At 34.3% G+C, this 115,343-nt stretch carries 92 protein-coding genes and 1 CRISPR repeat array (2 of these 93 cut by a window edge); of the genes, 37 read left to right on the top strand and 55 right to left on the bottom strand.

Going from position 1 to position 115,343, the window contains the following annotated elements; genetic code table 11:
- On the bottom strand, positions 1-1,059 hold the 5' portion of the coding sequence (secD, locus tag EG358_RS10640; protein ID WP_076558943.1) for a protein translocase subunit SecD. Its footprint begins 1,839 nt before the window's first position; 1,059 of the gene's 2,898 nt are visible here — the first part of the coding sequence; the start codon lies at positions 1,057-1,059; its stop codon lies beyond the left edge, outside the window.
- 208 nt (positions 1,060-1,267) lie between these two features.
- Here secD and EG358_RS10635 point away from each other — a divergent pair, with 208 nt between their 5' ends.
- Together EG358_RS10635 and EG358_RS19835 are read left to right on the top strand one after the other, a co-directional pair.
- Positions 1,268-2,326, top strand: coding sequence for a PQQ-dependent sugar dehydrogenase (locus EG358_RS10635; RefSeq protein ID WP_228421284.1), 1,059 nt, complete (start codon positions 1,268-1,270; stop codon positions 2,324-2,326).
- 44 nt (positions 2,327-2,370) lie between these two features.
- Complete coding sequence (locus EG358_RS19835; RefSeq protein ID WP_228421285.1) at positions 2,371-2,628, top strand: T9SS type A sorting domain-containing protein; 258 nt, start codon at positions 2,371-2,373, stop codon at positions 2,626-2,628.
- 72 nt (positions 2,629-2,700) lie between these two features.
- Here the strand turns inward: EG358_RS19835 and hemN are convergent, their stop codons facing one another.
- The 4 genes from hemN to EG358_RS10615 form a co-directional block, all read right to left on the bottom strand.
- Positions 2,701-4,059, bottom strand: a complete 1,359-nt coding sequence (hemN, locus tag EG358_RS10630) for an oxygen-independent coproporphyrinogen III oxidase (RefSeq protein WP_076559392.1) — start codon at positions 4,057-4,059, stop codon at positions 2,701-2,703.
- A 93-nt stretch (positions 4,060-4,152) separates the two neighbouring features.
- Positions 4,153-5,061 carry a sialate O-acetylesterase gene (locus EG358_RS10625; RefSeq protein WP_076558945.1) on the bottom strand — a complete coding sequence of 303 codons (909 nt, stop codon included), beginning with the start codon at positions 5,059-5,061 and terminating at the stop codon, positions 4,153-4,155.
- Positions 5,062-5,138: 77 nt separating this feature from the next.
- A complete protein-coding gene (locus tag EG358_RS10620) occupies positions 5,139-6,182 on the bottom strand; it encodes a WD40/YVTN/BNR-like repeat-containing protein (RefSeq protein WP_076558947.1) in 1,044 nt (347 codons plus the stop codon).
- Positions 6,183-6,246: 64 nt separating this feature from the next.
- Entirely contained in the window at positions 6,247-7,755 is a 1,509-nt protein-coding gene (locus EG358_RS10615) for an APC family permease (RefSeq protein WP_076558949.1), read from the bottom strand.
- 167 nt (positions 7,756-7,922) lie between these two features.
- On the opposite strand from EG358_RS10615, the gene pnuC reads away from it, so the two are divergent.
- From pnuC to EG358_RS10590, 5 genes are all read left to right on the top strand, one after another.
- A complete protein-coding gene (pnuC, locus tag EG358_RS10610; protein ID WP_076559394.1) occupies positions 7,923-8,600 on the top strand; it encodes a nicotinamide riboside transporter PnuC in 678 nt (225 codons plus the stop codon).
- A complete protein-coding gene (locus tag EG358_RS10605) occupies positions 8,597-9,172 on the top strand; it encodes a hypothetical protein (protein ID WP_076558951.1) in 576 nt (191 codons plus the stop codon). The genes pnuC and EG358_RS10605 overlap by 4 nt, the downstream gene beginning before the upstream one ends.
- Positions 9,173-9,263: 91 nt before the next feature.
- The gene (gene dapF / locus EG358_RS10600) at positions 9,264-10,034 is read left to right on the top strand and encodes a diaminopimelate epimerase (RefSeq protein WP_076558953.1); all 771 of its coding nucleotides are present in this window, start codon (positions 9,264-9,266) and stop codon (positions 10,032-10,034) included.
- Positions 10,035-10,067: 33 nt separating this feature from the next.
- Complete coding sequence (mltG, locus tag EG358_RS10595; protein ID WP_076558955.1) at positions 10,068-11,093, top strand: endolytic transglycosylase MltG; 1,026 nt, start codon at positions 10,068-10,070, stop codon at positions 11,091-11,093.
- Between the two features lie 168 nt (positions 11,094-11,261).
- A complete protein-coding gene (locus tag EG358_RS10590; RefSeq protein WP_076558957.1) occupies positions 11,262-13,826 on the top strand; it encodes a TonB-dependent receptor domain-containing protein in 2,565 nt (854 codons plus the stop codon).
- 55 nt (positions 13,827-13,881) lie between these two features.
- Here the strand turns inward: EG358_RS10590 and EG358_RS10585 are convergent, their stop codons facing one another.
- From EG358_RS10585 to EG358_RS10575, 3 genes are all read right to left on the bottom strand, one after another.
- On the bottom strand, positions 13,882-14,316 hold the full coding sequence (locus EG358_RS10585) for an adenylyltransferase/cytidyltransferase family protein (protein WP_076558959.1): 435 nt from the start codon (positions 14,314-14,316) through the stop codon (positions 13,882-13,884).
- A 25-nt stretch (positions 14,317-14,341) separates the two neighbouring features.
- Positions 14,342-15,364, bottom strand: coding sequence for a UDP-glucose 4-epimerase GalE (galE, locus tag EG358_RS10580; protein ID WP_076558961.1), 1,023 nt, complete (start codon positions 15,362-15,364; stop codon positions 14,342-14,344).
- 433 nt (positions 15,365-15,797) lie between these two features.
- Entirely contained in the window at positions 15,798-16,922 is a 1,125-nt protein-coding gene (locus tag EG358_RS10575; RefSeq protein WP_076558965.1) for a DegT/DnrJ/EryC1/StrS family aminotransferase, read from the bottom strand.
- Positions 16,923-17,085: 163 nt separating this feature from the next.
- Here EG358_RS10575 and EG358_RS10570 point away from each other — a divergent pair, with 163 nt between their 5' ends.
- Positions 17,086-18,687, top strand: a complete 1,602-nt coding sequence (locus tag EG358_RS10570; protein WP_076558967.1) for a S8 family serine peptidase — start codon at positions 17,086-17,088, stop codon at positions 18,685-18,687.
- A 5-nt stretch (positions 18,688-18,692) separates the two neighbouring features.
- Here EG358_RS10570 and EG358_RS10565 read toward each other — a convergent pair whose 3' ends face one another.
- From EG358_RS10565 to EG358_RS10555, 3 genes are all read right to left on the bottom strand, one after another.
- Positions 18,693-20,339: an alpha/beta fold hydrolase gene (locus EG358_RS10565; protein WP_083677000.1), complete on the bottom strand. Its 1,647-nt coding sequence runs from the start codon at positions 20,337-20,339 to the stop codon at positions 18,693-18,695.
- Positions 20,340-20,465: 126 nt separating this feature from the next.
- Positions 20,466-21,596: a peptidogalycan biosysnthesis protein gene (locus EG358_RS10560; RefSeq protein ID WP_076558969.1), complete on the bottom strand. Its 1,131-nt coding sequence runs from the start codon at positions 21,594-21,596 to the stop codon at positions 20,466-20,468.
- 72 nt (positions 21,597-21,668) lie between these two features.
- On the bottom strand, positions 21,669-22,292 hold the full coding sequence (locus EG358_RS10555; RefSeq protein ID WP_076558971.1) for a hypothetical protein: 624 nt from the start codon (positions 22,290-22,292) through the stop codon (positions 21,669-21,671).
- 68 nt (positions 22,293-22,360) lie between these two features.
- On the opposite strand from EG358_RS10555, the gene EG358_RS10550 reads away from it, so the two are divergent.
- Positions 22,361-24,253 (top strand): ABC-F family ATP-binding cassette domain-containing protein, encoded by a 1,893-nt coding sequence (locus EG358_RS10550; RefSeq protein ID WP_115596423.1) that lies wholly within the window; start codon positions 22,361-22,363, stop codon positions 24,251-24,253.
- A 66-nt stretch (positions 24,254-24,319) separates the two neighbouring features.
- Here EG358_RS10550 and EG358_RS19660 read toward each other — a convergent pair whose 3' ends face one another.
- Together EG358_RS19660 and EG358_RS10545 are read right to left on the bottom strand one after the other, a co-directional pair.
- Positions 24,320-24,478, bottom strand: a complete 159-nt coding sequence (locus tag EG358_RS19660; RefSeq protein ID WP_159436360.1) for a hypothetical protein — start codon at positions 24,476-24,478, stop codon at positions 24,320-24,322.
- 23 nt (positions 24,479-24,501) lie between these two features.
- Positions 24,502-25,560, bottom strand: coding sequence for a Gfo/Idh/MocA family oxidoreductase (locus EG358_RS10545; RefSeq protein ID WP_076558975.1), 1,059 nt, complete (start codon positions 25,558-25,560; stop codon positions 24,502-24,504).
- A 156-nt stretch (positions 25,561-25,716) separates the two neighbouring features.
- Between EG358_RS10545 and EG358_RS10540 the strand changes: the two genes are divergently transcribed.
- Positions 25,717-28,020, top strand: a complete 2,304-nt coding sequence (locus EG358_RS10540; protein WP_076558977.1) for a TonB-dependent siderophore receptor — start codon at positions 25,717-25,719, stop codon at positions 28,018-28,020.
- 350 nt (positions 28,021-28,370) lie between these two features.
- The gene (locus EG358_RS10535) at positions 28,371-28,961 is read left to right on the top strand and encodes a hypothetical protein (RefSeq protein WP_076558979.1); all 591 of its coding nucleotides are present in this window, start codon (positions 28,371-28,373) and stop codon (positions 28,959-28,961) included.
- 99 nt (positions 28,962-29,060) lie between these two features.
- Here EG358_RS10535 and EG358_RS10530 read toward each other — a convergent pair whose 3' ends face one another.
- A complete protein-coding gene (locus tag EG358_RS10530) occupies positions 29,061-29,696 on the bottom strand; it encodes a peroxiredoxin (RefSeq protein WP_076558981.1) in 636 nt (211 codons plus the stop codon).
- 93 nt (positions 29,697-29,789) lie between these two features.
- Here EG358_RS10530 and EG358_RS10525 point away from each other — a divergent pair, with 93 nt between their 5' ends.
- Positions 29,790-30,680 (top strand): mechanosensitive ion channel family protein, encoded by an 891-nt coding sequence (locus EG358_RS10525; protein WP_076558983.1) that lies wholly within the window; start codon positions 29,790-29,792, stop codon positions 30,678-30,680.
- 51 nt (positions 30,681-30,731) lie between these two features.
- Here the strand turns inward: EG358_RS10525 and EG358_RS10520 are convergent, their stop codons facing one another.
- A complete protein-coding gene (locus EG358_RS10520) occupies positions 30,732-33,266 on the bottom strand; it encodes a phosphoenolpyruvate carboxylase (RefSeq protein WP_076558985.1) in 2,535 nt (844 codons plus the stop codon).
- A gap of 181 nt (positions 33,267-33,447) precedes the next feature.
- Here EG358_RS10520 and EG358_RS10515 point away from each other — a divergent pair, with 181 nt between their 5' ends.
- The 9 genes from EG358_RS10515 (at position 33,448) to EG358_RS10475 (ending at position 39,618) form a co-directional block, all read left to right on the top strand.
- Positions 33,448-34,110, top strand: a complete 663-nt coding sequence (locus EG358_RS10515) for a hypothetical protein (RefSeq protein ID WP_076558987.1) — start codon at positions 33,448-33,450, stop codon at positions 34,108-34,110.
- 58 nt (positions 34,111-34,168) lie between these two features.
- A complete protein-coding gene (locus tag EG358_RS10510) occupies positions 34,169-34,573 on the top strand; it encodes a membrane lipoprotein lipid attachment site-containing protein (RefSeq protein WP_076558989.1) in 405 nt (134 codons plus the stop codon).
- Positions 34,574-34,754: 181 nt separating this feature from the next.
- Positions 34,755-35,168 carry a hypothetical protein gene (locus EG358_RS10505; RefSeq protein WP_076558991.1) on the top strand — a complete coding sequence of 138 codons (414 nt, stop codon included), beginning with the start codon at positions 34,755-34,757 and terminating at the stop codon, positions 35,166-35,168.
- Positions 35,169-35,403: 235 nt separating this feature from the next.
- Positions 35,404-35,841 carry a WG repeat-containing protein gene (locus EG358_RS10500; RefSeq protein ID WP_123890088.1) on the top strand — a complete coding sequence of 146 codons (438 nt, stop codon included), beginning with the start codon at positions 35,404-35,406 and terminating at the stop codon, positions 35,839-35,841.
- 91 nt (positions 35,842-35,932) lie between these two features.
- Positions 35,933-37,096 (top strand): iron-containing alcohol dehydrogenase, encoded by a 1,164-nt coding sequence (locus EG358_RS10495; RefSeq protein WP_076558997.1) that lies wholly within the window; start codon positions 35,933-35,935, stop codon positions 37,094-37,096.
- Between the two features lie 210 nt (positions 37,097-37,306).
- Complete coding sequence (locus tag EG358_RS10490; protein WP_076558999.1) at positions 37,307-37,765, top strand: lipocalin-like domain-containing protein; 459 nt, start codon at positions 37,307-37,309, stop codon at positions 37,763-37,765.
- Positions 37,766-37,843: 78 nt separating this feature from the next.
- Positions 37,844-38,500, top strand: coding sequence for a GDSL-type esterase/lipase family protein (locus EG358_RS10485; RefSeq protein WP_076559000.1), 657 nt, complete (start codon positions 37,844-37,846; stop codon positions 38,498-38,500).
- An 82-nt stretch (positions 38,501-38,582) separates the two neighbouring features.
- Positions 38,583-39,026: a hypothetical protein gene (locus EG358_RS10480; protein WP_076559002.1), complete on the top strand. Its 444-nt coding sequence runs from the start codon at positions 38,583-38,585 to the stop codon at positions 39,024-39,026.
- Positions 39,027-39,153: 127 nt separating this feature from the next.
- Positions 39,154-39,618 carry a lipocalin-like domain-containing protein gene (locus tag EG358_RS10475; RefSeq protein WP_076559004.1) on the top strand — a complete coding sequence of 155 codons (465 nt, stop codon included), beginning with the start codon at positions 39,154-39,156 and terminating at the stop codon, positions 39,616-39,618.
- 42 nt (positions 39,619-39,660) lie between these two features.
- Here EG358_RS10475 and EG358_RS10470 read toward each other — a convergent pair whose 3' ends face one another.
- From EG358_RS10470 to EG358_RS10365, 22 genes are all read right to left on the bottom strand, one after another.
- Positions 39,661-41,013 carry a DEAD/DEAH box helicase gene (locus EG358_RS10470; RefSeq protein ID WP_076559006.1) on the bottom strand — a complete coding sequence of 451 codons (1,353 nt, stop codon included), beginning with the start codon at positions 41,011-41,013 and terminating at the stop codon, positions 39,661-39,663.
- Positions 41,014-41,117: 104 nt separating this feature from the next.
- Positions 41,118-41,621 (bottom strand): hypothetical protein, encoded by a 504-nt coding sequence (locus tag EG358_RS10465; RefSeq protein WP_076559007.1) that lies wholly within the window; start codon positions 41,619-41,621, stop codon positions 41,118-41,120.
- A gap of 32 nt (positions 41,622-41,653) precedes the next feature.
- Positions 41,654-43,297: an ABC1 kinase family protein gene (locus EG358_RS10460; protein ID WP_076559009.1), complete on the bottom strand. Its 1,644-nt coding sequence runs from the start codon at positions 43,295-43,297 to the stop codon at positions 41,654-41,656.
- A 97-nt stretch (positions 43,298-43,394) separates the two neighbouring features.
- Positions 43,395-44,096 carry a hypothetical protein gene (locus EG358_RS10455; protein WP_076559011.1) on the bottom strand — a complete coding sequence of 234 codons (702 nt, stop codon included), beginning with the start codon at positions 44,094-44,096 and terminating at the stop codon, positions 43,395-43,397.
- A gap of 67 nt (positions 44,097-44,163) precedes the next feature.
- Positions 44,164-45,000 carry a prephenate dehydratase gene (gene pheA / locus EG358_RS10450; RefSeq protein WP_076559013.1) on the bottom strand — a complete coding sequence of 279 codons (837 nt, stop codon included), beginning with the start codon at positions 44,998-45,000 and terminating at the stop codon, positions 44,164-44,166.
- 83 nt (positions 45,001-45,083) lie between these two features.
- Positions 45,084-45,602 carry a hypothetical protein gene (locus tag EG358_RS10445; RefSeq protein ID WP_076559015.1) on the bottom strand — a complete coding sequence of 173 codons (519 nt, stop codon included), beginning with the start codon at positions 45,600-45,602 and terminating at the stop codon, positions 45,084-45,086.
- Positions 45,603-45,677: 75 nt separating this feature from the next.
- On the bottom strand, positions 45,678-47,207 hold the full coding sequence (guaA, locus tag EG358_RS10440; protein ID WP_076559017.1) for a glutamine-hydrolyzing GMP synthase: 1,530 nt from the start codon (positions 47,205-47,207) through the stop codon (positions 45,678-45,680).
- 209 nt (positions 47,208-47,416) lie between these two features.
- Positions 47,417-48,655, bottom strand: a complete 1,239-nt coding sequence (gene purD / locus EG358_RS10435; protein WP_076559019.1) for a phosphoribosylamine--glycine ligase — start codon at positions 48,653-48,655, stop codon at positions 47,417-47,419.
- Positions 48,656-48,743: 88 nt separating this feature from the next.
- Positions 48,744-50,258, bottom strand: coding sequence for a bifunctional phosphoribosylaminoimidazolecarboxamide formyltransferase/IMP cyclohydrolase (gene purH / locus EG358_RS10430; RefSeq protein WP_076559021.1), 1,515 nt, complete (start codon positions 50,256-50,258; stop codon positions 48,744-48,746).
- A gap of 301 nt (positions 50,259-50,559) precedes the next feature.
- Complete coding sequence (gene purN / locus EG358_RS10425; protein WP_076559023.1) at positions 50,560-51,132, bottom strand: phosphoribosylglycinamide formyltransferase; 573 nt, start codon at positions 51,130-51,132, stop codon at positions 50,560-50,562.
- A gap of 72 nt (positions 51,133-51,204) precedes the next feature.
- Complete coding sequence (gene purM / locus EG358_RS10420) at positions 51,205-52,197, bottom strand: phosphoribosylformylglycinamidine cyclo-ligase (protein ID WP_076559025.1); 993 nt, start codon at positions 52,195-52,197, stop codon at positions 51,205-51,207.
- A gap of 287 nt (positions 52,198-52,484) precedes the next feature.
- Positions 52,485-53,036 carry an NADPH-dependent FMN reductase gene (locus tag EG358_RS10415; protein WP_076559027.1) on the bottom strand — a complete coding sequence of 184 codons (552 nt, stop codon included), beginning with the start codon at positions 53,034-53,036 and terminating at the stop codon, positions 52,485-52,487.
- Between the two features lie 134 nt (positions 53,037-53,170).
- Positions 53,171-53,899: a pirin family protein gene (locus EG358_RS10410; RefSeq protein ID WP_076559029.1), complete on the bottom strand. Its 729-nt coding sequence runs from the start codon at positions 53,897-53,899 to the stop codon at positions 53,171-53,173.
- A 342-nt stretch (positions 53,900-54,241) separates the two neighbouring features.
- A complete protein-coding gene (locus EG358_RS10405) occupies positions 54,242-55,624 on the bottom strand; it encodes an MFS transporter (RefSeq protein WP_076559031.1) in 1,383 nt (460 codons plus the stop codon).
- 3 nt (positions 55,625-55,627) lie between these two features.
- On the bottom strand, positions 55,628-56,143 hold the full coding sequence (locus EG358_RS10400; protein WP_076559033.1) for a nuclear transport factor 2 family protein: 516 nt from the start codon (positions 56,141-56,143) through the stop codon (positions 55,628-55,630).
- Positions 56,144-56,174: 31 nt separating this feature from the next.
- Positions 56,175-58,025 carry a glycoside hydrolase family 13 protein gene (locus EG358_RS10395; RefSeq protein ID WP_076559043.1) on the bottom strand — a complete coding sequence of 617 codons (1,851 nt, stop codon included), beginning with the start codon at positions 58,023-58,025 and terminating at the stop codon, positions 56,175-56,177.
- An 11-nt stretch (positions 58,026-58,036) separates the two neighbouring features.
- Entirely contained in the window at positions 58,037-59,083 is a 1,047-nt protein-coding gene (locus tag EG358_RS10390) for a succinylglutamate desuccinylase/aspartoacylase family protein (RefSeq protein ID WP_076559045.1), read from the bottom strand.
- Between the two features lie 14 nt (positions 59,084-59,097).
- Positions 59,098-60,096, bottom strand: a complete 999-nt coding sequence (locus EG358_RS10385) for a bile acid:sodium symporter (protein ID WP_076559046.1) — start codon at positions 60,094-60,096, stop codon at positions 59,098-59,100.
- Positions 60,097-60,352: 256 nt separating this feature from the next.
- Complete coding sequence (locus tag EG358_RS10380) at positions 60,353-62,512, bottom strand: glycoside hydrolase family 97 protein (RefSeq protein ID WP_076559048.1); 2,160 nt, start codon at positions 62,510-62,512, stop codon at positions 60,353-60,355.
- 79 nt (positions 62,513-62,591) lie between these two features.
- Positions 62,592-63,707, bottom strand: a complete 1,116-nt coding sequence (locus tag EG358_RS10375) for a SusE domain-containing protein (RefSeq protein WP_083677001.1) — start codon at positions 63,705-63,707, stop codon at positions 62,592-62,594.
- Between the two features lie 18 nt (positions 63,708-63,725).
- Positions 63,726-65,288, bottom strand: a complete 1,563-nt coding sequence (locus EG358_RS10370) for a RagB/SusD family nutrient uptake outer membrane protein (protein ID WP_083677002.1) — start codon at positions 65,286-65,288, stop codon at positions 63,726-63,728.
- Positions 65,289-65,298: 10 nt separating this feature from the next.
- A complete protein-coding gene (locus EG358_RS10365; RefSeq protein ID WP_076559051.1) occupies positions 65,299-68,040 on the bottom strand; it encodes a SusC/RagA family TonB-linked outer membrane protein in 2,742 nt (913 codons plus the stop codon).
- 330 nt (positions 68,041-68,370) lie between these two features.
- On the opposite strand from EG358_RS10365, the gene metG reads away from it, so the two are divergent.
- Positions 68,371-70,407 carry a methionine--tRNA ligase gene (metG, locus tag EG358_RS10360; RefSeq protein WP_076559053.1) on the top strand — a complete coding sequence of 679 codons (2,037 nt, stop codon included), beginning with the start codon at positions 68,371-68,373 and terminating at the stop codon, positions 70,405-70,407.
- An 86-nt stretch (positions 70,408-70,493) separates the two neighbouring features.
- Here the strand turns inward: metG and EG358_RS10355 are convergent, their stop codons facing one another.
- The 4 genes from EG358_RS10355 to EG358_RS10340 form a co-directional block, all read right to left on the bottom strand.
- Positions 70,494-71,021: a hypothetical protein gene (locus EG358_RS10355; protein ID WP_076559055.1), complete on the bottom strand. Its 528-nt coding sequence runs from the start codon at positions 71,019-71,021 to the stop codon at positions 70,494-70,496.
- A gap of 9 nt (positions 71,022-71,030) precedes the next feature.
- Positions 71,031-71,594 (bottom strand): hypothetical protein, encoded by a 564-nt coding sequence (locus EG358_RS10350; protein WP_123890086.1) that lies wholly within the window; start codon positions 71,592-71,594, stop codon positions 71,031-71,033.
- Positions 71,595-71,599: 5 nt separating this feature from the next.
- On the bottom strand, positions 71,600-71,971 hold the full coding sequence (locus EG358_RS10345) for a hypothetical protein (protein ID WP_076559058.1): 372 nt from the start codon (positions 71,969-71,971) through the stop codon (positions 71,600-71,602).
- 405 nt (positions 71,972-72,376) lie between these two features.
- On the bottom strand, positions 72,377-72,559 hold the full coding sequence (locus EG358_RS10340) for a hypothetical protein (RefSeq protein ID WP_076559060.1): 183 nt from the start codon (positions 72,557-72,559) through the stop codon (positions 72,377-72,379).
- Positions 72,560-72,565: 6 nt separating this feature from the next.
- Between EG358_RS10340 and EG358_RS10335 the strand changes: the two genes are divergently transcribed.
- Together EG358_RS10335 and EG358_RS10330 are read left to right on the top strand one after the other, a co-directional pair.
- Entirely contained in the window at positions 72,566-72,946 is a 381-nt protein-coding gene (locus tag EG358_RS10335; RefSeq protein ID WP_076559062.1) for a hypothetical protein, read from the top strand.
- A gap of 37 nt (positions 72,947-72,983) precedes the next feature.
- Positions 72,984-73,544 (top strand): hypothetical protein, encoded by a 561-nt coding sequence (locus EG358_RS10330; RefSeq protein ID WP_076559064.1) that lies wholly within the window; start codon positions 72,984-72,986, stop codon positions 73,542-73,544.
- Positions 73,545-73,607: 63 nt separating this feature from the next.
- On the opposite strand, the gene EG358_RS10325 is transcribed toward EG358_RS10330, so the two are convergent.
- The 8 genes from EG358_RS10325 to cas9 all read right to left on the bottom strand — a co-directional run bounded on the left by EG358_RS10325 (position 73,608) and on the right by cas9 (position 86,485).
- Positions 73,608-75,200 (bottom strand): glycoside hydrolase family 10 protein, encoded by a 1,593-nt coding sequence (locus EG358_RS10325; RefSeq protein ID WP_076559066.1) that lies wholly within the window; start codon positions 75,198-75,200, stop codon positions 73,608-73,610.
- 433 nt (positions 75,201-75,633) lie between these two features.
- A complete protein-coding gene (locus EG358_RS10320; protein WP_076559068.1) occupies positions 75,634-75,819 on the bottom strand; it encodes a hypothetical protein in 186 nt (61 codons plus the stop codon).
- Between the two features lie 90 nt (positions 75,820-75,909).
- Positions 75,910-77,715: a translational GTPase TypA gene (gene typA, locus EG358_RS10315; RefSeq protein WP_076559069.1), complete on the bottom strand. Its 1,806-nt coding sequence runs from the start codon at positions 77,713-77,715 to the stop codon at positions 75,910-75,912.
- A 284-nt stretch (positions 77,716-77,999) separates the two neighbouring features.
- Positions 78,000-78,548 carry a type 1 glutamine amidotransferase domain-containing protein gene (locus tag EG358_RS10310; RefSeq protein ID WP_076559071.1) on the bottom strand — a complete coding sequence of 183 codons (549 nt, stop codon included), beginning with the start codon at positions 78,546-78,548 and terminating at the stop codon, positions 78,000-78,002.
- Between the two features lie 67 nt (positions 78,549-78,615).
- Positions 78,616-78,891 (bottom strand): DUF1294 domain-containing protein, encoded by a 276-nt coding sequence (locus EG358_RS10305; RefSeq protein WP_076559073.1) that lies wholly within the window; start codon positions 78,889-78,891, stop codon positions 78,616-78,618.
- A 47-nt stretch (positions 78,892-78,938) separates the two neighbouring features.
- A CRISPR array of direct repeats spans positions 78,939-80,756; the repeat unit is 47 nt; unit sequence GTTGTGAATTGCTTTCATTTTTGAGTATCTTTGAGATATAACACAAC.
- A gap of 57 nt (positions 80,757-80,813) precedes the next feature.
- Positions 80,814-81,152 carry a CRISPR-associated endonuclease Cas2 gene (gene cas2, locus EG358_RS10300; protein ID WP_076559075.1) on the bottom strand — a complete coding sequence of 113 codons (339 nt, stop codon included), beginning with the start codon at positions 81,150-81,152 and terminating at the stop codon, positions 80,814-80,816.
- A 145-nt stretch (positions 81,153-81,297) separates the two neighbouring features.
- Positions 81,298-82,191 carry a type II CRISPR-associated endonuclease Cas1 gene (cas1, locus tag EG358_RS10295; RefSeq protein ID WP_076559077.1) on the bottom strand — a complete coding sequence of 298 codons (894 nt, stop codon included), beginning with the start codon at positions 82,189-82,191 and terminating at the stop codon, positions 81,298-81,300.
- Between the two features lie 4 nt (positions 82,192-82,195).
- A complete protein-coding gene (cas9, locus tag EG358_RS10290; RefSeq protein WP_076559079.1) occupies positions 82,196-86,485 on the bottom strand; it encodes a type II CRISPR RNA-guided endonuclease Cas9 in 4,290 nt (1,429 codons plus the stop codon).
- Positions 86,486-86,711: 226 nt separating this feature from the next.
- Here cas9 and EG358_RS10285 point away from each other — a divergent pair, with 226 nt between their 5' ends.
- Together EG358_RS10285 and EG358_RS10280 are read left to right on the top strand one after the other, a co-directional pair.
- Complete coding sequence (locus EG358_RS10285) at positions 86,712-87,581, top strand: hypothetical protein (RefSeq protein WP_123890084.1); 870 nt, start codon at positions 86,712-86,714, stop codon at positions 87,579-87,581.
- A gap of 17 nt (positions 87,582-87,598) precedes the next feature.
- The gene (locus tag EG358_RS10280; RefSeq protein ID WP_083677004.1) at positions 87,599-89,152 is read left to right on the top strand and encodes a TonB-dependent receptor plug domain-containing protein; all 1,554 of its coding nucleotides are present in this window, start codon (positions 87,599-87,601) and stop codon (positions 89,150-89,152) included.
- Positions 89,153-89,226: 74 nt separating this feature from the next.
- Here EG358_RS10280 and EG358_RS10275 read toward each other — a convergent pair whose 3' ends face one another.
- The gene (locus EG358_RS10275) at positions 89,227-93,741 is read right to left on the bottom strand and encodes a fibronectin type III domain-containing protein (RefSeq protein ID WP_076559081.1); all 4,515 of its coding nucleotides are present in this window, start codon (positions 93,739-93,741) and stop codon (positions 89,227-89,229) included.
- 610 nt (positions 93,742-94,351) lie between these two features.
- Between EG358_RS10275 and EG358_RS10270 the strand changes: the two genes are divergently transcribed.
- Together EG358_RS10270 and EG358_RS10265 are read left to right on the top strand one after the other, a co-directional pair.
- Complete coding sequence (locus EG358_RS10270) at positions 94,352-96,475, top strand: Tex family protein (RefSeq protein ID WP_076559083.1); 2,124 nt, start codon at positions 94,352-94,354, stop codon at positions 96,473-96,475.
- A gap of 35 nt (positions 96,476-96,510) precedes the next feature.
- Positions 96,511-97,074, top strand: coding sequence for an RDD family protein (locus tag EG358_RS10265; protein ID WP_076559085.1), 564 nt, complete (start codon positions 96,511-96,513; stop codon positions 97,072-97,074).
- Between the two features lie 120 nt (positions 97,075-97,194).
- On the opposite strand, the gene EG358_RS10260 is transcribed toward EG358_RS10265, so the two are convergent.
- From EG358_RS10260 to EG358_RS10245, 4 genes are all read right to left on the bottom strand, one after another.
- Positions 97,195-98,757, bottom strand: coding sequence for a M20/M25/M40 family metallo-hydrolase (locus EG358_RS10260; protein WP_076559401.1), 1,563 nt, complete (start codon positions 98,755-98,757; stop codon positions 97,195-97,197).
- 212 nt (positions 98,758-98,969) lie between these two features.
- Positions 98,970-99,803, bottom strand: a complete 834-nt coding sequence (locus EG358_RS10255) for a GLPGLI family protein (protein WP_076559086.1) — start codon at positions 99,801-99,803, stop codon at positions 98,970-98,972.
- Positions 99,804-99,809: 6 nt separating this feature from the next.
- On the bottom strand, positions 99,810-100,955 hold the full coding sequence (locus EG358_RS10250; protein ID WP_076559088.1) for a hypothetical protein: 1,146 nt from the start codon (positions 100,953-100,955) through the stop codon (positions 99,810-99,812).
- A 123-nt stretch (positions 100,956-101,078) separates the two neighbouring features.
- The gene (locus EG358_RS10245; protein WP_076559089.1) at positions 101,079-102,221 is read right to left on the bottom strand and encodes an Atu1372/SO_1960 family protein; all 1,143 of its coding nucleotides are present in this window, start codon (positions 102,219-102,221) and stop codon (positions 101,079-101,081) included.
- A 63-nt stretch (positions 102,222-102,284) separates the two neighbouring features.
- Between EG358_RS10245 and EG358_RS10240 the strand changes: the two genes are divergently transcribed.
- The gene (locus EG358_RS10240) at positions 102,285-103,097 is read left to right on the top strand and encodes a helix-turn-helix domain-containing protein (protein WP_076559091.1); all 813 of its coding nucleotides are present in this window, start codon (positions 102,285-102,287) and stop codon (positions 103,095-103,097) included.
- 35 nt (positions 103,098-103,132) lie between these two features.
- Here EG358_RS10240 and EG358_RS10235 read toward each other — a convergent pair whose 3' ends face one another.
- Positions 103,133-103,309, bottom strand: a complete 177-nt coding sequence (locus tag EG358_RS10235) for a histone H1 (protein ID WP_055981058.1) — start codon at positions 103,307-103,309, stop codon at positions 103,133-103,135.
- Positions 103,310-103,799: 490 nt separating this feature from the next.
- On the opposite strand from EG358_RS10235, the gene EG358_RS10230 reads away from it, so the two are divergent.
- The 8 genes from EG358_RS10230 to EG358_RS10195 form a co-directional block, all read left to right on the top strand.
- On the top strand, positions 103,800-104,645 hold the full coding sequence (locus tag EG358_RS10230) for a helix-turn-helix domain-containing protein (protein ID WP_076559092.1): 846 nt from the start codon (positions 103,800-103,802) through the stop codon (positions 104,643-104,645).
- Between the two features lie 628 nt (positions 104,646-105,273).
- Positions 105,274-105,795, top strand: coding sequence for a hypothetical protein (locus EG358_RS10225; protein ID WP_076559094.1), 522 nt, complete (start codon positions 105,274-105,276; stop codon positions 105,793-105,795).
- Between the two features lie 73 nt (positions 105,796-105,868).
- Complete coding sequence (locus tag EG358_RS10220; RefSeq protein ID WP_076559095.1) at positions 105,869-106,660, top strand: fimbrial biogenesis chaperone; 792 nt, start codon at positions 105,869-105,871, stop codon at positions 106,658-106,660.
- The gene (locus tag EG358_RS10215; RefSeq protein ID WP_076559097.1) at positions 106,653-107,681 is read left to right on the top strand and encodes a hypothetical protein; all 1,029 of its coding nucleotides are present in this window, start codon (positions 106,653-106,655) and stop codon (positions 107,679-107,681) included. Before EG358_RS10220 ends, EG358_RS10215 begins: the two co-directional genes overlap by 8 nt.
- A gap of 106 nt (positions 107,682-107,787) precedes the next feature.
- Positions 107,788-110,487 carry a COG1470 family protein gene (locus EG358_RS10210; protein ID WP_115596421.1) on the top strand — a complete coding sequence of 900 codons (2,700 nt, stop codon included), beginning with the start codon at positions 107,788-107,790 and terminating at the stop codon, positions 110,485-110,487.
- Positions 110,488-110,815: 328 nt separating this feature from the next.
- Positions 110,816-111,880, top strand: coding sequence for a 3-oxoacyl-ACP synthase III family protein (locus EG358_RS10205; protein ID WP_076559101.1), 1,065 nt, complete (start codon positions 110,816-110,818; stop codon positions 111,878-111,880).
- Between the two features lie 260 nt (positions 111,881-112,140).
- Positions 112,141-113,544 (top strand): glycoside hydrolase family 28 protein, encoded by a 1,404-nt coding sequence (locus tag EG358_RS10200; RefSeq protein WP_076559103.1) that lies wholly within the window; start codon positions 112,141-112,143, stop codon positions 113,542-113,544.
- 1 nt (position 113,545) lies between these two features.
- Positions 113,546-115,343, top strand: the 5' portion of a protein-coding gene (locus EG358_RS10195) for a DUF4450 domain-containing protein (protein WP_076559105.1). Its footprint extends 1,766 nt past the window's final position; 1,798 of the gene's 3,564 nt are visible here — the first part of the coding sequence; its start codon is at positions 113,546-113,548; its stop codon lies beyond the right edge, outside the window.

Genomic DNA, 115,343 nt, shown 5'->3' with positions numbered 1-115,343 from the left:
ACTTGCAGTTTCTACAGCACCGTCTACCGGAGCTTTTTGGTTGATATTACCTCTTATAGCATATAGGACTAAGCTTTTTTCATCCGTAGATTCAGGCTTGTAACCCCACATAAACTGGGTATATTTTATATTTGCAGGACGTAAAGACTGTGCAATTTTACTGTTTAATATCTTGTTTACTTTTGCAGTATCTGTCAATTTCACACTTCCTACAGAGCTCATGGTTCCTGATTTCCCTCCTTGCATTAAGTTTAAGAAGTTCACATTTTTAGCAACTCCCATAGAGTCACCTTTTGCAGCAACTGTAGCACTTAAAGTCTGGAAATAAGGTGCAACCTCAGCAAACTGCTGTATTTCCCAAAACTGAAGTTTTGCAGAAGTCTGAAGCATCTTTTTAACCTTATCGATATCTTTCATACCCGGCATTTCTACAGAGATTCTTGCCGTTCCCGGAACTCTCTGTACGTTTGGCTGGATAGCTCCTAATTTATCAATTCTGGTTCTGATTACTTCAAAAGCTGTACCTACAGAAAGATCAATTCTTTTTTTAACAATGCTTTTTACCTGATCATCAGTGGTGTTGAATTTAATCTCAGAAAGATTAGTATTTCCGAAGATTTCAGGATCTGCAAGTTTAAGGTTTGCGCCTTTTGCTTTGTTTACGGCATCAAACTCAACAAAGAAATTGTCGATATAAGATTTTGTAGAGTTTTTCTGAGCTTCATCTGTTCTGTTCAGAGCCTCAATAAGAATAGGATTGGTAGAATAATTAGTTAAATCATTCACCAAATCTCTCTGATTGATTTCCAAAAGAACGTTGATCCCCCCTTTCAGGTCAAGACCTAGCTTCATTTCTTTGTCTTTTGCCTTAGCATAAGAAAGTTCTGTAAACCCAAGATTTAAAGTTTCATCCTTTAATCTCTGAATTTCTTTCTCGTTTCCGTTCGCAGCTTCGATTTGCGATTCAATTTTGCCGGCGTACCAGGTTGGTAATAGCTCATTTAAGCAAATTAACCCTAGTACAATAGCAACAATTGTAATAAGTCCTTTTCCTTGCATTTTGTTATAACTACGTTAAATTAAGTCGGCAAATATAATGATTTTATTGATATTTTATGAACTTTTGGCAACAGAAATGGTTTATTTTCAGATATATCGGCAATCTTATTTTAATGATATTTTATGGCTAAATTTATTAAATATTAAAAACAGGTAATGGTATGAAATTTTCATTTTAACAATACAACACCCTAAATTTCAAAATATTATGAAAAGACCATTACTTTTATTAGCATTATTATCTTCCTTAATCGTACAATCTCAAAGTTTTGTACTGGAAGAATTCGCAAGTGGGCTTACGAGTCCTGTAGAGATCACCAACGCAAATGACAGCCGTCTTTTCGTAGTACAACAGAATGGAATTATTAAGATTATACAACCCAACGGAACCGTGAATGCTGCAGACTTTCTTAATATAAGCAGCAAAGTTACATTCAACGGAGAAAGAGGACTTTTAGGTCTGGCTTTTCATCCACAATATTTGACTAACGGATATTTTTTCGTGTACTACAACAATACAGCAGGAAATATTATCGTAGCAAGATATTCTGTGAATTCTACCAATCCGAATACCGCCGATCCTAATTCAGAAAAGATTATTTTAAACATTCCAAAACCTTTTGATAACCATAATGGTGGAAGTATTCATTTTGCTCCCGACGGAAATTTGTGGATTGTAACGGGAGACGGCGGAAGTAGCGGCGACCCGAATAATAATGCACAAAACAAAAATTCATTGTTAGGAAAGCTGTTAAGATTGGATATTAATTCTACGGGACCATACAATATTCCCGCAGGAAATCCTTTTGTGGGAATTAATGGCGCAGATGAAATTTGGTCTTATGGACTAAGAAATGCATGGAAATTTTCTTTTGACTTAATTACCGGAAATGCAATGATAGCTGATGTAGGACAAGGTCTTTTTGAGGAAATCAACCGGATGCCAATTACGCAGGCAGGAATCAATTACGGATGGAGATGTTACGAAGGAAATAACACTTATAACGCAACCGGATGTGCCGCTTCTTCTACAATGACTTTTCCAGTGGCCGTTTACGATCATTCCGGAAACAAATGTTCGATTACCGGAGGCTATGTTTATCGGGGAACACAAAACCCGGGTCTGCAAGGAAAATATTTTTTTGCAGACTATTGTTCTTCACAAATCGGTATGATGGATGCAAACAACTCAATTTCCTGGACTACCCCTTTTACCGGCAATAATTTTCAACTTTCGGACAAAACAATCTTAACGAACTTTATGTAGCGGCTGTAAATAATGGTAAGATTTATAAGATTACCACACCAACTTTGGGAGTACAGGATGCTACATTCAGCCAGATCAGAGTTTACCCAAATCCTGCATCAGAAAGAATTTTTGTGGAAGGCTTGAAAGATAAGAATAGCGTTGCCGAAATTTTCAGTACTGAAGGAAGAAAAGTTTTGGACGAAACAAAATTCGATTTTGAAAACAGTATCAACATTACAGGAATTCCTGCAGGAGTTTATTACATCAACATTAAATCTGGAGATTTGAAATCTTACAGCCAGAAAATAATTATTAAATAGGTTTAGGTTTAGGTTTAGGTTTAGGTTTAGGTTTAGGTAAAGAAAAGCGATTCATTTCTGAATCGCTTTTTGTTATATTGTCATCGAAAAAATTCTGGTTTCAGGTTTGTTTCTCAACATTCTGAGATCGAAAACCATGGCTACATTTCTTGTGAAAGCCCTTCCTTTTTCTGTGATTTTTATATGATTATGATTAATTACAACCAATTCATCGCGTTCCATTTCCTGAAGCATATCAAAAGCATTTTCAAGCTCCGGAATGGCATCTTTATTTTCAAAAGTAGTTTCCAATTGGCACATTAAATTTAGAATATGTCTTCTGATCGATAAATCTTCTTCATTTAAAACATGTCCTTTCACTACAGGAATTTCACCTTCTTCTACAATTTTTTGATATTCTTCAACGGTTTTTACGTTTTGAGCAAAAGCATACCAAGAATCTGAAATTGAACTCATCCCTAAACCTATCATTAATTGAGTTTTGCTTGAAGAGTACCCCATGAAATTACGATGAATATCTCCTGAAATCATAGATTTGTACAACTCATCTTCTTCAAGAGAAAAATGATCCATCCCGACTTCTTTATAGCCTAATTCTTCTAATAATTTTTTGCCGTCTTCATACAATCTTCTTTTCTCTTCACCGCTTGGCAGGTCGTTTTCATCAAAACCTCTTTGTCCCACTCCTTTTATCCATGGCACATGAGCATAAGAATAATAAGCAAGACGATCCGGTTTCAGCTCTAAAGTTTTATGAATGGTAAGAGCCATACTTTCCCAATTAGAATGTGGCAAACCATAAACTAAATCGTGAGAAATACTTGTATACCCAATTTCTCTGGCCCATTCTGTAACATTTTTTACGTTTTCGAAAGGCTGAACTCTGTTAATCGCTTTCTGAACCTTCAAATCATAATCCTGCACCCCAAAACTGGCTCTTCTAAATCCTAAATCGAATAAAGTCTGAAGATGCTCTCTTGTTGTATTATTCGGGTGACCTTCAAAAGAAAATTCAGGATGTTCTGCAATTTCAACCGTATCAAAAATTCCCTGCAATAAAGTTTTTAGATTTTCCGGAGAAAAAAATGTAGGTGTTCCACCACCTAAATGCAGTTCTTTTAACTTCGGCTTTTCATTAAATAATTGAAGATAAAGCATCCATTCTTTTAAAACACTTTCAAGATAAGGAACTTCTACACTGTGCTGTTTTGTAATACGTTTGTGGCAAGCGCAAAAAGTACACAATGCTTCACAGAAAGGAAGGTGAATGTATATTGAAATTCCTTCTGCTGAATTGCTTTCATTAAAAGATTTTATCACACTTGATTTCCACTTTTCCGGAGAAAAAGTAGATTCGTCCCAATATGGAACAGTGGGATAAGACGTATAACGCGGGCCTGGAATATTATATTTATCGATTAACGAATTCATTTGAAACTTTATATTTTTTCTAAACTGATGAAATTGATACATTTCATTCTGCAAAATTAACCATTACTTCTGAATTAGAGATCATGAATTATATTAGTCTTTCTTTTCGAAATTTATAATGAGTCTAAATACCTCATCCGCAAAATTCTTTCCCAAATCAATGTAACCTGCGCTGTCATAATGCCATGGATCGTTTCCGTAATTGTATTTTTGAGTCGAGCGAACAATGGCAGCGTTTTTATCATTGCGTACAAATTTTTCCTGAGCATACTGTACCAATTCTCCCATTGGCCAGACTTTTCCTTTTTCATTCTTACCCGAATCTGAGATTTTTCCAATCACAACAGGCACGTCATCGGTGCGTAAGGCAGCCCGCATCTGATTCATCAAAGTTTTCAGATGAGGGTAATAATTATTGGCAATTTCTTCGTTGTAGCTCGCGTCACCTTCCCCTTGCATCCACAAAATTCCGGACATTTGTAACTCGTCTGCTTTTCCGTTTCCGTCAATATCTTTTTCGCTTAAAGCATTTTTTACCGTATTTAGGAAATAATCATATTGATTCAATCCATTTTTCCCGTGATAATCTGAATCCCAACACCCGAAACTTCCCGTTGCAAGACTGTCTATTGAAGTTCCCTCTCTTGCATATTTGATCAACGCAATTTTATCGTTTGGGAAGAGTTCTTTCATTCTTTTGGCAAAAGTCATTTCCAAACCAAATCGGTCTGAAAGTGTATTGGTTTTTCCATCAGTTTTAAAACCGGTTCCGTTTCCGGCTTTCAAAACATCCCATTTTCCTGTTCCGCCATTTTTTTCTCCGTCAGGAACAGAATTTCCCTGAAAAATATAAACATCTTTAACTGTTTTTAAATCATTGGGAAGATCTTTATTATATCCAAAGCCATTCATATTCGATTGACCCGCCAAAACAAAAACCCTTATTTTCTGAGTATAAAAAACAGCAGGAATTAATAATAGAAATATTTTTAAATTTTTCATGCGAAAATTTTATCAAAGGTAATTTTATGAAATTTCAAATCTGCTTCAATTGAAAAGATATGTTCTATCTAAAAGATTTAAAATTTTAATTTCATAAGCGAAATTTTATCTTTTCCTGCAAAAACAACCGTATTTCCATCAACCCATTTGCAAACATAAAACCCTTTTTCATCAGAAATTTTCTTCCACGTTTTTCCGAAATCTGAAGAATAACTGATGTGTTGATCTCCAACCGAAATCATTTCCTTTCCTTTAGAATTAGGTTTTATTTTTACACACGTTGTATATCCAGCATTTTTTCCTGATGCCTGAATTTGCCAGGTTTTTCCTCCGTCATTTGTGGTTGCAATATTATTGACATTGGCTTCCTGTTTTGTGTAATCACCACCAACTGCAACTCCGAATTTTTCGTTTGCGAAATCAATTGAATACATTCCCTGAGCCGATTCTCCCTGAATAAAAGGTGTTTTATAAACATTTGATTTGAAAGTAGTATAATCTATCTTAATAATTCTTGAACTTTTACCTCCTGTTGCGATCCAGATATTAGTTCCCTGATGAGCAATATTGGTATTACTTGCCGCAAAAGCCGCTTCACCTTCATTCAACTTTATAGTATTAAAGCCTTCTCTTTTGGTGAGTGTATTGAAATCCAAAACAGCATTCAATTTTGGCATTATAAAAGATAATTTCAAATTCAAATCTTTTGCGGGATCACTGAATGTAACCGCATGCTCGTCATTTACAAAAATCAATGCATCGTAAAATGCCGTTTTCAAGGTATCTGTATAAGTATTTACAACCGAAAGGTCTTTTTTATCTATTCTAAAAAAATGAGCCGGACTTTCGATATTAATAGCGTAAAAAGCATCTTTATTTTGTGCTAATGTTCTAAACTGTAACTTCTTTTCAGACAGTGTAATCTGTTTTTGAATTTTATGATCTTTTAAATCAACAAAACCGAATTTAGATTCCGTTCCGCTGTACCAGACTTTGTTATCATATAATTCGATTGCTCTTATGCTAATTTTATCATTTAAAATAGTTTCAAAACTTTCGATCTTTTGAGAAAACATCAATAAACCAACAGTGGAAAACAACAAAGTGAATATTTTTTTCATAATAACAAAAATAAAAAAATCCGCAGAAGATTAGTCTGCGGATTGTAAAGTATATATTTAAAATTTATTTTTCGATAAATTCATCATAGCCACCTTTGTTAAGAACACTGTTTCGTCTACCGTACAAGAAGTAAATTAGAAGTCCTAAAGCCAACCAGCCAATTGCCATGTAGATTGCGCTAGGCTCTAAGTTGATGATCAAATAAATATTGATTAAAATACCTAATGATGCTACAACAGGAAGCATAGGAGTTTTGAAACCTCTTTTTAATTCCGGTTTTTTTACTCTCAAAAGCCAAACTGCAAAACAAACCATTGTAAATGCAAATAAAGTCCCGAAACTACACATATGTACCAAAGTACTGATTGGTGTAAGTGCTGCAACTGTAGCTACAATTAACCCTAAAAGAATCGTATTTTTATAAGGAGTTTTTCTCACCGGGTGAATTTCTTTAAACATTTTCGGAAGAAGACCGTCTTTTGCCATTCCTAAGAAAATTCTAGACTGTCCCAACATCATTACCAATAATACAGAGATTAATCCAATAGTTGCTGCAACAGTGATCAAGATTACTGCCCAGTTCATTCCGGTAGCCTTCTCAAAAGCGACAGCAACAGGTGCAGTTAATGCATCAGGAACCGATCCGAAATCTTTATAACTCATCATTCCCGTAAGAACTAATGACATTAAGATATATAAAGCTGTACAAACCAACAACGAAGTAATAATTGCAAAAGGGATATCTTTTCTAGGATTTTTTGCTTCTGCAGCCTGCGTAGAAACGGCATCAAAACCAATATATGCAAAGAAAACAGCAGCTGCGCCAGCAATAATACCATTGAAACCATACGCTGCTCCCATTTTTCCATCTGACTGAAGAATCATTTTTTCGTCCGGAATAAATGGTGTAAGATTATCCATATTGATAAATAAAGCTCCAACAACGATTACAAAAACCACAACTGAAGTTTTTAAAATCACAATCATATTGTTTGCCCCTGCAGCTTCTTTTGTCCCTTTTACCAAAATTGAAGTAACAATCAAAACAATGATAAATGCTGGCAGATTAAACGCAAAGTTAGGTTCTGTTAAACCATGAGCTACTGCATATTGTTTTGCTGTAGCAAAATCATTGGTGAGATAATAAGGAAGCTCTACGTTAATGATTTTCAAAAATTTATTGAAATACCCCGACCAGGAAACAGCCACCGTCATCGAGCCCATCGCATATTCCAGCACCAATCCCCAACCGATAAGCCAAGCGAATACCTCGCCTACCGTTCCGTATGCATAAGCATAAGCCGAACCTTCAACGGGTAATAAAGCAGCAAATTCTGCATAGCAGAGTGCGGCAAATATACAGGCAATACCTGCAACGACGAATGATAAAGCTAAAGCAGGACCCGCGTGATAATAAGCTCCGGTACCTGTAAGTACAAAAATTCCACCTCCGATAATTGCTCCGATACCAATGGCAGTAAGGCTCCATTTCCCCAGAACTCTTTTGAGCTCACTCTTTTTCATATCAGCCTCATAGGCTCCGAGCGGTTTTGTTTTCCAAATATTTGACATATTGTTTTCTTTGTTTTAAAGATTTACGAAAATATAAAAAATTTGGAGACCTTAACATTTATTAATAAACTTTCGTCAATTTATTTTCATTTTAAGTTGTACAAAATTGATTTTCACCTTCTTTAATGTATTTTAAAATACTGTATTTTTTGCTTATTTTTGAAACCATGAATATGTATGATCTTTTCATAAAACCCTACGAATCATATACTGACGCACAAATTTTTCTTGAAACTTTTGCCACTGTCTTAGGAATTATGAGTGTATTTTTTTCAATTAAAAAGAACATCTGGGTCTATCCTACAGGAATTATTTCTACCGTCATCTATGTTTACCTTCTTTTTATCGCTGGCTTGCTTGGAGATTGTATGATCAATTTATATTATTCAATAATGAGTGTTTATGGATGGATTTTGTGGAACAAAAATTCCGAAGACCAGATTCACGTAGAAGTTTCCTGGGCAAAAAAGAAAGAATGGATGATGGCGGCAATGCTTTTTATCTTAAGCATATTTTTAGTAATGATTATTTATTACTATAAACCTTACATCGATAATCATTTTTCATCACAGAATATAGAATTTGGTTTTTACCATCTGGATTGGGCAAATTGGCTGGATGTTTTTACGACTTCCGTATTTCTAGTCGGAATGTGGCTGATGGCGAAAAGACGCATTGAGAATTGGGTTTTCTGGATTTTGGGCGATCTAATTTCTATTCCTATGTATATTTATAAAGGATACGGAATAACTTCGGTTCAATATTTGGTATTTACCATAATGGCAATCATAGGATATGTCAACTGGAAAAAAAGTTTTAAAGAAAAAAATACAGTACAGTTATGAAAAATATATTAAAAATAACAGCAGGTCTTCTACTTGGTTTTAGCTTGGCATCTTGTGCTGCTTACGGCGGCAACTACGGTGCTTATGGAGATCCTTATTATGATAACGGATATTATTACGCTCCTTCAGGATATTATGGTTCCGGTGGTTATTATGGTAACGACGGATATTATTACAGAGACGATATGCGATATTATTACGATAACGGTGTACCTTATTACTACGGAGATAATAGAAATAAAGTCTACATACAACGTAATTCGGGAGCTGTAGGAAACGCTACAACAAGTCAAAGACCTAATAACGGCGTAGGAAACGGGAATAACTCTTACCGATACAATAACAGTCAAAGAACTTACAATAATAATCCGCCTCGTAATAACTCGAATAACGGTGTGAGAAGCCAGAGTAACTCAAGCACTCGGAATCAAAGTCAGAGAAACAGTGGGATGAGAAATCAGCAGCAGCCCACACAGAACAATAGCGGAAACTATAGAAATAATACGCAGACAACGCCTCAAAACAACAATAATTCGGATAACAATCCTCAAAGAAGCGGATCAAGAAGATAATCATTCTAAATAATAAAACGGACAGCAATCGCTGTTCGTTTTTTCGTTTTAATTACATTAATTTTGCAGGCTAATTAGAGAGAACAGAAGTATGGAATTTTATAAATATCAGGGAACTGGAAACGACTTTGTAATGGTAGACAACCGCTCCGGAGAGTGGGATAGCCTTTCAATTGCGAATATCCAAAAATTGTGCGATCGCCGCTTCGGAATTGGCGCAGACGGATTGATTAAAATAAACTCAGCCGAAAATGTAGATTTTGAAGTTGATTACTATAATTCTGACGGTTCCAAAAGCTTCTGCGGCAACGGTGCCCGTTGTTCGGTGGCTTTTGCTCACTTCCTTTCGATTTTTAAAAATAATAAAACTGTTTTTATGGCGATTGACGGACTTCATGAAGCTGAAATTAACGGAAATATTGTAAAACTGAAAATGGGTGATGTTACAACGATTACCAATGACGGCGAAGATTCTGTTTTAGATACAGGCTCGCCTCACTACATTAAATATGTTGAAGATATTGCCAATTTCAACGTTTTCGCAGAGGGAAACAGCATCAGAAATTCTGAAAATTATAAAGAAAAAGGCATCAATGTCAATTTTGTTGAAAATATTTCTGATGATGAAATTTTCGTAAGAACCTATGAACGAGGCGTTGAAGACGAAACTTACAGTTGTGGAACAGGAGTTACAGCTTCTGCTTTAACTTTTTTGAAAAAAAACAATCTAACCTCCATAAAAGTTAAAACGTTGGGCGGCGACCTGAAAGTTTATGCTGAAAAAGATGGAGAAACGTTCCGTAAGATTTGGCTTGAAGGTCCCGCTAAGCAAGTGTTTACAGGAAAAGTAGATCTTCTTTAGAAAAACATTAAAACTTTTAATCTATTAATTATAATGAAAAAAGCTATTCTCATTATTGTACTCCTTATTCTTGCGGTAGCAGGATTTTTTGGTTTAAAATTCTACAGTAAGTATTACGGAAGCAACGTCTCAAAAGAGGGATATGTTTTAATTCCGCATGGGGCAAATTTTAATCAGGTTTTAGATTCTATCCGTCCGTATGTTGATAATAAAGAATCATTTTTCGACGTGGCAAAGGATAAAAACATGGATGAATACTTCAAACCGGGTCGTTATCATTTTGCTAAAGGTGCCAACAATACGAGTTTGGTGAATATGATAAAAGCAGGAAATCAAACTGAGAACTCGTTCAGAATTGGTGATTTCGGAGATATTTATCAGATGGTAGGAAAAGTGAGTAAAAAAACTGAGCTTGATTCATTAAAATTCGTCAACGATCTCGATAAAATAGCTTCTGAAAAAGGATACAAAAATGCTGAAGATTTAAAAAAATATTTCTTCATCGATACTTATAATTTTTTCTGGACGGTAACTCCAAAAGAATTTTTCAAAAAATTTGAAGATCAATACAATGAGTTCTGGACTTCTGAAAGAAAGGCAAAAGAACAACAATCTGGTTTAACAAGAGATCAAATTTATGCTTTGGCATCTATTGTTTACAAAGAATCGGGAGGAAAACCCGATGAAATGAAAACTATTGCCGGCTTATATTTAAACAGATATAAAAAAGGAATGAAACTGCAATCTGACCCAACCGTTATTTACGCAATAAACAAACAGACCAACTTTAAAGAATCTATCAAAAGAGTTTTTTATAAACACCTTTCCACTCCATCACCTTATAACACATACGCTAATGCAGGAATTCCTCCGGGACCTATTTGTGTGGTAGATAAAAATTCTGTGGATGCAGTTTTAAGCCCTGAAAAGCACGATTATATTTTCATGTGTGCAGATCCGGAAAGATTTGGATTCCACAAATTTACGGCAAGCGCAGAGCAACACGTCATCAATGCAAAAGCGTATCAGGATTGGTTAAATTCAAAAAATATCAAATAATAAATATATTTAACTTTATTTTAACAAATTAATAATTAACATTTAGCTCTTAAAGACGACCTATCTATTAAAAATAATAAACGAATCGTGAAATTCTAATTTTAAAAGGTTTAATGAATTAATAAAATTAAAGCCTTTTTGATTACAATTTTATCTAAAGAATACCTTATGAATCAGACGGAAATAATCAGTATTTTCACAAAGAAAACCCTAGGACTTACTTTTGTATTATCTGCAGCAGCTTTTGCTTTTGCTCAGGACAAAGTAGGAGTTTCGGGTACTATAGTTGATAAAAGCAACCAACCTGTTGCTTATGCTTCTGTAACTTTTAGCAATAAAGCGACTAAACTGTTGAGCGATGCGACGCTTACCGACGAAAAAGGAAACTACAAACTAGATCTTACGCCCGGTAATTACGATGTTATCGTCGAAGCAATCGATTACAAAAAAAGCGTTATCAATAAGCAGATTACAACCGCTGGAAGTATTGGTGCACTTTCTATAGAGCCTGAGGCAACAAATACCAATCTAAAAACGCAGGATATTCAGGGCGTTGTGATTACAGCAACGGCAAAACCATATAAAGTTGAGCTGGATAAAAGAACGTATGACCCGTCTCAGGATATTGTGAGTAAAGGTGGTAACCTTCAGGATGTTTTATCAAATGTACCATCGGTTTCTGTAGATACAGACGGAACAGTTTCGATGAGAGGAAGCTCAAACGTTCGTTTTTTAATTAACGGAAAACCTTCTGCTCTTCTTGGAATTGATGACGGAGCCAATGCATTACAAAGTATTCCTGCCGATCAAATTGAAAGAATCGAAGTGATTACCAACCCTTCTTCAAAATTTGAAGCAAGCGGAACTGCAGGTATTTTAAATATTATTTTAAAGAAGAATAAAAAGACAGGTTTCAACGGTAGTGTTACCGGAACTTTAGGATATTTACCTCAAACCAACTTAAACACAAATCTGAGCTGGAGAAAAGGTAATCTTACCTGGTTTTTGAATGGTGGCGGTGGTTACCGTGAATCTAAAAATACGAATAGAACTGATAATTATTTTACTAATGTAACTAAGATCGGAAGTACTGTTCAAAGCAACCAAGAGAACATTAGTGAGAGCCAAAATAAAAATTATAATGCTTCGGGAGGAATTGTTTATGATTTTTCTGATAAAACTTCTTTTAACTTATCGGGAACTGTAAGAACATTTGATAGCGAAAATTCTGGTAACGTTACTTATAATAACCAACTTTTTAGCGCTCCTGATACTTTTAGAAATAGATTAACCAACAGTGTTAATAATAACCTCGCATTTCAAGGTGACATAGGACTAGACCATAAATTTGACGATAAAGGTCAGAATATTGCTTTATCATTGAGTTTACAGAGCAACAGATCCTACAACGATACCAACATTGATGAGACCAATAATGGTAACTTTGAACTGCAGAATATCATCAATCAAACTACCAAAAATAAAACATTAATCGGTAAAGCGGATTATGAACTTCCTATTGGAGAGAATTCTAGAATTGAAGCAGGGTACAGAATTGATATTAATCAAAATGATTATGATAATGATGTAAGAGAAAGTACTGTGAATGTTCCTTTATTGAATTTCTTAGGAACATATACTTATGAAGCCAGATATAAAGAAATGTTTAATGCGGGATATTTACAATTTAAAAGTAAAATTGGAAAATTAGGTTATCAGGTAGGAGTAAGAAATGAATACTCAAATATAGACATTGATTATGCAAATCTAAACCCTGAAGATGAGGATATCAGAAGCAGAAAAAGTTACAATAATCTTTTTCCAAGTGTTTATTTGAGTTATGAATTAGCAAAAGACAGTCAGTTTTTACTAAATTACACTAGAAGAATAGACAGACCAAGATCTTTCTTTTTGATACCTAACCCTAACTATAATGACAACCAAAATATATTTGATGGGAATATCGATTTGAATCCTTCTTACGTTGATTCATATGAATTTGGTTATAGTATTTCTAAAAAGAAATTTACAATAAATCCAACTATCTATTATAGACATCAAACAGATGATACAAAAATGTTGGTTTATAATGAGAAAGAAACGTTTACAAATAGCCTTGGCCAGCAAGAAGACCGAATTGTTTTCCATACAAAACCTATCAATTTGGGATCTGATGACCGTTTCGGTTTAGATTTAAATTTTAACTGGGATGCAACAAGTTGGTTAAAATTTTTAGGTAATGTTGATTTATTCGGGTACAAAACAAAAGGTAGTGTACTTTATAACACATTGGATAATGATGGAAACCCGATCATAGCAACAGCAGATTTTAACGGTAGTGGTTTTTCTACAAGAGCAAGATTGACTTCCACATTTAAAATTGACAAAACATTTAGTTTCCAGTTGCAAGGTTTCTACAGAGGAGGACAAAAAACTGCTTATCAGGATAGAAAAGATATGTATGCTTTAAATTTAGGAGCATCAAAAACAATTTGGAATGGTAACGGAACATTGTCATTTAATGTACAAGATATTTTCAATACAAGAGCAATGAGATCTACTACTTATGGTGAGAACTTTACTCGAGAATCTTACATGCAATGGCAGCCAAGACAATTTGCGGTATCTTTAACTTATAGATTCAAGCAAGGTGAAAAGATTGAGCAGCCGAAGAGAAAGAAAGACGTAAATTCAAATGCTACAGGCGACGACCAACAAGGCGGGCCAATGTAATATCATTGACAATCAATCATAAAAAAGTCCCGAAATTAATTTTTCGGGACTTTTTTTATTTCAATTTTTGCATTTCAGCTTCATATATTCTTTTCCTTAAATCGCTGGAAGAAAAACGGTGATCTCTTTTATTATAAAAAATCTCAATACCTTTTTCCTCACAATATTTTTTACCTGTGAAGTCACGATCGAAATAATCATCTCCGATAATTCGTACATCAATCACAAAAGACTTTAAAATATCTTCTAAATCTTGTTCTGTATAATAAGGAATAATTTCATCCACTGCATTTACAGCTTTGAGCTGGATATATCGCTCAACAATCGTTTGAGTGGGTTTATTCTTTGTAGGACGATCATGTGACGGATCAATCTGTAAGCCAACAATCAGGTAATCACAAACCGTTTTGGCTTCTTCCAACATTTTGATATGACCTGCATGCAGTAAATCAAATGAGGAAAATGTAATGCCTATTCTTTCCGTTTTCATATTATTTATACTGTTATTTGTAATTTTAATTTTTTCGCGACACCAAATATTTCTGCCATTCCCATACCGTTTTCAAAGCTTCTTCCAATGAAGTTTCAGATTTCCAATTAAGCTCTTTTTCCGCTTTATCAGCATTAGCATAAGCAACAATGATATCACCTTCTCTCCTATCGCAAATCTGATAAGGTACAGCAACTTCATTTGCAGATTCAAATGCCTGTACTACTTCCAAAACTGATGAACCTCTTCCTGTGCCCAGATTATAAATATCAATTACGGTTTCTTCAGAATTTTTATTCATTAAACTTTTCAATGCAGCAACGTGAGCTTTCGCCAGGTCTACAACATAAATATAGTCACGAATTGCAGTTCCGTCTTCCGTAGGATAGTCATTACCCCAGATATTTAGTTTCTCACGGATTCCTGCAGCTGTCTGCATCAAATAAGGTACCAAATTATTCGGAACTCCGATCGGTAATTCTCCCAATAAAGCTGACGGATGTGCTCCAATAGGGTTAAAATATCTCAAAAGGCAGATTTTGCTATGATAAGCTTTGGCAAAATCTTTTAAGATCTCTTCTCCCATCTGCTTGGTTTTCCCGTACACACTTTCCGGCATTTTTAGCGGGGTCTCTTCATTAATTGGCATTTCATCAGCTTGTCCGTAAACCGTACAAGATGAACTGAAAATAAAATTTGAAATTTTTCTGGCTTTAAATTCCTGAAGAATATTGATTAGCGAAAAGAGATTATTTTCATAATAATCAATTGGTTTTTCCTGACTTTCGCCAACTGCTTTAAAAGCTGCAAAATTAATGCAACCCTCAATCTCATGTGCATCAAAAACCTGATTAAGAAGTTCTTTTCTTTTCAGATCAAAAGGATAAAATATAGGTCGTTTACCTGTAATTTCCTCAATATTATGTAAAATAAATTTTTCTGAATTAGATAAATCATCAACAATGATTACTTCAAAGTTATTATTGATTAATTCTACAACGGTGTGAGAACCGATGTATCCAAGTCCGCCTGTGACTAGTATTGCCATTGTTTATTTATGTTTTTTTAATCTTGTTTTTTTCCTAATTCATCTAAATCACTGTATTCAATTGTTGAAGTTTTATATTTATTTACAATAAATATCGACAGCGAAATAATAAAAATAAAAAAAATTAATCCGTTAGTATCGCTTGTGTAAAATCTATTAATAATCAAGTCTTTAATTAAACCATAAGCTACAAACCCTAACATTATGCAGAGATGTACATTTGTTAATATAATACCTTTTCTATTTTTTATTATAAAAAAATAAAATTGTAAAACTGATATAGTTAATAAAAAAACAATAAATATAAATCTCACTGGTTTCGTACTTATGCTGATATTAAAAAGTATTATTATATAAATAAAAACCATGAAAAGTGTCAACATTTTGCTGACTATATCTACAAAATCATTAGAAAACAGATTTCTTTTTTTCATTATCCCATAAACTCCAACACAGCATCAGTAATATACTTCAACTGTTCTTCATCCAATTCGGTATGCATCGGAAGAGAAATTACCTGATCCAAAAGCTTATCTGTATTCACAAAATCTGCATCATTACTTTCCTGATAATACGCTTTTTGTTTTCTTAAAGCCACAGGATAATAGATCATCGCCGGAATTTCTTTTTCAGTAAGGAATTTCTGTAATTCATTACGTTTCCCGTTTACAATTCTTAAAGTATATTGATGAAATACGTGAGTTGAGTTTTCTGCTCTTTTCGGAGTCAGAATATTTGCATGCCCCGCAAAAGCTTCATCATAATAATCAGCTGCTTTTCTTCTTGCATCGTTATAAGAATCAAGATTCGGAAGTTTTTTTCTTAAAATTGCAGCCTGAATACTGTCTAGTCTTGAGTTTACTCCTACTTCGTCATGGTAATATCTTTCGTACATTCCGTGGTTTACAATTCCTCTTAAACGGTGAGCCAGCTCATCATTATTGGTGAAAATTGCCCCACCATCACCGTAGCAACCTAAGTTTTTAGATGGAAAAAACGAAGTCGTTCCAACTGTAGACATCGTTCCTGCATGTCGTACGCTTCCGTCTGAAAAAGTATATTGAGAACCGATTGCCTGTGCGTTGTCTTCGATTACAAATAAATTATGTTCTTCAGCAATTTTTAAAATCTCTTCCATATTGGCACATTGTCCGAAAATATGAACCGGAATAATTGCTTTTGTTTTAGGAGTAATTGCCTTTTTTATCGCTTCTGTAGAAATAGTAAAAGTATCGTAATCTACATCTACCAAGACAGATTTTAGTTTTAATAAATGAATAACTTCAACCGTGGCTGCAAAAGTAAAATCAGCGGTGATTACTTCGTCCCCTTCCTGTAAATCTAGTCCCATTAAAGCAATTTGCAAAGCATCAGTTCCGTTAGCACAAGGAATTACGTGTTTTACATCCAGGTAAGTTTCCATTTCATTTTGGAAAGATTTCACTTCAGGTCCGTTAATAAAAGCAGCAGAATCCATTACATTTAAAACCGCATTGTCTACATCATTTTTAATTTTGTAATACTGACTTTGCAAGTCAACCATCTGTATCTTTTTCATATGTAAATTTTATTTTTTAAGTTTTGTTTAATTGCTTTTGTGTTTTAATCTTTTTTTCATCAATAAAGCAATTTCTCAAACGAATATTTTCGTAAAAATAAGGATTTTAAAGTGCTATCAAAAATTTTATTGATTTTGTTTTATCTTTATCAAAAATTATTAGATGAAAAAACTTTTACTGTTTTGTTTTTTAGCAGGTTACTTCACGGTTTCCGCTCAAACCGAACTTGTTTTTGTTTATTTTACCGGCAAACCCAACAAAGCGGCGTTTTATGCTAATCCTCTTACCGAGCTTAGCCAAAAGTCGCTTGACAGGCGTACCGCTTTGGGGATTGTGCTCAATGATCAAGATGCTCCCATTGAGCAATCTTATATTCAAAACTTACAAAATTTGGGATTCACCATCACTGATTATTCAAAATGGCTGAATGGTGTTGCCATAAATGCGAATCAAGCGCAGGTAAACTTAATTAAAACACAGCCTTTTGTACAGTCGGTGGAAAGTTTTGCTAAAAATTCTTCTTTAGTTTTAAAAACCCAAAATACCAATAAATGGTCAGAATTTGAATCAACTCAGAAAAACCAAACTGTATTCGATTATGGTTCAGGGTCTGAACAAATCGATCAAATCAATTTAAGACCGCTCCATCTTGCAGGATTTACCGGAACAGGAGTAACGATCGCTGTTATTGATACCGGATTCCCTACCGTAAATACGGGTTCTGCATTTTCAAGATTATGGACGAATAATAAAATAAAAGGCGGCTACGATTTTGTTTCGAAAGGCACAGACATCTACAATCCTTCGCTAAACAACCATGGAACGGTAGTTTTAGGAGCAATTGGCGGTTATATTGCCGATACTTTTGTAGGTTCTGCACCTGATGCCGATTTTTATCTTTATCGCAGCGAAAATTCGACAGTTGAAGTTCCTGAAGAAGAGTTGTACTGGATTGAAGCCGCGGAAGAAGCAGACAGAAAAGGCGTTGATATTATCACAACTTCTTTAGGTTACAATAATTTTGATGACCCAAAATACAGCTACACTTACAATGACATGAACGGTACAAAATCTTTTATCGGAAGAGCCAGTGAAATTGCTGTAAACAAAGGAATTTTTGTATTAATTGCAGCGGGAAATTCTGGTGAAGTTCCTTGGCATTATATCACAACTCCGGCAGACAATGTGAAGGTTTTTAGTATTGGTTCGGTAGACTCTGCAGGAAATGCTTCTGCATTTTCATCATACGGTCCCAATTCTTTAGGAATGATAAAACCGGATGCAAGTACAAGAGGAACTTCGTCAACAACAGTGAACAATAACACTACAATTTCAGTTTCGGGAACATCCATTGCAACGCCTATTGCTGCAGGTGGAGTTGCCTGTTTAATTCAGGCTTTCCCGACAATGAACAGGGATGTAATGAGAACTAACCTAAGACAGAGTGCTTCATTATTTCCGGCTCATAATGATCAAATGGGATATGGAATTCTTAATTTTGGAAGTTTTTATAATTCTACATTAAATACTTCAGAGCTCGTTAAAAAAAATACAATAGCGATCTTCCCAAATCCCGTAAAAAACATCCTGAATATTGCGACTGAAGCACAAATTATTTTAACGGAGGTTTACGATAATCTGGGAAGAATGATTTTAAAATCTGCTCAAAGATCTATCAAAGTAGAAGATTTCGCAAAAGGAACTTATTATTTAAAAATTCAAACTAAGGATAAAGTGTATTATGAAAAGTTTCTGAAACAATAAACTGATTATTTTTTCAAAAATTCTAAAATATCCTGATTAAGCTGATCTGCATTTTCGAAAGGAATCATGTGAGTGGCATCTTTATAGATTTTCAGTTCTGAGTTAAGGATTTGTTTCGCTAAAAACTCGGTATGACTTTGTTTAATGACATCTTTTTCACCTGCAATGACCAGTACTTTATTCTGAATTTTGTTGAGTTGTTTCTCGCTGATATTCGGTTCTTTCAACATCAGTTTCAACAGTCTTCTTTCATTCAGTTTTTCAGGACTATTTTGCAGCTGTAAAACTTTATATTTAATATTAAAATTATTGATTAATTCCTGATCAACACCATCGGGAAAAGCGTTTGCGCCTATCGTAACCAATCGATTTAAATTTTGAGGATATTTTAAAGCAAATTCCAACCCTGTATTTCCACCGTCACTCCATCCTGCAATATTGATTTTTTGTAACCCCAAATTATCAGCCAAAGCTTTTACATCATCTGCAAAAATCTTATAATTAAAATCATTTTTAGTTTTATCGATACTTTTTCCCTGCGCTCTTGTATCCATCACAATCACTTTATATTGCTTTGAAAGTACCGGGATTTGCTGGTAAAAATCTTTAATACTTCCCGAATTTCCGTGAAGTAAAAAAAGCGGTTCACCTTCACCATACACTTCATAATAAAGGTCTGCGTTTTGCAGCTTAAATACCTTTCCAACTTCACTATTTTTTCCGAAAACACTTTCTTCAGATGCAGCCTGATAAATGCTTACATCCGGAAAAAGAGAAGCAACACTTGCATCACTCAATTCTTCCTGTTTATTTTCATCTTTTGCATTTTTATCAACCTTCACATCAATATTTATGGCCGGAGCAGCAATAGTCATTTTCTTCCATTCATCATAAAACTTTCTAATATATCCCGTTCTGAAAAGCGCAGCACTGATATTTAGCTTTCCTTCAAACTCTCTTAAAAACTGAATTCCCACAAAAAATTTTCCCTGAACCCAAATATTTTTGTCATTCACATCCAAAGTAAAAGTTCCGTCAACAATTTTATCTTTTGTTAATTCAACCGTAATTTCTTCATCCAGAATACTTTCGTTCGGCAAACCATTCTTTTCGTTATAGATCGTATACCGCATAATTACAGGTCGATCTGCCGTAATACTTGCAATATTCAGATTGATATTTTTAATTTTTGATTTTTTACTCGCTTTAAATTCCAATGCAGTTTCTCCTAAAAAATCTTCTTTTCTGAATGCGGGATTTACCGAATACATCACACTTTTAGTCTTCGTATTCACTCCCCAATTTTTATCGACTAATTTTTTAGTTTTTAAAACAACCTCCTGAATATTTTTCACTTTTTCTTTCAGATATATTTTCTGTTGATCTTGCTTAATAAAATTGGCAACAGTTTCACTAAAAGGCTCGTATCCCGCAACTTCGACTTTAATTTTGTTGGAAATATTTGCTTTAGAAAGATCAATTATAAAATTCCCTTTTTCATCGGTAATGACGCCAATATTTTCTTTCTCTACACCTATTTTTACATAAGAAACCGGTTGGTTTTCATTTTTAGAAATTACAGTTCCGGAAATGGTTTGTGAATAATAAATACTGGTGGTCAACAGCAATGGTAAAAGATTGATTTTTTTCATGATAATAATTTGAAGCAAAAATCTCAAATTCGTCTACAAATCACTCATAAAATCCTATTAAATTTAAATTCTGATTAGTTAAAAATAATATAAATAATCACATAAAAAGTGAACAGATTTCTTAATTTATTTAAAAGGTTTTCTCTGGATCCAGCCTACTTTTGGATTTAATGATGTGAAAATCTTTTCCATAAAAGGATTGATAGCTTTGTTGTTATGTTTAATTAACCCAAAGATCTCTACAGGTTCTGCACCAACCGTAGACTTTATTTCGAGAGCTGTTCTACCGAAAACAATACGTTTAGACTGATTTGAAATTCCAAATTCGGTCATATCAAAAAGCATATTCAGGTAAATCTTTTTTTCTTTTTGAATCTCTTTATCATAGCCTAAAAAATACGTATCAATATCGTTATTATTAAGAATTAAAGTATAAAAGCCAATCAGTTTTTCATTAAAAAAATATCCGAAAACTTTGAAATTTTCCTGAAGATTTTGTTTCATACTTTCAAAATGATTTTTTGTAAGAAAAAAAGTATTGAAAGGCGCATTTTCTGCAACGTTTTGATACAAAATATTCATTTCATTCTGATACTTTTTAATTGACTCAATATCCAATTCTCTTTTTTGAATTCCGTCAATCTTCTTCTTTGCAGATTTTAGTCTTGCTCTGTATTTTTTAGACAAATCATTAGAATAATCCTCAAAGCTTTTCCACTCCGGTTTTATATTTAAAATCATATTAGGCTGAACTGAAAACCTATAAAATGACTTAAATTTTTCTTTATCAAAATTCTTCAAAAACGATTTCTGATAATCTTTATAAATGACTAAAGACGTTTTCCCAAATACATTCGCTACACCTTTGGAAGCCTCATTCAATATAGTGATCGCTTTTTCGGTTGAAATTTTTAATGTATTGAAATAAAAACCGTTTTGTCCGGTCAGCATATTATTTCCCAAGATCATTACATCTTTACTCAACTGTTTAGCCAAAAAATTTCGTATGCTGCACAATATCTCCCCTTTCTGAAAGCTTTTATGCTCGATGAAATTTAAATATTGGAATAACGCTCCGCCAATCAAATCCTCATCAGAAAAGAAACCAACAAAAGAATATTTCATATTTGTTGGTTTTGATTCTTCCAAAACACAAAAATACTCTTCAGACAACATAATATTGTGTTGCCCGATTATGGAGTTCCATTCTTCAGGAAGTTCTTTAATTGAATTAAAAATCTTAAAGTTATAACACATTAAAAAGACAACAAATTCAGTTTTGATATATAATCTGTTTCATAAATCTACATTAAAATAATTACAAAAAATTCAGAATAGATTTTGAATAATCTTAAAACTTTCAGAAATTCTTTCCGGATTGGTAATATAATAGTAAACAGCATAAGGAATACCGGGTAATATTTCTAAAATGATCGCAAATAACGGCAACAGCAGATAAAGAAATATAGGAAATTTTCTTTTCATCGGAATTTTCTTGATCATTGCATTCCAGATGATTTTTATCCGGTCTCTATCATTCCATAAAATTAAAAGGCATAAGATAAAATAAAATATAAAGCGTCTTGCAAAAGCCTGCCCCATTCCAGCATCCATAAAACTCAAATCCATTAAAACAATGTTTGCAGCAATAGGAATAAAAAATACAACACCCAAAATCGCTGTTGATTCAAACAGAAGTAAGATTCCCGTAATAATTTGAAGTATGCCTACCGCAGTTTTTAATGGTTCATGATCAAATAAAAACCACATTACTTTAAACAAAGGCAAATCTTTCAACGGAACCTGCAAATCACTGGATGAAACTCCGAACTGACCATCCACAAGTTTACTGTAGCCGTACTTTATAAAAGTAAAAGCAAGTAAAAATCTTGCGACTAAAATGAAATAATCCCAATATCTTTTTTTAGGAACCAAACGTAATTTTGCAAACATATTTTTAAGGTTTAATTTTTGTATTTTTGCCGCTCAATTGAAATTTCAAATAAAATCTTCATAATATAATGAATTACGTTTCTGTCGAAAACCTTACCAAATCATATGGCATCAAAACTTTGTTTAAAAATATATCATTTCACGTAAATGAAGGTGACAAAATTGCCATTGTTGCCAAAAATGGTAGCGGAAAATCTACACTTCTGAAAATCTTAATGGGAAAAGAGATTGCAGACAGCGGTTCGGTAGTCATTAATAAAGATATTCAGGTGGTTTTGTTTGATCAGGAAATCGATTTTGATTCTGATTTGACGATTGAAGAATTTATGATGACTTTAGATTCGGCCCCAATCAGAGCGCTAAAAAACTATCACAAATCATTATTGTCTGACGACCATGATTTTATGGAAAAAGCTTTGGCTGAAATGGAAATCCACAAAGCCTGGGATCTTGAGAATGAAATGACACAAATTCTTTCTCAGCTTAAAATCACTGATCTTGAAGCGAAAATGGGAATGCTTTCAGGTGGACAGATTAAACGTGTTGCTTTGGCAAAACTTTTAACAGAAACAAGAGCCGAGCACCGTCATACTCTTTTGATTATGGATGAGCCGACCAACCACTTGGATGTGGAAATGGTAGAATGGCTTGAAAATTATTTGAATAAAGCAAAAATCACATTAATTCTTGTTACCCACGACCGTTATTTCCTTGATGCAGTTTGTGGAATTATCTGGGAAATGGAAGATCAGAATATGTATTTCCACAATGGTTCGTATGCGACTTATCTTGAAAACAAAATGATTCGTGAGGACAATATGAATTCTACGATCGATAAAGCGCAAAACCTTTACAGAAAGGAACTGGAATGGATGCGTAGACAGCCAAAAGCGAGAACTACCAAATCAAAATCCAGACAAGATGATTTTTACGAAACTGAAAAAGTAGCTAAAACAGATACCCGAAAAGAGTCTTTGGAGCTTGATTTTGAAATGAAAAGATTGGGTAACAAGATTCTGGAACTTAAAGATATTTCTAAAAGTTATGGTGATAAATTATTGCTGAAAGATTTCAGTTATTCTTTTCAAAGAGGCGAAAAGGTAGGAATTGTAGGAAAAAACGGAGCCGGAAAATCTACTTTACTCAATATCATTCAAGGTTTTGAGCCAAAAGATTCCGGAGAAATTGAAACCGGAGAAACCATTAAGTTCGGATATTTTTCACAGAAAGGCCTCAAATATAAAGAGGAAGAAAGGGTGATTGATTTCATCAAAGAAATTTCGGAAAACTTTCCTTTGGCCAACGGAAGAACGATTACTGCATCGCAGTTTTTAAGATTATTCTTATTTGACGATCAAACTCAATATTCACCGATCTCTAAACTTTCAGGAGGTGAAAAAAGAAGACTGCATTTGATGTATATTCTTTATCAAAACCCAAACTTTTTGATTTTTGATGAGCCCACGAATGATCTTGACCTTCCGACTTTAACGGTTTTGGAAAATTTTCTTTTAAACTTTCAGGGAAGTTTGATTATCGTTTCCCACGACAGATATTTTATGGATCGTATTGTTGATCACATTTTAGCGTTTGAAGGCGAAGGGAAAATCAAAGATTTCATAGGAAACTTTTCAGAATACCGAGAAAATAAAAAACTTGAAGACGGAAACCAAAAAAATGAAGATAAAAAAGCAAAAACTGTCGTTGAAAAAGTAATTGAAAAACCGGTTGTCGCTGAAGCTCCAAAAACTCAGGCTCCAAAAAAGAAACTTTCTTTCAAAGAACAGCGCGAATTGGAAACCATTGAAAAAGAGATTCCGGAATTTGAAGATAAAAGAGCCGCCATTTTGGAACAACTGAATAATGAATCTGATTACGAAAAAATATCAAAACTTTCTGCCGAATTGGAAAGCCTTGCCGAAAAGCTGGAAAACCACGAAATGAGATGGCTTGAGCTTTAAGACTAAATAAAATTAAAAAAAATAGCTATTCAGTGATTGAATAGCTATTTTTTTTATGATTTTAAATTACTTTTTCCTGATCATTATAAAAATACTGTAAAAAAGAAACGCCGTTCCCAATACAAGAAAACCGTATCGCAAGTAGATATTATCTTCTACTAAAGTCATGGCAATCCCTACAAACAGCAACCCTATTATTGTAAAACTTGAGCTTCTTTTTTGCATAATTTTGTTTTTGAAATGTATGTTTATTTCAGTTCGATTATTTTCCCTTTTTTTGAGCTTTCAAGTGCAGCTTCTATGATTTTCATGTTTTGTACAACCTCATTTCCAAGAGATGGCAAAGCATATCCAAAAACAATATGTTCGTAGATTTGCTGATAATAATTCATATAATTTCCGAATTCACTTGAAGTCAAAACTCTTTTTGTTTCAGAATTTTCATTTAAATAAGTAAGGATTCCGTCAGATTCTTTCAGAGGTTCCATCCATTCTTTTCCATATGCAGGAATCGTTCCTGCCGCCAATTCATTTTCCTGATTATCGGTACGCTCCTGTAAAAAACTTCCTTTATCGCCATGAATTTTATAAGCAAAATGTTCTTCTTTGGTAAAAACTGAAGATTTTAATCTCACACGTAAATCATTTTTATAATAAAACAAAATTTCAAAATAATCGTTAGCGAAATCTTCTCCTTTCATTGAAAAAACATCTGCAAAAAGCTTATCTGGAAAACCAAAAAGCTGCACCGCCTGATCAACCAGATGCGAACCCAAATCATGCATTGATCCGGAGCCGTTTTGCTCAGGATTTTCTTTATGCTCTTTTCCACTTGGTTCTGTTCTGAATCTGTCAAAACGGATTTCGGTTTCTCTTACATTTCCTAATTTTCCTTCCGCCAAAACCTTTTGCACCTGAAGATAATCGCGATCGAATCTCCTGTTTTGATAAACGCTTAAAAAGAGATTTTTATTTTCGGCCAGATTCACCAATTCTTCTGCTTCTGAAACAGTAACGGTAAACGGTTTTTCTACAATTACATTTTTCCCTGCATCCAAAGCCATTTTCACATATTCAAAATGAGTCTGAACCGGCGTATTTACAACCACAACCTCAATATCTGCATTTTCTAACATCTCTTCTACCGAACGGTAAATTTCTGCATCCGGATATTTTTTTTTAGAATCTTCCTTCGATCTTTCAACCACAGCAGACATAAAAAAACCGGGATGCTCTTTTAAAAACGGAGCATGAAAAACTTTACCGCTCATTCCAAATGCACAAAGACCTACTTTTACCAATTGCATAGACTTATTTTTTAACAAAGATATTTAAAATTACAACATTAGAAAGGGAGAATAATCCTCTAAAAATAACATGACAAAAATCAGAAATTTATTTTTAACTATTCTAAATAACAATGATACATTTGCACAATATTTAAATCCACTCTACATATTCCAATGAAAAAACAAATTATCTCTTTAGGCTTTCTGATTATCACTATATCAGTAAGTGCTCAACTTAAAAACGCAGAAGCTGATACAATCAGAATCGGAACCATTGAAGATGTAAATATTCGCAAGACAGGAAATCCCAACAAGGCGACCCCAATGTCTACAAAATCGAATCTTACGGTAATGGAAACTCCACAACCCATTGCAATCATTACTCATGATATCATTGAGCAACAGCAAGCAAAACAGCTGAGCGATGTTTTGCAAAATGTAAACGGAATGTATGTTACGTCATCAAGAGGAAATTCTCAGGATAGCTTCGGAGGTCGTGGTTTTGCTCTCGGTAATGACAATATATTTAAAAACGGATCAAGAGTTAACAGTGGTGTTTTCCCTGAAGTTAGCGGATTAGAGAGAGTTGAGGTTTTGAAAGGAGCCAATGCGATGCTTTATGGAAATACTGCTGCAGGTGGCGTTATCAATATGATTACAAAAAAACCTAGATTTGATTTTGGCGGAAGTGTTGGTTTGAATGCTGGTAGCTGGAATTCTTACAAACCAACCGTTGATATTTATGGTCCGCTTACAAAGAATATTGCATTCCGAGTAAATGGTGCTTACGAATATGCTGAAAGTTTCAGAGACGTTGTACAGTCTGAAAAGTATTATTTCAATCCTTCATTTTTGTTTAATCTGAGCCCGAAATCTCAATTAATCGTTGAAGCTGATTATCTTAAAAATGATTTCACTCCGGATTTTGGAATTGGCGCTATTGAAAATAAAGATAAAAGCTATTCTTTGAATACTGGGTTAGACAGAAGTGCATTTTTGGGAACAGATTGGCAGTATCAAAATGTAGAGCAGGTTTCTACCAACGTTACTTTTAATCATAAATTTAGTGAAAATTGGTCATTAAATTCTACGGCATCTTATCAGAATTATACTAAGGATTATTTTTCTACAGAAAGAGTTCAGTGGGCTTATGCAACAGCAACTCCTAACCGACTTTCGTGGAACAGACCATTGAACAGAACGTATAACGAACAAAACTATACGTCTGCACAAATAAACCTGAACGGAGAATTCTATACAGGAAAAATCAATCATAAAGTTTTGATCGGTACCGATGCTGATTATGGTGTCGCTGATTCTTATGCTTATTATAATCCTGATAATAATAAAGCTTTTGGCACAAGTTATTATTTTGGTACAAATGGTGCATCAGGTATTAATGGGCAGCCTGGAACTATTTATCTTGATGATCAGTCTACTTGGGCTTCCGGAGCAATGCCAAACTCTGCAGCATTGAGTAAAACAAGAATCAATACCAGAAGAATTGGTGTTTATGCTCAAGATTTTATTAGCTTAACTAAAGAATTTAAAGTAATTGCAGGCTTACGTTGGTCGTATATTGAAAATATGCCTACCATAAAAACTGACTTTAAACTAGCAAAAAATAATATCGTTAATCCAAATTCTACCACAACGAAAGGATTAGTAGATAACTCAGCATCTTCAGACCAGGCAATATCTCCAAAAGCTGGTTTAGTTTATACACCAAATGAAAACCTTTCGGTATTTGCAACGTATACCAATTCATTTGTTGCAAACGTAGGTAAAGAAAGAAACGGAGAAGCATTAACACCTACCAATATTGATCAATATGAAGTTGGTGTAAAAAAGAATCTTTGGAATAACGCATTAGCAGTGAACTTAACAGTGTACCAAATTTTATACAAAAATTACTACCAAAATGCTTTAGATAACAATGGAAATGCTGTAGATCCTACAGGTTTAACAAAAGACTTTGCAGGGCAAATGAGAAGTCGCGGTGTTGAACTTGATATTACAGGAAATCCTACCGAAAACCTATCCATTATTGGAGGAGTTTCTTACAATAATTCTGTTTATCTGGATACCCCCGAAATGTTTGGATATGTAGAAGATCAAAGATTAGTAAGAACACCTGCAACTACGGCTAATGGGTCTGTTTTCTATAAATTTACAAAAATCGTTCCCGGACTTAAAGTGGGAGCAAGTGTATATTATATCGGTAATAGATTGGCTGGCTGGAATGATACGAAAACCGGAGCAAACAGCTTAGTAGTAAGAAATGGAGTGAGCAGAGTTTTCGAAGTGAAAGACTACACAACAGTTGCTCTATCTGCAGGATATGAATGGAAAAAATTCATGATGCAGGCAAAAGTTGGAAACCTGTTTGATGTTGAGAATTATAATGTTCACGAAAACTATTCTGTAAACCCTATTACACCAAGAAACTTTTATTTTACGCTTACCTATAAGCTTTAAATAATCTTATTAATACTTTTATTAAAGTGGAAATTGCAATATGCAGTTTCCACTTTATTTTTGCAACGTAATTTATAATAAGCAAAAAGTTATACTATGAAAATTTATTGCTTCAAATTATAGCAAGTAATATAAAAAAAAGAAAATAGCTTGAAAGAATTTTAACAATTTCTGCAGCTTTATTTCCCAACGAAACTTGGCAATCACAATTCAGGCACCTTTAAATTTAGCTTTACTCTTATAATAAAATCTTAAAAAAATCAAAAAAAAGTCTTTAACATTAACGTATTGGCACATTAATTGAATTTTAACTTTTATAAATAATAAACGTTAATATTAAAATAATAAATATGAAAAAATTAATTTTTACAGGAATTTTAGCTATCGCAGGTTTAGCTACAACTGCAAATGCTCAAATTCAAAAAGGTAACTGGATGGTAGGAAGCAGCTTACTTTCAAGCAACTTCGGACTAAATACAGGAGCTGGTTATGATATCAAACTTCAGCCAAGAGCTGCATATTTCATTGAAGACAATGTTGCTGTTGGGGGTTATGTAACTTTAGGGTTTTCTAAACCAGGCGCAGGTCAGTCTACACAATTCGACTACGGAGTAGGAGCTTTAGGTCGTTACTTTATTTCACCGGGTGAAAAAGGAGTTGATAACTTATTGAATCACGGACGTTGGTTCTTAGAAGGAAATTTAGGAGTTGGTGGATTCAACGTTGAAAACGGAATCTCTACTACAGGTCTAGACTTCGGAGTAGGTCCTGGTTATTCTTATTTCATCACTCCAAATATTGGTGTTGAAGGCTTAGTAAAATACAACGGTGTAACTGGATTTGGAAATGAAGGATTAACATCAAGAATTAGTTTCAATGTTGGTTTCAGTATTTACTTACCAAGTTCAAAAGCTAAGCAAGTTGCAAATGATGTAAGATAATTCAATTACAACTTATATAAAATAAAGCGGCTCGGAAAATTTCCGAGCTGCTTTTTCAAATTAAAACTAAACTATATATAATAAATAAAAAATCTAAGCCTATTTATTGGGTTGCGGTGTGTATCGTAAATATGGTTTTATTTCTGTGACACCTTTAGGAAAAATATTTTTTGCATCTTCTGTAGAAATTGAGGGCGGAATAATAACATCATCACCGTCATTCCAGTTTACAGGGGTTGCAACTTTATGAGAATCTACCAACTGAAGAGAATCCAAAACTCTGTTGATTTCATTAAAATTCCTTCCTGTAGAAGCGGGATATGTAATAATCAATCTCACCTTCTTATCCGGATCTATAATTAACAATGAACGAACCGTTGCAGTTGCAGAAGCATTGGGATGAATAAAATCATATTGTTCTGAGACTTTTCTATCTTTATCTGCAATGATCGGAAATTTCACTTCCGTATTTTGCGTTTCATTAATATCATCAATCCATTTTTTGTGATCTTCTACTCCATCCACACTTAAGGCAATCACTTTAGTGTTTTTTTTCTCAAAATCAGACTGTAGTTTTGATGTAAAACCTAGTTCTGTTGTACAAACCGGAGTAAAATCTGCAGGATGCGAAAACAAAATCCCCCAGGAATCTCCTAAGTATTCGTAAAAATCAATATTGCCTAACGACGACTCTACCTGAAAGTTGGGTGCGGTATCTCCTAGTTTGATTGACATAATATTTTGTTTTATTAGTCTACAAATTTAATAGACTTTTTGTAACTGGCAAAATTTTTGCTTAAAAATTATATTAAAAATTAAAAGATTATTATGGAATATGGCTTAAGCTACGTAGATACAGTATATAAAGTTTTACAAAATTGGTATATCGCATTTGCAAAACTCACTCCAAAACTTGTTGTTGGAATTCTGGTTTTTTCACTCTTTCTTCTTACCAGTAAATATCTAAGTAAGCTTGCCGTAAAAATAATGCACAAGGTTTTCCCTCAAAGCAAGAACGAAGGATCTGTAATTACCATTATTGGAATTTTCCGATTCATTATCATGTTGATGGGAACATTCATTGCCCTTGAAATCATGGGATTCAGCGGTTTCTTATGGAAGTTTATAGGGAGTTTAGGAGTTGCGGGTGTTATTGCGGGTGTTGCGCTGAAAGATCTGGTATCGAGTATATTCTCCGGAATGCTGATCGGGATTGATAAAGCTTTCAAAGTGGGAGATTATATCACAATAGGAAATCACTCGGGAACTGTACAGGACATTGGTTTTTTAACGACAAAATTGATTACAGATGACGGAAAAAAAGCGTACATTCCGAATCAGGTCATCTTTAATGCACCGTTCTATAATATTACGGCTTCACCGCAAAGAAGAATTATTTTAGATTTTGAAATTCCTGCTGATGAAGATATAAGCAAAGCACAGCAAGGTATTTTGGAGGTTATAAAAAAATTACAAAACATCGATAAGCTTGAAACTGCTGAAGTTAATTTCACAAATCTCAAACAAGGGATTTTCACTCTTCAGGCTAAATTCTGGATCACAACCGGAGCCAATATGCTACACGTCAAAAGCGAAGCTTTAGAAAAGATAAAAAAGCAGTTAGACTCAGACCATATTCCTCTGGTTACGCCAACAAGTATCAATTTGATTAATCAGGTAAGTGAACCGACAAATCCTAGTGACAAATTAGGTTTATAAAAAAGAGACTGTCTTTATGGCAGTCTCTTTTAATTTTATATTTAAAAATTCTTAGGCCGAATTTCTACTGGCATTAATATTCCCAAATAAAGAACGCGTCACCAATTTCTCGTAAGCTTCTTTATTACCCTCTCCTTTCTGGATTTTCATTAAAGCATATTGCTGAATACTCAATAATGGAAGCACAATTCTCTCTCGAATTTTAACAGATTTTCTTGATAACGGATCTTCTTCCTGAAGCTGTTTAAATCCTGTCAATTCAAGCATAATGTTTTTAGAAAGATTAAATTCATCAAAAAGAACATTCCAGAACTCACCAAATTTGGGATTGTTTTTAATGTAATAAGTTAATGGGAAATAAGATTTGTTCATACTCATCATCGAGTTTAAAACTAAAGTTTTAAAGAAGTCTGAACCTTTGTAAAGATCAATCACTTCTTCAAATCTACCCTGCTCTTTCATCTGCTGCATGGCAAAACCAAATCCGAAGAATCCTGGAACATTTTGCTTCAACTGCGACCAAGATCCCACAAAAGGAATCGCTCTTAAATCTTCAAATCTAAGCTCGCTGTCGCCACCCCGTTTTGACGGGCGGCTTCCGATGTTGGTTTTCCCGTAATATTCAAGCGTACTCATTTCCTGCAAATACGGAACGAACATTGGATGTGCCTTCAAATCTGAATATTTCTGATAACTTAGATCAGCCAATTCAATAATTAAAGCTCTTTCTTTTTCAGTTAAATCTTTTTTAGAATTTTTGAAGACATCATTCTCAACTCCCGCTGTTAGAAGCTGTTCAAAATTGTATTTTGCCTGTTCTTTATTCCCGAAAATACTAGTAATCGTCTGCCCCTGAATTGTTAATTCAATTTTATTATTGGCAATTGTTTTTCCTTGTGAAGCGTAGAAATCGTGGGTTTTACCGCCACCTCTTGCAGGCGGGCCTCCTCTGCCGTCGAAGAATACGACTTTAATGCCGTTTTCTTCAGAAAGTTTCGTAAGAACTTCTTTTGCTTTATAAATTTCCCAGTTGGCTTTCAAATAACCTCCATCTTTGGTTCCGTCTGAAAAACCGAGCATAATGGTTTGTTGATTTCCTTGCTTTAAAAGATGCTTTTTGTAAACTGGGTTCTGATACAATTCATTCATAACATTTTCAGCATTCGCAAGACCTTCCATGGTTTCAAAAAGCGGAACAATATCCATATTGATATCTTCATCTTTATAACCGCAAACTTTGAAAAATGCATATACATTCATCACATCTTTCACGGCATCAGAATTTGAAATAATATATCGATTCATTCCTCTCAATCCGTTCAGTTCCTGAATTTCTGATACCTGAGAAACCGTCAATAACGTATCTTTCACAATATCTTCAAAATCATCAGGATTAACCTTATCTGAAATTTGAATTAATTGATTGAATTTATCTTCATTGCTCACCTCATTATTTCCAAAAACCTTAGCAAAAACGGTGTCAATTACCTGCTGATGAATTCTGCTGTCCTGTCGAACATCCAACGTCGCAAAATGAGTTCCGAAAATCTTCACACGATCTTTGAAGTTTACCAAAAGATCAAGGAAAAGCGAATTATGTTGTTCAACTAATATCTTTTCAGCCTCTTCTAATCTTTTAATAATATCTTCCGCAGTGATTTTCTCATTTCTAAAAATGGCAGAATACAATTCATTGCTCAGCTTTGTCAACACATCAGAAACTCCTCTGAAACTTAATCTTCTTCTTACAGATTTAAGGTTATTGTAATAAGCCTTTAAAATGGCTGAATGCAATTCTTCCGCTACTCTTTTCGTAACATCTGCGGTAACAAAAGGATTTCCGTCGCGGTCACCTCCAGGCCAAAAACCTAGTTGAATTAGGTCTTCATGCAAATGAAAATGCTCGTTCTCAAATGTTGATTTTATCTTTGTGAAAAGTTCACCAATCGTATCGTAATACACATATCTCAGATAATAAATGATGCTCAAAGCTTCATCAATCGGAGTCGGTTTTTCTTTATTGACAAAAGGGGTTTTACCCAATTGTTGCAGTAACATATCAATACTGGTGATAGAATCTGTCGTAATCGCATTTCGAAGATCATGAAGAATTCTCTGCACCGAATTCGGATAAAACTGTGTCGGGTGAGCTGTAAAAACAATTTTAACTGCAAAATCCTTTAGTTTTTCACGAATTTTATCGAGTTTGTGATCCTGTAATGATCGTTCGTACATATTGGTAACTGTTCCGTTATCACTTTCGGAGTGAATGTTAGGAAACGCAGCGTCTTCAATACTATCAAACAAAACAACCTGTCTTTCAATATATTGTATAATTTTAAAAAGCAACTCGGTTTTTTGCTCTTCGGTCTGTAAATCGGTATGATTTTTAAAGAATTCTTCAACGATTTCTTCAGGTGTTTTTCCTGCTTCGTAACCGATCTTGCTTTCTTCACAAAGAAACGGAAGCAACATCCCAATATTCGTCATTTTATCATAAGGCAGGCTCATAAATAATGAATTGTAGATCTGAAACTTATTTTCAACGATCTGCCTGAATTTTTCTGCGCGCTGGTCGTGTATCATATAACAAATGTAGGAGATTTTAAATTTAATTTCGAGTAAATCAATTTAAAATAATATGAAATTTTTTTAGCAAACCTCTCTAAATAGTGTTTTAAATGTATCTTAGCTAAAATCTTTAAAAATCATCTTAAATTGAATACAAAGTTTAACAATCAATATGAGATTGACTAAATAATACACTATGAAATTCGGAATTATTTTTTATACCATACTTGGCATTTTAGCTTTTACACTAGGAATTTATTTTCTTCAGTATAATTTTATTATTTCGATTATATTTTTTATTGGTGCATTTATCAATGGAATTTTTATTCATAAAGAATACAGTATTCATAAGCATGATAAAATTGAATATGAAGAAGATACAGTTTCAGATGAAGTAGTCATTAAATATTCACGTTCTGGCAGAATTATAGCAATTTCTACGTACAGTATTTTTGTGATGATAGGAATTCTCTTTCTTTTATCAATCGTCATTAAACTGAATTTCGCGGCAATATTTGTATTGATTTTATTAATAGGATTTACAAGTTATTTCATTCTAAAAATAGTTTTAGAAATTAAGAAAATATCTAAAATTATGATTTCTATAAATAGAAAAGGAATTCAGATAAAAGACAACCCAAGATACTTTTGGAATGAAATTCAGCTTGAAAAAATTACATCAAAACATTTAGTAAGCCGAGAATCTAAACATGATTACAAGCCTGAAATTAATTATTTATATTTTTTCCATAATAATGAGAAAATTGAAATTAAGATTGATGATTTTGATATTAGCAATTATCAATTTGCGCAGGTGTTAAAAATATTCAGATCTCGAAGTAATCATTCAGATTTATAATTTTAAATGAAAATATTTGCTGATTAGTTCTTAATTTTACCGAACCAATCTATATTTAATGAAAAAAATATTCCTATTCCTTGTAATGGCTTTTCTTTTCACAGCCTGCGCTGAGGATTGCTATAATGCGCCACTACCCATTGTTTTTGAGTTTGTTAATTCAAACGATGAAAATCTTATTGCCAATGGAACACTTACCGTATATTCAATTCAAGACGAGAATAATGTTAGTCTGCAACTGACTAAAACCGATGATAATAAGGTTATTTTAGAAAAAGTGGGTGCTTATAATGGAACAAAAAATTATACCTTCTACTCTAGTTTCAAAGTTTTCGATTTTTCAATACAGTCTTCAGAATTTAAAGGAGGTTGTGATGGTTATCAAATCAATAAGTTAACGTTTACAGGTGTTGATATTGATGTTACTGACGAAAATGGATATTATAAAATTGTGTTAGAATAATCTCGATCGCATTTACCAATTGTATGAATTCCGGAAGTGATTAAAGATTGGAAAACAAGAACTCTATAGAATTACAAATAAGTTGCTTTAACACATATTTTTTTTCAACCTTAAGGGAATTTTAGTTAAAAATCTTTTATTTTTTGTACTTTCGTGATATTCAAATCTAAAATATTTTATTGTGATCAAAAAAATCATGTTATTGTTATGTTTTGCCTTTTTTACAATCTCCTGTAAAAAAGACTGTTATACCGCTCCTGAAAAAGTAGTTTTTGAATTTGTTAATTCAGCCGGAGAAAATTTAATTGAAAATGGAAATATGACTACTTACAGCATTATGAGAAAAACAGGACAAGGCGGTTATACAAGTGTAGAACTTACAGAGACTAAAGATCATAAGGTTGTACTAAAAAATGTTGGTGCATATAACGGAATTCAAGAATACAGATTTACTTCAGCGCCCAATATTTTCTTTTTTTCTATCAGATCATCCGATGTTCCGACGGATTGTGATGGTTATCAAATTGATGAGATTAACTTTCAAAACGTATTGGCAACAAAAGAAAATGGATATTATAAAATTGTATTAGATTAAAATTCATGAAAGCAAATAAATGATTTTAAATGCTACAATAGGATTCGGACTTGTAATATTCATTGCGTGTTGTTCTCTTTTTTATTTTGCGATAACGTCTAAAAAATTTGCTTTAATTGCTTCTGCAATGGGCATCTTAATGTCATTTATTCCTAATTTTATCAATATCGGTCAATTAAATGCTGAGATCAAATCACGAAAATCTAAATATTTATAATTAAAATTCTACTGAACCGTGAAAAAGGCTTTATTTGTTCTCATGTTTACTTCGCTTAGCGTTTCGTCATTTGCTCAATATAAAAAAGTGTATGCTTATGGTGACTATCAAAAAAATTGGGCTTTGGTAAAAACCTCTTCAGGAACTTATGGTTTTATTGATCAAAATAAAAAGCAGATTGTAACGCCAATCTATTCTAAAATTGAAAAATTCGGAAATGTGCATCCTGACTTTGCTGTCGTAAAAGCAATTACGGATACTTATGGGCTCATCGACAAAAACGGAAAAGAAATTGTACCGACAATTTATCATAAAATCGGAAAATTTGACGAACTAAAAAAAGGGTTCGCTTTGGTAGAGACAGTCAACAACAAATTCGGATTTATAGATTCAAGCGGAAAAGAAGCAATTTCAGCAATTTACAGTTTAGATGAAATAAAAGCAAAATTGCAATAGTTTACATAAAATATAATCATACAAACTTTAAAACTTTCTTAACTTAGATTTAGTGTTTCTATGCTTACATTTGATGTAAATAATAAAAACAATGCTTAATTTCGAGTTTAAAAATCCCACAAAAATACTTTTCGGAAAAGGTGAAATTGCAAAAATTTCAAATGAAATTCCTAAAGATCCCAAAATATTAATGATTTATGGTGGCGGAAGCATCAAAAACAATGGTATTTATGATCAGGTAAAAGAAGCTTTAAAAGATCATGACTTGCACGAATTTGGTGGTGTGCCTGCCAATCCGGAATATGAAGTCTTGGTCAATGCTTTAAGCTTTATCAAAGAAAACAACATCAATTATCTTCTTGCTGTTGGTGGCGGATCTGTAATTGACGGCGTTAAATTTCTTTCTGCCGCTGCTAATTACGAAGGCGAGCCTTGGGAAATTCTTAAAAAGCCGGTGCGTACTTTTGAAGGTGAAGGAATGCCTTTCGGAACCATTTTAACTTTACCGGCGACAGGATCTGAAATGAATTCCGGCTATGTAATCTCAAGAAGAGAAACCAACGAAAAACTATCTTCAGGCGGGCCTGGATTATTTCCTCAGTTTTCAGTTTTAGATCCAGAAGTGATCAGATCGATTCCTAAAAATCAGATTGCAAACGGAATTGCAGATGCGTATACTCATGTCTTAGAACAATATATGACCTCGCCTTCTTCAGCAGATCTTCAGGAGAGAATTGCTGAAAGCATTTTGATAAGCCTTCAGAATGCCGCTCCCAAAGTGATGTCTGATGATTTTGATTATGATGCTGCAGGAAATTTTATGTGGTGTTGTACGATGGCTCTCAATGGTTTAATTCAAAAAGGAGTGATTACAGATTGGGCTGTTCACGCAATGGGACACGAATTGACCGCTTATTACGGGATTGATCATGCAAGAACTTTAGCTGTAGTTGCTCCTTCGCATTATCGCTATAATTTTGATGCAAAAAAAGGAAAACTGGCACAATATGCAGAAAGAGTTTGGGGAATTACAGAAGGTAGCACCGAAGAAAAAGCTAAGCAAGCTATCGTAAAATTGGAAGAGTTTTTCCACAGTCTTCAAATTAAGACAAAACTGTCAGATTACACGCAGGATTTTGCAGGAACTGCGGAAAGAGTTGAAAAAGCTTTTACTGAGAGAAACTGGCTGGGTCTGGGTGAAAATAAAAATCTCACTCCTCAAGATGCATATAAAATCGTTGAGATGAGTTACTAAAATTAGGTAATAGATATTAGGGTTTAGAATTTAGTTAAAAAATTATGCTAATATATTTTCAGGCAAATGAGAAATTATGATACTTCAGAGATTTTTCTAAAACCTAATATCTAGATTATATTTTTTACAAACATTTGTTTAAAAAACCTCGATTTCATTATATATATTACAAATTTATTTATATTTTAGCATATTCTTAAATTTGTGAAAATGAAAAAACACTTACTCTTATTTGCCTTTTCTGCATTAGCATTCACATCATGTGAAGATGATGACGTTCAGGGTTATGAAATGGACATGCTGAAAGGCGAATGGAAAACTGTAAAAACTGAAGTAATATCAGGAAAAGATAATACGACTGCGCTACAGACATTTACTCCTACAGGATGCGAAACTAAAAGTATAACAGAATTCAGGACCGATTATTACGCTTCCTATACAGGTTTCTCAGGTGTTGGTGCATCGTGTACAAGTGCAAAAACTGAAGGAACTTACACATACTCCAATGAGGATAAATTATTGGTTATAAAATACGATAATGACAGCGAAAGAGCGTACAAGGTTATTATTCTAAGCAATAGTGAACTTAGACTTGTGCAGATGTTTGATAATGTTGATGTAAATGGTGATTTAGTAATAGACACTACGTACATTACTTATAAAAGATAGAAACAAAATATACGATACAGGCTCCCGTTTTTTACGGGAGTTTTTTTTATATTTACTTTCGTTAAAAATTTAGAAACAATGAAGAAGATTTTCTCAGTAGTAATGCTACTGATTTTCGCCCTGATTTTCGCTCAGGAAAAACAACCGATGTTCTGGCAGGACATTCAGAATTTTAAAAAACTAGATCAGGACAATGCTGCGCCAAAAAACTCTATCCTTTTAGTCGGAAGCTCATCATTCACAAAATGGCAGGATGTTTCAGATTATTTTCCGGGTAAAACAATTATCAACAGAGGTTTTGGGGGATCAAGACTAACAGATTTAAATTATTTTTCTGAAGATTTATTAACTCCTTATCAACCAAAACAGATGATTATTTATTGCGGAGAAAATGATTTTGCCGATGATGCACAATTAAAAGCTGATGTTGTGGTTGACCGATACAAAACGTTCTATAAAAAGATTCGTGAGAAATTTCCGACTATTCAGGTTGATTATATTTCAATAAAATATTCGCCGAGCCGTGAAAATCTATGGCCTCAAATGAAAGAAGCCAACAAAAAAATTAAGAAGTTTATGAAAAAAGAAAAAAACGCTGATTTCATAGATATTACCAAGGTGATGAATGATGCTGACGGAAATATAAGAAAAGATCTTTTTATAGAAGATATGCTTCATATGACACCTGAAGGTTACAGACTTTGGACAAAAGTGATGAATCCTTATATGAAATAATATATCAAAATGTATTTATACAATTTTTTTTACTGGTCGAATTAAAAAAAAAACGTTTCTTTACGGAATAAAAAAAACGCAAATGAAAAAAGAAATTTTTTTAGCTATATTAGCTATAGGTTTTGTTTTTAATTCCTGTAAAAACGACGATTCAGAAGAAGACAACACAGAAACAATCGTGGGAATATGGAAGCCAATTAAGGAAATTGCTATTTCAGGGAGTAATGGTAATACCATCTCTACTCAAAATGCTTCAACTTGTTACAAAAAAAGTACATTTGATTTTAAGTCTAATAATACTTTGGCTTCTACAATTTTTGATGATCAATTGGATGGATCTTGTAAAAGTTATGGAACGGAAAATCTTCCTTATTCATATGATTTTAATGGAAAAAAATTAATCATTGATAATGAACAGTTTGAAGTGATAAGTCATACTAAAAATGAACTTCAATTTGTAGCAAATTATGAAGACGAAAATAACGATGGCATTGAGGATAAAATTATCATTGTTCTCAATAAATAAAAACATCAAAACATTCGATTTTTCGAAAAAACAAGAGCGATTTCAGTTGAAATCGCTTTTTTTACATTATTCCATTGTTAGTGGTTAAAAAAATCATAGTTTTGTGAAAATAAACACAACAACATCGATGAAAAAAATCTCTCTACTGGCATTTGCCACTCTACTTCTATTGACTTCCTGTGGTAACGATGACAACGAAAATAGTCAAAACGAAATAAATCCAATTTTAGGAAATTGGAAAATGAGTAAAACAATGATTATCTCAGGCTCTAATAATGCAATTTTGCAGTTAAGTCCTGTTACAGGCTGCGAAGCTTTAAACACTTTCGAGTTCGTTCAAAATCAAGGTTTCAGTATAAAATATTACACTAAAAATAATACAGAATGCATTGCTGACGGATTTGACACAGGAACGTATCAATATAGTGAAAATACAAAAATGCTGACCTTTACATATTCAGATTCGATGGTAGAATCGAGCGTCGTTCATTCGCTGAATAGTACTGAAATGATGACTGTAGATCACATTGAAGATTACAATGGTGATGGCGTAAATGATACGTCAGTTATTTTATTTAAAAAACAACCATAAAAAAAAAAGATGCGTCTCAAGTGAGGCGCATCGTTTTTTATTTTATTTCTTTCTCTTAGACTTAGAAATTGCTTTCTGTTGTGCTCTATTCGCACCGAATTTCTTAGGAGTTTTTCTTTTGGAAGGTCCGCCCCAGTTTTCTTTTTTATTCTTATCTTTTTTCTCGTGGAAAGCTCCGCCGCCGTCAAAAAGTTTCGCTTGAGCAGGGTTTTTCATTACAATCTGATCTTCTTCAGATGCAATTTTCTTAGGATTGATTTTTACCGTTTCAGGGAAATCGATGTATCTCAATTCTTTATCCATCAATAATTCGATATCTAAAGCAGATTCTTCTTCCTTCTTCGCCACAAAGGTTATTGCAATACCGTCTTTATCGGCTCTACCTGTTCTACCGATTCTGTGAATATACTGTTCAGGAACTTCAGGAGTTTCAAAATTGATAACGTGTGTAATATTTGAAATATCAAGACCTCTCGCCATTACGTCTGTCGTAATTAAACCTCTGATTTCTTCATTTTCAAAGCGCTTCATTGCTTTAAGTCTGTAGTTCTGAGATTTGTTGGAGTGGATCACATCAAATTGCTCTGGAAAAAGCTCATTAATTTGTGTAAACAGCAGATCAGAGTGTTTCTTGTTATTGGCAAAAATCAACACCTTAGACATATCTTCGTTGTTTTTCAACAAATGCTCAAGTAAATTGATCTTCGTATTGAAGTTTTCAACTTTATAAGCGGTCTGTTCGATTTTCTCAAGCGGAGTTCCTGATTTTGCCAATGAAATTTCAATAGGACCTGCAAAATACTGATCCAACATTTCATCTACAGCTTCTGTCATGGTAGCCGAAAAAAGAATATTCTGTCTCTTTTCACGCATCATTTCGAAAATGTGGGTTAACTGTGGTCTGAAACCTAAATTCAGCATTTCGTCAAATTCATCAATGATCAGTTTCTGAACTTCTCTTAATGAGATTGCGTTATCTATCGCCAAATCCATGATTCTACCGGGAGTTCCTACCAAAATGTCACAACCATTATTGAACAATAATTTCTGTGTATTGATGTTTTTCCCACCATAAATTCCGATTACTCTTGCAGTAATATTTTCTGTCAGTTTTTCAACAATTTCTGTTACCTGAACCACCAATTCCCTTGTAGGAACCAAAACAACGACAGTAGGATTTCCGTTTTTATTATATTTCCAGGTCTTTAAAACCGGTAATAAATACGCCAAAGTTTTTCCTGTTCCTGTCTGTGCAATTCCCATCACATCTCTCCCCGAAAGAATCGGGCCGATACTTTTTTCCTGAATTGGAGTGGGCTCAAATAAATTTAAATCTGCTAAAACATCAAGAACTTTAACCGGAAGGTCAAAGTCTGCAAAAGTGAGTTTTTCCATTTTGCAAAGATAGGCAATTAATTTGGTTGTAAATCTATACTGAAGGAGGTGAGTTTTTAGACTCGTTATTAAGTTTTAAATCTATATAAATCTCGGTAAATAAGTTAATTAATTTTCACGCTTTTCCTCATAATCTTAATATCATCATCTTTCCAGACACTTGTTGTAATGATGACATATCCTTTCTTTTTCGGATCTTTTTTAATCGGAAATTTCTCATCTTCCCATTGCGAACAATGTGTAGAAATTGGAGACACCAAAGGTTTCCAAACACTTTTCCCATAAGCATAAACATAAAACGGGTGCCAACAACTCGTACACCAATCAGGATAAAAACCTATTTCGTCTTTTCCGTCGTTATTTAAATCTTTTAGATTGTATACAGTTCCGTTTCTCGATGGAGCAATTATAAATGGTTTGATATTTTTATCACTAAAATAAATGATTGTCTCACACTTTCCGTCACAATCGTCATTACAGTCGTTTATTTTTGTATAGGCATATTCTTTTGTTCCGTTTCCGTCGAAATCACCTAAAACACCTTCAGTTTCCTGAGCGGAAAGCGATAAACTGAAGAACGTGAAAGTAAATAAGACTAATATTTTCATTTTAGTTTAATATATTTATTGAATTAAATTTCTCATTTCCTTGTAATTCTCAGCAAAAGAATGATTACCAGCAATACTGAAAACAAAAATCCAAGAACAGCCACCAAAGACATTTCCCCAATTCGCGGACCGGATTCTGAAACAAAAACAATGGCTGTTGCAATAATATTTGCTCCTAAAATCATCGCTAAAATAAGATTGATAATGCTCGATTTTATTAACTGATTCGTTTTGTCAATATTTTTAATTTCACTCGAAATTGTAAAACTGTTATCGTCCAGTTTTTGTAATACAGAACGCAGTTCTTTAGGAATTTCGTCTACATTATCGGTGAAAGTCATTATCTTTTCGATTCCTGTTTTCAGGAGTTTCTTGGGACTTATTTTGTTGCTTAATATTTTTTTTGTGTACGGATGAAGACTTTTCACAATATCCAAATCAGGATTGATGGTTCGGCCAACACCTTCTATCAAGCCAATTCCTTTAAATAAAAGATAAAAATAATCAGGCATATACAACCTGTTATCTTTCAGAACATCTTTCATTTTATTGATAATAATATTAGGATCGATGTCTTTCAATGAAGTGCTGTGAACGAAATTTAAAACTTCATCTACATCATTTTCGAATCTTCTCTCATCGGGAATTTCATAGCTCACCGCCATTTTTTTCAGATAACGGACGATTTTATGAGAATTTTTAGCGACAAAAGCAACAATTAAACTTTCTAAAATTTCCTTGTCATTTGGCTGTATTTTCCCGACTGCGCCAAAATCTATAAATACGACTCTTCCATCTCTTTTTACCAAAATATTGCCGGCATGAGGATCTGCATGGAAAAATCCGTAATCTAAAATCTGCGAAACAAAAAGCCTTAAACCAACTTCTGAAACCACAACCGGGTCGATATTATGCTTTAATAATTCCGCTTTATCGGTTACTTTTATTCCGTCGATGAATTCCATGCACAATATATTATTGTTGGAAAACTCATCATAGACTTTCGGAACGTAAGTTTCTTTATTATTTTTAAAATTTAAAGCAAACTGCTGAATATTATTTCTTTCATTCACCAAAGAAACTTCTTCGAGCAACGATTTTTCAAAAGTTAAAATTGCCTGCTTCAGATTCAGTTTAGCACCGATTTCAGAATACGTGGAAATGAGTTTTACCAAATCTTTTATCAGCAATAAATCGTCTTCAATAACCGATAAAACATCAGGTTTTTTGATTTTCAGAATAACTTCTTCCCCAGAAATTAAAGTAGCTTTGTAAACTTGTGCGATAGACGCCGTTGCCAAAGGTTTTGTAATAATTTCTGAAAAATGTTCTTTGGGAATAATATTGAATTCATTCTCAAGAATTTCCTCTACATTCATTTCTACCACTTCTACTCTATCCTGAAGTTTTTGAAGCTCCTGAATAAGCTCGGGTGGAAGCAGATCTTCCCGGTTACTGAAAGTCTGCCCGAGTTTCACAAAAGTAGGACCCAACTCTTCCAAAACGAGACGAATGCGTTCGTAAACAGTTCCTTTTGAGATAATTTCGTCAGATTGAGCAATACTCTCTTCCGGTTTTTTGCCCATTCTGGCAATCATATCTTTGAATCCGTATTTACTTAAAACGGAAATCAGTTTTGCCGATCTTTTTAGTTTTCTTTGCTGCTTATCAAACATATTGTGGTGAGAGTAAATTGAATTGCAAGTTACGTTCAAAAATTATTCCTTTTAAAAACTGCTTTCAATATTAAAACTTGACACTTCAGATCAAATATTAAATAACCTTAAAAACAGTCAACAACAAAATCAAAGCCTGCCAACCCAAAATAAGATAAAAAAACAGTCGACTTGGCTGGGAAATATCTTTAAGCTTATCGATAATTTTAATTTTTAAAATCTCGGTAAAGCTCACATTTTCATCTTTAAAATCTATTTCGTCAAGTTCAACTTTCTTGAAACCGTAGCTAATGATTTTCTTGAACCATTTATTTTCTTTAGAATCTCTTATTTCCTGTAATAGCTTCAACTGGAGCTTGGCTTTATCTGTTCCTTTTTGAAATAATTGTGGCTGATTATCTTTTGCTTTATTTAAAATTCTGTCAATTATCGGGAAAAGTAATTGTTCACCTTTATCAGCAATCAATCTGTTGATCGTACGAAACATCACATATTTATTTCCTAATGTGAATAACAGAATCGGAGCTCCAAAAATACTGAGTATCGTCAATCCGAAAGAAATCGGTCTTGCTGCAAATAATACTAAAATCGCAGCTTGTCCGTTGGTATGAACAGGTCCGCCTCCACTATTAAATGTCTGACTCACAATTATAATAATTGTGATAATACAAAGAATTGCAATAGAAATCTGCCCGATAAGATTGATTTTCAAGAAGCTTAATGTGGCACGACTCAGAAGTTTGGCAACATATTTAAATTCATCACTAATATTGCTTTTAGATTTTAATTTATCTATCATCTGTGATAATTTTGGAAATGTAAATTACAGATTTTTCAGCAATTATCTTTAAAAACGCAAGCTAAAATTATTCTTCAAAAATATATTCATTATAATGTCCCAAAAATTTCACTTTAGTACCTAATGCAATAATCTCGTCAATAGCATTTTGGGACAAAACATTGTGCCATTCACTTGCTACATTGATGAAGAAAAAATAATTTCCCAAACCTGTTTTTAAAGTTCTGCTTTCAATTTTCGAAAGGTTCATTTTTCGCCATGCAAAAACAGAAAGCACCTGATGAAGACCTCCCGCATGATCTTCGGGAAGGGTAATTATTAAAGAAGTTTTTTCTGATGTTCTCGGTAACGGAATATCTAAAGCAGATTTTGTTTTTGAAATCACAATAAATTTGGTGTGATTCTGTTCAAAATCCTGAATATTTTCATGAATAATTTTTAAGCCATACAGTTTTGCTGAATATCTATTGGCAACTGCTGCCCATTTTTCCTGAGGATTTTCAGAAACCAATTTAGCTGAAGCCGCTGTAGAACTATAATCCTGCGAAGAAATGTCTTTAAAATGATCATACCTGAAATGAAAAGTCTGCGCCAAAGCTTGCGGATGTGAAATGACTTTCTCAAAAGTTTCGTTATCGGGATGAATCATCAAATGATGCGCAATGGGCATCACCAATTCGGTTTCGATAAATACTTCAAAATCGTAGAGATAATCTAGGGTCATAGAAACTGTTCCTTCAATAGAATTTTCTAATGGAACTACGGCTTTATCTACTTCATTATTTTTCACCGCATTAAAGCAATCTAAAATACTCGACTGAGGAACTAATTCTTCGCTCGGGAAAATCTGAGACGCTGCTAATTGTGTGAAACTGGCTTTTGGACCGAGGTATGCTATTTTCATAGGACAAATGTAGAAAATATTTATATTTTAAATACAATTAAAAAAAAATCCTGCAAAGGGCAGGATTGATTATAAAATTTATTTTAACGGCTATAATCAGATAAGGATATTTCTGAGATGTTGCTCTGTTCTACGGAATCTTTTGCGGTGTTCAACCTCATATACATGGTTCTCCATTTACTTTTCATTGCCTCTTCTTTCGTAGCAAAGTTCTTTTTTACGGTAAAATGTTTTTTCATCGCATCAAAATTTTTATAATCCAGTTTAAAAACACTTTTCATTTTATCAGAAACCAGAAACTCATAATTTTTATAGGTGAAATAACCATATTTACTATTTTTAATCTCATCATTATATCTTGCTGTATTTTCGGTAATAATAACTGGTTTTTGATTCGTAAAAAGAAGATCTATTTTCTGTTTCTGTGAGTCATGAAATCCGGAAACTACCATAAATTTTTCTTTATTTTTTTTGTCTGAATCTTCTATAAACCGGTCAATTTCAGCAATTATCTTTTTATTCTCTACAACTTCAGTAATTTCAGGATTCTTATTACAAGATGAGAGTACAACTATAAAAATTGTTATTAGAATATTTTTCATATTAAAAGTTTATTCAAAAATAAAACAAAAAATCCCGCCGAAGGCAGGATTTATATTTAAAAATTCAAGTCAAAATTACTCCCACTCTATTGTTGCAGGTGGTTTGCTTGAAATATCATAAGCGACTCTGTTGATTCCTCTTACTTCGTTGATGATTCTGCTTGAAACAGTATCTAAAAACTCGTAAGGAAGTCTGCTCCACGTTGCCGTCATAAAGTCGATCGTGTTTGCTGAACGAACAACTGCTGTGTATTCATACGTTCTTTCGTCCCCCATTACTCCTACAGATTTTACAGGAAGAAGTACTACGAAAGCTTGAGAAACTTTATCGTACAAATCATTTTTATACAATTCTTCGATGAAAATATCATCCGCTTCCTGAAGGATTTTCACTTTTTCAGCATCTACAGCGCCCAAAATTCTGATTCCTAAACCAGGACCAGGGAAAGGATGTCTGTGTACCAAATGATGAGGAATACCCAATTCTTCACCTACTTTTCTTACTTCGTCTTTAAATAATTCTCTTAAAGGCTCCAATAATTCAAACTCCATTTCTTCTGGAAGTCCGCCAACATTGTGGTGCGATTTGATTACTGCAGAAGGACCGTTTACTGACTGACTTTCGATCACATCAGGATAAATTGTTCCTTGTGCTAAAAATTTTGCGCCTTCAATTTTATGAGATTCTTCATCAAAAACATGAATAAATTCGTTTCCGATGATTTTTCTTTTTGCTTCAGGATCGTCAACTCCGGCTAATTTTGATAAGAATCTTTCTTTAGCATCAACAAGCTTAATGTTCATATGGAAATGTTCTCCATAGTTTTCCATTACTTTTACGTCTTCGTCTTTTCTCAACAATCCTGTGTCTACGAAGATACATTGCAATTGATCACCAATCGCTTTGTGAATTAAAACGGCTGCAACAGAAGAATCTACACCTCCTGAAAGACCAAGAATCACTTTCTGATCTCCTACTCTTTCTTTGATTTCTTCAACTGTTTTTTCGATATAATTTGTAAGTTTCCAGTTTTTCTCTGCATTACAAATTGGGAACACGAAATTTTCTAGCATTTTGCCACCTTCTTCTGTGTGAGAAACTTCCGGGTGGAACTGTACGCAATATATTTTTTTGTCTTCGTTAGAAATTGAAGCGATTACACCAGATTTTGCATTTAACTCGAAACCTGCAGGTAACTCTCCCACTTCGTCAAAGTGGCTCATCCAAACAATAGAATCGTTGGTAACACCTTTTAATAAAGAAGATTCTTTTACAATTTCTAGGTGTGCTTTTCCGTATTCTCCTTTTACTCCTTTGTGTACTTTTCCACCTAAAAGATGTGCTGTAAGTTGCATTCCGTAGCAAATTCCCAAAACCGGAATTCCCTGTTCGTACAATTCTTTTTCAACCAAATGAGCATTTTCCGCATTCACAGAACTTGGTCCACCGGAAAGGATGATCCCTTTCGGCTGCTTTTCTAAAATTGTTTCTAATGGTGTATTGAAAGGTAAAATTTCGGAATAAACACCCATCTCACGGATTCTTCTTCCGATAAGCTGGTTGTACTGAGATCCGAAATCTAAAATGATAATACCGTTGTTCATTTTTATAATTGATAAATGATGATTGATAACTAATTTTTGTTGAAATACCGAAAACCATAGCCACGATTGCAGCGACATCCTTTTTTGTTATTGCGATTGTACACCAGTTCAGCATATTGCTTTACTTTGTTCGCAATGACAAAAAAGATATAGCGAAAAGCGGGAAATAGCTTCTAATAAAAAAAGCCCCGACAAATCAGGGCTTTATATTAAAACTTTCCGATGTCTTCTCTGTAGAAGCCGTAATCGAAATGCACATGACTTGCGTCTTCGTATACTTTTTTGCTGGCCTCTTCATAAGTAGCGCCTGTTGCAACGATATTTAGAACTCTACCGCCGTTGGAAACCACTTTATCTCCTTTTTTGATTGCTCCTGCATATAAAAGCTGACTGTGTCTTACTTTTTCTTCACCAGTGATTTCAAAACCAGTCTCGATGTTTCTAGGATAACCACCTGAACACATCACCAAACACACTGCTTTTTCGTCTCTAAATTTAAGCTCGATTTCTTTACCGCTCATACAGTCGTTGATTACATCTAACAGATTGTTTTCCATTAATGCCATCAAAACCTGAGTTTCAGGATCACCGAATCTCATGTTGTATTCTAATAAGTAAGTCCCGTTTTTGGTAATCATTAATCCAAAGAAAATCATCCCTTTGAACGTGAAACCTTCAGCTTTAAGACCTTTTACAGTTGGATTCAGAATATTATTTTCAAAATCAACATAATGTACTTCTGTGAATTCAGGGCTTGGAGCTACTGAACCCATTCCTCCTGTATTTGGACCTGTATCGCCGTTTCCTACTTTTTTGTAATCTTTAGCTGCAATACATGGGAATATTTTTTCACCATTTGAGAATGCAATTATTGATGCTTCAAATCCTTCTAAATATTCTTCGATAACCAAACGAATTCCTGCATCGCCGTAGATTCTTCTGATCATGAAATCGTGAATCGTAGCTTCTGCTTCTTCCAAAGTTTCGCAGATTACAACTCCTTTTCCACCAGCAAGACCACTTGCTTTTACCACTAAAGGATATTCCTGATTCTGAACATATTCTTTAGCTTCAGGATAAGAATCAAATACCACAGCTTTTGCTGTTTTAATATCATAGGTCTGCATAAATTTCTTAGAGAAAGCTTTACTTCCTTCAAGACTTGCCACTTTCTGATTCGGACCGAAAACCTTAAGACCATGTTTCTTAAATTCATCCTTCAAACCAGCTACCAAAGGAGCTTCCGGACCTACAATCGTAAGATCTACTTTTTCTTTGATTGCAAAATCTCTAAGTTCTTTAATCTCCGATAAATGAACATTTTTTCCTATCGCACCAGTAGTTGCATTTCCGTTGGCGAAAAACATGTGACTCACTCTAGAATCCTTCTGAAGTTTTGCTGCCAAAGCAGATTCTCTACCACCTTCACCTATGATTAATATTCTCATACTTTATTTATTATCTAGTCTATTGTACAAATATATAATTTTGAATGCTATAAATACAATCTCAAATTATTTTTTAATTCTATTTTAATTAATGGAAAAAATGTCTAACACCAGTAAACATCATCGGGATTTTGTGCTCATTTGCCGCTTCGATGCTGTCTTGGTCTTTTACACTTCCACCCGGCTGAATAATTGCCGTAATACCTTCCTGAGCGCAGAAATCTACCACATCACGGAAAGGGAAAAATGCATCAGAAGCTAAAACTAAGTCTCCTGTGAATTTTTCTTTAGCTCTTTCAATTGCTTGTTGAGTTGCCCAGATTCTGTTTACTTGTCCACCTCCGATTCCGAAAGCCTGGATTCCGTTAGAAACTACAATCGCGTTAGATTTCACATATTTTACCACTCTCTGAGAGAATAATAATGCTTTCTTTTGCTCGTCTGTTGGTTGAGTTTCTGTTACCACTTTAATATCATCAGAGAAAATACTGTCGTTATCCTGAACCAAAATTCCTCCATCAACCTTCACCCAAGTTTGTTTGTCAGAAACAGGGTTTACGATTTTTATAATTCTTAAATTTTTCTTTTTTCTTAAAACTTCCAAAGCTTCGTCATCAAAATCAGGAGCCATTACAATTTCAAGGAATGTTTTGTTAAGTTCTTCAGCTGTTGCTGCGTCGATTTTGTAGTTCATTGCAACAATTCCGCCAAAGATAGAAACAGGATCACATTCGAAAGTTTTTTGGTAAGTCTCCAAAGCTGAAGTTCCGATAGCAACTCCACAAGGTGTAGAATGCTTTACAGCACAACAAGCCATTTCTTCTTTAAATTCTGTAACCACTTTCCAGCAAAGATCCATATCGCGAAGGTTATTGAAAGACAATTCTTTACCTCCCAACTGTTCGAAATCTTTCATCGCACCGTCTTCGAAAGTAGAAACATAATATGCTGCTGTCTGATGTGGGTTTTCACCATATCTAAGGTCTGAAACTTTTTTATAAGAAGCACTTAAATATGTTGGATAATCTTCTTCTAAAAGCATTCTTGAGATCGCGGCATCATAGGCTGAAGTAAGATTAAATACTTTTCCGGCTAATCTTTTACGAGTTTCGATGTACGTGTCACCGTTTTGCTCCATTTCGATTTTTACTTTCGTATAATCTTCAACATCGGTAATTACGGTTACAGAATCGAAGTTTTTAGCTGCTGAACGAAGCATTGATGGTCCACCGATATCGATAAATTCTACCTTTTCATGTAAAGAAATATCTTTATTTACATTTTCAAAAAAAGGATAAAGATTAACGATCACCATGTCGATTAAGCCAATTCCGTGCTCCTGAACCGTTTTCATGTGTTCTTCGTTTGAACGAACCGCCAATAAACCACCGTGAACTTTTGGGTGTAAAGTTTTCACTCTTCCATCCAACATTTCAGGAAAATCTGTTACTTCGTCGATCTGAATGGGATTTAAACCAGCCTCTTTCAAATGTTTGAACGTCCCGCCTGTAGAAATCAATTCATAATTTTGGGATTCCAAAAACTGTGCGAATTCTGTTAATCCGCTTTTGTCAGAAACACTGATCAAAACTCTCTTGCTCATAGATTTTTCATTTTTTTAAGCGAAAACCGCAATACTGCGATTTTCACTCATTTTTACTTTCATTTTCAGCATAGGATTTCACTCTACACTTGGTTAAATCGTCCTTTTGGGACTTTCAATTTTTACTTTTTACAGTTATTTCAAACTGTAGACCGGTTCTTTCACCTCCGATCTTACTTTTACTTAGATTTTTTACTTTTTCGAAATCTTTTTTTATCTAAGTGTGTCTTTATTTTATTAATGTAACAATGTATTAGTGTAACAATGTACCAATTTGATTAATTGGTAAACTGATACATTGTTACATTGGTACATTATTGAGTACTTTATTTATTGCTATCGGAAAAATTTCATATTCAATTTTGTGAACTTTTTCTGCAACAGATTCGGGAGTATCGTTTTCTGTAACTTCGAATGATTTTTGAAGAATCACTTCTCCTTCGTCAATTCCAGGAGTTACAAAATGTACTGTCGCTCCGCTTTCTTTTTCTTTAGCTTCAATCACCGCATTGTGAACATGATGTCCCCACATTCCTTTTCCTCCAAATTTTGGAAGTAAAGCAGGGTGAATATTGATTATTTTCCCGCCCCAGTTTTCACAAAATTCAGGTTTTAAAATTGATAAAAAACCAGCTAGAACGATAAGATCAGTATTTTCAGGAATAATTTTACTCAATTCACTACTGAAGTTTTTTCCTCTCGGAATCAGAACGTTTTCTATGTTATGATTTTTGGCTCTTTCCAACCCGAAACATTCTCTATCCGCAACCACTAAAGATACTTTTGCATTCTGGATTTCTCCGTTATCAATGGTATCAATAATTCTCTGAAGATTGGTTCCTGAACCTGAAACGAGTATAACTAAGTTTTTCATTAATTAGAAGTTAGAAATTAGAAATTAGAAATTAGTTTAAACCTAATCTCTGAAACCAAATTCTATTTTTATTTAAAATTTTAAATCAATTTTTTCAGCTCCTTCTGTGATTTCTCCGATTTCGTACGCATCATCCAAAAGGTGTAATACTTTTTCTGCATGTTCTGCATCAACTACAACGATCATCCCAACCCCCATGTTGAAGGTTCCGAACATTTCTTCGTGAGCCACGCCTCCTCTTTTTTCCAGTTCTACCATAATACTAGGAATCTGAATTTTTGAAGCATCAATAGAAGCACACAAACCATCACCAATAATTCTTGGAATGTTTTCGTACAAACCACCGCCAGTAATGTGAGCGATACCTGCAACTTTTACTTCTTCAATTACTTTGTGAATATCTTTATAATATAGTCTTGTAGGAACTAAAAGTGTTTCGTACAAAGGTTTTCCTTCAAATTCTTCATTAAAATCAGGGAACACTTTTCTTACCAAAGAGAATCCGTTTGAGTGGAAACCAGAACTTGGTAAAGCAATAATTTTGTCTCCAGGTTTGATTTTCGAACCGTCAATAATCTGATCTTTTTCAACAATTCCAACACAGAATCCAGCAACATCGTAGTCTCCGGGTTTGTACATTCCCGGCATTTCAGCAGTTTCACCACCGATAAGCGCACAGTTGTTGTCTTTACAAGCTTCTACCATTCCTAAAACGATTTCTGCAGCGATTTCGGAATCTAATTTTCCGCAAGCTAAATAATCAAGAAAAAACAATGGTTTTGCACCGTGACAAAGAATATCGTTTGCACACATTGCAAAACAGTCAACCCCAATAGAATCGTATTTTTTTGAGTCTAAAGCTACTTTCAGCTTCGTTCCTACTCCATCTGTTCCTGAAACCAACACTGGATTTTTGTAACCTCCGATCTCGTAGAAAGCTCCAAAACTTCCCAAATGGTTCAAAACATTGGAATTGTGAGTTTCGCCCACCGCTTTTTTGATCTTATCAACGGTTTTGTAACCTTCTTCTTTGTCTACTCCTGCAGATTTGTACGTGTTGCTCATGCTTAATAATTTAGCAATGTATCAATGTAATAATGTAATAATGTAACAATGGTTTAAAATTGATAAACTGTTACATTGATAAATTGGTACATTTTATTTTTACTTTTTATTCAAATTTAGAAAACAAAAAAGCCGACAATCTTAGTAGATTATCGGCCGTTATTTTATCTCAGAATTTCAGAGTCCACAATATTCCCTTTTTTGGAGAAACATTCTTTAAAAGTGGTCTGAATTTTCATTACTTTTTCTTTTTGCAAAGATATTAATTTTATATTAATTTTCAAATGCTATTTTTCTAAGATTATTTCAACAGCAGCAATTTTTGCTACTTTTTCTTTTAACTCACTGTTTTTCTCTGCATTAGAAATCACATTTGCTTCTTTATCGAAGTTGTCATTAAAGAATGGAAGGGTAAAAGTATCGATAATATTCCCTCCATGTAACGGAAAACGCTTTTCTGCAGCTTCCAAAACTCCCAAACCACCTCTTCCACCAGGAGCTGTAGCCATTAACAACATTGGTTTTTCGTTCCAAACAGCTCTTTGCTTGATTCTTGAAGTCCAGTCGAAAACATTTTTAAATGCTGTAGAATACGTTCCGTTGTGCTCAGACAAAGAAACTAAAAGAATGTCTGCAGCATCTATTTTTTCTGCCAAGTTTTTTGCTTCCTGAGGAACTCCGCTTTCCACTTCGCGCTGATGTTTGTAGATTGGCATTTCAAAATCGTTCATGTCAACGATTTCTACTTCTGCATTTTCAATTAATGAAGCTGCATAAGAAACTAATAATTTATTGATTGATGTTTCGGAATTACTTCCTGCTACTGCTAAAATTTTCATTGTATAATTTAAATTTGTCTAAGTTTTAATGTATTATTGTTGAAGTAGTACTTAAACCACCCCGTCAAAAATTCTTTCGAATTTTCGCCACCCCTCCGAGGGAGGGGAATTTTTATTCGGCAAAAATATTTTTTTTATTTTAAATAAGAAGGTAATTCCATAGGAACTTCCATTAAAAGGATTTCTGTGTCTTCTGTTGCTTCGATGTTGAAACTTTGGGTATCCCAAATTCCTAAACCATCTCTTTCACTTAAAACTCTGTCGCCCACTTTGGCACTTCCTTTTAAAACAAAAGCATAAACACCGTTTCCTTTTTTATTGATCATATAGTTTTTACCGTTTCCTTTGGTGAATTTAGCCAAATTAAACCATGCATCCTGATGAATCCAAACTCCGGCATCGTTTTTATCGGGTGATAAAATCTGTTGGAATCCATTATTTTTTTCACCGTCTGCAATACTTTTCTGATCATATCTTGGCTCAACACCTGTTTCTCTTGGAAAAACCCAGATCTGCAAGAATTTTACGGCTTCGTCTTTATTTTTATTGTACTCACTGTGCATCACACCGGTTCCGGCGCTCATTACCTGAATTTCTCCTTTTCTGATAACAGCAGTTGTACCCATTGAATCTTTGTGTTCTAAATCACCTTCCAACGGAATTGAAATAATTTCCATGTCTTTGTGTGGATGTGTCCCAAAACCCATTCCTTGAGAAACGGTATCGTCATTTAATACTCTCAAAACTCCGAAATGCGATCTTTCAGGATTTTGATAACCTGCGAAACTGAAGGTGTGATAAGAATTTAACCAACCATGATTGGCATGACCTCTTGTATCTGCTTTGTGATAAACTGTTTTCATATTATAGATATTTTTTTGATTATTTATAGTACAAATGTACGGTGTCGATAGTAGAGAAATGTTGATGTAAGGTAAGAAAGGATCTTGGTGAATGGTGAATGGTAAATTGTGAATTTTCTTCGAAGTGAATTTTTATGCTAAATATATATGTAGACCTTTTTTTTACTAATGTAAAGGCAAACAAAGAATATTAAAATTTGACCATTTTAAAGTTATACAAAGCCGTAAACTTAGCTAAGAAATACAAAAAGCTATTAAAAAGCGGACTAAAGTCCGCTCCTATTGATATATCATGGTGATTATGTTGAATGTTATCAAAATAATTTCTAATTTCTAATTAAACTAAAAATGTACCTGCTGTATTTCTTCTTCAATTTCTTTTGGATTTGAATCGTCTGTTTTAATAAAAATTAAGGTAAGAATTGCCGCTAAAAGCATACAGATTCCACCAACAACAACATAACCCATTGCGTAATTTCCGAAAGCTCCTTTTACAATTAGCCCTCCAAAAAGTCCGTTGATGATTTGAGGAATCACAATAAAGAAGTTGAAAATTCCCATAAAAACTCCCATCTTTTTTTGTGGAATTGCATCGATGAGCATTGCATAAGGCATTGCCAAAATACTTGTCCAAGCAAAACCGAGCCCGATCATTGAGATCCAAAGTAGTGAAGTATCTTTGATAAAATACATTGAGATCAGCCCTAATCCACCGCAAAAGAGAGCCAAAGCATGGGTTTGTTTTTTGCCCATCAACTTAGCAATTGGCGTTAATAAAAAAGCAAAAGGAATTGCCCAGAGATTATACATCCCAAATAATTTTCCGGTAAGATCACCTGCTTTATTGAAGGCAACAGAATGCGTGTCTTCCGGAGAAAGTCCGAATTGATGAGTCGCTAAGGCACTCGTCGTGAAAACCCACATCGTAAATAAAGCAAACCAAGAGAAAAACTGAACAATACCCAGTTTTTTCATCAAGTTCGGAATTTTAGCAAAATCACTAAAAATATCTTTAAATTTAGACGGTTCTTCTACAATTTCTTTTCCGCCCTCAAATGCTGCAAATTCCTGTGGTGAATATTCTTTTGTAGTAACAATTGTATAAATGATCGTCAATAAAAGAATTCCGGCTCCGCAATAAAATGCATAAATCACATTATCAGCGACAAATCCTGCAGGAGCAACATTAGAAACGCCTAATTTAGTTAACCAATCCGGCAGATAAGATCCTATAACCGCTCCAATTCCGATTAAAATCGTCTGAACGGAAAAGCCTAAAGTTCCCTGATGTTTCGGAAGCATATCGCCCACCAACGCACGGAAAGGTTCCATAGCTACATTAATAGATGCATCCATCATAGCAAGGAAAATCACGGCTAAAAGCAAAACATTGGCAGTCATCAACTGTGTTGCAGAAGCTGCATTTGGAAGCAATACCAAACCAATAGCACAAAGAATTGCACCGATTAAAAAATAAGGTTTTCTTCGCCCTAAAGGACTCCATGTATTGTCGCCCATGTGACCAATGATTGGCTGAACGATCAAACCAGTAATCGGCGCAACCAGCCAAAACCATGAAAGCTCATGCACATCTGCACCGAAGTTCCCCAGAATACGGCTTGCATTTCCGTTTTGAAGCCCAAAAGCCATCTGAATTCCCAAAAAACCCATGCTCATGTTGATAATCTGAGCCATAGACAAATTTGGCTTTATTTTATTTGACATTTTTTACTTTGCTTTTAATTTGTCGATGAGTGCATCTTCTATTACCCTTTTTTCGTCAACTACTCTATCAACAATCTCATTGGGAACCGTCATCGAAAGTACATATTGTTTCACTTTCCATACGCCGTTTATTTTTTCTAAAACTCCGGAACCACGGCAGATTTTCATCTGAGTATCCAATAATTCATCAAACCAAGCCAATTTTCCATCTTTTGCAAAGTAAATATTTCTTTTTAATGAAGTAAAATCCCACGTTTTCTTTTTATCAAAATGTGGTTTTGCCCAGACCATAAACTCCTTTTTGTCCCAGACTTCTGTTGCATCGGTTCCGATGAAAGTAGATTCTTCAGCAAAAAAATCAAAATACGTTTTGTAATCCGCTTTTGCAGCTGCAATATTGAAATCATCGAGCATTTTATTGATCGCTGTTTTCTCTTTATCAAATCCTGTTTGAGCAGAAACTGCTGTAAAACTCAAAACAAATAAAACAAGTGTTAAGAATATTGTTGTCTTTTTCATATTTAATCTTTTTTATTTTTAACTCAAATATTTAGTTAAGTTCAATAATCATTGAGGTTTTTGCAGGAATTGTTAAATTATTCTGCAGAGAAATTTCTTTTCCTGAAATAATATCTTTCCCTTTTATTGACGATTTGATAGTCTCCGAAAAACGTTTTAAATCTAGAGTTTCATCTTTATCATTATTATTTACCACAACCATTACCATTTCTTTTTCGTTGTATCTAAAGTACACAAAAACATTATTCTGAGGAACGAAATTTTTAGTTTTTCCGGTATGAATAACTTCTTTTCCTTTTCTCCAGTTCAGTAATTTTTGAGTAAAATCATAAAATTCTTTTTGTTGTGGAGTTTGGGTTGAAGGATTTAGGGCATTCTGTTTATCAGATTTCCAGCCACCGGGAAAATCTCTTCGGATATCTGCATCGCCGCCTTTGTTTTTGTCGCCACGCATTCCAATTTCTGAACCGTAATAAATCTGAGGAATTCCGCGTACGGTTGAGAGTAATGTTAAACCTAATTTATAGGCTTTTGGATCACTGTTGAAAATCTCATTCCATCTTTCGGTGTCGTGGTTCTCAAAGAAAACCATCACATTGTTGATATCAGGATAAAGAAAATCACTTGTAAAGCTGTTGTAGAGTCTATTCATCCCATTATTCCAGCCATCTTTTTCTTTGATAGCTTTCGGAAGCTCATCATACAGCATAAAATCCATCACTGAAGGCAAATTTGAATTATAATTCGCCGCTTCTCCCGTTTTCGAATCTTTTTGCCAAGCTGAAATATGACCTGCTGTATTTAACCAGGTTTCACCAACAATATTGAATTTCGGATATTCATCGGTGATCGCTTTTGCCCATTTTGCCATTGCTTCTTTATCGTTGTAAGGATACGTGTCTACACGAAAACCTCCTAATTCAGCATACTCAATCCACCAGATTGCATTTTGGGTTAAATATTTTAAAACCAAAGGATTTTTCTGGTTAATATCGGGCATTGTGGTATCAAACCAGCCGTCAAGAGCTACTCTTTTATCAGCTTCAGAAGCGTTTGTATCAAATTGTGTCGTTGTTTTATAATTGGAACGTTTAAAACCATTTTTTTCATCGCTAAATAAGTGAATCCAATCTTTTGTAGGTAAATCTTTGATCATCCAATGAGAAATTCCCCAATGATTGGTGACGTAATCCATCACCAGTTTCATGTTTCTTTTGTTTAATTTTTGGGAAAGTTCCCGGTATTCTTCGTTGGTTCCGTAGCGACCATCTATCTTGTATAAATCAGTTTGGGCATAGCCATGATAAGAATACACTTTCTCATTATCTTCATTAACGGGAGTTAACCAGACTGAAGTTGCTCCTAAATTTTGGATATAATCAAGATTATTAATAATTCCACGCAAATCTCCGCCGTGACGACCGTTTGGTAAAGTTCGGTTTGCTTTTTCGGTCAAATTCGGCATTGAATCGTTATTTTCATCACCATTTGCAAAACGGTCGGGCATTATCAAATACATTACATCTTTGGAAGTAAATGATTCTCTATTGGCAGAATTGGGATTTCTCTTTTTTAATTCATAGTTGTAGGAATCAACATTTTTCTTGCCTTTTTTAATATTAATTTTAAAGTTTGAACCCTTAACTTCATTGGTATTGACGGTAACAAAAAGATAGTTAGGATTTTCAACTTTTTGAATATCAACTGCTTTTATTCCATCTGAAAGCTCAATTTCGTTATTAGCGATGTCTTTTCCATACACAAGAATCTGGATTTCGGGATTTTTCATTCCCTTCCACCAAAACGCAGGTTCTACTTTCTGAATCTGGGCAAAAGCGACAGCGGATGCCGACAAAGCAAAAATGGTATATATTTTTTTCATAAATAGTTTTATTAAGATTTGGTATAGCCGATACAAAAGAGCGTTTCTCCTTTATTCACAGGTGGTGTACCGACTTTGTATAAAATAATTCCGTTGGTTTCTGAGATAATGTCTTGTTTCTTTTTTCCAAATTCATCAGTAATGTATCCTAAAATCTGGTTTTTGCGTACGCTATCCCCACTTTTTAAAAGGCTGTAGAAAATTCCGTTTTCAGGAACACGGATGTAGTCCTGATTGTTGAGTTGTATAGTTTTGGCCTGTACTTTATTTTTAAATGGCGAAGAATACATGTTAGAATACTCCAACATTCTGTAAACAGCTGTTTTGATCATCTGAACATTTTCATTCTGAACAGTTCCCAATTTTCCGGCTTCGATACTTAAAGCCGTAATTCCCTGCTGTGCTGCCTGTTTGAAAGCATATTTTGCAGGTTCTGTTTGGGCTAAATTATAAGGATATGAAACAACATACTTCATTCCGGATTGCCGGGATAAAGATTTTGCGGCATTTGTTTTTTCGGGAGTATCTTTTCTGTCGTAATAGCAAACGAATGGTAAAAGATCTTCATTGGCATCACCACCGTGAATATCTAAAAATATATCTGAATTTGAAATAATTTCTTGAGTTATTAAATGGGCAATCTGATCGGTCGGACTTCCGATTGGTGAACCGGGGAAAGCGTTATTTAAATTTTTCTGATCTAGTGGATTTACAAACGGTGTTCTCTTCTGAAAAGATTCTACATTGGCAATCGGAACAATAATTAAAATGCCTTTGAGATTTTCAGGTTTTACTTCGTTCAACAATTCCTGAATGGCAATGATGGGCGGATATTCGTAGCCGTGAATTCCTGCGACAATACTGAAAACGGGGCCTTTCTGCTTGCCTTTTATAACCGTTACGGGAAAATATGTTGCTTTTGTATCTGCTTTAATGGAAAATATAGTGTCTTTTCTGAACGATTCTTTCTTATTCAGAATTGTGCGAACAGATTGTGCATTTATCATTGAAATAAGCGAAAGTGCAGACAGAGAAGTGATTTTTTTGAGCAGATTCATAGATTTAAAGATAATTAAATAATTTCTTGTACCTCAACAACGGCAGACTTTTTTGCAATATAACTTGCCAGCCAACTGACATAGAAAAGCTGAAAACTGTGATAAATCATTACCGGCAACAAAAAGAGAACTTTCTGATCATTGGGAATACCTAAAACAAGGAGAAATAAACTGCCGTGAACCAGTGATTTTTTGGAACCACAGAATGTTGCAGTGATGATATCTTTAGGTTTAAATTTAAGTTTTGTCGCAATCAATTTTAAAATAAAGTAGGTTGTAAAAAATAAAAATATAACGCTGAATGCTAAGACGACAAAGACTAATGCAGGTACCGAAACAAAGACATTTTCTAAAAATGCTGTCGAAAAACTTTCATATACAATCAGCAAGATAATGAGGCGGTCGAATTCTGAAATAATGTTTGCGTATTTGTTCACCCATTTTTTGAAGAACGGATTCAGCAGAATTCCTAAAATAATGGGCAGAAGGACTTTGAGTAGAAGTTGCTCAATAATTTCGGTCTGATTACCACCTTCACTGTTTGCTGTGAGAAAGAAACTCATCAGCAATGGTGTCATTATAATTCCTATAATTCCGGAGATAGAGGCGTTGAAGATCGCGGAAGTTACATTTCCTTTTGCAATAGAAACCATCACGACGGATGAAGAAACTGTTGACGGAAGACTTGCCAGAAAAAACACCGAAAGCCAAAGATTAAAATACTCCGAATCTTTTGCAAACGGATAAAATATCAGCGCCAGTAACGGAAAAATGATAAAGGTACCCGACTGAATCAGCAGGTGTAATTTCCAGTTGGATACGTCTTTTACAACTTCTTTCAGATTTAGTTTTAAACCATACAAAAGAAATATTACAGCAATTCCCCAATCTATGAAACCTGCGAGATTGAAATATTGATTATAAGATTCGTGAAACGGGATCAGCTTTGCCAGTAAGACCATTACGATCAACAAGAGAAGAAAAACGTTCTGCTTGCTGAATATGGTAGTCATCAACTTCATCGGTAAGAATTTTAAGATTTCAATTTACAAAAAAAACTTTGTCGAGGGCTTTTAAACCTCAACAAAGTTTGAATTTATGGAGCTTCTTTTAGCCCTGATCGCAACGACATCCTTTTTTGTTTAGGCAAAAGCCAAGGAACAAAAAAGATACAGTGAAGAGCGGGAAACAGCTTCTAAAAATAAAATTACGTATAAAGCTACCCGTCTTTCTTGCTGCGCTCAAATCTATCCTTCAGAAGAGAAATTTTTATTTCACAGGTTTGATAGAGATTGCAAAACCTCCGCTTCTTACCATTTTGAAAGGAATTTTAGACTTGCTCGTGATCTGCTTTTTGTAGATATTGTAGCTTTGAGGATTATCGATGTAATCTGCATCTTTTCCGTCCTCATAAATTACCGCTTCATATTTTTTACCTTTATCCAGGAAAGAAAAATCTACTGTATAGTCACGCTTGTTTTCGTCGGTAATTCCACCTACAAACCAGTTTTCTGTACCTTTTGCTTTTCTTGCCGTAATGACATAATCTCCAGGTTCAGCAGATAAGATTTTGGTATCATCCCAATCTGCTGCAACATCTTTGATAAACTGGAAGGCATCCATGTGCTTTTTGTAGTTTTCAGGTAAATCGGCAGCCATCTGAAGCGGCATATACATCGTGACATACAGTGCTAACTGCTTTGCCAAGGTCGTTTTTACAAAACGAGTATCTCCAGGGAAATAATAGTCTAGTTTGGTCTGGAAAATTCCCGGCGTGTAATCCATAGAACCTCCCATCCATCTTGTAAACGGAAGAATCGTCTGATGATCAGGATTATTTCCTCCGAATGCCTCATACTCTGTTCCACGAGCTGCCTCAGCAGAAATATAGTTAGGATACGTACGGCTTTCTCCTGTAGGACGAACCGATTCGTGAGAATTGATCATTATTTTGTACTCGTTTGCTTTTTCTGCAATTCTGTAATAATGATTGATCATCCACTGAGAATAATGATGCTCACCTCTTGGAATAATATCTCCTACATATCCTGTTTTCACAGCATCATAGCCATATTTATTCATCAACTGAAATGCTTTATCAGACCATCTTTCATAGTTCGTTGCAGAACCTGAAGTTTCGTGGTGCATGATCAGCTTAATTCCTTTTGAATGTGCATATTCGTTTAACATTTTGATATCGAAATCCGGGTATGGCGTAATAAAATCAAAAACATATTCTTTTGAACGTCCGAACCAGTCTTCCCAACCCACATTCCAGCCTTCAACTAAAAGTCCCTGAAAACCATTTTCAGCTGCAAAGTCGATATATTCTTTTACTTTGGTATTGTTGGCTCCATGTTTTCCATTAGGTGTAAGTTTGGTAAAATCGGTCTCCCCTAAACGTACATTTGATTCCGGCTGACCGTATGCCCACTGAGATTTCCCTATGATCATTTCCCACCAAACACCCATATATTTTGTAGGATGAATGTAAGAAGTATCGGTGTATTTTGTGGGCTCGTTCAGATTAAAAATCATTTTAGAATCCATCACATCTTCTGCTTTCGGAGCAACGATAATGGTTCTCCAAGGCGTTACCATCGGAGTCTGCATATAACCTTTTGCTCCCTGTCTGTCTGCCGTAAGATGAGTTTTGAGCTTAAAATCCTGAGCATCTACTTCCAAATGAGAAGCCGGATAATCTAAAACTGCTGCCTCGGCAACGTTGATATACAAAGGTTCTTTCCCTTCTTTTTTCAGCATTAAAGGAGACTGAACCGCATTTTTAATTAAGGTCTGAGAAGCATTGGCATCAGCAGCTTTTGGCCATCTTGCAGGAATTTCTGAAACTTTTGTTTCCTGATATTGATATTCCTGAGAATCATAATCTGCAACCATCCACCAGGCTTTCATATCTGAAGGGAAATCGATCTCTGAATCTTCTTCACGAATTACAAAATAATTCAAATTTTTCTGCTGAGGAAATTCATATCTGAAACCTAACCCATCATTGAACAATCTGAATTTAACAATGATATTTCTGTCTGTACTCCCCTGATTGAGCGTAACTGCCAATTCATTATAATTGTTGATATAGTTTTTCTTTTCACCTAAAACAGGCTGCCAGGTTTCGTTTTTCGAACCTCTTTTTTCGTTAGTTTTTGCGAAACCGCTATTTAAATCTAGTTTTGCATCTTCAGGTTTTGCAATTTCGGAAGCAAATTTTATTGAAGAATCTTTAAAAATTCTTAATCCTAATTTTGAATCTTCAACTACCGTTTTACCGTTATATTTAAGATTGTAATAAGGAACGCCTTGTTTCAACTGAAAATCCATTTCGAACTTTCCATCCGGCGATTTTAAAGATTGTGCATTGGCACCTCCAAACATCATTGAGAGCAAAAATGCTCCGATTGTCATTTTCTTCATATTGATTATTATAAACTTTAAAAATAAAAAAACTGCTGCTTTACAGCAACAGTTTGCTATGTAAATTAGGTAGTATATGTTATAATTTCGTAACAGTTAATTTGTAATTAGCAGAATTATGTAAATCTAATTCGATTTTATAATTTCCTGAAACGGAAACTTTGTAAGCCGGATCTCCAGTTACAGTACCTTCTGTACTAAAGAAGGTCTGAACTCCTGTACCTGAAGCTAAAGTTTGATCTGCTGCAGCAGGCTGAATCTTCATTGCCCAGTCATCATTGGCTCTGAATTTAAAAACTCCTCCAGCAGTTAGAGCTATTGAATTGATAACGTAAGTTCTCGTAGCAGAATTGTAAACCAAATCTGTATCTGAACCCCAACCAGCAGGAGTAGCGTCACCGATCACACCAAAATTAGCCAAGACAGATGAGTAGGTATTTGCTACCCAATCAACTTTGATATATCTGGTTCCTGCCACAGTAGCTTTGATATCTGAACCATCTAAAGCAAGTTTTCCTGTAAGCGTGCCATCATCTCCTTTATTTCCCGGCCAATCCTGATTGATCGTAAACTTATATTTTCCATCATCACCAGCTACACTTGAAACATAAATAAAACCTCTGTATTTATTATCTTTCTCTGGAGAGTAAAGATTTGCCGTATTTGCGGGAGCCCAGCCAGTATAACCAGATGTTGCACCAAACGCACCCGGAACATTTATTTTCGGATATGCATTGTCAGGATTTGGAGTATAAGGAGTCACTGAAATTGTCACAGGAGAAGAATACACTTTTTTCTGTCCCAAAACAGTAACAAGTCTTGCTTCGATCTGGCTTACCACATCAGCAGTAGCTCCTAAATCAGACATAATCATATTAAGCTGTGCATGGGTAACTGCAGATGTACTTACATTACTTCCATAACCAATTATGGTAGAGTTTAAAAAATTATTCCCTTTCTTAGCAAATTCAATTTGTTGAGTTGGAACTATTGCTACGTTGAATGTAGGTTTTTGCCATGTAAAATTTACTGCTGCAGTTTCTGAAACGAGCTCGCTTAAGACTACTATTGTTTTATCTGCTTTTAATGAACTTGTCGTAAGTTCGCTTACTACCGTCGGATCTTCATCTTTTTCACAAGCAGAGAACAAAAACAAAACTGCAAAAACTGAAAATATTTTATATATATATTTCATTATTTAAGATTTTAACTATTAATACCCAGGATTTTGAACTAAATTATAATTTACTACAAGATCGTTGTTTGGAATCGGGAAAATATTTCTGTAATCTGCTACACCTATCCCATCTTTCACGTTTCCTTTCCAAGGCCATAAATATGCTGACGTAGTAAATTTACCGAATCTGATCAAATCACTTCTTCTTGTCATTTCCCAAGATAATTCTCTTGATCTTTCGTCAAGGATAAAATTCAGATCAATAGAACTTACAGTTAACGCATTAGCCCTTGTACGTAATGCATTAACATATCCCAAAGCTGTCGCTGAGTTGCCTCCACCGCCTCTTAAGACTGCTTCAGCATACATCAGGTAAACATCAGCTAGTCGGTAAATAGGAAGATCAGTTTCAACCCAGTTATCATGTATTCCAGCCTGACCGGTACTTTTTACATTTTTATATTTTATAAACGCATATCCATCATTAAAGTTTGCAAGATCATTGATTTCTAAAGTCTGACCTGCTGTGTGGAAACGACCTCTTAAATCACTTGCCTGAAATTTCTGAACGAAAGCTTTTGTAGTTCGAATACCACCCCAGCCACCATTAACACCGAATGAGGCAGGAACCATGGAACCTCCGATTGATGCGTGAACCAAGAATGTAGTACCACCATTAGTCTGAGTATACTGACCATCATAAACCACTGAAAATATATTTTCAGGGTTATTTACATTGTTGTCAGCAAGGAAAAGTTTTTCGTATGAAGGATTTATAGAATAACCTGCAGCGATTACTTTGTTACAGTTTTCAATAACGTCTGCATATCTTTCGGTGTTATTATATACCTTTGCATTCAGATACAATCTTGATAAAAGTGACCATGCAGCAGCTTTGTCAGCACGACCGTAGTCATTTGTTCTGGGAGCCTTTAGCTCTGACTCTGCTAATTTAAGTTCGGACTCAACGAAAGTAAATAATGCAGCTCTGTTCATTTGTTTTGGTAAAGTTCCAAAAGTTGTCTCATCTACCATAGGAACATTACCATACATATCTAAAAGATGATAATATGCCTGAGCTCTCAAGAATCGGGCTTCTGCTCTCATCGCTTTTGCCTCATCAAGATTTGCTCCAGAAATACCATTCTGCCCCAGCATTTCATTGGTAGTATTTTTAATAAATTCATTACAGAATGCAATCTCAGTATATAGTCTATAATACATTGCATTATTGAATTCATTGGCAGGAGTCCATGTCATTTTATGAAATTCAGGAAGTGTTCCGTCATTCCATCCGATCACTGCTTCGTCAGTAGTGATTACATTCATGATGTAGAGAAGTCTCATATAGTTAGAGAATCCACCGTCAATATCAGCAATATCACCATTACCGTCACCTCCAGACTGTCCGCCCACAGCCAAACCACCATAAAGTTTTGCTACAAGATTTTTATAATTTCCAAAGTCTTTGTAAAGACTTGCAGCAGTAATTTCTGTAATTGGCTCTTGTCTTAAATCATCTGCACAAGAATTTGCGGTAAGGCTTAAACCCAACATTGCAACAGCAAGAGATATATTTTTTATTTTAATATTTTTCATTTTTTACTTATTAAAATTGAAAGTTAAGACCTAATGAATATACTTTTGGTCTCTGGTAAAATCCATTATCAATATTTCCGAAGATTTCAGGATCTCCCCCTGAATATTTTGTAATCACAAAAACGTTTTGTGCCATCCCATAGATTCTCAAACTCGTTCCCTTATTAAAGATATTTGTAAAATTATATCCTACCGTCAGGTTGTCCATTCTTAAAAATGAAGCATTTTCCACAAATGCGTCACTCCAATATTGTGGAGTTGCAAAACCGTAGTTAAGAGCCGTAGTTGAAATATTTTGAAGGTAATCATTGGTTTGAATACTTTGAACATTAGACTGTGAAGCAAAATTATTGTAAACGTAATTTCCTACTACCGCTCTCAAACTTGTAGAAAAATCCCATTTTTTATATCTCAATTTTGTTGAGAAACCAAATGTTGCATCTGGTGTCGTAGATTTGTATAGATATCTGTCAGCAATGTCAATCTTTCCGTCGTTATTGCGGTCAACATAAACTCCTTCCAAAGGTTTACCATTATCATCATACACTTGCTGGAACAACCAGAAACTGAATGGAGTATTTCCTACGACATGTGCCTGAACATTGTTTCCAATACCTCCGGAAATCCCTCCCTGCTGAATCAAATAATCAGGAGCAACATCCTGAAAATTGGTAATTACAGGGTTGTAATGAGCAACATTGAAGCTGAAATCCCAGTTGAAATTCTCTGTTTTTACAGGAACAACGTTAATCAAAAATTCAAGACCGTCAGTTTCCATAGATCCTACATTTTTTATGTTGGTATTACTGAACTCGCCCGCCGGAACCTGTACTCTTGCCAACAAATCTCTTGTATTTTTCTTAAACCAATCGAAAGATCCTGTTATTCTATTATTTAAGAAACCAAAGTCAATACCTGCATTTATGGTTTCAGTCGTCTCCCAAGTTAAGTTAGGATTATACTGTGTCGGTCTGTACATGTAGAAAAACTGATCTCCAAAGCCATATTGTGCTGTAGCATCCGAAATATTATAAGATGCAAATGAATTATAATATCCTCCTACTTCCTGCTGACCTGTTTCACCCCATCCTGCTCTAAGTTTTAAATCTGAGAAAACTTTAGAATCTTTCAGGAAATTTTCATTTTTCATCTTCCATGCTCCTGAAACAGCAGCGAAAGTTCCCCAGTTATTTTTTAAGTCTACTCCGTTGTAGAATCTTGAAGTTGCATCTCTACGTACAGATCCAGTAAGAATATATTTATCTGCAATTGTAAAAATACCTCTACCATAAAATCCTAACAGTACAAGATTGCCTTCATAATCTCTAGGTGCTGAAACCGCATTATAAGACGGATCTCCATTATAAGTCAGCGCTCCAGGAACTTTATCATTAAATTTCTGGTAAGAATAACCTGCAAGTAAATCAACTTTAGTATTAACGAAATCAATATTTTTAACGTAGTTCAAATACGTTTCCAATAATTTGTTTGATTTCTCCTGAGTGTAATCTCTCCTTGTTCCCAAATTAAAGAATGTAGCTCTGTACCCTGCGTATTCTGTAACAGCTCCAGTACCTTTTTGATAATCATATCCTACATTAATATTCCAGTGAAGATCGGGTAAAAAATGAAATTTATAATCCAACTGTAAACCTCCAATCCCTCTAAACACTGTAGAAACGTCTCTTCTGGCTTCCAAAGATGCCAATGGATTTGCTGTTCCGTTTACATTTAAGCTATTATTTAAAAACCATTCATAATAATTACCCACCTGAGCACCCTGAGCAGAATTATCATTAACATTCTGAGTAGGATCCATCTGCTGCGCTGCTCCAATCACATTTGCAGGAAATCGGTTTTCTGTCATCGACCCCTTAATGTTGACATTAATGCTTAAGTGATTGTCAAATAGTTTTGGTGTAAGGTTGATCCCAACAGAAGTTCTTCTGAATTCGTTGGTTCGTACAATACCATTCTGCTCATTGTATCCTAGTGATAATCTGTATGGAAGTTTTTTGATTCCGCCAGAGATTGCAACATTATTATCTGTACCCCAAGCCTGTTGATAAATAAGATCCTGCCAATTTGTATTTGCTGTACCCAACATATCGATATACTTTTGTTGAGAAGCATTTTCCGTCACATATTTTCTGAATTCATCACCAGTAAGGACATCTTGTATTCCCATTTTTGTTGATACTGATGCCAAAGTGGAAAAATTAACTTTTAGCTTACCTGCAGAACCTTTTTTTGTAGTAATTAGAATAACTCCATTTGAAGCCCTATTACCATAGATTGCAGCAGCTGAAGCATCTTTCAAAACGTCAAATGATTCGATATCGTTTGGATTGATCAATGCCAAAGCATTTGAAGCACCCGAAACACTACCAAAATCCATAGGGATTCCATCTATGACTATAAGAGGGTCATTTGAAGCCGTTAATGAAGCCCCACCTCTAATCCTGATTGTTGAGCCAACACCTGGCGCCCCACCGTTACCCGTTACCGTTACACCAGGAGCTTTACCCTGTATTAGCTGATCGGCAGATACTGCACCTCCGTTAAAGTCTTTTGATGTAATCGAAGATATAGATCCTGTAAGGTCTTCCTTCTTCTGCTTTCCATATCCAATCAAAACAACTTCCTCGATTGCCTTCTCCTTGGTTGTAGAGTCTTGTACCTGTGCATGAATCATGGAACTAGCCAATAAAAATGCAGGTGCAATTTTTAATACTGTCGTAAAATTTTTCACAAATTATATTTTTATATAGTTTCTTTTATCTAAAAAAACTGCCTTAGCAGTCTTGCAATTTAAAAAAAAATTATAATTATCTTAATTTTATATTAAGTTTAGTTAATATTTTGTAAATTTAACGAATTATTAATGTTAAATTGTTGATAATAAATATATTATATAAAATTATTCACTACATAATATCTGCTTAACAGAGAAAAATAATTAAACAAGCGTTTAACTACTATTGATTCATTTTGATAAAATAGCCTTTCTTTTTTGTAGAAGTTTTATAAATAGGCATTGCCAAATTATCTTTATCTTTGCAGACTTAAAACTATACTATAAATGTCAAACAGAAAGATGATTACGGCGGCTTTGCCATATGCAAACGGACCGGTTCATATTGGGCATTTGGCGGGAGTTTATATTCCTGCAGATGTTTATGCGAGATTTCAAAGAAGATCAGGAAAAGATGTTGCTTTTATCTGTGGATCAGATGAGCACGGAATTCCTATTACCATAAGAGCTAAAAAAGAAGGGGTTACACCACAGGATATTGTCGACAAATACCACGAAATCATCAAAAAATCTTTTTTAGATTTGGGAATTTCTTTTGATGAATATTCTAGAACAACATCAGCTAATCATCGTGAAACAAGTCAGGATTTCTTTAAAGTTCTTTATGAAAAAGGGAAATTTTCGGAAGAAATGTCTGAGCAATACTTCGATGAGCAAGCTAATGAATTTTTGGCTGACCGATATATCGTTGGAACTTGTCCGAATTGTGGAAATGAAAATGCGTACGGAGATCAATGTGAGAAATGCGGCTCTACCCTTTCGCCATCAGAATTGATTAATCCAAAATCGATGTTGAGTGGAAATGTTCCTATTTTAAAAGAAACAAAAAACTGGTATTTACCATTAAATGAATACGAAGATTTCTTAAACGAGTGGATTATCGAAGGTCACAAAGACGACTGGAAACCTAATGTTTACGGGCAGGTAAAATCTTGGTTAAATGATGGTTTAAAACCTCGTGCGATGACCAGAGATCTGAACTGGGGTGTTCCTGTTCCACTTCCCGGAGCAGACGGAAAAGTACTGTATGTTTGGTTTGATGCACCTATTGGTTATATTTCTTTCACCAAAGAATGGGCAGCGAAAAACGGGAAAGACTGGAAAGATTACTGGCAAAGTGAAGAATCTGATCTAGTTCATTTTATCGGAAAAGATAATATTGTATTCCACTGTATTATTTTCCCTGCGATGATGAAGGCTCACGGAGATTACAAAATGCCAAAAAATGTTCCTGCTTTTGAATTTTTGAATCTTGAAAACGATAAAATTTCGACTTCCAGAAACTGGGCAGTTTGGGCACACGAATATGTGGAAGAATTCCCGGGACAGCAGGATGTTTTGCGTTATGCATTGCTTTCTTCAGCTCCTGAAACAAAAGATAATAACTTTACGTGGAAAGATTTCCAGACTAAAAATAATTCTGAATTAGTAGGGATTTTCGGAAACTTCATCAACAGAGTTGCGGTTTTAATTCATAAATATTATGATGGAATCGTTCCTCAAGGTGATGTGAATGCTCCGGAATTAGCGGAAATCAATAAATCAGCGAAAGAAATTTCAGGATTCTTAGAAAATTACGAATTCAGAAATTCTTTAACAGCTTTAATGAATTTAGCACGTTTCGGAAACCAATATCTTCAGGCAGAAGAGCCTTGGAAAACCATTAAAGATAATCCTGAAAAGGCGGCACATTCATTATTTGTCGGAGCTCAGATTGCTGTTGCTTTAGCACAGCTGTGTGAACCGTTTATGCCTTTCAGTTCTGAGAAATTATTGAAAATGTTTAATGTTCAAAAATCAGATTGGAATACTGTTGAAACAAAAACCGTTTTAATTGAAACCGGTCACAAAATCAACGAATCATCTCTTCTTTTCTCAAAAATTGAAGACGACGTTATTGAAGCTCAGATTCAGAAATTAGAAAATACAAAACAAAGCAATAAAAAAACAAATCCTAACGCCAACCCAATGAAAGAGGAAATACAGTTTGATGATTTTACAAAAATCGACTTGAGAACAGCAACGATTATTGAAGCTGAAAAAGTAGAAAAAGCAGATAAATTATTAAAACTAACTGTTGATACAGGAGTTGATGTAAGAATTGTAGTTTCAGGGATTGCAGAAAGCTTTACCGCTGAAGAAGTGATTGGAAAGCAGGTAATGATTTTATTAAATCTTGCTCCAAGAAAAATCAGAGGAATCGAATCTCAGGGAATGTTGCTATTAACAACAAAACCAGACGGGAAATTATCTTTTGTCACGCCGGACGACAGCAATGTTGAGAACGGTATCGAGATCGGATAATCCATCTTTAAAATAATTTAAAATAGCTCCTTGTAAATTCAAGGAGCTATTTTTTTATTCGAATTTAAAACTTTAAGGTATAAAAATTAATAAATATTTATATAAGTAAAGATTGTTCCGCCGGATGTCATCGTAAACCACTCGGTTTCAGATACTGTCCCGACCCCATTCGAAGGATAATTACCCGCACATGGCGCAACACCTATATCATAATGATCATAAACCGTATTGATACTTGCAGGATCTCTTACATCGAATGAAAAGAAAGACCAATCTGTTGTAGGAGAAATGGTAAAGATATTCGGATGATTATACGGGATAACAGACGCCGGTGTGGTATTTGACATTCTTACAAGAAAATCATTTACAGGTATTGGTGCCACGTTTGCGGTATAATACTTTGGATAATCTGTCGTTGTGCCTGCCGGAATGGTAAAATTACCACTACCCAATGTATTCCCCATATAAAGCTCGGGAACACAATTCGTAATATCTGCAGCACGAAGTCTACCCGTTACCGTAAAAGCCGAATAGTTATTGATGACCAATGTACTTATCTGTGAAAATGCAATCGTGCTTAAAGATAAGCTTAAGAGCAAAAGTATTTTTTTCATAACATGGTTTTAAAAAATTTGTATATAAGTATATTGCGTACCGCCTGATGAGATTGTAAACCACTCAGCATCTCCATATAAAGTAGAAATATAAGATGGGCCAGAGAAACAACTATTGGTTCCATCTCCAAGATTTGCATTAAAATATGTTTCAGGTACACTTGTTCCGCCTGATGATACCGGTGTATTGGTGCCTGCAAAATACATCTGGAATTTGGTATGTCTCCAGTTGGTGTTAGTTGAAATGACTCCTGTAGGTGATAAAGTTACATGCCCAGGGACTCTTGGAACTGCAGGATTAGCTCCGGAAGTCTGCACCAGAAAAGTAGTAATACCGTTAGATGCTCCATCTGCATAAAACGGAAGTTTGTAGTCGGATAATGCCGGTACAATAAGCTGCTCGGGAACTGCAGGATATCCTATGCTTACCATCGGATAACATGTTCCCAGCGGTGTTGCCATCAATTGACCATGATAATCATATGATGAATAATTATTGATAATAAGCGTACTTTGCTGTGCTGAGATCATTCCACCTAACGCACAACATATCATTAAAAATTGCTTTTTCATAATAATTATAGTTTTGCGTTATTTCTTATCTGTGCCACTTTTTCCTGGTTGATCTGAATTGCCCATACCAAAATTGCAGAAACGTCTCCATTTGTTTTTTGCTGAATCTGGTTGTCTGTAACGCCTGTTGACTTAATAAGATCCATTGCAGAGGGAAGAAGAACCTTTTTTCTTCTGTCACTTAGTTCTGTACTTCCGCTCCTTCTCTCTTCTTCGGTTGGTTTATTGGCAGGATCACCTAAACTTCTCATTGCTTTATCAAACTTTTCCATTTCGGGAGTTTTCATAGATTCTACTGTGTTCACCGCCACGCTTTCGTTCGAACACGAACTTAGCAGCAAAGTTGAAAAGCTAAGTGTAAAAAGAATTTTTCTCATAGTAAATAAGTTTTTTGTTGTTAAAAATCTGTCGTTATATTATAATTTGATTATCGATTTAATTTGTACAAACTGAAAATTATATCCCTCAAAAATGAATAAATACTTTAAAATTTAAATATTCACAATTCAATGACATAATTTTAATTATCCAGCCTATTTTGCGATTATATAGCTGGCAAGGCTAATTTTATTTCAAAAATTAATGATTTAAAAACTTTAGCAAGTTAAAAATAAAAACAAAGGCATTATATTATCTAAAATTAATATTTAAATTTAATGGGAATTATTTATAAATCTACACCAAATAAAAACATATAACTTATTAATAATCAATTATTTTTAAACACAACAAAAACACAAATTTGACTTAATAACTAAAATTATCATAATAGAGTGAAATCGTTAATCATAATCATTCATATTGAATGCAATGCATAAAATATTTTCAGGTAAAACATTTAGAAAAATACCGTAAAGACGGTAATCGAGACCTATTTTATAAAGTACTAATTCATAAATCATTACAGCAACTGTTTGCGCATCAGGTTTTCTATGACTAGTTTGGCTAAAAATTAAATAACTCATACGAAAATGAAAAACTCAATCTCATGTCTGCTATTGGTAGCACTGACAATCTTTGGTTCATGCTCTTCTGAAAATGCTGTAGTAACGAATCCGGAAACTCTTAAATCACCAGAAATGGAAGCTTTCGCAAAAGCATTTAAAAATTTAAATAATCCTGAAAACAAACTCACTGACGAGGAAAGGAGAAGCGGAAGTACTGAACTAAGTGACCGACGAAAGAAAACACTTATTCCAGCATCGTTAGAATTAATAAAGTCTACAGGCGCTACAGATCAGGAAATAGAGCGAAAAACAAAAGGCGACATGAGCGCAATTATTGTATGGGCGATCCAGATCAACAACAGTAAAAACAGCGAGATCAAAAACAAAGTGCAGTCTGAGAACTAACTTTTTTATCCTTTAAAAAACTAATAATAAATAGATTATGAAAAAAAACATCTTAACATTATTCGCATTGCTGTTATTTGGAATATCTGCCAATGCGCAGCAGTCAATATTAATGATTTATAATTATTCGCCATATTTTCTGGAAGCAAGAATAGAGGCAAATGGCCTTAACGGAAGCTGTTATCCCAGAATTTCAAGCAATGATTACAGTAGTTTTAACATCACTTTTCCGCCTGCAAGTGGAGGCTCTCCTTTTGTTGCTAAATATCCAAGATACAATCAGGGGCCCTCTTCTAATCCATTAATTAACCAATGGCTCGTACAAAGCTCTGCAACGAACCCTTCAATATGGAGAGTTGCCGGTCATCCTGTATTTTATGATACCAGTATTTTTACAACCGACACAGACTGGACGGACTGTTTAATGGTTACCAGAGATGCAAACTTCGTCTACGGAGCCGAACTCGAATTGGGAGATCCTGCCTATAATTCATGTAATGGTCCTTCAGAAACCTATCAAAATAGATATCTTGTAGAAGGAGAATGGTTTACTATCACCTCAGGCTCACAGAAATTCACTTATGTGCAGGTATTTTAATCTAAAAGAACAGAGGCTAACGATTTTGTTAGCCTCTATTTTATTTTTAAGTACAAAAGAATATTACTTCACTTTCTTCGCCATATAATCGCTTTCATTTCCTAAACGATCAATCGCTTTTATTGCAATTGCATTTAAACTTTTACCATCTTTAAACTTAGGAATTTCTTTTGAAAGGTTATCTAAAGTAAGTATTTCTGATTCCCAAACTCCGTTATATTGCGTAAAAAGTACCCAGTGAAAAACATTACCTATATTTTTTGTGCTCCAGCTTGTTTGTACAGAACTTCCGTTATCATTGATGAATAGCGTTGGTTTTTCTAAAGGAGCCATTTTTATCCACGGGCTTTTCGGAGTCAGAGCTTTGTCTTTATAAGGTCCGTTTTTTAAGGTTGGAAGCATATTTGAACTTTTCGTTAAACCCGCAATACTCCAATGTATTTCTCCTGCATCATCCTTTAAAATCTGCCTTGACAATTCCACCTGATTTTTAATTTCACCCGGTCTGTCGGAAACTTTCACTTCAACTGTATTTAAGCCCGGCCAAAGATGGCGGTTCATTGTATTTTCAGATTTCCACCAATTTAACAGAGAAGCAAACGCTTGTCCTTTTGAATCTATCGGCCAATACAGCTGTGGAGAGAAATAATCTACCCAGCCTTTATTTAACCATAATTTAGCATCAGCAAATAACTCGTCATATTGCGAAGAACCTACAACTCCTTCCGGATAACCCGGTTTCCAGATTCCAAACGGGCTGATTCCGAATTTTACATAATTTTTTTCAGCGTGGATTTCTTTATAAATTCTTTCTACAAATTTATTGACCTGATCTCTTCTCCAATCTGGTCTCGAAAGTGTTCCACCTGAACTTTGATAGATTCTCCAGCTTTCGTGATCCGGAAAATCTACACCTCTGTTGTAGGTTGCATATGGATAAAAATAGTCATCAAAATGTATCGCATCCAAATCATATCTTTTCACCAAATCTTTTACAACATTCGAAACATGTCCCTGAGTTTTCGGATTGGCGGGATCAAACCAATACATTCCGTTTTTCAATTTAATGGTAATATCCGAAAGTTTATTGACCATTGATTGGTTAGAAACCGCTCCCCCATTAGAATGATGCGCTCTGTAAGGATTCAGCCAAACATGCAGCTCCATCCCTCTTTTATGAGCTTCTTCAATCCAAAACTGCAACGGATCGTAATTTGGATATGGGGGTTCGCCCGTTTTTCCGGTCAGAAAATAAGACCAAGGTTCCAATTCGCTTGTATACAAAGCATCTGCAGAAGGACGTGCCTGAAAAATCACTGCATTAAAATTATTTTCCTGAAGCATATTCAACATACTGATCGCTTCCGCTTTTTGCTGATCTACAGAGAGATTATTTCTTGATGGCCAGTTGATATTGGCAACACTCGCAATCCAAACGCCACGAAATTCTCTTTTGATCGCTGGAAGATTCACTCTAAATTCTTCATTTACAGGAATCGCTGCGATTGGCGGAACTAATTTGGGATTTGGAGTTCTAGTATTATTATTTGAAACTTTATTTTTTACTTTCGGAGTATTTTCTCTTACAGCGCACGAAGTACTGAAAGAAGCAAATATACCCAATATGCAGACTAATTTTATTTTAGAGATTTTCATATATGATTCCAAAAAAGGATTTCTGAGTTATTCAAAACACAAAACTAATGATATAAAGATAATTTGAGAAATATGTTACTGTAAAATTTAGTTAAAACGAAAAAAGCCCCGAAAATCGAGGCTTTTAGATTATTAAAAGAATAGTTTAATGCATTATTTTATTCTATGCAATATATCTTTTGCACCGTGATGAATTAAAAGAATATGAATTTCATTTTGAGATATGATAAATTATTCTGTAATTTCCTTCAAAAATCTCTCTTACATTATTATCGTCTATTTCCGAAACTCGTTTTCCGATAATCATTCCGGTTTTTAAAATTTCTGTTTTATTTTGAATTTTTTCAATTTGGAACCTCGCATATCTTTTTAGAATCTAGGCTTATAAAATCATAGATTTCTTTTAAATCTATTTTAGCTGATCTTAGCCATTTTATTCGAACCATTGTCCCATTTCCTTTTTGAGATCTTCTTCTGAAATGGTATCATTTTCATCTGATTCTTGTATTCTAGTTTCCAGCTTTTCTATCATGATTAGTCTTTCAATTACCTCATCTATGCTTATTTCATCCGGAAATTTATCGATCTGTTGATGTAATTTTTCTTTAGTAATTGTCATACTATTAATATTTTAGTATTGCTAAATTAGTAAAATAAAACAAAAAAAGCCCCGAAAATCGAGGCTTTAAATATATCTGAGAATGTAGGATTATGCTTTCGCTCCTCTTTCCATTCTTTTTCTTTCTTCTTCAGAAAGGATTTTCTTTCTCATACGGATGAAGTTTGGAGTTACCTCGATTGCTTCATCAGCCTGGATATATTCCATACATTCTTCAAGAGAGAATAAGATTTTTGGAGCAACTCCTGTATCTTTATCTTTTCCAGAAGCACGCATGTTATTCAATTGTTTTGCTTCAACGATGTTTACCACTAAGTCACCCGGCTTGTTTTGCTCACCGATAACCATACCTGCATAGATCTCCTCGCCCGGATCAACATAGAACTTACCTCTATCCTGTAATTTAGCAATAGAATATTCTGTAGCCGGACCTTGAGTTTTAGAAATCAATACACCGTTACTTCTTCCAGGAATCGCACCTTTGAAAGGCTTGTATTCTGTGAAACGGTGTGCCATAATAGCTTCACCTGCAGTAGCTGTCAACATCTGAGAACGCAATCCGATCAAACCTCTTGAAGGAATTTCGAATTCCATGTGCTGCATTTCACCTTTAGTTTCCATAATGTGAAGGTCACCTTTTCTCTGAGTAGCCAAGTCGATTACTCTTGAAGCATATTCTTCAGGAACGTCAACAACCAAAGATTCGTAAGGCTCACATTTTTCTCCGTCGATTTCTCTCAAGATAACCTGTGGCTGACCGATAGTCATTTCATATCCTTCTCTTCTCATTGTTTCAATTAAAACTGACAAGTGAAGAATACCTCTACCGAATACTAAGAAAGTGTTTGCATCATCAGTCTGCTGAACTCTTAATGCAAGGTTTTTCTCTAATTCTTTAGTTAATCTTTCTTTCAGGTGATTTGAAGTTACAAATTTACCGTCTTTACCGAAGAAAGGTGAATTGTTGATCGAGAACGTCATGTTCAACGTAGGCTCATCAATTGCAGTTCTTGGCAATGGCTCAGGATTTTCAAGATCTACGAAAGAATCTCCAATCTGAAAAGCATCAAAACCTACTACAGCACAGATATCTCCAGCTTTTACTTCAGTTACTTTTTTCTTTCCAAGACCTTCAAAAACGTATAATTCTTTTACTTTTCCTTTTAAAACTTTTCCGTCCGCTTGCGCCAGACCGATCCATTGAGATTCTTTAATTTCTCCTCTGATCACTTTTCCGATTGCAATTCTTCCTAAGAAAGAAGAGAAATCTAGAGAAACGATTTGCATTTGTAAGTTACCTTCCTCAATTTTAGGCTCAGGAACGTATTGTAAAATACCATCTAATAATGGGAAAATATTGTCAGTTTGCTCTAATGAAGTATTGAACCATCCTTGTTTTGAAGAACCGTAGAACGTTGGGAAATCCAACTGCTCTTCTGTAGCTTCAAGGTTGAAGAACAAATCAAATACCTGATCGTGAACCTCTTCAGGACGACAGTTTGGTTTGTCGACTTTATTGATAACCACTAATGGTCTAAGACCTAATTCTAATGCTTTCTGCAAAACGAATCTAGTCTGAGGCATAGGTCCTTCGAATGCATCTACCAATAAGATAACACCATCTGCCATTTTTAAAACTCTCTCTACCTCACCACCAAAATCGGCGTGACCAGGAGTATCGATAACGTTGATTTTAACGTCTTTATAAGTAACAGAAATATTTTTTGATAAAATGGTAATTCCTCTTTCTCTTTCAAGATCGTTGTTATCCATTATTAATTCTCCACTTTCCTGATTTTCTCTGAAAATGTTTGTAGCATGAATAATCTTATCAACCAAAGTAGTCTTACCGTGGTCAACGTGTGCGATAATCGCAATATTTCTAATGTTTTGCATGAATGATTTTTACGGGTGCGAAATTAGTGATTTTTAATTAATTAACCACTATCAATATTCATTTATTAACAAATTCATAATGAGAAGATTGATGAGCGATGATGAAAAACACGTTATAAATAGTGCATTTTCAATGGTTGAGATTAAAAAATTCTAATCCTGTGTTAGGTACGAATAATGATAAAAATTAAAATATAAGCTTTAATCTTTATGAAAATCAATATTATATAAAAAGAAGACCTGAATGCAATATTCAAGTCTTCCTTACTCCTAAATAAAACGTCTTATAAATTCTGATCTTCGTGTTTACCTTCATTGATTTCTTCAACCAATTTAGCATTAAATGCCGGCAAATCTTCCGGAGTACGGCTTGTCACCAAACCGTTATCTACCACTACTTCACTGTCTTCCCAAACGGCACCAGCGTTTTTCAAATCTTTACTGATAGAATTTACGGATGTCAATTTTCTGCCTTGTACTGCTTCAGCATTAATAAGGATCTGTGGGCCATGGCAAATTGCTGCAACCGGTTTATGCTGAGTAAAAAAGTCCTTTACAAAATTAAGCGCTTCATCATTAGTTCTCAATTGATCGGGATTGATTACACCTCCAGGCAGAACCAAAGCATCATAATCTGATGCGCTCGATTCACTAATTGTTTTATCAACATTGTATTCTTTTCCCCAATCTTTTTCTGCCCATGCTTTTATGGTACCAGATTTTGGACTAATAATATGAGCCGTCCAACCCTGTTGTTCCAAATGTTCTTTTGGAGATTTCAATTCACTTTCCTCAAATCCGTTTGTTGCTAGAATTGCAATTTTCTTTGACATAATAATATTTTTTGGTGTTATGATAGATATGTAAGAAAATATGATGCCTACTCCGATTATTGTGGTATTAAAAAATGTTAAAATTTATTTTAGAATTCTTCATTATTCCAAATATAATTAGCTGAACAAAAATTACGATAAGAAGTTTAAGAATAAAAGATTTTTTTGATGTTTTATGTCTAAAAATCATCATCGCTAACAATGCTCCCAAAGTACCTCCTAAAAAAGTCAAACTCAGAAGAAATAGTTCTGAAACTCTTCTTTTGCTTTTTTTGGCATACCATTTATCTGCTCCGAAAACTATAAAAGTCAAAATATTTGACACCACAAGAAAGTAAATCATTCGCAAAAATAGGAATATCTTTTATGAATATTCTTTGGGATGTGATACTATTTCGTTGCTTTCATTTTTGAGTATCTTTGAGATATAACACAACTAAGAGTAGCAGGCAAAGTAATATTTTACGGTTGTGAATTGCTTTCATTTTTGAGTATCTTTGAGATATAACACAACAATTTTAAACACCGACATTCCAGCTGACTTGTTGTGAATTGCTTTCATTTTTGAGTATCTTTGAGATATAACACAACTATTGAAAATATGCCTAGAGGCGCTACTTTGTTGTGAATTGCTTTCATTTTTGAGTATCTTTGAGATATAACACAACATTATCTTCAACGACAAGCACCCATATTTCGTTGTGAATTGCTTTCATTTTTGAGTATCTTTGAGATATAACACAACTATCTTATTGTTTGTAATTATAGTTTCATAGTTGTGAATTGCTTTCATTTTTGAGTATCTTTGAGATATAACACAACCGTAAAGATTATGAAGCCCCAGGAGGGTTAGTTGTGAATTGCTTTCATTTTTGAGTATCTTTGAGATATAACACAACCTTCTGACAATCTTTGTAAAGCAAGCGCTTGTTGTGAATTGCTTTCATTTTTGAGTATCTTTGAGATATAACACAACCCGCCGTAGATAATTACAAAACCTTCACCCGTTGTGAATTGCTTTCATTTTTGAGTATCTTTGAGATATAACACAACTTTTTGAATAATTCAAACAACAGAAGCAATGTTGTGAATTGCTTTCATTTTTGAGTATCTTTGAGATATAACACAACAAAGGTTGAAACTATCAAGTGGGTAATTGGGTTGTGAATTGCTTTCATTTTTGAGTATCTTTGAGATATAACACAACATTTATGGAATTTCTGTATTTAAGATGTTTGTTGTGAATTGCTTTCATTTTTGAGTATCTTTGAGATATAACACAACTACGACGGCATGTCGGGAATGCTGGCGAACGTTGTGAATTGCTTTCATTTTTGAGTATCTTTGAGATATAACACAACGCAAGAGGAACTGCATCTGAAGGCAATATAGTTGTGAATTGCTTTCATTTTTGAGTATCTTTGAGATATAACACAACTGGGGTCGATGGATATGTAGACAGAAAGTCGTTGTGAATTGCTTTCATTTTTGAGTATCTTTGAGATATAACACAACTAACGTCGCCTTATATACCGTATGGATCCTGTTGTGAATTGCTTTCATTTTTGAGTATCTTTGAGATATAACACAACTTTAAGTAACTTAATACGTCCAATACTTTCGTTGTGAATTGCTTTCATTTTTGAGTATCTTTGAGATATAACACAACCTGTGACTTATATCTCCATACTCTCCCACTGTTGTGAATTGCTTTCATTTTTGAGTATCTTTGAGATATAACACAACAAACTGATCTCTTTTTTATTATCCATGGCTGTTGTGAATTGCTTTCATTTTTGAGTATCTTTGAGATATAACACAACCTAATTCCGAAAGGTAAGTACTCATAGGCAGTTGTGAATTGCTTTCATTTTTGAGTATCTTTGAGATATAACACAACCCTGTTATTTTAGTTAAACTGTGAACTGTCGTTGTGAATTGCTTTCATTTTTGAGTATCTTTGAGATATAACACAACTTGGAGATTCCAAACCATCTGCGGTTATTTGTTGTGAATTGCTTTCATTTTTGAGTATCTTTGAGATATAACACAACTTCAAAATAAGTCTTCCCAGTGTAGTGCGAGTTGTGAATTGCTTTCATTTTTGAGTATCTTTGAGATATAACACAACAAAAGATGGCTCAGGAAAATAATCTATTGAGTTGTGAATTGCTTTCATTTTTGAGTATCTTTGAGATATAACACAACCTCAAAATTTAACCCATTGTTATTCAGTGGGTTTTGTTGTTTTTTAGGATTTGAAATTTAGAATAATTCGAGTTGTTGGAAGGTGGGCGGCGGTTCTTCTTTATTTCTGGAAAAGAATATTTCTATGTCGCCAAATTGCTTATCGGTAATACACATGATGGCTACTTTTCCTGCCTTTGGAAGATTAAACTTCGTGCGCTTAATGTGCACCTCAGCATTTTCGCGACTTGGGCAATGGCGAACATACATGGAAAATTGAAATAATGTAAAACCATCATCAATTAGGCCTTTACGAAAGCGGTTGGCATCTTTCATATTGGCTTTGGTCTCCGTTGGTAAGTCGTATAATACTAAAACCCACATAATTCTGTAAGCGTTAAACCTTTCGGCATTCATTTTTCATGGTTTTGTTTTGCGGTATAATGGTTGCAGCCCGACTTGAGCGGAAATCCTTTTTTGCATGCTCTCAAGTACTATTTAATGTGAAATTGTCTGCAAAAAAGATTGGGAGCGGAAGGCGGAAAAGCTGCCCATAAAAAAATTACTGTAATTCTGGATAGGAAATCATTCTTTTTTCGCCGGTGTAGCATTTATAAAGCGAGGTTGCAGTTGTTTTTACAGAAATTAATAAAGGTCTTGTTTTATCATCTATCCGAACATCTTTTGTGGCAATTTGGAGGATATGGGCTTTGAACTCTTTGGTTAATTCTTCGGTTTCGGGATGTATTTCAAGCCATTGCATGACTAGCAAATCTACAAATGGGCGGTAAGGCTCCATCAAATCATCAGCAAGACAATAAGGATTGTATTTATTTTTATGGAAAATTCCGAGAACCGGAAGCAATCCTGTTTCAACTATTGCTCTTGCGACAATACTTCTTAGAACGGCATACCCGAAATTGAAAAACTGATTGGGTGAATCTCCAAAACGCTGTCTCAGGAAATCCAAACTGATGAGATATTTCCAGTAATGTTGTGCGGCGATGCCTTCCATATTGGTAATATCACCGCTTTTAACATTGTTTTGATACTCAATCATCGGTTCGTAATAGTTTCCTAATCGCCGGAGAACTTCTTTTTGGTTCTCAATTTTACATTCGATAGTTTGTTTCCAGAGTTGCTTTTTGAGCGGTTCACTCGCTTCTAATTGGTCTTTTACCCTATCCGAATGTTCTGAATGTCCATACAATGGAAGCATAATTCCGTGTGGCAAATGATGGGAATCGCAACTTACTACTACAACATTATTTCCCATCATTTTCTGAATCAGTTGATGGGAAATCGTAATCTGGAAATGGTCTAACATCAATAATCCCAAATCTTCCACCGGCACACTCCCCTTTTCGATTTTAGTTTCCGGACAAAGGATTTTCATCTGATTGTCTTTGAGTTTCAGATAGGTGGGATTGCCGATGTAGATGGAACGGGTTATCATAGATTTATGTTTTTGAAATATTTCCTAAACGGTCAACATTTAGTTTTAAACAATGCTCTTTAACCATAGAACCATCAATTGCACGTTCCATTTTGTTTAAAGTTGAAAACTCTGCTTTATTAACAACTGATGTAGAAACATCTTGCCTCACAAAAAATATTTGACTACCCGAAAAACTTACAACTTTATAAATTCTTTCATTTTTTTCTTTTGTGAAATTTTTAAAATCAATGTTATTTACGTTTTCAAGCTCGTCTTCCGAAGGAATATAAACTAAATCATTTGGACACAGATAGAAATCATTTACTCCTTTTAAGTCGACAACAGACAATCCTTGTTTTTGTCTTTCAATAACAATATTCAAAGGAATTGTTTCATAAATTCTTTTTCCATTTTTATCTTCATAAACTGCAAAAAACAAATTTGTTCCTTTGGCAGCTTCCACGTATTTATCTTTTTTATTGCCAGTTTGCCCAACTTGAAATTTACTTCCTAATTCAAAAACTCTCACTTTATTGATAGGTTGATGAAGTTTTCCATCATTATATTTCTCAATATTTTTATTCATATCTTCAATTCCTTCAGGCGAAAATGCAGCTTCAGCACTGCCTTTAAATTCCAAATAATTTCTAAGAATTTTTTGAATTCCGGTATCTGTGATTGAATTAATCGATTTTAAATCAAAAGACGTATCAAGATTTTTTCTCGTTGCTGTTAATATTTTTCCTTTCGGAACTTTCACCCAAGGTAAATCGACCTTTCCGGAAACAGTTTCTTTATGCATTGGCTTTCTTATCGCCCAGTTTGTTCCGGTCTGTTGTATTTTTTCTTTAGTTTTGACGCCATCTTTCTCTACATATTTTTCATAATAATTGGTAGCTTTATTAATGACTCTTAAGTTTTGCTTAAAACTAACTATGATCTTATCTAAATTATTTTTAGCATCAATTGTAAAGCTTTCCCAAGGTTTTAAAAATTGCTTCGGAACATCTCTTTCTATTCTTTCGCCAGTTTGTGGACGCTTGTAAACCGCTTTCTCAAACTTCATCAGTTTCTTTTTCAAGTCGTAACGTTTAGTATCCGATTTTGCCGATTGATTATTCAATAAATTCACGTGGTCTTTCGTTGCACAAGCAATGACCAAAGCATCTAAAGCGTGATGGCGATGGTCTATTCTTTTCTTTGAAAATCCTTTTGAAAATTCAATCGGAACAGTTGGCAAATACTTTTGATGATTTTCGTTCCAGGCGGTAAAATCTGTTGAATTGGTAAGTTGATTCATCCTTTCAAAACGTGGAAGAATCAAATCATTCCAAACATCATTTAATCCCCAATCTTGCTTGAGTTGTGTGGTTATTTTTCCATTTCCGGGAACAATATTTTTAGAATTTACACCTTCATCGCTTCCATCTTCTACACGAACAATGTTGGAAAGAACACCTGAAATATATTTGCTGATATGACGTGTATCGTTCAGTTGTCGCTCAATCATTTTCTCTGGAATCTCTTCCAAAAGAAGTTTACTTCTTTTGCCTCGGTTATTGACGTAGTGTTTTTTAACAAAATCTTCATATTCATCAACTTCAAAAACTTTTACATTTTTCCCTAAACCAAGCTCAATAATAGTCCCTCCAAATTGCTTAATAAAACCCAGTCCAATATAATTATCTTTCAATTTATTCACCGCCGATTCGCAAATAATTTTATTGCTAAAACTGTCATCAAAATATCGGCTTTGCGGAATAATGTGTTCAATTTCATATTCTGGGGTAAATAATTTATTTAATGGAATAATCTGTCCAGTATAAGGCGATTTATATCTCTGTTCGAGCCAAAGTTTGTATCTTTTTAAATCTGATGAAGAAGGTTGTGCTGTTTTGCTAATCTTTAGAATATCATCTTCAATTTCGATGTCGGATTTTAAAATTCCATCTTCATAGATTTTTAAAATTTCCTGTTGCATTGGAGAATATGGACGAACATTTTCAACCGAATTATCAGTCATCATTTCAGCCAATAACGCTTTGATACGAAGATTGGTATTTTCGTTTTCAGAAATTTGCCTTGTCAGTTGCTCTCTTTCGTCGGCAGGAAGTTTCATTTCTCGCCCAAGTTCAATATGAATTTCATTGAAGAAATCTTTTGCTCCATTTCCATATTTTATCCAAATATCTTTTACAACACGAAGCGTTTCCGTAATCACCTGTTCTACAATTGGATTTCGAAGGGAATGTTGTTTAAATTCTTTTAAAAACTCTTCCAAATCATCTGTAGAGTTCCATTTCCCAATTATTGAAGCTTCTGAATGCCTTCCGTAAACTACATATTGAGCCAACCACAATTGCAGACCTTGGAAATCATTTTCAGACGTAAGATGAACTGCCTTTTCTCGGACTTTATCTTTGATATTTTCATCAAATTCTCCATTGATGATTTTCTGAATCCTGTCTTTCGAATATTTGTCAATATCGGCATAATTCCAATATTTCCCCAATCGCATCAAAGGCAATAACTTCTTAATCGCTTTTTCGGAAAAAGAGCCGTATTCACTTTTGAATGGCGGGAATTTTTTAAACGCTTCAAAGAAAGAATTTTCATCTAAATTATTTTTTCTGGCAAAAGATTTTAAAGCTTTTTCATATTCCATTTTATCGTTTACAGAATAGATAATATGCCAAATCTTCTGCTCAGTCTCTCTTGTGAAGAAATCATCAGAAATATTTTCAACTTTATCCAAACGTGACGAAATCATTGTTTTGGTTTCGTTGCAAGGATATTTTTTATCTTCTACAAAATTCCAGCGATACGTTTTTTCATTTAATTTAAAATGTTTCAACAATGCTTTTTGGTCAACTTCTTTTCTGTTATTTAGAAATTCAAACAGATTTTCGAAGTTTTCGGTTGTATTTAAAAATTCTTTCGTAACGTTAGAATCATCATCTTTTTTGTAAATATTAAGATTAAAAATCCATTGCCAGATGCGAAATTCCTGATAATATGGATTCGATTTCGGAATGGCTTTTAAAAATTGAATATACTCTACTCCATTTTCATCTTTGTATTTTCGAGATTCTAAACTACAGTTTGAAATGGATGATTTCTGACTTCTTAAAGGTCTTTGATAAAAAATTATATCCTCCATCAAAAGATGTACGAATTCTTTTTTACTTAAAGTCAATTGGTGCGCTTCATTATTTCGGTACAATTCACGAACGCAGTCGTTGTATAAATCATCATTTTTTAATTCTTGATGAAATTCTTTCTGCTTTTCTAAAATCTGTTTAAGTTCATCTTTATAAAATTTTCGCTCAATCGTACGAACCAATTTTCCTTTAATTTTTTGCTTTGGATTTTGAAGAAGCGCTTCATAAATATAGACACCGACGGTTTTGTGAGATTTATCAATTTCCTGTTCAGTTTTCTTTTTAACTAAAGTCCAATCTGTTTCCGCAGGAGCTCTGAAACTTCTTTTTTCATTTCCATCTTTATCTGTTTTAATACTTCCATCATCATTCATGTCAGTAGTAACAATAAAGTCTCTAGTTTTATCTTTCCAATCAAATAAAGGCGTTTTACTCGCACGTCTATAAACCCAGCCGTTTTCTAAAACTAAAGAATACCAGATATCAGATTTTCCCTTTTGCGGTTCATCCGCTAAAACATCTACAATTTTCAAAGAATAAAATTCTACCAACTTATTGGGATTCTCTTTTTCTTCCTCACCACGCAACTGATAATAACCACGTTTCTGATTAAAATTCAAAAGAATCCAAGCCAGTTCTGCTTTTTCTATTTTTTGAGAAATCGCTTTTTTGCGGAGATAATAAATCGTCCAATCGTAAGGGATTTTTTTATTATTTTCTAAAAGTTGAGGTTGATAGTTTTTAAAATCAGCAAGCATTTCTTCAAAAGAATTTTTGAAAACAAAACCCTCTTTATTATAAGCTAATTTTGGCTCTGTTTCTTCTTTAAATTTCCCAAATCTTTTTTCAAAATCAATTTGAGAAGCATAATGTTCTGGTAAATAATTAATGATATTCAAAACTCTGTGGAGTCTTTCTCTTCGTAACAAGAATTTTTCACGTAATCTTCTCACGCCTCGATAACCTGTTCTTGCAGCAGTTTGAGAAACGGAATTCCCTTTTCCGAAATCGCCCAAAACATCTTGAGACATAGGGATTATTCTGCTTCCCATTCCAAGAATTTCGCCTTGTTTGTTTTCAAAGTCTTCATTGATTAACGCCCAACCAATTGAGTTGGTTCCCAAGTCTAATCCAAGTATATTTTTTGCCATCACTATTTAGTATAATTGAGTTTCTTAAAAGTAGTAAGAAAATAATTCATGTAAATGTGGAAAACCGTAAACTGATTAAAAATATTATTTTTAGATTTGTATCCGAAAGCAATTCACAATAAGGATTATTCCGTTGTGAAAACATTTAGCGCCTCGCCTATCTGCGGGGCATTTTTATTTGAATAACAGCACTATTTATCACTTTTCCTCTAAAAAAAATGTATTTTTGAAATATATTAAAACAAGAATCTATACAATGAATATCTGTTTTTATCAAAAACCATTGATTGCATTATCAATAATTGTTGCTCCATTTTATTTTTCTCAGAACAAAGCAGAAGAAGCACTTAAAAAATTTGAGGAGAATTATCCACAGGAAAAAATACACCTTCTTCTTAGTAAAAAGAATTATGTTGCTGGTGAAAATCTTTGGTTTACCTCTTTTGTATTTGACGGATACAGCCCTTCAACGATTTCTACCAATGTTTTCGTTGAATTGTACGATCAAAATAAAAAACAAATCAGCAAAAAAATCTATCCTCTGATTAATGGTAAAGGCAGCGGAAGCATCAGTTTACCCGCAGATTTAAAAGAAGATGTTTATTACATTAGAGCTTATACCACATGGATGGGGAATTTCAGTGATGACTTTAATGAGATCTTGCCGATTACGATATACAATCCTTCATCGTCTGAAAAGTTGGTGAAAAACACTTCTGCCCCATGGTCTGCTGCTGTATTCCCGGAAAGTGGAACTTTTATTGATGGCATCAATACTAAATTTGCGGTAAGACTGCAATCAAAAGGGGAAACACCTACAAACTGGACTGGTTTTATCACAGAAATGCTGAACCCACAGACAAAACTGGTTACTTTCAAAGGGTTTGATCAAAATACAGGATCTTTTAGTTTTACACCTGTTGCCGGAAAAAAATATCAGCTTACAGTAGAAGATGAAAAAGGAATCAAGCAAACTATCAATTTGCCAGATGTAGCTGCTTCAGGAATAAATTTACAGGTTAAAAGTGAATCTGATGCTATAAAGTTTGTCTTTAAAAGTAAAAATATTGATCAAATGCTAAATATAAAATTTTAGGAACTATTAATAATCAGATGGTTTACAAAGCCAATGTCTCTCAAATTTCAGATAAGGTTTATACAATTCCGACCAGCCAATTGGTGAATGGAATCCTTAATCTTACGGTTTTTGATGAATCTGAAAATATTGTTGCCCAACGACTTAGTTTTGTACAACCTCAAGTTCTTAAACTTAAACAGCCGTCTTTAAAAGGGACTTCTCTTAGTTTAACACCTCGAGACAGCAATTCTTTCAACATAGAAAATAATCCGGCGATCTCAAGCTATCTTGTAAGTGTAACCGATAATGAAAGTGAAAATCCTGAGGACGACAATAGTTTACCAAGCACACTTTGGCTTACGGGAGATCTTACTTCAAAAATATATTATCCTGCCCAATATTTCGATGAAAACAGAAACACAGACGCACTGGATGCTTTATTGATTTCAGAAAAATGGTCTAGATTTAATTGGCAGACCATTATGTCTGGAACTTTTCCGGTTATCAAATATAAGCCTGAAAGCTACCTTTCATATAAAGGAAAAGCAACTAAATTGGGGAAACCTGCTTCAGAAGAAGAGATTAATTTAATTTTTAAAATGCCGGATCAGGGAATTAAATATAATCTGATTAAAACGGACAAAGAGGGAATGTTCACCTTAAGTGGTTTGGTTTTTGAAGATTCGATGGCATTTTCCTATCAGCTCAATCACGAGAAAGCTAATAAAAATTCGGTACAGGTTTATTTTAAGCCTGATTTTTCATTCTTACCTTTACGAGGCAATCTTCCTTCTACCAATTATACACTTACAAAACGTCAGTCGACTGATCAAATTCCTCGTGAAATAGAACGTGCAGTATCAAATAAAAGTTCACAGACTAACTTAAGGGAAAAAGAAACGCTTATTGAAGAAGTTAAAATTAAAGCACAAAAGAAAGATTTAACAAAAAAACTTAATAATGAACTTAGCAGCCCACTTTTTAGAAATGGAAACGAAACTGTTTTTGATTTTGTGAACGAGAATCAGAATGCGCAAGCTTCCATGAATATTCTGCAGTATCTACAAGGTAGAGTTGCCGGTCTTCAGATTCAAATGCAAAACGGCACTTACACCGCTACTAATCGTGGTGGCGCTGTAGAGTTTTTTTTAGACGAAATGAGAATTGATGCAAGCCAGATTTCTACTATTCCTGTATCAACTATTGCAATGGTGAAAGTAATTAAAGGAAATTTTGCGGGAAGCTTCGGAGGAGGAAATGGAGCTATTGCCATATACACCAGACGTGGCGGAATTACTGGCTCTGCCGCGATCGATACTACTTTACCGTCTAACCTTAAAGAAGTTAAACTAAACGGCTACGACAAAGAAATACCTTTTAAAAATGGAATCTACGACGAAGAAAGTGCGAAATCTATCCCGCAAGATAAAAGAAGTATTTTATACTGGAATCCTTATTTAGAAAGTAAATCCGGAGAACCAACTATTGTACAATGGTATAATAATGATGACGCAAAAAATTTCCGGGTTATGATCATTGGCTTTGACGAAAATAATGACTTTCTATATTACAATGATGTTTTAAAATAGCACATCTTTCTTTTATAAAACAAAATAAGCTCTCAATGATGAGAGCTTATTGTTTACATGGAAATTAAAAACAGTTATTCTTCTTTAATGAATTTTTTCTGTACATTTCCTTTTTTATCGTCAATATCAATGATGTAAACTCCACTAATAAGTGCACTGACATCAATTTTATTGTTAACGATCAATCCACTCGATATTAATCTTCCGGCAGCACTATAGATTTTATAATTTGCTTTCTCACTAATATTTTTAACATTCAATATTGATTTTACCGGATTTGGATAAATCAAAATATCTGTCTGATTAACCGAATTTACAGTTGGCAGTTTTGATATTCTTACCGTATAATCTTCTACTTCTCCATCATCAAAGCTGATGCAATTTACAGGGATGGCGCCTTTAGCCATAGCAACTCTCATCACAACATATTTAGAATTGGTCATACTGATGAATGCATCAGATGGAACACTAAATGTAGCACTTGCTGTCGGATTTGAATTAGGTCCGTCTGCAATAATTCTTTCATTAAGATCAAAGGTTCCGCTTCTGTCGAAATCAATCCATACCGCAACTCCAGAATCTGCTCCTTGAGTTTTATCAATAGTAATTTGATTTCCCGTTGATCCTTGAATCAATTCAATAAATTTTTTAGGATCTCCTGTATAATCAGAATAAGTAGCTCCCGTCGAAACATTGATCATTTCAGGTTTACCATTTGGTTTAGCAGTAACTTTTGAAATATATTCTGACGCAAAATTAGTTGACTGCATCTGACAATAAATCACTGTAGGTGTAATAAAATAGTACAAAGGTGTAAAATTACCTGCTGCCCCTGTACAGACATTAGCGACCTGCATTTCATATTTAGTTAATTCTAATAATCCTGTTATCGTGTAGGTAGTGTTACTTACATTAACAGTCGTCCAACTAGGTATTCCTACTTTTCTGTATCTTAATATATAATTATTTGTAGCTCCAGTCCCCGTATACGCATCCCAAACCACTTCCGCAGTTGTAGGTGTCAATTGAGTAATGGTAAATCCTGGCGGCGGCACTTCACAAACTCTCATTGTTGTAAATATCTGTGTAATTGACCACGGGTTAGGATCGGTTTCTCCGTTACAAATACTTGCTACCTGCACTTCATAAGTCTTATAAGACTCAAGATTTGGTATTGTATAAGTGTTTATTGGTGGTGGTGGCAATGTTGGAGTATTCCAAACGGTACTTCCCACCTCTCTCCATCTTAAGACGTAAGTAGCATTCGGGACAAGCGGGTTCCAGGTTACCATTGCTGAATTTGATGTAATATTAGATATTACTACATTCGGAGGTTCAGGATCGCATCTTGTTGTAAATGTCTGTATTGGAGTATAAGAACCTGCTCCACCGCTTCCACAAACTGCAGCTACTCTTACTTCATATTGTGTTGCAGGAGTTAATCCGGTAATAGTCACCGGTGGATTTCCTCCTAAAACAGAAAGATTCAGCGTTGTCCATGCAGAAGCTGGGTTGGTAACCGCTCTGTATTCTAACACAAATGCATTATTATTGGCAGCTGGAGTCCAGTTAATAATAACCGAATTATGGGTTATTGTTGTAAAAGCAGGAGTTCCTGGAGTAGCATTATTACAAGGTCTTAATTTTACCGCATAATCTTCTACCTCTCCATTCGCTGCATCCTGACACATCACCGGTGCACTTCCACGCTTTAGGACAACTCTCATCGTTGTAGTGTTCGTTCCTGTATAAACTCCCGTTGCAGGAACATCAAATGTAGCATTAACAGGTGTTGTGGTATTGGAAGGAGTAGTCATTATTTTCTCACTATCTGTGAAAATACCGTCTCTGTTCCAGTCAATCCAAGCATGTACGGAATCTCCGTAATTAGTTCCTGCCCAAGCTTTTGATACAGCAATCTGGTTACCTAGCGAACCTATTTCAAGATTAATTAATGTTGCTGGTGTCGTATAGCTAGTATAATTGGTTTGAAGTGAAATATTTTCCATCATCGGAAAATTGACAGGCGTTACTTTTACATTAGAAATATAATCATTTACTCCTGTTCCATTCATATTACAATAAGTAACAGGTGGTGTTGTAAAATCAAGCAATGGTGAGAAAGCTCCCTGATTTCCGCCACATATGGTAGCAACCTGTACCTGATAAGCAGTTTGCTCTGTTAGACCCGTAATTGTGTGAAAGCTCTGCCCGACAGGAAGTGTTAATCCAGCTGCACTTGGCAACCATGGTCCTGTAGTTCCCTGTCTCCATCTTATGACATATGTTGCATTAGCTGCCGGCAGCCATGATACATACGCTGAATTATGAGTAAGGTTACCTACAGCAATATTTGTAGGAGGAGCTGTTGTACACGGTTGAAGATCAATAAATTTAATATAATAATCTTCTACTTCTCCGTTACTCGTAAGGTTAGCACAAGGATCTGTCGGAGTATTAAAATAGACAATAACACGCATTTTAATTTTACTCGTACCAATATAAGCATTGGCGGGTACATCAAAATTTGCAGTTACAGGAGTTGTACTAGAATATCCCAGATTCATAATTCTTTCTCCTCCCGCTGTACCTACAGGACTATTATTAAAAATTCCGTCACCGTTAAAATCAATCCATGCATAAGTGGAATAGGTTCCAGAAGCAATTGATCTTCCAACCGATAATGTATTATTAACCGAATTTCTTAATAAAGTAATGGTCTTTGAAGGATCATTAGAATAGTCTGTAAAAGTACTTGGTCCTGAATTATTAGTTGTGGTTGGAACATTGGTTCCTATCATCGTAATGTTATTGATATATCCGTTGGTCACCGTTGCCGTACCCGAGTTACAGTAAGTGAGAGCCGGAGTAGTAAATGGAACTGGTGTTGAGAAAGCACCCTGAGTTCCACAAATCGTAGCGATCTGCACCTCATACTGAGTTTGCTCAATTAGCCCCGGAAGTATCACATTATTTGTAAATGGTGTCGTAACGTTAATCGTTTGCCACGCCCCGGATGGTAAAGCTCTATACCTTACGACATAGGTAGCATTCTGAGTGGCAGTCCAAGATACCGACGCAGAAGTTGCCGTGATATTGTTTACTGCAATATTTGCAGGTGGTACATTTGTACAAGAAGGCAAAACAGTACCTGTAAGCTGCAGTCTCGGCAAAACAGCATATCTGCTTGTACCCGCAGGCGGATTTAGCGGATCAGGATTAGTCGTAGTATTATAATAAATCATCCCTCTGTTGGTTCCTGCAGAATAACTTCCCCAGTTGGCTGTACAAGATGTTCCTGTAACATTTTCATCTACTGCAACTACCACATTGCTCGTTCCGTCCCAAAGGAATGGTGTCGCAAGAGGAATATTGATCCAAGTTCCGGCAGTCATTGCAGGCAGTGTTCCGGTGTAAACCTGAGTCATCGTTCCTGCAGGAATCCAGCTTGTGGTTGTAGCAAAATCATTTTGAGTTGTATTTCCCATATAAACAACCCATTGGTTATAATTTGCCTGATTAGCTGCTGTAGTCGATACAAAAAACTTAACTGATGTAATCATATTATTCGTCCCAACAGCACTTGCTATTTCTGTAGGGGTATAAATCTGCTGAGAATAATTAAATCCTGAACAAGAATATACCGGCAAAAATGCATGAGTTGCTGTACCGCCTCCAATCTGCCCCGGAGTAAAAGGATCACCCTGTACCCATAAAGATTTATCTGAAGCTGAACATACTGAACGAACCCACCAATAATAGGTACTTCCACCAACCAAAGGAGTGATATTAGCTGAAAAACCGGGAACAATAGTTCCTACTGTTCCTGCTGTTGGAGGTGTATTTGTAGTACTGTAATAATATTCATATCCTCCTGCAGGTGCGGGAGCCGGCGCTAACGGAGCAGCCCAGTTCAAAGTTGCAGAATTCGGAGCTATATTTGTTGCGGTTCCGACAACGGGCTCAAAACATGTTGGCGCCTGTATTACCTGAACTTCATCCAAAAGTACATCATCATAAAAATATCCGTTACCGGCAACATCTTTATCAACTGTAAATTTAAGCTGAATCGTCGCTCCTACGTAAGTCGCTGCAAGAGGAACCCCTACCGTTCGCCATTCTGCAGCATTACTGTTATCAGACCATATCTCAACCCAGCCGCTTCCGTTATTTACTTCAAGCTTCATTCTGTTATGCTCGTAAGGAGGAACGGTTCCTGTTGCTGAGGTAAGATGATTTTTAAACCATTCAAACTTCACAAAAGGATTAGTAAGTCCGGTTAGATTGATTTGCGGACTGATAAGCTCAACCGTGTGTTCATTAGTATATGGAGAGCTGGCATCTACCCAGGCAAAGGTTCCCGCAGGTTTACCTCCGTTTCCTGTTGCACCATAACCTGCAGATGTGCTAAATCTCCATTTAACGTATATGCTGGTGGATGAACTGGTTGGGTTTTGGCTCGTCCAGCAGGTAGGCAAAGCCCCTGTGCTGAAAGACTGTAAAAATGGGACGGGCAAAGCCGTACATTGTGCGGAGACTTTGAGCTGAAAGCACAGCAAAATCCCCAGGATCATTAAAAATCTGTTCATAATAGTAGAATATGGTTAGTAAATGAATAAGATGTTTTCCGGATTAAAGAAACATCTGAATTTGTAAATACAAAAAAAATAGAAAAAGTAGAAATTTCTGTCATAGGCATATATTTTGTGATAATTCACAAATATAGTATTTTTATTCATACCATAACATGATTACCTAATACATTTATATATCCTACTAAAATTATAGATTATTTATCTGTTTCAGTAAATTAATGAATTTAATTCAATACAAATATTCTTACTCGTTATTCATTTAATACATACCGTCAAGTAATTAATGATGTAGGTTATTATATTTTTTTTGTTAATGAAATCCAAGGTTCTAAGAAGTCAGATTTATTGTTTACCTTAAAAATAACGTTTATTATAAAACTCTTTCTTTCAGGGCGATAAAGAAACGATAGAAAAAAAAAGAATTGTAATTAAATACTCAAAATCAAGCTAAACAAAGCCAGTTAACTTACTTTTAGAAAGACAATAATTTAAAATACACCATTGATGAGTATTATTAAGAAAATTATAGACTTAATCGTGTAAAATTTGAAATAATTTTATTCCTCTGAAAAAGTCACTATTTTAGCCGTTCTAAAAAAGCCGAATGACTGTAACAGAATTCATAAAAAAAACACTTAGTATATCTGATAAAAACATTAATGCTACTTTAAAACTATTATCTGAAGACTGCACCATTCCATTTATTTCTCGTTATCGAAAAGATGCAACAGGAAATTTAGATGAAATTCAAATAGAGCAAATTTTTAAACTTAATAAACAGTTTGAAGACATCGTAAAACGTAAAGAAAGTATTTTAAGATCTATAGAAGAGCAAGATTCTTTATCTTCAGAATTAAAAACAAGAATTGAAGAAAGCTTTGATATTCAGGAGTTGGAAGATCTGTATTTACCTTTCAAAAAACGCAGAAAAACAAAAGCAGATGCGGCAAAAGAAAAGGGTCTTGAGCCTCTAGCTAAAATTATTATGAGCCAAAAAGCTCAGGATATTCAGTTTTTAGCTTCAAAATATCTGAATGATCAGGTTTCTTCTGAGGAAGAAGCTTTACAGGGAGCAAGAGACATCATGGCAGAATGGATCAATGAAAATATGTATGTCCGTAAAAATCTTCGCCGATTATTTCAAAGAAAAGCCACTGTTACTTCTAAAGTTGTGAAAGCTAAAAAAGATGACGAAGGAGCTCAAAAATTTTCGCAGTATTTTGAATGGGAAGAAAGCCTGAACCGAACACCTTCTCATCGACTTTTGGCAATGCTGAGAGCAGAAACTGAAGGCTACGTAAAAATAAATATCGGAATCGATAAAGATGAAGCACTTGATTTTATTGAAAATGCAATTATCAAATCTAAAAATGAAAGTTCAGAGCAAATCGCTTTAGCCATTAAAGATTCTTACAAAAGACTTCTGGAACCGGCAATTTCCAACGAAACTCTTCAGGAAGCAAAAGAAAAAGCTGATAAAAAAGCCATCGAAATCTTTTCTGAAAACTTAAGTCAGCTTTTATTAGCTCCGCCTTTGGGGGAGAAGAGAATTCTAGCGATCGATCCAGGTTTTAAAAGTGGTTGCAAAGTGGTTTGTTTGGATGAAAAAGGAGATCTACTGCATAATGAAACGATTTATCCCCATGCTCCGCAAAACGAAAGCGGAATGGCGATGAAGAAAATTCGCTCGATGGTAAATGCTTATCATATTCAGGCAATTTCTATCGGAAACGGAACCGCAAGCCGTGAGACTGAATTTTTCATTAAAAAAATAGCTTTTGATAAGCCTTTGCAGGTTTTTGTAGTTTCGGAAGCCGGAGCTTCTGTGTATTCTGCAAGTAAAATTGCAAGAGATGAATTTCCGAGTTTTGATGTGACGGTTCGTGGTGCAGTTTCTATCGGGCGAAGACTTTCTGATCCTTTGGCTGAATTGGTGAAAATTGATGCTAAATCGATCGGTGTCGGCCAATATCAACATGATGTAGACCAGACTCAGTTAAAAAACGAACTCGATTCTACGGTAATGAAATGTGTAAATTCGATTGGAATTAATTTGAATACGGCAAGCAAATCACTGTTAAGCTATGTTTCCGGAATTGGTGAAAAGATGGCAGAAAATATTGTGAATTACCGTGCTGAAAACGGGGCTTTTGAAAACAGAAAACAATTGAAGAATGTTCCAAGACTCGGAGAAAAAGCTTTTCAACAAGCTGCAGCTTTCATCAGAATTACAAATGGCGAAAATCCTTTAGATAATTCGGCAGTTCATCCCGAAGCGTATGGAATTATCGAAAAAATGGCAAAAGATTTAGGCATTAAAACCAATGAATTAGTTGCTAATAAAGAGAAAATCAATTTAATTCAACCTGAAAAATATATAACGGAAGACATCGGAATTTTAGGGATAAAAGATATTTTAAAAGAACTGGAAAAACCGGGATTAGACCCTAGAAAAGCGGCAAAAATTTTTGAGTTTGATCCGAATGTAAAAAAGATTACCGATTTAAAAACCGGAATGATCCTTCCTGGAATTGTCAACAATATCACTGCTTTCGGATGTTTTGTAGATTTAGGAATTAAAGAAAGCGGATTGGTTCATATTTCTCAATTGAAAGACGGTTTCGTTTCTGATGTAAATGAAGTGGTAAAATTGCATCAACATGTTCAGGTAAGGGTAATAGAAGTGGATGAAGCGAGGAAGAGAATTCAACTGAGTATGGTGTTGTAATTTTATTAACGCTTCAGACTCCTATGTCAATTAGAATGAAAAGAATATCAGAACTTAAGGAAAGAAAAATAACTCGAAGAGCAACCCGAAATTTTGATTCGGAAGGCAGACGTATTTATGATGAGTTTGAATATGATTTACCTTATAAAACCGAATTTTTAGGAAACGAAAAACTAAGAATATTAGCAAAAATAATTGATGTAATTCCATTATTTATGGTTTTCTTTTTTCTTTTTCAGCAACCTGCAATTCTTTCATTACTTTTTTCAATCCCTTTCGTAATTTTATTAGGAGCCGTTTTAGAAACACTATACGGAACTACTTTAGGCAAAAAGTTATTAAAACTGAAAGTAATTGATGACAATGGAAATTATCCTAAAATTTTAAAATCTCTGTGGAGAAATTTTCTATGCTTGATTGTTTTTTATCCTGTTTTTGATGATTTTATTCCAATGGCACCGAATGAAATTTTAAAAATTGAACATAAAGAAACAAACTTTACTATGCACATGAACAATAAATTATGTAAAACTTATATTGTAAAAGAAAGTCAAATTCCGGAAATTAGAAAACGACTTAATCATAAAATACTAAATTAAATGAAATACCTTTATTTCATTTTAAATAAAAAAACGGGCTAAGATATGATCTCAGCCCATTTTTTTTTTCAGAAATAATTTACTATTTAAATTATATCTACTATTTTCCTTTCGTTGTAATTATTTATAATCTTTAGAATCCCTTCTCGGCTCTTTTACTTCTGGCCATTTTGCGACTTCACCTTTATCATTTTCAGGCATTGTTCTGCGCTCTCTGCTTGTAAATTCAGGATCTTCAGATGCCATATACGCTAAAGTTGCGGTAAGAATCACATTGTTTTTCACTTCATCAAAAACAATTTTATCATAAGTATCTTTCGTGGTATGCCATGTATAACCGAAATATCCCCAGTTTAGAGAACCTAAAGAAAACCCGGGAACACCGGCTGCAACAAATGAAGCATGATCCGATCCTCCTCCACCCGGCATTCCCGGGAAATCTGTTTTGATGTGATCTCTCACATTTTTTGGAACTGCATTTAGCCATTTTCCAATATAATCATATGATCTTACAAAACCCTGACCTGCAATATTAATCACTCTTCCGGTTCCGTTATCTTGGTTGAAAACAGCCTGCGTTCCTTTGATAATTTCAGGATTATCGGCAACAAAACCTCTAGATCCGTTTAAACCTTGCTCCTCACTTCCCCAAAGTCCGACAACGATGGTTCTTTTAGGATTTGGATAATATTTTTTAAGAATTCTCATGGTTTCAAGCATTGTTAAAACACCCGTTCCGTTATCTGTAGCACCTTGCGCACCGTCCCAAGAATCTAAATGGGCAGAAAGAATTACATATTCATTAGGTTTTTCTGAACCTTTAATCATCCCAACGGTGTTGAAAGTTTTTGCATCAGGAAGAATTTTAGATTGCGCCTCAACTTTAATTCTCGGTTTACTTCCTTTTTCAGCTATTCTGTATAGCATTCCATAATCTTCTACGTCGATATCAAACATTGGGATTTTAGAAGTTTTCGCTCCGAAAATACGGTTGGCTCCCATAATTCCTGTCCAGTTTGAAATCGCAATTCCGGCTGCACCTGCTTTTTCTAAAGCTTCGGGAAGTGTATTGTTATCATATCCGATATTTTTTACATAATCGCGGAAGTCTTTTGAAGCCTGCTCTTTTTCGGCTTTCAGTTTTTCGTACAATTCAGGAGTTGCAAATTCTTTGATCTGCTCATCGGAACGACCGATTTTCTGATATTGGGCCATCAAAACTATTTTTCCTTTTGCGGAAGGAAGCCATTGATCGAATTTTGCTTTTGAAGAAACTTTAGGAAGAACTATCACTTGCGCTTCAACTGCTTTTTTCGTTGAAGGGCTCCATGCTAATTGCGTTGCAGAAAGAGATTTTACACGTGGATACACCATATCTACATGTGTAGTTCCTCTTTGCCAGCCTTTCCAGGTTCCGAATTGCTGTAAAGTAGCATCAATGCCCCAGGATTTTAATTTATTGGCTGTCCATTCATTAGATTTTTGCATTTCCGGAGTTCCGACCAAACGCGGACCGATACCGTCTAATAACTCGAACGCCATATCTTCTAACTGAGAATGATTATTAGTTTCGTTTACAAAATTTTCAACAATTGGATTTAACTTCTGAGTGGTTGATTGTGCATTGACAAACTGACTCGCCAAAACTACTGCAGGAACTGCAAAAAAGGTGTTTATCTTCATACTTTTATTGATTGGCATAAAGATAAAGTTATTTAATGAAAATTAAAATTCCTAAAACCTTCTATTACAAATAAAATCTGCGTAAACATGTATGATCAGCGGAAAATGAATTTTACTTTCTCCCACGGATTACACAAATTTGCACAGATCTAAAAATTATAAGTTACTTTATTAGAATTTAAGGCAAACTTTTTACTTTTTACTTTTTACTTTTATAATGAATATTTTATCGCCTTATCCAACTCTATCGGATTATTATATTTCCTGATTCTCTCCTTTAATCTTTCATTGACTTCACGGGAATTGTTTTGTCCGACCTTAGTTCCGTCATTTAAAAAAAATTCTTCATTTGAACGGGTTTGTTGGGTTGCATTTCTGAGATAATTGACAGGAGAATCGTAATATTTCAGCTTAGAATCTTTATATTTTATATCATCTACGGCAACACTGCTTTTCACCATATAATCGATATACATATTCCCTTTAGGATTGGCAATTTTCTGAGTTTTTACCAATTCAAATTTGTAATTGTTTTTATCATCATACAATTCTGTAATCAAACCGGGAAGTCCGTGAAATTTGTACGGACCTTCCTGAAAAGGAATATCTGTTGTAAACCACGCTGTCCAATTTCTTCCACCCCAATTTGTCGTCGCTTTTTGCATATTCAAATCTTTCACTTTCTTTTTTTCGTTGGTAAGCTTCCAGTTTTGGGTATTTTTAGATGAAAGTTTTAAAACAACATTTTCCAAAACATCATAATAATTGTAATCTGCCGAACCCAATTGATGAGTGATAATATGAGACGTATTAAATTTCGACCCGTCCGTAATCGGAAGATTGTTCGTCACTAAAGAATCACCAATATAAAAATCGCGTGGATAATATTTTACAATTTTAGACTCAATATCGAGATGATAATTTTCTTTAGTGGTAACATTTTGCGTAGAATCTTTCTTGTATTCTACATCATAAATGAAACGGTGCGTTTGCGCTTTAGATAAGAAACCTGACAAGATAAAAGCTGATAAAACTAAACTTTTCATAATATATTATTTTTGATTGATAAATTCCTGTTCTTCTTTTGAAAGTAAAATAGTCGCTTCTTTATCTTCTTTCACAGGAACATTTTCCCAGATACTTTTATTGAAATCTACTTTTGGGTCTAATCCCTTTTTATCAGATTTTGTAAACGTGTTGTAGACTATTTCTGTAGTAAAACTTCTCTCATCCTTTTTACCATCATAGCTTACAAAGAATTTTTCGCCAGTAATTTTTTTAGACGCAGGAATGTAGCTTCCGTCCTTTTTATAAAAATCAAAAATTACCCTTGCATTTCCAAGCTGATAATCAAATTCTACCCCATCTTTATTGGTTCTTTTATAAACAGGAAAATTTTCCTGCTGATAATTTAAATCATATAACGTTATTACTTTATCTATTTTATTATAAGTAATTTCACCCGATACATCTATTCCTCTTTCAGATTGTACTTTTACATAAATAACCTGATTATCATTATCTTCTGAAATCAGTCGACCGGTAATTTTTGAATTTTTAATATTCATATTTGCTAACAAGCGATATATTTCAAAACTAAAAAAATAATCGCCCATACTTGCGTGTTCAAACTCATTTGTTTTGACATTAAAAACACCTTTCGAGCTTTTTTTTTTATACTTTACATTATTAAGTTGTATCTGTAATATTTCGTCATAATTCTTCTTAAATCCATCTCTAAAATTGTAAGAATTGCTTTTAGTCCACAATTTAGCTTCTGCAATTACCATAAAAAACAGGCTATCATTATTAAAACTTTTAGATTTAAAAGTAATATCATAGAGTGATGGTTTGTCAAAATATCGTTTATTATAATTCTTATGCAAATCTTCAATAATCTTCTTGATGTCTACATTAATGATTTTCACTTCTTCAATATTTTTAAAAACAGGTTCAAGTTTAATGACAGAACTGAAGTTTTTAAAATTCTCTTTCTTAAAGCCCGACGCAGAAACTTCAAAATCTCTAGAATTCTCATCGACAGGCGCAAAACCATCTTCGTTGGTATAAAGCAATTGGTCGGTTAAAATAATTCGTGCATTGGCAATTGGTTTTCCGTTTTCAGCATCTACAACCTGTAATTTTTGTGCTGAGAAAAGTGCAGAAAATAAAACAAATAAAAAGGAAATATGTTTCATAATAAAAGTTCCGCTATTGGTTATTAGCGGAACAAATATAAATTCAAAAAAGAATAGAATTCTACAATGAATGATTTATTTAATATTATTTGTGAATATTTAAATTTCTTTAACGGTTTTAAGTTATTCAACTTCAAAAATTGCCTGAATTTCTACAGAAGAATTTACAGGAACCGAAGAAGCACCAAACGTGGCTCTTGCATGCTTTCCCTTTTCAGCAAAAACTTCTACTGCAAGGTCTGAAGCAACATTCATCAAATCAGCATGTTTGGTATAATCATCTTTCGTATTGAAGATTCCGGTGAGCTGCACCACTTTTTTTACTTTATCTAAATCTCCATTCACAGCGTCTTTCAATACAGCCAACACATTCAGCATTGTTTGTTTAGTCGCTTCTTTCACTTGATTTTCATCCACCGAAACTCCTAATTTTCCGGGATATAAAATCTTTCCGTCTTTCAGCGCAACCTGATTGATGAAAACCAGATTTCCCGATCTTACGAAAGGCTGATAATTTCCTGCAGGTTTCGGGACATTTGGAAGAATAATCTTTTTTTCTTCTAAAACCTTATCTATGTTTTTGTTTTGTGAAATTTTAATTTCAGAATTTTTGTGAAAAGTCCCTTTCAAAGCAAACACAACTTTTGCGAAATTCTTTCCCTGCTCAAAAGCTATTTCTTTTTCACTGGAACTTGGTCTCTCTACATTTTTAACCGAAGCCAGACTTGTAACTCCCAAAACCGTATTTCCCTGCGGAATATTTTTATCAATTTTTTCAACACCACGAATTCCATTTGAAACCAAAACCATTCCGTGAACAGAAAGCGTGTTCCAAAAAGCCTGAACGGCCAGTTCATTCCCTGCTCCACTTCCTGCAGACATAAAGACTGTTGCAGGCATTCCTTCCAATGAGTGATTCGTCCACAAATTCACAGTTTTCGAAAGAAACTCACTCATTCCTGTACTGATGTTTCCAAAATAAACGGGTGAGCCAAAAGCGATTCCGTCATAAGAACTTAATTCTTCCACTGAAGCCACCGGAATATCTTTTAAAATTGTATGATTTGATGATTTTACCTGTTTGATAATAGGCTGCACATTTCCATTGTTTTCAATTCCTTTTGAAATCTGCTTTGCCAATTCGTACGTACCGCCATTATCAGAATGGATGAGCACCAATACTTTTGCTTTATTATTTTGAGCCGTCATCGTATTTGAAATTATTGTTAAAATAAAAAGTACTAAAACTCTATTGAATATCTTCATGTAAATTAATTATGATTATGCAAATTTAGTGCTGTCATTTTTATTAATTTTGCCAAAAACTTTATGCAAAGCGCCAAATCTAAATGCAATCTGACAGAACAGGAAAATGGATTTTTTGACGATTCATTAGAAAAAGACGCTTACATCTGGTACGAAGAAAATTGGCAACATGATGATTACGAACATCTTCATCAGCGCGCACAGCTCACTTTTGTGAAAGAAGGTTATCAATATTTTCATATCAATGACAAAATTTATCTCGTTCCGCAGAATCATGTTATTTGGGTTCCGTCATTGCAAAAACATAAGATAACTTCAGAAGCCGAAACCGTAAAATTGATGGTAAGTCTTTTTAAAAATATTCCTGAAGATTATTTTTATAGTCAAATACATGTTTTCCCAGCGCCGCCGGTTTTGAAAGAGATGATTTTATATGCGAAAAAATGGAATAAAGAAACTGCAGAAAATGATGAGCAGGAAGCTTTTATGAATGCACTACTGATTAGCCTTCCTCATTTTTGTGATGAAAATAATGCATTACAAATTCCGCTGCCTTCAGATAAAAGATTACTTGAAGTCTGCCAGTTTATTAATCAAAATTATCAGCATAATCATAGTATTGAAGAACTTGCAGAGATTGCAAATCTTTCTACAAGAAGCCTTCAGCGCATCTTTAAACAGGAAACCGGAATAAGTATAAAGAAATATGTACAACTGATCAAAATTCTTAAAAGTATAGAATTGATTGATTGTAATCAGTTCACGTTAAGCGAAATCGCTTACAAAGTGGGATACAAAAGCCTTTCGGCATTTACATCATCTTACCAGGCCATTATGAATACGAAGCCAAAAATCAGTAAGAAAAATATATTTTAAAAAAAATAAGCCGACTGAATCAGCCGGCTTACTTATTATTTTTTAGATTCTTCAACAGAAACTTTTCTGAAATCTTTGAACAATTTGCTTAGTTCAAGAGCTGATTTACGAGCTCTGGTTCCAGCTGCCTTGTTTCCTTTTTCAACTTGTTGGTTAGCTTCTGTTGTGAACGCTTCAAATTCTGCGTTGATTTTTTCGATAAGTTCTTTCATGTCTATAAAATTTAGGCTGCAAATATATGGTTTCAGACTATTCCAGCCTAATTGTAGAGGTTTTTTTTGACATATATAAATGAAAATATTTCATCAAAACATAAAAAATAAAAAATATCGTCATTAAAACTACATTTAATAGTTAATATCATAGAAACTTCCTCACTCGACATGGTATTTAAGGCAATACCACTATTTCTCAAAAAAATAATTTGCACTTTTCAACTATTCATTATTTAGCCGCTCATCATTTAAGATTTCAGAATATAAAAAGACGATTATTAGTAATGGAATTAATTTGTATCAAAATAGCTACATATATGATGAAATAAAGGAAAATTAATTTTTCAGCAAAACTAAAATGACATAATCAGACCACTTTTCTGTTTTTTTTGAAAATTTGTAAGAAAATCATAAAATAAAGTGATAATTATACCCAACTAATACTTATTTTTGACGAATATATTCATTCATAAACACAAATTAGGCAATGAATCAAATATTCGATGAATTAAAAAAAAATGGCTTCAGTATTAATCTCGTTTCTGATATTATAAAACGCAATAATTTTTCAAGAAAATTCAATACATTAGAATATTTTGCTATTTATTTGGTCGCTGAAGATCTCAATATAACCGTTGAGCATAAACCTTATCAGATCCCCGGTGGAAACTCTGTCTTTATTGGTCCTCAAAAAAATGTAGAATTTGGAAATGCATTGGGTAAAGAAATTTACGCCATTGTTTTTTCTAAAGAATTTTTTGATAAGACATCAAAAGACAGCATATATCTCAATTCAAATATTTTTTTCAACAGTAAATCTCACATTTTTGTTGCGCCATATTTTGGAAATACAGAATACAATAAAATCATCTTAATAGAAAGGCTGAAAATATTTTCAGCAATTGATGAAAAAAACATCTATTTTGCTGCGGCACATAATGCAATAGAAAGTTTAATTCTTGATGCTCATTTGCATATTGATCACAAAAACGACCCAAAAGAACAGTTGGAATCTGTAAGTTTAGTTAATCGTTTTACTGTGATTCTTCATAGAGATTATAAAACAGAAAAAAAAGTTTCTCATTATGCAAGCGAATTGAGGGTTTCCAGTCGTAGACTTACCGACATGACAGAATTTGTATATGGTAAATCTGCGAAGCAAATGATTATAGAAAAAGTAAAATTCGAATGTGAGAAAGCTATCAAATTTTCAAATAAAACTTTATCTGAAATCGCATTCGATTTAGGATTTAAAGATGAAGGTAACTTCACCAATTTTGTAAAAAAACACAGTGGAAAAAAACCTTCCGATATGCGGGAAATGACTTTCTAAGTTTGTGAAATTTTATGTTTTTATACCATTTTTTGCTCTATTTTTTAGAGCAAATTTTGTTTGTATGAACTTTGCAAAGTAAAAAATGTAAATATTTAATTATTAAGTAGTTGCATTTCTTTTTTATGTAATAATTTATAAATTATTACGTAAAAATTATTAAATCAAACCCACAGTAAATTGTATTACGTATATATACTGAGTAGATTTGCAGTATTAAATAGAACAACATAAAAATTATCATATCAGAAAATAACGAAGAACATCAAATCACAAAGTATTATTAGTATTATATTTATTCTTTTCAATCGACACATTCATCATATTAATAAACTTTTCATCATCAGTTTTCAATGGTAACTGGATGTATTGAATAAAATCAATGGATCCGGTTACCTGTTTTAAAAAAACGACGTAAGCGTGCTTACAACTCTTTAAGAACCAGTTTCTAATCACATATTCGTATTAAAAATAGTTTTAATTATATCAATTATTGTAAAACATACTCATTTGTGTAAAAATTTACAAAAAATAAGCGTGTTTTTGCAAATCCCAATCTCTAGATGGTACATATCTTTGCACTCGAAAAGAATAGATATACATATCTAAAATAAAACTGATTGATATTATGAAACAATTTTTATTGTCGGCAGCAGGATTACTTGCTTTCGCAACAGCTAGCGCTCAAAACGTAACATTAAACGTTAGATTAAAGCCCATTCAAACGCTAGTAGTAAACACTTCCCAAAAAGTAGTAAACTTAGAGTACGTCACAAAAGATGATTATCAAAACGGTGTAACATCAGAAAATCCGGATCACTTAAACATTTACAGTACTGGTGGTTTCCAGGTTAAAGTAAAAGCTAGTAATGCTGCAATGCAGAACGGAGGAAAAAGTATCTCGACAAATACTATTCTAATAAAAGCTTCAGCAGGTTCAGATGTTTTAAACGGAGCTCAATACTCTCAAGACGTGCAGCTAAGTGGAAGTGAAAGCACTTTGGTAACTTCAACAAGTGGTGGAGTTAACAAAAAAATCAACATTGCATATAAAGGAGCTGGAGCAAATGCTTACATAAACAATTATATTGCAGGTCAAGATCCTACTCTATATACAACAGAATTAACGTATACGATTGTTAGTCAATAACAAACTACACTCATTATGATATTGTAGTGTCACAATTCTTTGTGACACTTTTTATGTAATTAAAAATACCATCATGAACAAAATCACCTTACTTTTCTTATTTCTGATGATACAAATCAGTGCACAGACAGGTATTTCGGTTTCTCCACCTAGAGTATATTTTGAGTCTGCTGCGGGATCTAGTAATACGCAAAAAATAACGGTTACCAATGTGAGTGCAAAAAACACTTTAGACCTTGCGGTTAGCTTAGGTGATTGGGATTATGATGAAAAAGGTGAAAATATGATGTATGCAGCCGGCGCGTTGAAAAACTCTTGTGCAAGCTGGATCAATATCAAAAAAGATGATAACTATTTCAGTCTGGCTCCCGGAGAGAGAAAAGAACTTGAGGTAACCCTTACTTCACCAAAAGTAAACCAAGACAAACTTTCTGCACATACAGCAGTACTATTTGTCAGCCAAATGAATCCTGTGGACGATGTAGACAACAAAGGAGCAAAAATTAAAGTAAGCATTCGTTCCGGAATCAAGATATTTCATAGAACACTGGAACCAATAAAAAGAAAAATTGAAATTCAAGATTTAAAATTCGATAGCTCAAAAAAGCTATTAAATATTACTTTTGAAAACCAATCGGAGATATGGACTGACGGAAAAATCATAACAGATATTATCAATACAAACACAGGTAAAAAAATTACGGTAGAGCCAATTGTTTTTTATACCCTCCCCGGAAACATCCGTAAGGTAACCATTCCGGTACAAGATTTAACTGAAAAAGGCTCGTATAATGTGTCTGTTTTGATTGATTACGGAGATAATGAGACATTAGAAATGGGAGAATTGAATTTTAATTATGAGTAAGGTATTAGTCACTTTCTTCATCACAATTTCCATGCTGTTTAATGCTCAGGTTTCATTCACTTCATGGACCAACAGCTATTTGCAGGTAAATTCTTACAATGGAAACAATAATCCCGATGCATATACGGTAACCTTTGCTGCCAATGGCAATTTAAACATGCCTTATTGGAAACTTTCGGCAAACCTGAAACAGCCAATAACTTCTACAGACGGCCAATACACCATTCCAGGCAATAAAATATCCTTTCAGCCCATCTCCTCAGTCGGGCAGGCATACCCTAACCCTACTCCATCACTAGCACAAATAGGAGTACCACCAAATGTATTTTTACAGGAAAATGCAGAAGTCTTTTTGGTTCCTCAATCTAATGCTCCTTTATACAATATGCCTTCTACACCCAATGGCTACTACAATCTTCAGCTTAAATACGGTATTACGATAATGGGAGGCGCTTATCTGGGAACATATCCGGCGTGGACGAGGTTTGTAGCTCCTGTAGAATTTACAGCATATGATCAATACAATAATGTGATAGGAAAAGTAAATCATACTTTTGATTTTCATATTGCTAATTTGACGGGAACACCACCAGTAACGCAGGAAATGTCTTTAAAAATAAACATGAATGCCGCAAACGGCTTGCTTGAATTTAATAGCATGCAGGATTACAACAACGGAACCAGCGTTGTTTATCCGAGCGGTTTGCAAATCAATACAAATACCAACTTCCAGATTAAAGTAAGATCATTACAAAGTCATCTGCAATCAAACACAGGCAATTATTCTATTCCTGTGGGAGCAGTGCATCTTGCTCTGCAACCTCTTGGGCAAAGTAATCAGACTGTTTTCCCGATAACTTTGAGCACTGCAAATCAAACTCTTGCAAAGGGAAATGCATCCCAAAGTACCATCTACAACTACGACATCAAATATTTTACATTGCCACAAGATGAGCAATTAATTAATGCTAAGCCTACCGAGTATTCTACAACATTACAGTACGAAATTACTCCTCAATAAATTTTAAATGATGCCTTTTTTCAGCAGAAGATTTTTGTTCACCCTATTTATCGTTTTATTCAGTAGTATTTTTATAAATGCACAAAAAACTGAATCTAATGTCACTATGGAGATCGAGCAGGGAAATTCGCCATCACGTTCGAGGCTTTTAAATCTTGTTGTTGCTATTCAGAATCATAGTTCTAATAATTTCAGCGGAAAAATACAGTTTGTATGCCCAAAAGGGTTTAAGGTAATCTCCGGTGAAGAACCTTTAATAGAACTTAAGCCCAACGAAAAAAAATATTTACCTGTACGAATCATTGTAGAATCTGATGCTAAAGCAGGATCTTCGCCTATAAAAGTCAGATTGCTTGATCAACTTGGTATTTTTATTACCGAAAGAATAAAAGAACATGTGATTGAGGTAAATAATGACCTGAATTTATCTCTACTGAATGCTCCTATTTACAGATCTTCCAGCCTGGAACCTATATCGGTAAAAGTAAGGGTGAGTAACTCGGGAAATATATCTCAGGATATTACTTTGGTTTGCAAAATTCCTGATCCTGAAAATGGAAATCAATTTTTAGAGCAACAAGCCATTATCAATGTAAAAAAAGATTCTACTTTTACATTTACTTATCAGCCTTCAAAAGGTTTGTCCAGACTGTCCAACTTTTCTATCAACATTTCGGGTTTCAGAAATCCTGACAAAGAAATATTCAATACAGCGACTGTTTTTGTACAAAATATTTCGAGTGTTCAGAAATATCAGGATCCGCAATTCAATAATTTTGCTGAGGAGACAAAAAATCAAATTACCACTTCATACAGAAAAGTAGGAGATAATATTGATATGTATCAATTGATTGGTTCAGGAGGTTTTAATCTACCTTCCGGATTTCTTTTTATAAGAGGAAATATTGCTTTTCTAAACAGCCAGCAACAGCCTTTGGTAACCAATACTAATGTAGTTCTGCAGCAGGGTAAAAATCAGTACACCATTGGAAGTGTCAATAAGCTTTTAGAAATGACTCTGGTAGGAAGAGGTGCAGAATACAGTCGTACTTTTGCAAAAGACACCAAACTGGAGATCGGTTTTGTCGATCAAAACTTTAATCTTGTTGAAAAAAACAGTTTTTTAAAAAACGGTTACGGTTTTTTTGCCAAAGGAACGCTTAACGCCAACAACAGCTCAAGAAATATTTCTGCAGCCTACATTTACCGTTACGACCCTTTTGAGAAAAGTAAGCACAATATTTTGGGTACAGAAGCTACTTATGCTTTTGATAAAGTCTGGAGTATGAATGCCAAGATAAATGCAGGTTTAAGTTCTTATGAATTTCAGGATATTACAAAACCGTCGATGTCAGCAGAATCTAATTATATTGGTTCGATTAATGACTATAATCTAAACGGAAACTATTTTTTCAGTACAGGATATTACCCGGGAAACCGACGTGGAAGTTTGCTTCTGCAGCAGAATATCTCAAAGAATTACAAAAATTATAACTTTTTTGGTAATGTTATATTCTCCAACTTCTCGCCTAAATACTACTTTTTCGACAGACCCCAGGTTTCTGAAAACACTAGAATTGAGATAGGAACAAAATTTCCAAGAGTAAAAGACTTTAGTTTTGGACTTTTTTATCAGTTTCAGAATGAAAACTCAAACAGCTACAATAATTTTTTTGGAAGCTGGGAAAATAGTCAATTGCGGGATTTAACGGCACACCGAATTGTAGAACAAATTTCGTGGTCAAATTACAAAACAAGACAATCTGCAGTATTTGCCTTTGAAACAGGAATTGTAAAATATCCACTTGATGACGAGCAGAATTTTCAGATGAAACTGAATGGAAACTACAGTTTTAAAAACTTTAATATCAATGCCATTTACCAATCTGGAAGTTACTATTTATCCGAATATGCATTTTCTCATTTAGCAGCAGCAAATACCGATTATAAAAAGCTCACCGTTTCGCTTTTCTATAATGATAATTTTATAAAAGACAAAGTGAATCTGAGTACGGGATTGTCGTATGTAGATGATGTAATCTACGGCAAATCGCCTTCTGCTTTTTTAAATGCAAAGTATCTCGGTAAAAATTTCACTGCATTTATGAATTCGTCGTGGTATAATTATTCTGTTGGAGTTTTATCTAATAATATTCTGACATTTGAAGTTGGTTTAACGTTAAATTTAAGAAATACAGTACTCAGTCCTGATAAAAAAGGAAAAATACAGGCATTTGCCTTTTATGACGAAAACAACAATAATGTTTTTGATATGGGAGAAAAACCTGCGCACGATTATATTATCAATATCAATAATATAGCATTGAAAACTACCGAAGAAGGAACTGCACTTTATAAAAATGTACCATTCGGAAAATTTAGCTTAAAACAATTTATTCAGCAAGGTTGGTATTATGATGAATATGATTTTACTGTTGATTCTTATTCATATCCTTTAAATATTCCGCTTCATCAAAACGGAACAGTTCAGGGTAAAATATTTTTTGATTACAATTCAAAAACCGCTCTTGATTTTGAGCACAGAGCATCTTCGGTGGCATTTAAAATTATTAAACAAAACGATATCGTACAAACAATAGGAAGCGACGATGAAGGAAAATTCAATTCTTTTTTACCAACCGGTACTTATACAATTGCTATTGATGAATCTACCCTTCCTGCAAACACATATTGTGAAACCAAAAGCTTTGATATTAATGTGAAAGCTGGAGAAATGGTAGTTGTTCCGGATTTCATAATTAAAGTGAAAGATAAAAAAGTGAATAAAAAAACTTTTAATAATTAAATTACTAAAAGTTTATTATAGATATTTGAAGAGAAATTGAAAATAGTAAAAAAATGAGACTCAAGCATTTAAACTTAACATGATTTTTTTCATTTAATGTTATAAAAACAGCATAGTGCATTTTTACACAGTTATTTACGGGTCGTTGAAGGTTATTTTTCATTCTGTTTATGTCATTCAACAGGATAATTTTGTATGTATCGAATGTTAAATCGTTGTAATAAATTATTTTTTATAGTATCTTTCGCCATTAAAAAACTACCTTTAGTATAAAAATATTAATTTATTCATAATATTTTATTGATCTCAACAATGAGATACCCGCAATATGAAAAGTAAAATTATAGGTGTAGGGAACTACATACCATCAGAAACCATTACCAATCTGTTTTTCGATAAGCATGTTTTCCTTAATGAACAGGGAGAAAATCTAAAAGATGATAATTCGTTAATTACCAGTAAGCTAAAAAAAATTACAGGGATTGAAGAAAGAAGATATGCGAGCAATGATCAGGTAACTTCTGATTTAGGGTTTATCGCGGCAAAGAATGCAATAGAAAATTCAAAAATTGATCCTGAAACTTTAGACTATATTATTTTCGCTCACAATTTTGGCGATGTAAAATTCGGTACCATACAGTCAGACGCTGTTCCGAGTCTTGCTTCAAGAGTTAAAAATTTATTGCAGATCAAAAATAATTTCTGCGTTGGCTATGATTTGTTATTTGGATGCCCCGGCTGGATTGAAGGCGTTATTCAGGCTAATGCATTTATCAAATCTGGTATTGCAAAAAGATGTTTGGTTATCGGTGCAGAAACACTTTCAAGAGTTGTTGATGAACACGACAGAGACAGCATGATCTATGCAGACGGAGCAGGAGCAGTTATTCTGGAGGCCAATGATAATGATGACGATTCCGGTATAAAATCTCACGTATCTGCATCTCACACATTAAATGAGAAAGATTTCCTCAATTTTGGTAAGTCATATAACAATGATAGTTGCCCCGATACAAGATACATCAAGATGGATGGTAGAAAAATCTATGAATTTGCTCTCATCAATGTTCCGGATGCGATGAAAAAATGCTTTGATCAAAGTGGCTATTCAATAGATCAGCTGGATAAAATTATCATACATCAGGCAAACGAAAAGATGGATGAAGCAATTGTCAACCGATTCTACCAATTATATGATACTCCTCCGCCGGCAGGTATTATGCCGATGGTGATCAGTAAACTTGGAAACAGCAGCGTGGCAACAATCCCATCATTATTGACTATGATTTTAAATGATGAACTGGCTTCACATTCTATCAAAGAAAACGACATTGTTTTATTCGCATCAGTCGGTGCAGGAATGAATATCAATGCTTTTGTTTATAGATTTTAGATGTAGATCAGCTTTAAATTTTTATAATACTTAATAAATATAAAAGAGAAATAACATCGTTACTTCTCTTTTTTTGCGCCTATAAATAAGTAATTCTTCGTTTAATTTTACATTTATAAATTAAAACAATGCAATCGTTTACATAAAAAATAAAATAACGGACAGTGCAGGACAATTTTTAATTTCAATTATTTTAGATTGCGATTAGAAAGAAAACAATTCAAAAGATCAGCCTTATAAACTTACAATTCTCTAGAATTATGAAAAAATACTTTTTATTCATTTTTGTATTTATCCTATCGATCAATGCATCGGCACAATACAAACCTTGGACTTCAGCAAAGCAACCTTTAAAAGAAATTAAAGCTTTAAAGAAGCAGATCAAAAAACCAGAATTCAGAAAAGTTGATTATCTGATAACTGATTTTGGAGCTATTGGTGACGGAAAAACAAAAAATACCGAAGCTTTCAAAAAAGCAATCGAAAAATGTAGTGCTGAAGGCGGCGGAAGAGTTGTCGTTCCGAACGGAGTTTTCTTGACAGGAGCAATTTATTTAGAAAGTAACGTTAACCTGCATTTGACTGACGGTTCAACGATTTTATTCAGCCAAGATAGCAAAGACTATCCTATCGTATTCACACGTTGGGAAGGTATGGAATGTATGAATTACTCATCGTTAATTTATGCTTACGAAGAAGAAAACATTGCAGTAACCGGAAAAGGAACATTAGATGGAAATTCTGATAATGATAACTGGTGGTTTTGGTGTGGCGCCACAAAATACGGATACAATACTTCTCGTCCGGGAAGACAAAATCCTGCCCGTGCAAAGCTTCACGAATATATGGCTGAAAGAAAACCAGCAAGAGAAAGAATTTTCGGGGATGGATGGTATTTAAGACCCAATTTTGTTCAGCCTTACAAGTCTAAAAACTTTTATATGGCAGATGTTCTTGTAAAAAACTCTCCAATGTGGAATTTGAATCCTGTTTTGTGTGAAAATGTTTTGATTGAAAGAGTAAAAGTAATAAGTCACGGACCAAACAATGACGGTTTCGACCCGGAAGCCTGTAAAAATGTATGGATTAAAGATTCTTATTTTGATACCGGAGACGACTGTATCGCCATTAAATCTGGAAGAGATGAGGACGGAAGAGACATCGGAAGACCTGCCGAAAATCATATTATTGAAAACTGCGAAATGAAAGACGGTCACGGTGGTGTCGTTATTGGAAGCGAAATTGCAGGTGGAGCAAGAAATATTTATGCCATCGGAAATGTAATGGACAGTAAAAATCTTGACCGAGCTCTAAGAATTAAAACCAGCTCAAGCCGTGGCGGAACTATTGAAAATGTTTTTTTCTACAATACAAAAGTTGGCGCTTACAAAGAAGCAGCAGTACGTTTCAATATGCATTATGAAAAACCCGGAAATCATATTCCGACGATTAGAAATATTTGGGTAGAAAATTTACAGGTAGAAAAAGGTGGAAAATATGCTGTTCTTTCTGATGCTTACGAATCTTCTCCGGTAACAGATTTTACAATGATTAATGCTAAAATGACAGGTGTTCAGATTCCTTACAAAGTAGATTTCCTGAAAAATGTGACCTTAAAAAATGTGACTGTTAACGGACAGTCTTTAACCGAGTTAAAACCATAAAATGCGAAGGAAAACCATTTTCGCCGGGATGATTCTTCTATCGGCATTCTCATATTCGTTTTCTCAGTCTAAACATTGGCAGAATAACGAACGTGAACTGCATTATAAAGAAGACAAAGGCGATTTTTTATTGGTCAATGGAAAATACAGATTCAACCGTGCTTTGTATGGCGATAACCGTGCTTCCCGTGTTGAAGCAGGAGATTTACCTGAATTCGCACTGTATCTTCCCGGAATGGGCGGCAACCTTCAGTTTGTCATCCAAAAAGGAAACTCTATCAAAAAACTGATTAACGCTGATAAAATTGAAACTCGTTACCGACCGGGCTCAATGTTGTATGAAATCAAAGATCCTATTCTTGGAAATGGAAGTTTAAAATTAACTGTTTTAGCACAATCAAAAGAAGAAGGTTTAGTTTTAAAAATGGAAACTTCAACTATAGATTCCAATACAAAAATCTATGCGGTTTACGGTGGCGCAAGCGGAAAAACATTCAGCAGAAATGGCGACATCGGTGCAGATCCTGAATCAGGATTTTACCTGCTTCCCGAATATTGTGAAGGCAATCAGTTTCAAATAAATAAAAACCAATTCCAGCTTTCTTATTTCAATAAAAAAAAGGAAACTCAGACTATTAACGGAAATTTTTCAAACGTTAGTTCATTACAATTAACAGATGCAAAAACGTTAGATAATCTGTCTGATTTCACACAAAATAAAGCAGAACAATCCCCTATTGTTTACGCTGGTTATTCAGCGCAAAAAAATCCGGTTTATATTCAAATAGCCAAAGAAAATTCAAGTTCTACTTTGTCTGATGAAAAGCTTGCCGATATTTTTAATAAAGCTGAACAATCACGTTTAACATTAACCAACAGAATTCAGTTAAAAACTCCGGATTCAGATTTAAATAATTTCGGAGCTAATTTAGCAGTTGCTGCAGACGGAGTTTGGGAAAGCCCGACCTTTCTTCACGGTGCCGTTGCGTGGAGAATGAGACTCAATGCTTGGCGTGGAGCTTACGCTGCTGACGTTTTGAGTTGGCACGACAGGGCGAAAGAACATTTTGAAAGCTATTCTAACTCTCAGGTTTTAAAACCAGATTTTGCGCCTGTTGAGATGGATACACTTTTACATTTAGCGAGACACGCAGAAAAGATGGGAACTTCAGTGTTTTCAAGCGGATATATTTCGAGGAATCCGAATGATAATTCAAAGCCACATCATTATGATATGAATTTGGTTTTCTTTGATCAAATGTTTTCGCATTTCAATTATACGGGAGACAAAGAATTCCTCAAGAAAATGTGGCCAACGATGGTTCGTCATATGAATTGGGAAAAAAGAAACTTCAAACGTGGCGATCTTTATGATGCGTATGCGGCGATTTGGGCAAGTGACGGATTGCAATATTCGGGTGGAAAAGTGACCCATACCTCAGCATATAATTACAGAGCCAACCGCGAAATGGCGAAACTGGCGAAAATTATTGGTGAAAATCCTCAACCTTATCAACAGGAAGCTGATTCAATTTTAAAAGCAATGAAAAACGAACTTTGGATTAAAAACAAAGGATATTTTTCTGAATTTAAAGATGCTTTAGGCAATCAAATCCTTCACGACAAGCCAGGAATATGGTCGATTTATCACGTTTCGGATGCCTATATTCTGAATGAATTTGAGGATTATCAAAACACACAATATATTAGAAATCAAATTCCTCACATTCCTGTAAAAGTAAAAGACGAAGATTCCAAAAACTATTACACATTAGCAACAACAAATTGGCAACCATACA

Origin of the sequence: Chryseobacterium indoltheticum (assembly GCF_003815915.1) — a bacterium.
GTDB lineage: Bacteria > Bacteroidota > Bacteroidia > Flavobacteriales > Weeksellaceae > Chryseobacterium > Chryseobacterium indoltheticum.
The sequence above is the reverse complement of the archived record's forward strand: the minus strand, read 5'-3'. Positions and strand labels throughout refer to the sequence as shown.

Excerpts from the sequence above, each read along its gene's own strand:
- EG358_RS10635 (WP_228421284.1), top strand. The coding sequence starts at position 1,268 with ATGAAAAGACCATTACTTTTATTAGCATTATTATCTTCCTTAATCGTA.
- hemN (WP_076559392.1), bottom strand. The coding sequence starts at position 4,059 with ATGAATTCGTTAATCGATAAATATAATATTCCAGGCCCGCGTTATACG.
- EG358_RS10625 (WP_076558945.1), bottom strand. The coding sequence starts at position 5,061 with ATGAAAAATTTAAAAATATTTCTATTATTAATTCCTGCTGTTTTTTAT.
- EG358_RS10620 (WP_076558947.1), bottom strand. The coding sequence starts at position 6,182 with ATGAAAAAAATATTCACTTTGTTGTTTTCCACTGTTGGTTTATTGATG.
- EG358_RS10615 (WP_076558949.1), bottom strand. The coding sequence starts at position 7,755 with ATGTCAAATATTTGGAAAACAAAACCGCTCGGAGCCTATGAGGCTGAT.
- pnuC (WP_076559394.1), top strand. The coding sequence starts at position 7,923 with ATGAATATGTATGATCTTTTCATAAAACCCTACGAATCATATACTGAC.
- EG358_RS10605 (WP_076558951.1), top strand. The coding sequence starts at position 8,597 with ATGAAAAATATATTAAAAATAACAGCAGGTCTTCTACTTGGTTTTAGC.
- dapF (WP_076558953.1), top strand. The coding sequence starts at position 9,264 with ATGGAATTTTATAAATATCAGGGAACTGGAAACGACTTTGTAATGGTA.
- mltG (WP_076558955.1), top strand. The coding sequence starts at position 10,068 with ATGAAAAAAGCTATTCTCATTATTGTACTCCTTATTCTTGCGGTAGCA.
- EG358_RS10590 (WP_076558957.1), top strand. The coding sequence starts at position 11,262 with ATGAATCAGACGGAAATAATCAGTATTTTCACAAAGAAAACCCTAGGA.
- EG358_RS10585 (WP_076558959.1), bottom strand. The coding sequence starts at position 14,316 with ATGAAAACGGAAAGAATAGGCATTACATTTTCCTCATTTGATTTACTG.
- galE (WP_076558961.1), bottom strand. The coding sequence starts at position 15,364 with ATGGCAATACTAGTCACAGGCGGACTTGGATACATCGGTTCTCACACC.
- EG358_RS10575 (WP_076558965.1), bottom strand. The coding sequence starts at position 16,922 with ATGAAAAAGATACAGATGGTTGACTTGCAAAGTCAGTATTACAAAATT.
- EG358_RS10570 (WP_076558967.1), top strand. The coding sequence starts at position 17,086 with ATGAAAAAACTTTTACTGTTTTGTTTTTTAGCAGGTTACTTCACGGTT.
- EG358_RS10565 (WP_083677000.1), bottom strand. The coding sequence starts at position 20,339 with ATGAAAAAAATCAATCTTTTACCATTGCTGTTGACCACCAGTATTTAT.
- EG358_RS10560 (WP_076558969.1), bottom strand. The coding sequence starts at position 21,596 with ATGTGTTATAACTTTAAGATTTTTAATTCAATTAAAGAACTTCCTGAA.
- EG358_RS10555 (WP_076558971.1), bottom strand. The coding sequence starts at position 22,292 with ATGTTTGCAAAATTACGTTTGGTTCCTAAAAAAAGATATTGGGATTAT.
- EG358_RS10550 (WP_115596423.1), top strand. The coding sequence starts at position 22,361 with ATGAATTACGTTTCTGTCGAAAACCTTACCAAATCATATGGCATCAAA.
- EG358_RS19660 (WP_159436360.1), bottom strand. The coding sequence starts at position 24,478 with ATGCAAAAAAGAAGCTCAAGTTTTACAATAATAGGGTTGCTGTTTGTA.
- EG358_RS10545 (WP_076558975.1), bottom strand. The coding sequence starts at position 25,560 with ATGCAATTGGTAAAAGTAGGTCTTTGTGCATTTGGAATGAGCGGTAAA.
- EG358_RS10540 (WP_076558977.1), top strand. The coding sequence starts at position 25,717 with ATGAAAAAACAAATTATCTCTTTAGGCTTTCTGATTATCACTATATCA.
- EG358_RS10535 (WP_076558979.1), top strand. The coding sequence starts at position 28,371 with ATGAAAAAATTAATTTTTACAGGAATTTTAGCTATCGCAGGTTTAGCT.
- EG358_RS10530 (WP_076558981.1), bottom strand. The coding sequence starts at position 29,696 with ATGTCAATCAAACTAGGAGATACCGCACCCAACTTTCAGGTAGAGTCG.
- EG358_RS10525 (WP_076558983.1), top strand. The coding sequence starts at position 29,790 with ATGGAATATGGCTTAAGCTACGTAGATACAGTATATAAAGTTTTACAA.
- EG358_RS10520 (WP_076558985.1), bottom strand. The coding sequence starts at position 33,266 with ATGATACACGACCAGCGCGCAGAAAAATTCAGGCAGATCGTTGAAAAT.
- EG358_RS10515 (WP_076558987.1), top strand. The coding sequence starts at position 33,448 with ATGAAATTCGGAATTATTTTTTATACCATACTTGGCATTTTAGCTTTT.
- EG358_RS10510 (WP_076558989.1), top strand. The coding sequence starts at position 34,169 with ATGAAAAAAATATTCCTATTCCTTGTAATGGCTTTTCTTTTCACAGCC.
- EG358_RS10495 (WP_076558997.1), top strand. The coding sequence starts at position 35,933 with ATGCTTAATTTCGAGTTTAAAAATCCCACAAAAATACTTTTCGGAAAA.
- EG358_RS10490 (WP_076558999.1), top strand. The coding sequence starts at position 37,307 with ATGAAAAAACACTTACTCTTATTTGCCTTTTCTGCATTAGCATTCACA.
- EG358_RS10485 (WP_076559000.1), top strand. The coding sequence starts at position 37,844 with ATGAAGAAGATTTTCTCAGTAGTAATGCTACTGATTTTCGCCCTGATT.
- EG358_RS10480 (WP_076559002.1), top strand. The coding sequence starts at position 38,583 with ATGAAAAAAGAAATTTTTTTAGCTATATTAGCTATAGGTTTTGTTTTT.
- EG358_RS10475 (WP_076559004.1), top strand. The coding sequence starts at position 39,154 with ATGAAAAAAATCTCTCTACTGGCATTTGCCACTCTACTTCTATTGACT.
- EG358_RS10470 (WP_076559006.1), bottom strand. The coding sequence starts at position 41,013 with ATGGAAAAACTCACTTTTGCAGACTTTGACCTTCCGGTTAAAGTTCTT.
- EG358_RS10465 (WP_076559007.1), bottom strand. The coding sequence starts at position 41,621 with ATGAAAATATTAGTCTTATTTACTTTCACGTTCTTCAGTTTATCGCTT.
- EG358_RS10460 (WP_076559009.1), bottom strand. The coding sequence starts at position 43,297 with ATGTTTGATAAGCAGCAAAGAAAACTAAAAAGATCGGCAAAACTGATT.
- EG358_RS10455 (WP_076559011.1), bottom strand. The coding sequence starts at position 44,096 with ATGATAGATAAATTAAAATCTAAAAGCAATATTAGTGATGAATTTAAA.
- pheA (WP_076559013.1), bottom strand. The coding sequence starts at position 45,000 with ATGAAAATAGCATACCTCGGTCCAAAAGCCAGTTTCACACAATTAGCA.
- EG358_RS10445 (WP_076559015.1), bottom strand. The coding sequence starts at position 45,602 with ATGAAAAATATTCTAATAACAATTTTTATAGTTGTACTCTCATCTTGT.
- guaA (WP_076559017.1), bottom strand. The coding sequence starts at position 47,207 with ATGAACAACGGTATTATCATTTTAGATTTCGGATCTCAGTACAACCAG.
- purD (WP_076559019.1), bottom strand. The coding sequence starts at position 48,655 with ATGAGAATATTAATCATAGGTGAAGGTGGTAGAGAATCTGCTTTGGCA.
- purH (WP_076559021.1), bottom strand. The coding sequence starts at position 50,258 with ATGAGCAAGAGAGTTTTGATCAGTGTTTCTGACAAAAGCGGATTAACA.
- purN (WP_076559023.1), bottom strand. The coding sequence starts at position 51,132 with ATGAAAAACTTAGTTATACTCGTTTCAGGTTCAGGAACCAATCTTCAG.
- purM (WP_076559025.1), bottom strand. The coding sequence starts at position 52,197 with ATGAGCAACACGTACAAATCTGCAGGAGTAGACAAAGAAGAAGGTTAC.
- EG358_RS10415 (WP_076559027.1), bottom strand. The coding sequence starts at position 53,036 with ATGAAAATTTTAGCAGTAGCAGGAAGTAATTCCGAAACATCAATCAAT.
- EG358_RS10410 (WP_076559029.1), bottom strand. The coding sequence starts at position 53,899 with ATGAAAACAGTTTATCACAAAGCAGATACAAGAGGTCATGCCAATCAT.
- EG358_RS10405 (WP_076559031.1), bottom strand. The coding sequence starts at position 55,624 with ATGTCAAATAAAATAAAGCCAAATTTGTCTATGGCTCAGATTATCAAC.
- EG358_RS10400 (WP_076559033.1), bottom strand. The coding sequence starts at position 56,143 with ATGAAAAAGACAACAATATTCTTAACACTTGTTTTATTTGTTTTGAGT.
- EG358_RS10395 (WP_076559043.1), bottom strand. The coding sequence starts at position 58,025 with ATGAAAAAAATATATACCATTTTTGCTTTGTCGGCATCCGCTGTCGCT.
- EG358_RS10390 (WP_076559045.1), bottom strand. The coding sequence starts at position 59,083 with ATGAATCTGCTCAAAAAAATCACTTCTCTGTCTGCACTTTCGCTTATT.
- EG358_RS10385 (WP_076559046.1), bottom strand. The coding sequence starts at position 60,096 with ATGACTACCATATTCAGCAAGCAGAACGTTTTTCTTCTCTTGTTGATC.
- EG358_RS10380 (WP_076559048.1), bottom strand. The coding sequence starts at position 62,512 with ATGAAGAAAATGACAATCGGAGCATTTTTGCTCTCAATGATGTTTGGA.
- EG358_RS10375 (WP_083677001.1), bottom strand. The coding sequence starts at position 63,707 with ATGAAATATATATATAAAATATTTTCAGTTTTTGCAGTTTTGTTTTTG.
- EG358_RS10370 (WP_083677002.1), bottom strand. The coding sequence starts at position 65,288 with ATGAAAAATATTAAAATAAAAAATATATCTCTTGCTGTTGCAATGTTG.
- metG (WP_076559053.1), top strand. The coding sequence starts at position 68,371 with ATGTCAAACAGAAAGATGATTACGGCGGCTTTGCCATATGCAAACGGA.
- EG358_RS10355 (WP_076559055.1), bottom strand. The coding sequence starts at position 71,021 with ATGAAAAAAATACTTTTGCTCTTAAGCTTATCTTTAAGCACGATTGCA.
- EG358_RS10350 (WP_123890086.1), bottom strand. The coding sequence starts at position 71,594 with ATGAAAAAGCAATTTTTAATGATATGTTGTGCGTTAGGTGGAATGATC.
- EG358_RS10345 (WP_076559058.1), bottom strand. The coding sequence starts at position 71,971 with ATGAGAAAAATTCTTTTTACACTTAGCTTTTCAACTTTGCTGCTAAGT.
- EG358_RS10340 (WP_076559060.1), bottom strand. The coding sequence starts at position 72,559 with ATGAGTTATTTAATTTTTAGCCAAACTAGTCATAGAAAACCTGATGCG.
- EG358_RS10335 (WP_076559062.1), top strand. The coding sequence starts at position 72,566 with ATGAAAAACTCAATCTCATGTCTGCTATTGGTAGCACTGACAATCTTT.
- EG358_RS10330 (WP_076559064.1), top strand. The coding sequence starts at position 72,984 with ATGAAAAAAAACATCTTAACATTATTCGCATTGCTGTTATTTGGAATA.
- EG358_RS10325 (WP_076559066.1), bottom strand. The coding sequence starts at position 75,200 with ATGAAAATCTCTAAAATAAAATTAGTCTGCATATTGGGTATATTTGCT.
- EG358_RS10320 (WP_076559068.1), bottom strand. The coding sequence starts at position 75,819 with ATGACAATTACTAAAGAAAAATTACATCAACAGATCGATAAATTTCCG.
- typA (WP_076559069.1), bottom strand. The coding sequence starts at position 77,715 with ATGCAAAACATTAGAAATATTGCGATTATCGCACACGTTGACCACGGT.
- EG358_RS10310 (WP_076559071.1), bottom strand. The coding sequence starts at position 78,548 with ATGTCAAAGAAAATTGCAATTCTAGCAACAAACGGATTTGAGGAAAGT.
- EG358_RS10305 (WP_076559073.1), bottom strand. The coding sequence starts at position 78,891 with ATGATTTACTTTCTTGTGGTGTCAAATATTTTGACTTTTATAGTTTTC.
- cas2 (WP_076559075.1), bottom strand. The coding sequence starts at position 81,152 with ATGAATGCCGAAAGGTTTAACGCTTACAGAATTATGTGGGTTTTAGTA.
- cas1 (WP_076559077.1), bottom strand. The coding sequence starts at position 82,191 with ATGATAACCCGTTCCATCTACATCGGCAATCCCACCTATCTGAAACTC.
- cas9 (WP_076559079.1), bottom strand. The coding sequence starts at position 86,485 with ATGGCAAAAAATATACTTGGATTAGACTTGGGAACCAACTCAATTGGT.
- EG358_RS10280 (WP_083677004.1), top strand. The coding sequence starts at position 87,599 with ATGGTTTACAAAGCCAATGTCTCTCAAATTTCAGATAAGGTTTATACA.
- EG358_RS10275 (WP_076559081.1), bottom strand. The coding sequence starts at position 93,741 with ATGAACAGATTTTTAATGATCCTGGGGATTTTGCTGTGCTTTCAGCTC.
- EG358_RS10270 (WP_076559083.1), top strand. The coding sequence starts at position 94,352 with ATGACTGTAACAGAATTCATAAAAAAAACACTTAGTATATCTGATAAA.
- EG358_RS10265 (WP_076559085.1), top strand. The coding sequence starts at position 96,511 with ATGAAAAGAATATCAGAACTTAAGGAAAGAAAAATAACTCGAAGAGCA.
- EG358_RS10260 (WP_076559401.1), bottom strand. The coding sequence starts at position 98,757 with ATGAAGATAAACACCTTTTTTGCAGTTCCTGCAGTAGTTTTGGCGAGT.
- EG358_RS10255 (WP_076559086.1), bottom strand. The coding sequence starts at position 99,803 with ATGAAAAGTTTAGTTTTATCAGCTTTTATCTTGTCAGGTTTCTTATCT.
- EG358_RS10250 (WP_076559088.1), bottom strand. The coding sequence starts at position 100,955 with ATGAAACATATTTCCTTTTTATTTGTTTTATTTTCTGCACTTTTCTCA.
- EG358_RS10245 (WP_076559089.1), bottom strand. The coding sequence starts at position 102,221 with ATGAAGATATTCAATAGAGTTTTAGTACTTTTTATTTTAACAATAATT.
- EG358_RS10240 (WP_076559091.1), top strand. The coding sequence starts at position 102,285 with ATGCAAAGCGCCAAATCTAAATGCAATCTGACAGAACAGGAAAATGGA.
- EG358_RS10235 (WP_055981058.1), bottom strand. The coding sequence starts at position 103,309 with ATGAAAGAACTTATCGAAAAAATCAACGCAGAATTTGAAGCGTTCACA.
- EG358_RS10230 (WP_076559092.1), top strand. The coding sequence starts at position 103,800 with ATGAATCAAATATTCGATGAATTAAAAAAAAATGGCTTCAGTATTAAT.
- EG358_RS10225 (WP_076559094.1), top strand. The coding sequence starts at position 105,274 with ATGAAACAATTTTTATTGTCGGCAGCAGGATTACTTGCTTTCGCAACA.
- EG358_RS10220 (WP_076559095.1), top strand. The coding sequence starts at position 105,869 with ATGAACAAAATCACCTTACTTTTCTTATTTCTGATGATACAAATCAGT.
- EG358_RS10215 (WP_076559097.1), top strand. The coding sequence starts at position 106,653 with ATGAGTAAGGTATTAGTCACTTTCTTCATCACAATTTCCATGCTGTTT.
- EG358_RS10210 (WP_115596421.1), top strand. The coding sequence starts at position 107,788 with ATGGAGATCGAGCAGGGAAATTCGCCATCACGTTCGAGGCTTTTAAAT.
- EG358_RS10205 (WP_076559101.1), top strand. The coding sequence starts at position 110,816 with ATGAAAAGTAAAATTATAGGTGTAGGGAACTACATACCATCAGAAACC.
- EG358_RS10200 (WP_076559103.1), top strand. The coding sequence starts at position 112,141 with ATGAAAAAATACTTTTTATTCATTTTTGTATTTATCCTATCGATCAAT.